At 49.3% G+C, this 115,343-nt stretch carries 84 protein-coding genes and 1 other RNA gene (2 of these 85 only partly in view); 40 read left to right on the top strand and 45 right to left on the bottom strand.

Features of this window, described 5'->3' with window-relative positions; all coding sequences use genetic code 11:
* Nucleotides 1–632, bottom strand: partial view of a translation initiation factor IF-3 gene (gene infC / locus ICL55_RS33975; protein ID WP_188106298.1) — the 5' portion only. 37 nt of this gene lie to the left of the window's left edge; only the first 632 of its 669 coding nucleotides appear in the window; it begins with the start codon at nucleotides 630–632; its stop codon lies off the left edge, out of view.
* Nucleotides 633–799: 167 nt separating this feature from the next.
* Nucleotides 800–2,740: a threonine--tRNA ligase gene (gene thrS, locus ICL55_RS33970; protein ID WP_188106296.1), complete on the bottom strand. Its 1,941-nt coding sequence runs from the start codon at nucleotides 2,738–2,740 to the stop codon at nucleotides 800–802.
* 601 nt (nucleotides 2,741–3,341) lie between these two features.
* On the opposite strand from thrS, the gene ICL55_RS33965 reads away from it, so the two are divergent.
* On the top strand, nucleotides 3,342–3,689 hold the full coding sequence (locus ICL55_RS33965) for a DUF2203 family protein (protein WP_188106294.1): 348 nt from the start codon (nucleotides 3,342–3,344) through the stop codon (nucleotides 3,687–3,689).
* 146 nt (nucleotides 3,690–3,835) lie between these two features.
* On the top strand, nucleotides 3,836–4,138 hold the full coding sequence (locus ICL55_RS33960) for a hypothetical protein (RefSeq protein WP_188106292.1): 303 nt from the start codon (nucleotides 3,836–3,838) through the stop codon (nucleotides 4,136–4,138).
* Nucleotides 4,139–4,141: 3 nt separating this feature from the next.
* Here the strand turns inward: ICL55_RS33960 and ICL55_RS33955 are convergent, their stop codons facing one another.
* Nucleotides 4,142–6,502 carry a TonB-dependent receptor gene (locus ICL55_RS33955; protein ID WP_188106290.1) on the bottom strand — a complete coding sequence of 787 codons (2,361 nt, stop codon included), beginning with the start codon at nucleotides 6,500–6,502 and terminating at the stop codon, nucleotides 4,142–4,144.
* Nucleotides 6,503–6,577: 75 nt separating this feature from the next.
* Entirely contained in the window at nucleotides 6,578–7,168 is a 591-nt protein-coding gene (locus ICL55_RS33950; RefSeq protein WP_188106288.1) for a DUF3347 domain-containing protein, read from the bottom strand.
* A gap of 218 nt (nucleotides 7,169–7,386) precedes the next feature.
* Between ICL55_RS33950 and ICL55_RS33945 the strand changes: the two genes are divergently transcribed.
* The 6 genes from ICL55_RS33945 (at nucleotide 7,387) to ICL55_RS33920 (ending at nucleotide 17,163) form a co-directional block, all read left to right on the top strand.
* Entirely contained in the window at nucleotides 7,387–9,357 is a 1,971-nt protein-coding gene (locus tag ICL55_RS33945) for an ABC-F family ATP-binding cassette domain-containing protein (RefSeq protein ID WP_188106286.1), read from the top strand.
* A 124-nt stretch (nucleotides 9,358–9,481) separates the two neighbouring features.
* Nucleotides 9,482–10,168, top strand: coding sequence for a response regulator transcription factor (locus ICL55_RS33940; RefSeq protein ID WP_078673032.1), 687 nt, complete (start codon nucleotides 9,482–9,484; stop codon nucleotides 10,166–10,168).
* Between the two features lie 6 nt (nucleotides 10,169–10,174).
* Nucleotides 10,175–11,545 (top strand): sensor histidine kinase, encoded by a 1,371-nt coding sequence (locus ICL55_RS33935; RefSeq protein ID WP_188106283.1) that lies wholly within the window; start codon nucleotides 10,175–10,177, stop codon nucleotides 11,543–11,545.
* Nucleotides 11,546–11,643: 98 nt separating this feature from the next.
* Nucleotides 11,644–12,921: a TolC family protein gene (locus ICL55_RS33930; RefSeq protein WP_188106281.1), complete on the top strand. Its 1,278-nt coding sequence runs from the start codon at nucleotides 11,644–11,646 to the stop codon at nucleotides 12,919–12,921.
* Between the two features lie 4 nt (nucleotides 12,922–12,925).
* Nucleotides 12,926–14,017, top strand: a complete 1,092-nt coding sequence (locus ICL55_RS33925) for an efflux RND transporter periplasmic adaptor subunit (protein ID WP_188106279.1) — start codon at nucleotides 12,926–12,928, stop codon at nucleotides 14,015–14,017.
* 47 nt (nucleotides 14,018–14,064) lie between these two features.
* Nucleotides 14,065–17,163, top strand: a complete 3,099-nt coding sequence (locus ICL55_RS33920) for an efflux RND transporter permease subunit (RefSeq protein WP_188106277.1) — start codon at nucleotides 14,065–14,067, stop codon at nucleotides 17,161–17,163.
* Nucleotides 17,164–17,342: 179 nt separating this feature from the next.
* Here ICL55_RS33920 and trhO read toward each other — a convergent pair whose 3' ends face one another.
* The 4 genes from trhO to ICL55_RS33900 form a co-directional block, all read right to left on the bottom strand.
* Entirely contained in the window at nucleotides 17,343–18,359 is a 1,017-nt protein-coding gene (gene trhO / locus ICL55_RS33915) for an oxygen-dependent tRNA uridine(34) hydroxylase TrhO (RefSeq protein WP_188106274.1), read from the bottom strand.
* Nucleotides 18,360–18,584: 225 nt separating this feature from the next.
* Nucleotides 18,585–18,791: a hypothetical protein gene (locus ICL55_RS33910; RefSeq protein ID WP_188106271.1), complete on the bottom strand. Its 207-nt coding sequence runs from the start codon at nucleotides 18,789–18,791 to the stop codon at nucleotides 18,585–18,587.
* 471 nt (nucleotides 18,792–19,262) lie between these two features.
* Complete coding sequence (locus ICL55_RS33905; RefSeq protein ID WP_188106268.1) at nucleotides 19,263–21,782, bottom strand: DUF5686 and carboxypeptidase regulatory-like domain-containing protein; 2,520 nt, start codon at nucleotides 21,780–21,782, stop codon at nucleotides 19,263–19,265.
* Between the two features lie 78 nt (nucleotides 21,783–21,860).
* Complete coding sequence (locus tag ICL55_RS33900; RefSeq protein WP_188106266.1) at nucleotides 21,861–22,217, bottom strand: hypothetical protein; 357 nt, start codon at nucleotides 22,215–22,217, stop codon at nucleotides 21,861–21,863.
* Nucleotides 22,218–22,279: 62 nt separating this feature from the next.
* On the opposite strand from ICL55_RS33900, the gene ICL55_RS33895 reads away from it, so the two are divergent.
* Both ICL55_RS33895 and ICL55_RS33890 read left to right on the top strand, forming a co-directional pair.
* Entirely contained in the window at nucleotides 22,280–22,846 is a 567-nt protein-coding gene (locus ICL55_RS33895; RefSeq protein ID WP_188106264.1) for a Crp/Fnr family transcriptional regulator, read from the top strand.
* A 98-nt stretch (nucleotides 22,847–22,944) separates the two neighbouring features.
* Nucleotides 22,945–23,352 carry a DoxX family protein gene (locus tag ICL55_RS33890; RefSeq protein ID WP_188106262.1) on the top strand — a complete coding sequence of 136 codons (408 nt, stop codon included), beginning with the start codon at nucleotides 22,945–22,947 and terminating at the stop codon, nucleotides 23,350–23,352.
* Nucleotides 23,353–23,427: 75 nt separating this feature from the next.
* On the opposite strand, the gene ICL55_RS33885 is transcribed toward ICL55_RS33890, so the two are convergent.
* Nucleotides 23,428–24,615, bottom strand: a complete 1,188-nt coding sequence (locus ICL55_RS33885; protein WP_188106260.1) for an O-succinylhomoserine sulfhydrylase — start codon at nucleotides 24,613–24,615, stop codon at nucleotides 23,428–23,430.
* Between the two features lie 21 nt (nucleotides 24,616–24,636).
* Nucleotides 24,637–25,056: an OsmC family protein gene (locus ICL55_RS33880; RefSeq protein WP_169226206.1), complete on the bottom strand. Its 420-nt coding sequence runs from the start codon at nucleotides 25,054–25,056 to the stop codon at nucleotides 24,637–24,639.
* A 178-nt stretch (nucleotides 25,057–25,234) separates the two neighbouring features.
* On the opposite strand from ICL55_RS33880, the gene metX reads away from it, so the two are divergent.
* Nucleotides 25,235–26,248, top strand: coding sequence for a homoserine O-acetyltransferase MetX (gene metX, locus ICL55_RS33875; protein ID WP_223151685.1), 1,014 nt, complete (start codon nucleotides 25,235–25,237; stop codon nucleotides 26,246–26,248).
* Between the two features lie 97 nt (nucleotides 26,249–26,345).
* Nucleotides 26,346–29,219 carry a TonB-dependent receptor gene (locus tag ICL55_RS33870; protein WP_188106257.1) on the top strand — a complete coding sequence of 958 codons (2,874 nt, stop codon included), beginning with the start codon at nucleotides 26,346–26,348 and terminating at the stop codon, nucleotides 29,217–29,219.
* Between the two features lie 137 nt (nucleotides 29,220–29,356).
* On the opposite strand, the gene ICL55_RS33865 is transcribed toward ICL55_RS33870, so the two are convergent.
* The 4 genes from ICL55_RS33865 to ychF form a co-directional block, all read right to left on the bottom strand.
* Nucleotides 29,357–30,928, bottom strand: a complete 1,572-nt coding sequence (locus ICL55_RS33865) for a reverse transcriptase family protein (RefSeq protein ID WP_188106255.1) — start codon at nucleotides 30,926–30,928, stop codon at nucleotides 29,357–29,359.
* A gap of 406 nt (nucleotides 30,929–31,334) precedes the next feature.
* Nucleotides 31,335–32,987: an SWIM zinc finger family protein gene (locus tag ICL55_RS33860; protein ID WP_188106253.1), complete on the bottom strand. Its 1,653-nt coding sequence runs from the start codon at nucleotides 32,985–32,987 to the stop codon at nucleotides 31,335–31,337.
* Nucleotides 32,988–33,079: 92 nt separating this feature from the next.
* Nucleotides 33,080–36,412, bottom strand: a complete 3,333-nt coding sequence (locus tag ICL55_RS33855; protein ID WP_188106251.1) for a HEAT repeat domain-containing protein — start codon at nucleotides 36,410–36,412, stop codon at nucleotides 33,080–33,082.
* A 268-nt stretch (nucleotides 36,413–36,680) separates the two neighbouring features.
* Complete coding sequence (gene ychF, locus ICL55_RS33850) at nucleotides 36,681–37,784, bottom strand: redox-regulated ATPase YchF (RefSeq protein ID WP_188106249.1); 1,104 nt, start codon at nucleotides 37,782–37,784, stop codon at nucleotides 36,681–36,683.
* A 67-nt stretch (nucleotides 37,785–37,851) separates the two neighbouring features.
* On the opposite strand from ychF, the gene ICL55_RS33845 reads away from it, so the two are divergent.
* On the top strand, nucleotides 37,852–39,084 hold the full coding sequence (locus ICL55_RS33845; RefSeq protein WP_188106246.1) for a nucleoside recognition domain-containing protein: 1,233 nt from the start codon (nucleotides 37,852–37,854) through the stop codon (nucleotides 39,082–39,084).
* A gap of 30 nt (nucleotides 39,085–39,114) precedes the next feature.
* Entirely contained in the window at nucleotides 39,115–40,359 is a 1,245-nt protein-coding gene (locus tag ICL55_RS33840) for a YeiH family protein (protein WP_188106244.1), read from the top strand.
* Between the two features lie 75 nt (nucleotides 40,360–40,434).
* On the opposite strand, the gene ICL55_RS33835 is transcribed toward ICL55_RS33840, so the two are convergent.
* The 14 genes from ICL55_RS33835 to ICL55_RS33770 all read right to left on the bottom strand — a co-directional run bounded on the left by ICL55_RS33835 (nucleotide 40,435) and on the right by ICL55_RS33770 (nucleotide 56,056).
* Nucleotides 40,435–41,838 carry a SusD/RagB family nutrient-binding outer membrane lipoprotein gene (locus ICL55_RS33835; RefSeq protein ID WP_188106242.1) on the bottom strand — a complete coding sequence of 468 codons (1,404 nt, stop codon included), beginning with the start codon at nucleotides 41,836–41,838 and terminating at the stop codon, nucleotides 40,435–40,437.
* Between the two features lie 12 nt (nucleotides 41,839–41,850).
* A complete protein-coding gene (locus ICL55_RS33830; RefSeq protein WP_188106240.1) occupies nucleotides 41,851–44,994 on the bottom strand; it encodes a SusC/RagA family TonB-linked outer membrane protein in 3,144 nt (1,047 codons plus the stop codon).
* A 364-nt stretch (nucleotides 44,995–45,358) separates the two neighbouring features.
* Nucleotides 45,359–45,769: a nuclear transport factor 2 family protein gene (locus tag ICL55_RS33825; RefSeq protein WP_188106238.1), complete on the bottom strand. Its 411-nt coding sequence runs from the start codon at nucleotides 45,767–45,769 to the stop codon at nucleotides 45,359–45,361.
* 57 nt (nucleotides 45,770–45,826) lie between these two features.
* Nucleotides 45,827–46,405, bottom strand: a complete 579-nt coding sequence (locus tag ICL55_RS33820; RefSeq protein ID WP_188106236.1) for a TetR/AcrR family transcriptional regulator — start codon at nucleotides 46,403–46,405, stop codon at nucleotides 45,827–45,829.
* A gap of 295 nt (nucleotides 46,406–46,700) precedes the next feature.
* On the bottom strand, nucleotides 46,701–47,198 hold the full coding sequence (locus ICL55_RS33815; protein ID WP_188106234.1) for a PH domain-containing protein: 498 nt from the start codon (nucleotides 47,196–47,198) through the stop codon (nucleotides 46,701–46,703).
* Nucleotides 47,199–47,246: 48 nt separating this feature from the next.
* Nucleotides 47,247–47,543 carry a thiamine-binding protein gene (locus tag ICL55_RS33810; RefSeq protein WP_078673005.1) on the bottom strand — a complete coding sequence of 99 codons (297 nt, stop codon included), beginning with the start codon at nucleotides 47,541–47,543 and terminating at the stop codon, nucleotides 47,247–47,249.
* A gap of 239 nt (nucleotides 47,544–47,782) precedes the next feature.
* Entirely contained in the window at nucleotides 47,783–49,297 is a 1,515-nt protein-coding gene (locus ICL55_RS33805) for a bifunctional GNAT family N-acetyltransferase/carbon-nitrogen hydrolase family protein (protein WP_188106232.1), read from the bottom strand.
* Between the two features lie 103 nt (nucleotides 49,298–49,400).
* Nucleotides 49,401–50,594, bottom strand: coding sequence for a glycosyltransferase (locus ICL55_RS33800; protein ID WP_188106230.1), 1,194 nt, complete (start codon nucleotides 50,592–50,594; stop codon nucleotides 49,401–49,403).
* Between the two features lie 9 nt (nucleotides 50,595–50,603).
* Nucleotides 50,604–51,377: a class I SAM-dependent methyltransferase gene (locus ICL55_RS33795; RefSeq protein WP_188106228.1), complete on the bottom strand. Its 774-nt coding sequence runs from the start codon at nucleotides 51,375–51,377 to the stop codon at nucleotides 50,604–50,606.
* A 9-nt stretch (nucleotides 51,378–51,386) separates the two neighbouring features.
* A complete protein-coding gene (locus ICL55_RS33790; RefSeq protein WP_188106225.1) occupies nucleotides 51,387–52,520 on the bottom strand; it encodes a glycosyltransferase family 4 protein in 1,134 nt (377 codons plus the stop codon).
* Nucleotides 52,520–53,548, bottom strand: a complete 1,029-nt coding sequence (locus tag ICL55_RS33785; protein WP_188106224.1) for an NAD-dependent epimerase/dehydratase family protein — start codon at nucleotides 53,546–53,548, stop codon at nucleotides 52,520–52,522. The genes ICL55_RS33790 and ICL55_RS33785 overlap by 1 nt, the downstream gene beginning before the upstream one ends.
* 12 nt (nucleotides 53,549–53,560) lie before the next feature.
* Nucleotides 53,561–54,478: a glycosyltransferase family 2 protein gene (locus ICL55_RS33780; protein ID WP_188106221.1), complete on the bottom strand. Its 918-nt coding sequence runs from the start codon at nucleotides 54,476–54,478 to the stop codon at nucleotides 53,561–53,563.
* Nucleotides 54,479–54,485: 7 nt separating this feature from the next.
* Nucleotides 54,486–55,619 carry a sugar transferase gene (locus tag ICL55_RS33775; RefSeq protein ID WP_246496836.1) on the bottom strand — a complete coding sequence of 378 codons (1,134 nt, stop codon included), beginning with the start codon at nucleotides 55,617–55,619 and terminating at the stop codon, nucleotides 54,486–54,488.
* Nucleotides 55,620–55,672: 53 nt separating this feature from the next.
* Nucleotides 55,673–56,056 (bottom strand): response regulator, encoded by a 384-nt coding sequence (locus ICL55_RS33770; protein WP_169226188.1) that lies wholly within the window; start codon nucleotides 56,054–56,056, stop codon nucleotides 55,673–55,675.
* Nucleotides 56,057–56,570: 514 nt separating this feature from the next.
* Here ICL55_RS33770 and ICL55_RS33765 point away from each other — a divergent pair.
* From ICL55_RS33765 to ICL55_RS33720, 10 genes are all read left to right on the top strand, one after another.
* Nucleotides 56,571–57,764 carry a glycosyltransferase family 2 protein gene (locus ICL55_RS33765; RefSeq protein WP_188106219.1) on the top strand — a complete coding sequence of 398 codons (1,194 nt, stop codon included), beginning with the start codon at nucleotides 56,571–56,573 and terminating at the stop codon, nucleotides 57,762–57,764.
* A gap of 2 nt (nucleotides 57,765–57,766) precedes the next feature.
* Nucleotides 57,767–58,927, top strand: coding sequence for an acyltransferase family protein (locus ICL55_RS33760; RefSeq protein WP_188106217.1), 1,161 nt, complete (start codon nucleotides 57,767–57,769; stop codon nucleotides 58,925–58,927).
* Nucleotides 58,928–59,172: 245 nt separating this feature from the next.
* Nucleotides 59,173–65,937: a fibronectin type III domain-containing protein gene (locus tag ICL55_RS33755; RefSeq protein ID WP_188106215.1), complete on the top strand. Its 6,765-nt coding sequence runs from the start codon at nucleotides 59,173–59,175 to the stop codon at nucleotides 65,935–65,937.
* 105 nt (nucleotides 65,938–66,042) lie between these two features.
* Entirely contained in the window at nucleotides 66,043–68,226 is a 2,184-nt protein-coding gene (locus tag ICL55_RS33750; RefSeq protein ID WP_188106212.1) for a GumC family protein, read from the top strand.
* Nucleotide 68,227: 1 nt separating this feature from the next.
* Complete coding sequence (locus ICL55_RS33745; RefSeq protein WP_188106211.1) at nucleotides 68,228–69,310, top strand: acyltransferase family protein; 1,083 nt, start codon at nucleotides 68,228–68,230, stop codon at nucleotides 69,308–69,310.
* A 7-nt stretch (nucleotides 69,311–69,317) separates the two neighbouring features.
* Nucleotides 69,318–70,667 carry a flippase gene (locus tag ICL55_RS33740; RefSeq protein ID WP_188106208.1) on the top strand — a complete coding sequence of 450 codons (1,350 nt, stop codon included), beginning with the start codon at nucleotides 69,318–69,320 and terminating at the stop codon, nucleotides 70,665–70,667.
* Entirely contained in the window at nucleotides 70,664–71,887 is a 1,224-nt protein-coding gene (locus ICL55_RS33735; protein ID WP_223151684.1) for a glycosyltransferase, read from the top strand. The genes ICL55_RS33740 and ICL55_RS33735 overlap by 4 nt, the downstream gene beginning before the upstream one ends.
* 104 nt (nucleotides 71,888–71,991) lie before the next feature.
* Entirely contained in the window at nucleotides 71,992–73,488 is a 1,497-nt protein-coding gene (locus tag ICL55_RS33730; protein ID WP_188106204.1) for an O-antigen ligase family protein, read from the top strand.
* 7 nt (nucleotides 73,489–73,495) lie between these two features.
* The gene (locus ICL55_RS33725; protein ID WP_188106202.1) at nucleotides 73,496–74,221 is read left to right on the top strand and encodes a TolC family protein; all 726 of its coding nucleotides are present in this window, start codon (nucleotides 73,496–73,498) and stop codon (nucleotides 74,219–74,221) included.
* Nucleotides 74,222–74,359: 138 nt separating this feature from the next.
* Complete coding sequence (locus ICL55_RS33720) at nucleotides 74,360–75,076, top strand: carboxylesterase family protein (RefSeq protein WP_188106200.1); 717 nt, start codon at nucleotides 74,360–74,362, stop codon at nucleotides 75,074–75,076.
* Nucleotides 75,077–75,103: 27 nt separating this feature from the next.
* On the opposite strand, the gene ICL55_RS35620 is transcribed toward ICL55_RS33720, so the two are convergent.
* From ICL55_RS35620 to ICL55_RS33695, 5 genes are all read right to left on the bottom strand, one after another.
* Complete coding sequence (locus tag ICL55_RS35620) at nucleotides 75,104–78,286, bottom strand: PKD domain-containing protein (RefSeq protein WP_188106198.1); 3,183 nt, start codon at nucleotides 78,284–78,286, stop codon at nucleotides 75,104–75,106.
* A gap of 283 nt (nucleotides 78,287–78,569) precedes the next feature.
* Nucleotides 78,570–79,586: a polysaccharide deacetylase family protein gene (locus ICL55_RS33710; protein WP_188106196.1), complete on the bottom strand. Its 1,017-nt coding sequence runs from the start codon at nucleotides 79,584–79,586 to the stop codon at nucleotides 78,570–78,572.
* 114 nt (nucleotides 79,587–79,700) lie between these two features.
* On the bottom strand, nucleotides 79,701–80,957 hold the full coding sequence (metK, locus tag ICL55_RS33705) for a methionine adenosyltransferase (RefSeq protein WP_188106194.1): 1,257 nt from the start codon (nucleotides 80,955–80,957) through the stop codon (nucleotides 79,701–79,703).
* Between the two features lie 20 nt (nucleotides 80,958–80,977).
* The gene (locus ICL55_RS33700; RefSeq protein ID WP_188106192.1) at nucleotides 80,978–82,336 is read right to left on the bottom strand and encodes a DUF4270 family protein; all 1,359 of its coding nucleotides are present in this window, start codon (nucleotides 82,334–82,336) and stop codon (nucleotides 80,978–80,980) included.
* Between the two features lie 52 nt (nucleotides 82,337–82,388).
* Nucleotides 82,389–83,207 (bottom strand): glycogen/starch synthase, encoded by an 819-nt coding sequence (locus ICL55_RS33695; RefSeq protein ID WP_169226173.1) that lies wholly within the window; start codon nucleotides 83,205–83,207, stop codon nucleotides 82,389–82,391.
* Nucleotides 83,208–83,317: 110 nt separating this feature from the next.
* Here ICL55_RS33695 and panC point away from each other — a divergent pair, with 110 nt between their 5' ends.
* The 9 genes from panC (at nucleotide 83,318) to amaB (ending at nucleotide 94,315) form a co-directional block, all read left to right on the top strand.
* Nucleotides 83,318–84,181: a pantoate--beta-alanine ligase gene (panC, locus tag ICL55_RS33690; RefSeq protein ID WP_188106187.1), complete on the top strand. Its 864-nt coding sequence runs from the start codon at nucleotides 83,318–83,320 to the stop codon at nucleotides 84,179–84,181.
* Between the two features lie 227 nt (nucleotides 84,182–84,408).
* Nucleotides 84,409–84,753: an aspartate 1-decarboxylase gene (gene panD / locus ICL55_RS33685; RefSeq protein ID WP_078672978.1), complete on the top strand. Its 345-nt coding sequence runs from the start codon at nucleotides 84,409–84,411 to the stop codon at nucleotides 84,751–84,753.
* Between the two features lie 45 nt (nucleotides 84,754–84,798).
* Nucleotides 84,799–85,818 carry a lysylphosphatidylglycerol synthase transmembrane domain-containing protein gene (locus tag ICL55_RS33680; protein ID WP_188106185.1) on the top strand — a complete coding sequence of 340 codons (1,020 nt, stop codon included), beginning with the start codon at nucleotides 84,799–84,801 and terminating at the stop codon, nucleotides 85,816–85,818.
* Nucleotides 85,819–86,085: 267 nt separating this feature from the next.
* Nucleotides 86,086–88,263, top strand: coding sequence for a polyphosphate kinase 1 (ppk1, locus tag ICL55_RS33675; RefSeq protein ID WP_188106183.1), 2,178 nt, complete (start codon nucleotides 86,086–86,088; stop codon nucleotides 88,261–88,263).
* A 156-nt stretch (nucleotides 88,264–88,419) separates the two neighbouring features.
* Nucleotides 88,420–89,319, top strand: coding sequence for a Ppx/GppA phosphatase family protein (locus tag ICL55_RS33670; RefSeq protein WP_188106181.1), 900 nt, complete (start codon nucleotides 88,420–88,422; stop codon nucleotides 89,317–89,319).
* A gap of 78 nt (nucleotides 89,320–89,397) precedes the next feature.
* Nucleotides 89,398–90,213, top strand: a complete 816-nt coding sequence (gene panB / locus ICL55_RS33665; protein ID WP_188106179.1) for a 3-methyl-2-oxobutanoate hydroxymethyltransferase — start codon at nucleotides 89,398–89,400, stop codon at nucleotides 90,211–90,213.
* A 545-nt stretch (nucleotides 90,214–90,758) separates the two neighbouring features.
* On the top strand, nucleotides 90,759–91,829 hold the full coding sequence (locus ICL55_RS33660; protein ID WP_188106177.1) for a saccharopine dehydrogenase family protein: 1,071 nt from the start codon (nucleotides 90,759–90,761) through the stop codon (nucleotides 91,827–91,829).
* A gap of 42 nt (nucleotides 91,830–91,871) precedes the next feature.
* Nucleotides 91,872–92,762 (top strand): DUF1338 domain-containing protein, encoded by an 891-nt coding sequence (locus tag ICL55_RS33655; protein WP_188106175.1) that lies wholly within the window; start codon nucleotides 91,872–91,874, stop codon nucleotides 92,760–92,762.
* 23 nt (nucleotides 92,763–92,785) lie between these two features.
* Complete coding sequence (gene amaB, locus ICL55_RS33650) at nucleotides 92,786–94,315, top strand: L-piperidine-6-carboxylate dehydrogenase (protein ID WP_188106173.1); 1,530 nt, start codon at nucleotides 92,786–92,788, stop codon at nucleotides 94,313–94,315.
* Nucleotides 94,316–95,001: 686 nt separating this feature from the next.
* Here the strand turns inward: amaB and ICL55_RS33645 are convergent.
* Nucleotides 95,002–95,532, bottom strand: a complete 531-nt coding sequence (locus ICL55_RS33645) for a hypothetical protein (protein WP_188106166.1) — start codon at nucleotides 95,530–95,532, stop codon at nucleotides 95,002–95,004.
* A gap of 325 nt (nucleotides 95,533–95,857) precedes the next feature.
* Here ICL55_RS33645 and ICL55_RS33640 point away from each other — a divergent pair, with 325 nt between their 5' ends.
* Nucleotides 95,858–97,549 (top strand): S8 family peptidase, encoded by a 1,692-nt coding sequence (locus ICL55_RS33640; protein WP_188106164.1) that lies wholly within the window; start codon nucleotides 95,858–95,860, stop codon nucleotides 97,547–97,549.
* A gap of 159 nt (nucleotides 97,550–97,708) precedes the next feature.
* Here ICL55_RS33640 and ICL55_RS33635 read toward each other — a convergent pair whose 3' ends face one another.
* The 10 genes from ICL55_RS33635 to bioD form a co-directional block, all read right to left on the bottom strand.
* The gene (locus tag ICL55_RS33635) at nucleotides 97,709–98,122 is read right to left on the bottom strand and encodes a DUF4870 domain-containing protein (protein ID WP_188106162.1); all 414 of its coding nucleotides are present in this window, start codon (nucleotides 98,120–98,122) and stop codon (nucleotides 97,709–97,711) included.
* 74 nt (nucleotides 98,123–98,196) lie between these two features.
* Nucleotides 98,197–98,564: RNase P RNA component class A (gene rnpB, locus ICL55_RS33630), an RNA gene on the bottom strand.
* Nucleotides 98,565–98,684: 120 nt separating this feature from the next.
* A complete protein-coding gene (locus ICL55_RS33625) occupies nucleotides 98,685–99,740 on the bottom strand; it encodes a Smr/MutS family protein (protein ID WP_188106160.1) in 1,056 nt (351 codons plus the stop codon).
* Between the two features lie 147 nt (nucleotides 99,741–99,887).
* Nucleotides 99,888–100,355, bottom strand: coding sequence for a DoxX family protein (locus ICL55_RS33620; protein ID WP_188106158.1), 468 nt, complete (start codon nucleotides 100,353–100,355; stop codon nucleotides 99,888–99,890).
* 50 nt (nucleotides 100,356–100,405) lie between these two features.
* On the bottom strand, nucleotides 100,406–102,037 hold the full coding sequence (locus ICL55_RS33615) for an amino acid permease (RefSeq protein ID WP_188106156.1): 1,632 nt from the start codon (nucleotides 102,035–102,037) through the stop codon (nucleotides 100,406–100,408).
* 174 nt (nucleotides 102,038–102,211) lie between these two features.
* Complete coding sequence (locus ICL55_RS33610) at nucleotides 102,212–103,183, bottom strand: polyprenyl synthetase family protein (RefSeq protein WP_188106154.1); 972 nt, start codon at nucleotides 103,181–103,183, stop codon at nucleotides 102,212–102,214.
* A gap of 42 nt (nucleotides 103,184–103,225) precedes the next feature.
* Nucleotides 103,226–106,210: a ribonuclease R gene (gene rnr, locus ICL55_RS35135; protein WP_223151683.1), complete on the bottom strand. Its 2,985-nt coding sequence runs from the start codon at nucleotides 106,208–106,210 to the stop codon at nucleotides 103,226–103,228.
* Nucleotides 106,211–106,224: 14 nt separating this feature from the next.
* A complete protein-coding gene (gene lpxK / locus ICL55_RS33600; RefSeq protein ID WP_343067911.1) occupies nucleotides 106,225–107,304 on the bottom strand; it encodes a tetraacyldisaccharide 4'-kinase in 1,080 nt (359 codons plus the stop codon).
* Nucleotides 107,305–107,306: 2 nt separating this feature from the next.
* Complete coding sequence (locus tag ICL55_RS33595; RefSeq protein ID WP_188106152.1) at nucleotides 107,307–107,888, bottom strand: 5-formyltetrahydrofolate cyclo-ligase; 582 nt, start codon at nucleotides 107,886–107,888, stop codon at nucleotides 107,307–107,309.
* The gene (bioD, locus tag ICL55_RS33590; RefSeq protein ID WP_188106150.1) at nucleotides 107,885–108,526 is read right to left on the bottom strand and encodes a dethiobiotin synthase; all 642 of its coding nucleotides are present in this window, start codon (nucleotides 108,524–108,526) and stop codon (nucleotides 107,885–107,887) included. The genes ICL55_RS33595 and bioD overlap by 4 nt, the downstream gene beginning before the upstream one ends.
* Before the next feature lie 305 nt (nucleotides 108,527–108,831).
* Between bioD and ICL55_RS33585 the strand changes: the two genes are divergently transcribed.
* From ICL55_RS33585 to ICL55_RS33575, 3 genes are all read left to right on the top strand, one after another.
* Entirely contained in the window at nucleotides 108,832–110,190 is a 1,359-nt protein-coding gene (locus tag ICL55_RS33585; RefSeq protein ID WP_188106148.1) for a pyridoxal-phosphate dependent enzyme, read from the top strand.
* 4 nt (nucleotides 110,191–110,194) lie between these two features.
* Nucleotides 110,195–110,971 carry a helical backbone metal receptor gene (locus ICL55_RS33580; RefSeq protein ID WP_188106146.1) on the top strand — a complete coding sequence of 259 codons (777 nt, stop codon included), beginning with the start codon at nucleotides 110,195–110,197 and terminating at the stop codon, nucleotides 110,969–110,971.
* Between the two features lie 208 nt (nucleotides 110,972–111,179).
* Nucleotides 111,180–111,617 (top strand): QcrA and Rieske domain-containing protein, encoded by a 438-nt coding sequence (locus ICL55_RS33575; protein WP_188106143.1) that lies wholly within the window; start codon nucleotides 111,180–111,182, stop codon nucleotides 111,615–111,617.
* A 119-nt stretch (nucleotides 111,618–111,736) separates the two neighbouring features.
* Here ICL55_RS33575 and ICL55_RS33570 read toward each other — a convergent pair whose 3' ends face one another.
* Nucleotides 111,737–112,552 carry an alpha/beta fold hydrolase gene (locus tag ICL55_RS33570; protein ID WP_188106142.1) on the bottom strand — a complete coding sequence of 272 codons (816 nt, stop codon included), beginning with the start codon at nucleotides 112,550–112,552 and terminating at the stop codon, nucleotides 111,737–111,739.
* A gap of 135 nt (nucleotides 112,553–112,687) precedes the next feature.
* Between ICL55_RS33570 and fbaA the strand changes: the two genes are divergently transcribed.
* The 3 genes from fbaA to smpB all read left to right on the top strand — a co-directional run.
* Nucleotides 112,688–113,752 carry a class II fructose-bisphosphate aldolase gene (gene fbaA / locus ICL55_RS33565; RefSeq protein WP_188106140.1) on the top strand — a complete coding sequence of 355 codons (1,065 nt, stop codon included), beginning with the start codon at nucleotides 112,688–112,690 and terminating at the stop codon, nucleotides 113,750–113,752.
* A 238-nt stretch (nucleotides 113,753–113,990) separates the two neighbouring features.
* A complete protein-coding gene (gene accD, locus ICL55_RS33560; protein ID WP_188106138.1) occupies nucleotides 113,991–114,839 on the top strand; it encodes an acetyl-CoA carboxylase, carboxyltransferase subunit beta in 849 nt (282 codons plus the stop codon).
* A 119-nt stretch (nucleotides 114,840–114,958) separates the two neighbouring features.
* Nucleotides 114,959–115,343 carry the 5' portion of an SsrA-binding protein SmpB gene (gene smpB / locus ICL55_RS33555; protein ID WP_168875012.1) on the top strand. 53 nt of this gene lie beyond the right edge of the window, so the window shows 385 of its 438 coding nt (coding positions 1–385); the start codon lies at nucleotides 114,959–114,961; its stop codon lies beyond the right edge, outside the window.

The raw sequence follows: 115,343 nt of genomic DNA, 5'->3' as shown, positions 1-115,343 counted from the left end.
GGTTCCTTCGGCTCTTTTGGCTCTCTGGGTTCTTTTGGTTCCTTTTCTTTTTTCTTGGCAGTCTTTGGTGCGAAGATGGCGATCATGCGTTTACCTTCCATGGTAGGCATGCTTTCCAGGCCGCCTACTTCAGCCAGCCTTTCAGCGAACTTCAGCAGGATCAGCTCTCCACGCTCCTTAAACATGATAGCACGACCTTTGAACTGTACATAGGTTTTCACCTTGTTACCTTCTTTCAGGAAGTTCTCCGCATGTTTGGCTTTAAAGTCAAAGTCATGATCATCGGTGTTAGGCGTAAAGCGGATTTCTTTCACCTCGCTTTTGTGCGCCTTCGCCTTCATTTCCTTTTCCTTCTTTTTCTTTTCGTAAAGGAATTTATTGTAGTCGATGATACGGCATACGGGGGGCGCGGCATTAGGGGATATTTCCACGAGGTCGAGGCCTTGTTCCTCAGCCATACGCAGGGCGTCCTCCGTTCTGTAAACGCCTACCTCCACATTTTCACCTACCAGTCTGACCTCAGGAACACGGATCATTCTGTTGGTCCGGTGTTCTTGTTGTTGTTCCCTGCGGAAATTCGGGTTTCTGCCCCGATTATTACCGCCAAAATTTGGTCTGGGTTTTTGTTGCATTAAAAAAATTAAGATTTATTAATTATTGTTCATAGTCCATGGTCCATATCCCACACATGGACCAAAAACAACTTATACAAAAATAAGGGGAAAATTCTGTGCAATTAACATACCTGAATTCAGGAATGTTCATTGTTTTATATACTTCTTTTCCACATTTAAGTATGTTACTCGATTGGCTTGCGGTTGATCACCTCTTCATTTACCAGTGTGGTAAACTGTTCCAGGGTCATGGTTCCGAGGTCACCTTTGGCTTGCCGGCGAACAGCGACGATATTGTCGGCCGCTTCTTTTTCGCCGAGGACCAGCATATATGGTACTTTGGCGAGTTCTGTATCGCGGATTTTCTTACCTATTTTTTCGCTTCTGTCGTCAATCTCAGCGCGAATTTCCGCTTTTTTCAGCAATTCTGCCACTTTTTCTGCGTAGGCCTGGGTTTTCTCGCTGATAGGCAGGATTTTCACCTGTGTAGGCGCCAGCCACAGCGGGAATTTGCCCGCACAGTGTTCGATCAGTACGGCGATGAACCTTTCCAGCGAACCGAATGGCGCGCGGTGGATCATGACCGGGCGGTGACGCTGATTGTCGGCGCCGATATATTCCAGTTCAAAGCGCTCCGGCAGGTTGTAGTCCACCTGGATCGTCCCCAGCTGCCATTTACGGCCGAGGGCATCTTTCACCATGAAGTCCAGTTTCGGGCCGTAGAAAGCCGCTTCACCGTATTCAATCACCGTGTTCAGTCCTTTCTCCGCCGCAGACTCAATGATGGCCTGCTCAGCCAGGTTCCAGTTCTCTTCTGTACCGATATACTTGCTGCGGTCTTCCTTGTCGCGCAGGGAAATCTGAGCAGTGTACTCCGTAAAGCTGAGGCTGTTGAACACATACATCACCAGATCGATCACTTTCTGAAATTCTTCTTTTACCTGGTCAGGACGGCAGAACAGGTGGGCATCGTCCTGAGTAAACCCTCTTACGCGGGTCAGGCCGTGCAGTTCACCGTGCTGCTCGTAGCGGTATACCGTACCGAATTCCGCGAAACGTACCGGCAGGTCTTTGTAAGACTTCGGAGAGCCTTTATACAGTTCGCAGTGGTGCGGACAGTTCATGGGTTTCAGCATGAACTCCTCGCCTTCTTCCGGTGTGTGGATAGGCTGGAAGCTGTCTTTACCATATTTCTCGTAGTGACCGGAAGTCACGTACAGGTTTTTGTTGCCAATGTGTGGAGTGACCACAGGCAGATAGCCGCTGGCCAGCTGCGCTTCCTGGAGGAAACGTTGCAGGCGTTCCCGCAGCATAGCGCCTTTGGGCAGCCACATAGGAAGGCCCAGTCCCACTTTCTCGGAGAACATGAACAGTTCCAGTTCCTTGCCCAGTTTGCGGTGATCGCGTTTCTTCGCTTCTTCGATCAGTGTCAGGTATTCGTCCAGTTCTTTCTGGTTCGGGAACGTGATACCATAGATGCGGGTCAGCATCTTGTTTTTCTCATTACCGCGCCAGTAAGCACCCGCGATGCTGGTCAGCTTAATGGATTTGATGAAGCTGGTGTTCGGGATGTGGGGGCCACGGCACAGATCTGTAAAACCACCCTGGGTATAGAAAGTGATGCTACCGTCGGGCAGTTCATTGATGGTTTCTATTTTGTAAGGGTCGCCCTTCTCTGTGAAATAAGCCAGTGCATCGGCTTTGCTCACGTCTTTGCGAACGTATTCGCTGTTCTTTTTGGACAGCTCTACCATCTTGGCTTCTACCGCTTTCAGGTCCTCTTCGGAGATGGTGCGGTCGCCCAGATCAATATCGTAGTAAAAACCGTTTTCAATAGAGGGACCGTAACCCAGTTTCACGCCGGGATACAGCGCTTCCAGAGCTTCGGCCATCAGGTGAGCGGAAGAATGCCACATGGTGGATTTACCATCTGTATCCGTCCACGTCAGGAGCTGTAACGTAGCATCCGTTGTAACCGGGCGTGTAGCGTCCACTACCTGCCCATTAACTTTTGCAGCCAATACTTTACGTGCCAATCCTTCGCTGATGGATTTGGCAATGTCCAATGCAGTTACTCCTGGTTCATACTGACGAACTGCGCCATCCGGAAAAGTGATATTTATCATACGTTTTACTATTAGCGTCATACTTTTTCATATGCGCTATATTTCCTTTATAAAATGTTTGCGAAGTTAAGAAATAGTTTGTTAGCTTTTTGCTTAGTCCGCCAGCGAATTCCAAGGAATTTAAAAATAATGGTCCGCGCAGCGGTGGGGTATCAGTCCGGAAAGTCAACAAAGCCTGTAAATATAATGAAATTACCCCACTTTACAAAACTGATGATCGGCGAATGATCAGAAAGTTGACAAAATCGTTATTGCGGATGGTGGGTTGACGAGAATTTGATTGTCATCCGGCGATATACCTGCCTTTGACAGGCCAACTCCCCATACAGAGCCACCACAGCCAACTACATTCATTTACTTTTTTCTGAAAGACAATTTCCCTACCTCATTTTTCATCTCCCGAAAACAGGATTTTTAAAATTTGTTGTGCAATAAATTGGGTTAATAAAGCAGGTGCAATAAATTTGTTTTTATATCTTAAAATTATTCTTTTTGTATAATTAATAATCATAAAATAGTATATATATCAGAACCAAAACGTAATCCTTTATTAGCCGGTGGCAATCTTCGGATTTATAACATCTTAAAAGATGAACTTAAAATGGATGCCGCCAATGCCCGGGAGTTGCTGGCGGAAATCGACAATATCGTCAATGATCGCTTTCAGGACATCATACGATATGCTAAAGCCGTAGCCGAAATCAATGAAAGGAATATCAATGAAGGACTAAATCGAATTGAACATAAAACAGACCAAATAGATAAAACAAATAAGCAAAATCTTGAGCTGTTGGGCAAACGAATAGAAAGTACCGCCGACAAACTGAACCGGATTGAGGCAGAAGTCAAAGACCCTTTCAATCCAGGCTTCATGTATTGGCTCCATTGGTTTCTGATTGTCATAGGGGCTGCTATGATGGTATTCCTTGTAGTGTTAGCAAGTCGATAAAGACCACGCTGAAAAAATCTATTCAAAGATGAGTACAACCGGGCTTTTACAATATATAGCCATTACAGGCACAATTCTGAGCATGATTACAACATGGGCCTTTCTCAAGTTTAAGTAACCTTTAAAACCACTAAAAAACATCTACTATGATCGCCAGCAACGACGAAATCTATAACATTTTCAGAAAAGATCTTCATCTCAGTGAGGAGAAAACCAGGCAACTGGTCTCAAAAATGGATACTGCAATTAATAAAGCCCAGGCAGATAAGTTTGCTTCAAAAAGCGAGGTTAAAGAAGTCTCCCTCAAACTGGAATTTGTAACCAAAGAACTCGCAGAAATAAAAACAGAGGTAAAAGGACTTGTTGGCCACCTTTCTACAAGGATAGCAATATTCATGACTATCGCCGTTGGCATTATAGGCGTACTAATGCGCTTCGTGAAACTATAACCTTCAAAACTGAAAATTATACGTCACCGCGGGAATAATCGGAAACAACGACACCTGCTTGGCCGTGACTTTCAGCGACCCATCCACCGCCTTTCCCTCCTGATCAAAATAAATGAAATAAGGATTTTTCCTGCTGTACACGTTATAGATCGAAAAGGCCCAGCTGCCCCTGAACCGCTTGTTCTCCCGCTTCGGTTTCGGTGTATAGATAGCAGACAAATCCAGCCGGTTATACGGCGCCATGCGATAGGAATTGATCTTACCATATCCTTGTACCAATGCCCCTTCCATGAAGTAGAACTGTTCAGGCATCGTAGTAGTATTGCCGGTACCATAGATGAACACCCCGGAAAAAGTCCACCGTTTATTTAATTCATACATCGCTACTGCCACGAAATCATGCCGCCGGTCGTATTTTGCCGGGTAGCGCTTGCCTTCATTCAATAACGGGAACTGCCGCCAGGTCCATGCCAGCGTATATCCCAGCCAGCCGGTCAACGCCCCTTTCTTTTTATTGACGAACAACTCCAGCCCATAGGCCTGCCCTTTGCCAAATACAAAATCCAGTTCGGGATCAGACAACGATGGCGTATAACCTTCCCGGTATTCTACCTGGTGGTACATCTCTTTATAGTATACCTCGGCAGAGGCTTCGTACATGTTGTTTTTAAAATTGCGGAAATAGCCGGCGGAATATTGCCACGACTCCTGTGGCTTTACGCGGTAGGTACTGGGCATCCACACATCGGTCGGCAATGTGGTACCGGCATTGGACACCAGGTGGATGAACTGATAATTACGGGTGAACGACGCCTTGACGGCATTGTCATTGTTCCAGGAATAACGCAGGATAAGCCGTGGCTCGAGACCACCATAGCGGACTACCGGCGCTCCACGGCCGTATTTCACGCTATCTGTTTTCTGACCGGCAGCATCCCGGATGTAACGGGTATAAGGCCCTATCTGCATAAATCCGCTGAAACGCACACCGGCATTGAGTTGCAGATGTGGAGAGATCTCCCAGTCGTCCATCAGGTACGCCCCCACTTCATGCGCATATTTCTTGTAGGCATTTTCCGGCGGCGCAAATATCGTGGAATCCTGTCCGCCGCTGACAGTACTGGGCGTGAACACATGGTAAATATAATTGCCCCCAAACTTAATATGGTGGCGGGGACTGGGGTAATAATCAAAATCCAGTTTCGCGTTGCCATCGCTGATGCCGGATGACAGGCGAAGATCAAAATTATTCTGCCGGGCGCTGAACTGGAATTTATAATCATTATAAATAAGGGACAGGTTGGCAAACAGCTTACTGTTGAACACATGGTTCCAGCGCAGGGTGGCGGTACTATTGCCCCATGGGATCTTCACCAGGAACTTACGGTTGTTGCTCGAGAAACTAAAGACATCCCGACCGATGTACCCACTGAGATACAGCCTGTCTTTGTCCGACAGGATGTAATTCACTTTCATGTTCAGGTCATAAAAATAATATCCGGTGCCCTTGTAGGACGAATTGTTGACAACAGGTTTGGTCAGCAGATCAATATAAGTACGCCGGGCAGAGACGATAAAAGAGGCTTTGTCTTTTTTAATAGGCCCCTGTAGCGACAACCGCGAGGCGATCAGCCCTATCCCGCCCTCTCCCTGAAAGGTCTTATTGTTGCCTTCTTTCATGTTGATGTCCACTACCGACGACAGGCGGCCTCCGTAATTGGCCGGCATCCCGCCTTTGATCAGCGTAGTATTTTTGATGGCATCGGCATTAAATACAGAGAAAAAACCAAACAGGTGACCGGTGTTGTATACCGGCGCTTCATCGAGCAGGATCAGGTTTTGGTCCGGTCCGCCGCCGCGTACATAAAAACCGGCATTGCCTTCCCCGGCGGCCTGTACACCCGGCATCAGCTGCAGCGCCTTCAGGATGTCCGTCTCCCCCATCAGTGCCGGCAGCTTTTTCACCTGCTGTGCAGACATTTCCACGCGCCCCATGTCCGTACTTTTTACATGGGTATGTTGCTGCCGGGCTGTCACCACTACCTCCTTCGCCTGATAAGATCGCGGCAACAGTTCCATATAACGTATAGTGTTGCCTGTTAGGGTCAGCTCCAGTGATTTGCTTTCATAACCTACAAAAGAAAAAACGATAGTGTAAGTGCCGGGAGATAAAGTGAGCGAGTAAAAACCATAGGCGTTGGTCTGGAGACCGCTGCTGGTGCCCTGTACGTGGACAGTAGCGCCTGGAAGTGATTCACCGTTAGTGCTGTCCCGTACATATCCACTAACAGTATAATGCTGTGCCTTTACAGACAAGCATAGTAGGGTCATCAGGAAAGTAACTACATATCTGAAGAATTGCATATACTGTCTATTGTCGTCCGGCAATAGACAGTAATTTACAATTTACTGATAACTTAACGCGTCTTTAAATACAATTTACTGGTAACTTAACGTATCCTTTGTTTCTCCACAATGCAACATTTTATTTCCGAAGTAAGGATTAAAAATTTCCGGTTTGTCGCTTAACCAGTAGGCGCCTTTATCTTCAAAGGCCATCGGACAATACTGATGATAGATCGTTTTACCTTTGAGTCCGGTGTTTTTTACTAGGTCGAATAGCATATCAGAAACCATCTGGAAAGAAGAACGTTTGCCTTCCAGGTCATGTTCACCTTCAAAGCCCGCCAGTTCAGCGCTGATGCTGCCGGTGGTGCCGGTAATGATGCTCAGGTGACTGCTGTCCATCTGGAGGGTGTTGACCGGCAGGCTGTCCATGTGTTGTTTCAGGGAAGCCGCCGCGGTATTGGCTGCCAGACTATCGGCCTTTACCAATGCATCTGACAGCTGGTAGTAAGCCTGCATGACCAATTGAAGGGAATCATAATATACCTGGTTGTAAGGCGCCTGCAATGATACTGTGGGCTTAGTAGCTTCGTCTTCGCCGGATTTAGTGGAGGACGACTGGCAACTAAACAAAGCGATCGCTATACATAATGTTCCTACGGGAACGCCTAATCTAAAATTCATGGGCATTTGTTTTCTTCGTTCGCAAAAGTAATAATAATCGCCCGGGAGAGAAAACCGGTCAAAATGTTAAAATTCTAATCTACATTAGAATTGTTTAATCTAAATAATATTGATTATCAAATATTAACATATACATTAAATACAAAAGCATAGGAAACATTAAAATGACATAAGTTCTGGTTACCTTTGCACGTTTTTTATCCAATTTTTGAACAATTATGTTGATCGCATTACAGGACATTACATTTGAGTTTGGGTCCAGGGTTATCCTGGAAAATTCTTCCTGGCATATTGAGCCGGGAGACCGCGTTGGCCTTATCGGATTGAATGGAACAGGCAAATCCACCCTGCTGCGTATCATCAACGGCGAATATTCCGTTTCCAAAGGAAGCGTTAATAAAAGCAAAAACCTGACGATCGGGTTTTTCAACCAGGACCTGCTCAGCTTTGAAACCGATGAATCTATCCTCACCGTAGGCATGATGGCCTTCGGCAAAGCGCTGGAACTGGAAAAAGAAATCGACCGGCTTACCAAAGAGCTGGAACACGATCAGACGGAAGAGCTGTTGCACCAGTTCAGCGACGCCCTTCACGAATTTGAAGCCCTCGATGGCTACAACATGAAACACAAAACGGCACAGGTGCTGGAAGGCCTCGGCTTCACCACGCCCGACCTGGACCGCCCTTATAGCGAGTTCTCCGGTGGATGGCGGATGCGCGTGCTCCTCGCCCGCCTCATTCTGCAGCAGCCCGACGTACTCATGCTCGATGAACCGACGAACCACCTTGACCTTCCGTCCATCGAATGGCTGGAACGTTACCTCGTTGGTTATAACGGCGCTGTGATCATCGTATCGCACGACCGCTACTTCCTCGACCGCATGGTGAATGGCATCGTGGAAGTATATCAGCAGCAACTGCACCACTACTCCGGTTCCTACGCCGACTATGAAGTGGAAAAGGAACTGCGCCGCGAAATGCAGCAACGCGCCTACGAAAATCAACAAGACTATATCCGCCAGCAGGAACGGTTTATCGAACGTTTTAAGGCCAAAGCCTCCAAAGCCGCTCAGGCACAGAGTATCGCCAAAAGACTGGATAAACTGGAACGTGTGGAACAGGTAGATAACGGTCCGTCTAAAATCAAGATCAACTTCTCCATCGATAAAACACCGGGTAAAATCCTGTGTACGCTGAACAACATCAGCAAAGCCTATGGCGCGAACGAAATTCTGAAAAATACCAGCGCTGAAATCAACCGTGGCGATAAGATTGCCCTGATAGGCGCCAACGGTAAGGGTAAATCTACCCTGCTGCGTATCATCTTCGGTATGGAGCCTATGGAAGGTGAAAGAGTACCAGGCCACAACGTAGTCACCAGCTTCTATGCACAGCACCAGCTGGAATCACTCGATCTCAACAGCGAAATTCTGGATGAGCTGAAAAACTTCGGTTCCGGCCGTACCGAGCTGGAACTGCGCCAGCTGCTCGGTTGCTTCCTCTTTACCGGCGACGACGTATTCAAAAAAATCCGTATCCTCTCCGGTGGTGAAAAAGCCAGGGTGGCACTCGCCAAGACCATTATCAGCCAGGCGAACTTCCTCATGCTCGATGAGCCCACGAACCACCTGGACATGAACTCCGTGCAGATGCTGATCGACGCACTGGACAAATATGAAGGCAGCTTTGTACTCGTATCGCACGACCGTTACTTCGTGAGCCAGACCGCCAACAAGATCTGGGAAATCGTTGACGGTGAAATCAAAGAGTTCAAAGGCACCTACACCGAATACGAAGAATGGAAAAAGAGAATGGCCGCACAGCAGACGGCTATCCCGGCAAAAGCCGCTGCCACCACCGATCATAAAAAAGAAAACAAACCGGCCCCTGCCAGCAATAACAATGCTGCGGCCCCTAAAGGCGCTATCAACAAAGAGGTGCAGCGTGAACTGCAAAAACAACAAAAGCAGTTTTCTCAGGTAGAAGGACAGCTGGCCAGTCTTAAAGAACGTAAAGCACGCCTGGAAGCCAGTTTAGGCGACCCGGCCACCTATAACGACCGAACTAAATTTGCCCAGGTAGAAAGCGAATATCAGGAAGTGCAGAAATTCATCGACAGAGCGAACGAACAATACGAACAGCTCTTCGAGAAAATCATGCAACTGGAAGCCACCCTGGTAACCAATTAGAAATTACGAATTACGAATTACGCATGGAGGACCTGCTTTTCGCAAGGTTAATCAGTAGCCGCTCAATGAGGAAGTCCACCATTCGTAGTTCGTAATTCCTAGTTCGTCATTCTAAAAGTCCTATATGCAAAAAATATTGGTGGTAGAAGATGAAGTCAAAGTAGCCAATGCCGTTAAAAAAGGCCTTGAAGAAAACGGCTTCGAGGTAGATGTGGCCTATGACGGCCGCATGGGTAAAAGCCTTGCTGCCAGCAATAACTACGACCTTGTCATCCTGGACCTGAACCTCCCCCATCACAATGGTTATGAGTTGTGCGAAGTCATCCGCCGCAAAAACAACCGCGTGCCCGTGATCATGCTCACTGCGCTGGGTGGTGTGGAAGACAAAATGCAGGCCTTCGAACTGGGCGCTGATGACTATCTGGTAAAACCATTCGATTTCCGGGAACTGCTGGCACGTATACGCGTATTCCTGAAGCGGGCAGGTTCGGAAGCCCCGCACAGCACCCAATACAAAATCACTATCGCCGATCTGGAGATCGACCGGGAAAAGAAGGAAGTCACCCGTGGCGGCAAAAAAATTGCCCTCACCGCAAAAGAATACCAGCTGCTCGATTTTCTGGCGTTGCACAAAGGCAAGGTGATCTCCAAACTGACGATCGCTGAAAAAGTGTGGGACATCGACTTTGATACCGGTACCAATGTGATCGAAGTATATATGAACTTCCTCCGTAAAAAGATCGACAAAGACTTTGAGCAGAAACTGCTCCATACCAAAACCGGCATGGGATATTATCTCTCTGAAGAGTAATCCTGCATGAAGATCAAATATAAAATAGCACTGTATTACACCTTGTCGGCCTCTCTGATGCTGATCGCGTTCGCCGTGCTGGCTTATTATTTCTCTTCCAAATCCAGGCGTGCCGAATACCTGGAAAGGCTGGAATACCGCGCCCGCTCCATCGCCAATGTGATCATTGAAGATGGCAATGTAAAAGTGGACCTGCTGCGGAAACTGGACCGCACTACCTTCCAGGACCTTTACAAAGAGACTATTCTCGTATACGACCCTGATTACGACCTGCTTTACAGCAACCTCAAAGACACCACCATCCGTACGCATCGTAGCCTGCTGGATTACATCAAACAAAATAAATTATATAGTAATATCAAAAGCAGCGGTGAACAGGTAGGCGTCTACTACACCGAAGGGGACGTGTCCGTGATCGTGATCGTTTCTTCTTTTGACAAGTACGGTTTCCAGAACCTGCAAAACCTCCGCCAGATACTACTCATAGAGCTGATCACCGCCGTAGCGATACTGGTGGGCGTCGGTTATTTCTTCGCCCGGAAAATGGTGCAGCCGATCGATCAGCTGGTACAGCAGGTAGACAAGATCAACGCCAGCAACATGCAGGATGCCCAGGTAGCGGTGAAAGGCAAGGACGAAATAGCCACACTGGGCGCCAATTTCAACACCATGCTGCAGCGCCTCAGTGATTCCTTCGACCTCCAGAAAAGTTTCGTGAGCAATGCCTCCCATGAGCTGCGTACCCCGCTGGCAGCTATTATCAGCCAGTTACAGGTGACGCTTTCCAAAGAACGCACCAAAGAAGAGTATCAGGCGCTGCTGATATCCGTACTGGAAGATGCAGAAAACCTGTCGGACCTCTCCAATGGCCTGTTACAGCTGGCACAGTCAGAGCTGAACCAGGAGCAGTTTGTATTCAACAGCGTTCGCATCGACGAGCTGCTGATGGACATGGCCAACCTGATCCGGCTGAAACACAAAGCGCCCGCCAAGGTGGATATCCAGTTTGTGAAAGTGCCCGACATCGATCTGCTGGTCACCTGTTTCGGTAATGAAAGCCTGTTGAAAGTGCTTTTCCTGAACCTGATCGACAACGCCTGCAAATTTTCTCCCGACAACAGCGCGCATGTGTCTATCGATTTCTTTACCCAATACATTACGGTACAGATCAGGAATCAGGGGCCTGCTATTCCTTCCGGAGAGATCAATAAAATTTTCGAGCCTTTCTACCGGGGTGACAATGCTCACCAAACCCGCGGCCATGGCCTGGGTCTGTCTATCTGCAAAAAGATTGTGCAGATACATAATGGCCATATCACGGTAACGTCCACTGCAGAAGAAGGTACTACCTTTACTATTATCCTCCCCCACCTCTGACCTCATCTTGTCCTAATCCATTTTTAATGCGTTTTTAATATGTCTTAAAGCCGCCTTTAATTTCACTTGGGGAGCTTTGTACTATGAAAATAGGCATTATGCGAACCAAAACGAAACTGATACTGTCAGTATGCGTTGCCAGCCTGGGCTTTATTCAACCGATAAAGGCGCAAACTCCGACCCAGACGGTCACTTTACAAGCCGTCGAGGATTCTTTCCTGGTCAGAAACTATGTACTGTTGGCACAACGTTATCAGATTGACGCTTCCAAGGCATTGGTGCGTCAGGCAAAAATGTGGAGCAACCCCTCCTTCAGCACGGTATTGGGCTTCGGCAGCACCGATAAGTTCCAGCCTTTTAAAGTAGGTAAAGGAGGAGAAACGCAGTACACCATTGATCAGCTGATTCAGCTGGCCGGCAAACGCAACAAAAATGTACAGCTGGCAGCCACCGCCACTAAAATGAACGAAGCCACCTTCGATGAGTTGGTGCGCACCCTCCGCCTCCAACTGCGCGAGAACTTCTACACGCTGTATTACCGCCGCCAGACCGGCAAAGTGCTCAAGGAACAACTCGAAAACCTGCAACGCATCGTGGACGCTTATGTTGCCGCCGATAAAAAAGGCAGTGTGGCGCACGCCGACCTGGTGCGCTTACAGGCATTACAGGTAGGTATTGAAAACGACTATGCGGACCTGAAGCAGGAAGAACTGGAAGCGCAGAAAAACCTGCAACAGCTACTCCATAGCAGGGATTTTTATGAAGCAGTGGTCACACCTGCCGACCTCGCCGCCTACCGGCTTGATCATATAGAATTATCGTCCCTGCTGGACAGCGTAGCGATCAGCCGCCCGGATGTACGCATCGCCGCTACGCAATACCAGACCGCCGAACTGAACTACCGCCTGCAAAAAGCCATGGCCGTACCGGATTTGCATGTGGGCGCCACCTATGATAAAAAAGGCAGCTACATCGACAATTTCGTGGGCCTTACATTGGGTATCGACCTCCCGTTGTGGAACCGCAACCAGGGCAATATCAAGGCCGCGCAGTTGCAGATCGGCGCCGGCAAGCAGCAACTGCAACAACAGCAGTCCGTTGCCCAGACAGAAGTCATCAACGCCTATCAGCGCATCGTAGCCCTGGAAAAGCGTTACAAGAGCTTCGACCTGCACCAGTTCCAGGACGAGTTTGACACCCTGATCTCCGAAGTGGCCAAGAACTTCAGCAAGGGCAACATCTCCCTGTTACAATTCATCGACTATTTCAACAGCTATAGCGACAACGCTAAAAACATCAATAAGTTTTTATCCAACCGGGTAGATGCTTACGAAGAACTCAATTACGCCACAGGACAAGAATTATTTAAAAACTAAGCGCATGAAACAGCCTATATTGATCGTTGGCTTTTCGCTGCTGGCAGCAGTTATCTGGAGTGGATGCAAACACACACAGGCCGAAGATTCCGAGAAGAGCACTTTTGTGCTCAGCGATACCATGTTAAAAAATATCCGCATCGATACCGCTCATTTGGTACCCGTGATGAACGAAGTGCGGCTCTCCGGTAAAGTGGCCCCCAATGGTGGCAAAGTACTCAAAGTATATCCACTGGTGAGTGGTTATGTGGAAGATATCAAAGTGCAGCTGGGCGACTATGTCCAGAAAGGTCAGGTGCTGGCCGTGATACACAGCGCCGAGATCGCCGACTATGAAAAACAACTGGCGCAGGCCCGCTCCGACCGCGGCGTGGCAGAGAAGAACCTGAAAGTGGCGCAGGACCTGTACGACAGCCGCCTGAGCACCGAAAAAGATGTGGTGAACGCCAGAGGGGAAGTACAGAAAAACAACGCCGAAATCAATCGTCTCAACGACCTCTTTAAAATATACCGTAAAGGTAAAGGCGCCACCTACCTGGTGACCGCCCCTATCTCCGGATATATTATTGAAAAGAACATCAATAACAACATGGAGATCCGTACAGACAACAGCGCCAATATTTTCACCATCTCCGAACTGGACGATGTATGGGTCATGGCCAACGTGTTTGAAACAGATATCGCCAAAATCAAGGAAGGCTATGAAGCGGACGTAGTCACCGTGAGCTATCCTGATGAGCCCTTCCATGGCAAGATAGACAAGATCAATAATTTCCTCGACCCTGCCACCAAAACCATGCAGGTACGTATCCGGATCGACAATAAAAACATGTTGCTCAAACCGGAAATGTTTGCCACCGTATACGTGAAGTACACAGACCACGATGAGAAAATCGCCGTGCCATCTGCCGCTGTCATCTTTGACAACAGTAAAAATTATGTACTGGTGTTCAAGGATAAATTCAACATCGCCGTAAGACAGGTAGAAGTAGCCAAAACTTCCGGTGATCTGACTTACCTCAGCTCCGGCCTGCAGGCAGATGAAAAAGTGATCTCTAAAAATCAGCTGCTGATTTACGACGCACTGAAAGACTAAGTATGTCATGGCATGAAACACCAGCCTGGCTCTAAAGAAGAGGAATTATGAATAAATTCATCAGAAATATTGTCGCTTTTTCGCTCAAAAACAAACTCTTTGTTTTTATCGGTGTGATCGTACTGATCATTGCAGGCGTATTTTCATTCCTGCACACACCCATCGAAGCGTTTCCCGACGTTACCAATACACAAATTGTCATCGTTACCAAATGGAACGGTCGCAGCGCCCAGGAAGTGGAGCGTTTTGTGACCCTGCCCATCGAAGTGTCGATGAATGCCGTACAACGCAAGACCAGCGTACGTTCTGTAACGATGTTCGGCCTTTCCGTTGTAAAAATCATCTTCGAAGATGATGTGGAAGACTTCTTCGCGCGCCAGCAGGTAAACAATATGCTGGCTGGCCTTGGTCTGCCGGAAGGTGCAGAACCGGAGGTACAGCCACCCTACGGCCCTACCGGGGAAATCTTCCGTTATTATCTGAAAAGCAACAAACGCGATTCCCGTGATCTGCTGACCTGGCAAAACTGGGTCATCGACCGGCAGATACGCAGCGTGCCCGGCGTAGCAGACGTAGTGGCATTTGGCGGACAGGAAAAGATCTATGAAATTTCAGCGGACCCCGTACGCCTCGCCAAATACGATATCACCCCGCTGGAACTCTATCAGGTGGTGACCAAAAGCAACGTGAACGTTGGCGGCGATGTGATCGAGAAAAACGGTCAGGCCTATGTGGTACGCGGTATCGGCCTGCTTAACAGCATCTCCGATATCCAGAACATCATTGTGCAGAACATCAACGGCGTGCCACTGCTGGTAAAAGACCTCGCCAATGTACATGAATCCTCCGCCCCGCGTGTGGGACAGGTAGGCCTTGATAAAGCCGACGACCTCGTGGAAGGCATCGTGGTAATGCGTAAAGGAGAAAACCCTTCCGAAGTGCTCAAACGCCTGAAGGATAAACTAAAGGAGCTGAACGAAACCGTACTGCCGGAAGATATCAAAATGGAAACCTTCTACGACCGTGATAACCTGATGGAGTTCTGTACCCATACGGTGATGCACAACCTCGCGGAAGGGATCATTTTCGTGACCGTGATCGTATTTATTTTCATGGCCGACTGGCGCACGACGGTGATCGTATCTATCATCATCCCGCTGGCGCTGCTGTTTGCCTTCATGTGCCTGCGTATTAAGGGCATGAGCGCTAACCTGCTGTCTATGGGCGCCATCGACTTCGGTATCATCATAGACGGTGCCGTGGTAATGGTGGAAGGGATCTTCGTTATGCTGGACCATAAAGCCCATAAATACGGCATGGAGCGGTTCAACAAGATGGCCAAGCTGGGATGGATCAAACAAACCGGTGGAGAGCTCGCCAAAGCCATTTTCTTCTCCAAACTGATCATTATTATCTCCCTGATACCCATCTTCTCTTTCCAGAAGGTGGAAGGAAAAATGTTCTCTCCGCTGGCGTGGACACTGGGTTTTGCTCTGTTAGGCGCCCTGTTGTTCACCCTAACGCTGGTGCCTGTACTCTGTTCTATCCTGCTCAACAAAAACGTGAAGGAGAAGAACAACTTTGTGGTAAACTTCTTTGACCGCATCGTTACCAGCGGATTCAACTGGACTTACCGTAACAAACGCCTGAGCCTTACCTGTGCGCTGGCGTTTATGGTAGTGACCTTCCTGTCTGCCAAGTTCCTGGGCACTGAGTTCCTGCCACAGCTCAATGAAGGTTCGCTCTGGGTAACCACAGAGCTGCCGATGAGTATGTCGCTTACCGAGAGCACCCGCATGGCGCATAGCATCCGCGAGGATTTGGGCGGTTTCCCTGAAGTAAAAAGAGTACTGTCGCAGGTAGGCCGTTCCAACGACGGTACCGACCCGAACGGATTTTATTTTGTACAATATCAGGTAGACCTGTTGCCTAAAGATGAATGGAAACGCAAGATCACGCAGGATGAACTGATTTCGCAGATGGAAGGCCGGTTAAAAAAATACCCGGGCATCATACTCAACTTCTCCCAGCCTATCAGCGACAACGTATCAGAAGCCGTGGCCGGCTTTAAAGCCGCCAATGGTGTGAAAATATACGGCGCCGACCTGTCTCAACTGGAATCTTTGTCCCAGCAGGTGATTACCCAGCTGAAGACAGTGCCCGGTATCAAAGACCTCGGCGTAATACGCAATATCGGTCAGCCAGAGATGAGCATTGACCTGGACAACAACAAGATGGCCCAGTATGGCGTGTCTACCGGCGATGCACAAGCCGTGATTGAAATGGCCATTGGTGGTAAGACCGCCACGCAGCTGTATGAAGGCGAGAAAAAATTCGATATCCGTATCCGTTATGATGCCAACTACCGCAAAAACGAGGAAGACCTGGCCAATCTGATGGTGCCAACGATCAATAACAACAAGGTGCCGCTGAAAGAAATCGCGGAGATCAGGACCATTACAGGACCGGCATTTATTTACCGCGATCTCAATAAACGTTTCATCGGTATCAAGTTTTCCGTGCGTGACCGTGACCTTGGTTCCACCATCAGCGAAGCGCAGCAAAAAATTAATAAAGTAATTAAACTGCCTAAAGGGTACAGTGTAGGCTGGACCGGTGAGTTCGAAAACCAGGTGCGCGCCACCCAAAGACTCGGACAGGTAGTGCCTATCAGCCTTGTTGCCATTTTTATGGTGCTGTTTATTATGCTGGGCAGTGTGAAGGATGCCGGACTGGTTTTAATGAATGTTCCTTTCGCATTAATAGGGGGAATTCTCGCTTTGCACGTTACAGGTATGAACTTCGGCATTTCTGCCGGCGTAGGATTTATTGCCCTGTTTGGTATCTGTATCCAGAATGGTGTTATTCTGATTTCAGTGTTCCATAAAAACCTGCAGGCGAAAATCGATCTGAATGAGGCGATTAAGCTGGGTGTTCAGAGCCGTATCCGGCCGGTAGTGATGACAGCGTTGATGGCAGCCATAGGCCTTGTGCCCGCAGCGCTTTCACACGGTATTGGTTCAGAAACACAGAAGCCGTTGGCCATTGTGGTGATTGGAGGTTTGATCACGGCAACCGTATTGACATTGCTGGTATTCCCGATTATTTTTTACCGGGCGTACAGAAATAAGACAGCCATCGAATAAAGATATTATATCGCCTTCCGGCGAATGATTAACCGGGAGATGATCAACTTTTAGTTCGCATATAGGTTGATAGAATGGTTATGAAAAAGGAAAAGGCCGGACGACGGTCCGGCCCATACTGATTTTATAATTATATCTACTCCGCCCTGCCGAGAGGAAACCACGCGGGGCGGTTTTTTTTATTTTATTCTTTTCCTGCGGGATTTGTTGAACATAAGTCCTTTGTCTACGCCCTTACGCAGGGCTGCTTTTTCTTCCTCCGGTAATGCATGTACTTCTTTGCAGGCATCGCTACAGCAGCCATTGTATTTTGTGGCACAGGACTCACATTGAATAAATAAAAGGTGACAGCCGTCATTTAAACAGTTGGTGTGGGTATCACAAGGTTCCCCACATTGATGACATTGGCTAATAATATCCTCACTTATTCTCTCCCCCAGACGGTCATCGAAAACAAAATTTTTGCCTTTAAATTTAACAGGAAGTCCCTGTTGTTTGGCTTTGTTGGTGTATTCAATAATCCCCCCTTCAAGGTGGAAAACATTTTTGAACCCATGGTGCAACATGTACGCAGATGCTTTCTCACAGCGGATTCCCCCGGTGCAGTACATGATGATATTTTTGTCTTTCTGATCTTTCAGCATGTCAACCGCCATAGGCAGCTGATCGCGGAAAGTATCCGACGGTACTTCGATGGCACCGTCAAAATGTCCGACTTCATATTCGTAGTGGTTACGCATGTCCACGATCACCGTTTCCGGATCGTCCGTGAGCGTATTAAATGCCTGGGCATCTACATACCTGCCGCGGTTGGCCATGTCGAAGGTGGGATCTTCAATACCATCGGCCACGATTTTTTCCCGCACTTTGATTTTAAGGACGAAGAATGATTTTCCGTCATCGTCTACCGCAATGTTCAGGCGGATACCGTTCAGGAAATCGATCGCATAGAGCGTCTCACGGAAGGCTTCAAAATGATGTTCCGGCACGCTGATCTGCGCATTGATGCCTTCATGGGCCACGTAGATACGTCCAAAAACGTCCAGTTTAAAAAGGGACTCGTAGAGTTGGTCGCGGAAAGCCTGTGGGTCTTCAATCTTCGCGTACTGATAAAAGGAGATAGTGACGCGCTTAAATGTTTCCTGCAATAGCCGCTTCCTGAGCTCATCTGCAGAGACTCTGTTGTGTAATACCATTTGTTTGAAATTTTTAGGACACTTGCCTTGTGAACAAAATTTCAATCATACCCTGGTCCTTCCAGGTGGTTGATCGATTTGTCTTAAAAGAATGTCAATGAAACCTGTTTTTTGTCAGGCTGCGCAAAGATAGGCAAATCTGGCGGGAAACGGAGCGGAAATGCATGGGAAACAGCGGGTTGGGGTTAATAGATCACACAAAACAGTCGTCAGTTTTCTTTGTTTTTACGCCCGGGGCGCTTCCGTCTTCTTGTCCCATTCGTATAGACGGCGAAGCAAAAACCAGGCAACCGCACTGATAATCAATATATAACCGATAAATCCAAATGTCCGTAATTCTACTGCGCCGGGCAGGTCGTTGATTTCGGTGATGTAAGCAGCGGCGGCTAACAAGATGCCCGCTACTAAGGCAGTCCAGGCTATTTTTTTCATTGCATTGGTTTTCATGGGTAATGGTCAAAATCCCACTTCAGTGTGATAAAATCCACAAAAAGTGTATCTGGTTGAGTATCAATTTTACAACACACGGTCACTGCCAAATGTTCACAAAGTGTGAAAAATTTATTTATGGATTTATAACTATTTGATATTTATTGTATATATCTTTGTTGCAACGTTACGAACCCCGAGTTGGCACCCTTTTTGAAAATATCGTTCTGACAAAAAATTGATTAACCCGAAAATGTTATGTTATGAGTATTTACCTTACTTACTTTATGTACGCTATCGTTGGCATCTGGGTCTACAGATTGCTGGCTTACTTCTTCGATGAACGCAAGGAAATGAGAAGCAAAAAGAGATAGGCTATGAAGAAGACATCGAAAATTTGGTTATTTGGATATTTGGTTATTTGTTTTCCCCGATAAAGGCCAATCCAAATAACCAAATATGTTGTCTACGCTCCTACTGGTCCAGCTTAATTAAATTACCGAACACGCCCCCCATTCCCACTCTGACACCTATGCGTGTATTATCCTGGCTCTGATAACCAGCTACCACATCTACCCTCAGTACTTTCAGGATATTCTCCAACCCCAGGAATGCTTCCAGATAATTGTTTTTATCATTTACATAAAACGCATTGGAACCAGCCACCAGATTCCATTTAAGGCGGTTAAACAAGGGCACCTTGTTGGTCAGCAGCCCATTGAAATGATGTTCCACATTGGCCGTCACAAAAAACGGTGCGGTGGTGCTGTAGCGGTAATAAGGCGCCAGCTGAAAACTGTTCAGGTATTTGGTATTATAAAAAGTCTGGTTGCCATTGAAATGCTGGAAGTCCGGTATCTGCACATTGTGATCATTTAAGAAACCGCCGGCGGTAACCCTGTAGCGGAACTCTCCAAACAATTTGAAGTTCATATTGTCAAACACTGACAGTTTCCATTTATCAAAATCCACCACACTGTTAGCCACGTTCGGGATCCCTTTGCTGTAGGCCAGTTCAAAGGTCGGGTATTTGGAACCCAGCGGCATCTTTCGGTCCGGCAATTCAACAAACTGCTGGCCAGGCTGATAACGGAAGCTCAGGTCCACAATAAACGCCTGATGGCGGTCGAACGGCGTCTGCGCCAGGTCCTCAGGATGATTAGGCATAAACTGCTTTTTATCGTTTTTGAAGAAGGTAAAATCGGTGGTGTTCTCCACCGGTATACGGCTTTCATAACGCACGCCGGCAGTTAAGCGGTCGTTCGTCTGAAACGTGCGACTGTAGCGCAACTGGCCAAACCAGTTCTCATACAGCTTCATGTAGTTCTCCTTCAGCACGAGCGTATAAAACTCGTTGGCGATATTGTCTATCGGGTTATCCTGATTAAACTGGCTGATACGTTTACCGCCCCCTATGGTAAAATCGTTACGGCCATAGCGTTGACGGACGCGGCTATTGGCACTATAGGTTAAAAACGTATAAGCATTAAGGTGAGTATTGCTTAAACCATAACGGATATACGGAGATATTCTCAGTTCCTGTTCTTTGCCGAGATTTAACTGTAGCCGCGGTTCCAGCGCCAGCGCCAAACCCTCCACGGTATTATATTTAACAGCCTGCGCCAGCCCTTTCACAAAAAGGGTGTGCGATTCAACGGCGCTGTCGCGGCGGAAATACAGCTTACGGTTAACACCGCCCCACAGCACATCCATCACTTCTATCCGTTTCTGTTTTTTACGCAGCGAATCGAGGGTATTGCCCCGCATAGCGGCCAGCCTGTTGGCCCGGGCGGTACTGTCTTTCTGATGGTAGTCGCGCGATTCGGCCTCCTCCAGCGGTACCGGCCGGATACTGTCCCAATACACGGCTTCTTTTTTATCGAACGCCGAGTCGTACTTCATGAACGTGTTATCAAAATACTTCGGCCCAAAATTCGGCTGCAGGTTATAGTCTGAATATACATTCACGAAGTTGCCTTTCATGCCGAAGCCGAATTTGTTGAATGACATATACAGCACCTGATCTTTGATACGCCATACCTCACCGGACACCGATACATGCGTTTGACGGATACGCAGCGTATCCATCAGTTCGAGCTGATATTCGCTGGTCAGTATCAGATCGGTGCTATGAATACGCCAATCGTCGTCGGTGATGAAGATGTAGCCGGAAAACAGCGGCTCCTGCTTCCTTTTAGGTATCACGCGTATTCTATTGACCGTACGGCCGTCCTCCTGAAACTCTCCTTCGAGCCGGTATTTATAGTAAGACAACGCATTTTGGGAGATGGGTGAGATATAGCCTCTGGGCCCCATCTGTGTAATGACGGCAGATACGTTGTTATCATAAAAGCTGATGAAGGCCGGGAAACTCATACCGAAGCCTCCTCCGCTTTTGCGGTCAGAGATCACTTCCAGCTTCAGTTTGTCCGGCATGCGGAACGAGATTTTAGTCACCGATTCTGACAGAAAAACCATGCCTTTGCCGGCACTGTCCACCCCCATGTCATCTTTATCGACTTTTTGGCCCAGAAACTTGTTGGGCGCGCCAGTCATATTGATGGTACCTTTGATATAAGACATACAGGTATATTCTTTTACCTGCTGCTGATAGAAAGCTCTTTTTTTGATAGCCTGCCGGATGATCGCATAAGCGGGATCTTCCCCTCCTGCCTTTACCACCACCTCTTTGATCTGAAGGTTGACGGGCAACAGGGTGAAGTTAATGGTCTGGGAGGTACCCTCTACCTGAATCACTTTTTCTGTCTTACGGTAACCAATATACTGACACACGAGGGTATGTTGGCCGGAGGGGACGTCCAATTGGTATTGGCCGGCAGCATTGGTGGTAGTACCGGTAGAAGTTCCTTTAATCAGAACAGTGGCAAAGGGTAGCGAATTGTTTTTGTCATCGGTCACCAGACCTTTGACGGTAGCGGCTTCACAGTACGTAGTAATCAGGAATAAAAACAGGGTCGGTAAGTATTTCATCATATGTCAAAAATAACTCCCAGGTATGTACGCAAATGGAGTACCTACCGTTTTACCACAAATTTAACAGCACATGATAAGCTAGGAAACTATTTTTTTAGGCGCTCTCACAAATGCGGCGCTGCTGGCTGCAAAACCGGCCACCAGAGCCCCGATGAACGCGCTGATCACGCCCAATAGCGGCGCGCTGCGTACCTTGAGGATCATTTCACTCATCCGGTTGGCCAGCAGATGATCGTTGCGCACGTCCATGTAAAATGCGAGCACGAGCCACAGTATAAAAACGGAGAGAAAGGCGCTGAAGAAAGACTTGCCCGGCGACAGTGGCAGCACCAGGGTAACCACAAAAGCCACCAGTGCTACGCTCCACCAGGGAAGTACCGTACCGGCCAGATATGCCAGCACAAGGATCAACAGAAAATGAGAAAAGGATTTCATAATTCTAATATAACAAAATATCTTAAATATTCATTCGTATTTAAACAGCCTTAAAAATCACCATGGAGGAGCAGTTAAAAAAATACTTCAGCCGGTACGCCCTGTTAAGTGAAGCGGAGCTCAACATGCTGGTGTCGGTCATGGAATACAAACCATATGAGCGCCGGGAACATTTGCTGGAACAGGGAGCTGTTTGCCGGTACAAATATTTTATTTTGAAAGGACTGGTACGGAGTTATTATATCGACAATACCGGGAAAGAGAAGATCACCCTGTTTGCCATCGAAAACTGGTGGGTAACGCAAATGGAGAGTTTTGTTCATGAAAGTCCCAGCAGACTATATATCCAGGCGATAGAGCCCACTGAAACGGCCAGGGTCCGTAAAGAAGATCTGGAGGCATTATATGTGTCAGCACCAAAGTTTGAGCGGATTTTCAGGATCATCGTGCAGAACATGCTGATTGCCATCCAGCGCAGGAACGATTTTTATATGCAGATGGGCGCCAAAGACCGTTATCTGAATCTCGTACAGCGCTTTCCGGGATTTGCCCAACGGGTGCCTCAATATATGCTGGCTTCGTATCTGGATATCAGCCCTGAACATCTGAGCACTATCCGAAAAACATAAGCCTTTTCATTTCTTAAGCTATCTTAAGAAGGAATGCTGTAGGGGTAGATACCTTTGTTACTGTTCTGCATTACTTAACACGATCCATCTAAACAGTTATGAAGTTCACAGAAGAGAAAATAACAGTGTGGTTTTTACGTATAGCCCTCAGCGCAGGCTTTTTATCCGCAGTGGCCGACCGGTTTGGTCTGTGGGGTGCGGCACATTCCGCCTGGGGCAACTGGGATAAGTTTCTTCAATACACCGCGGCGCTGCTCCCCGGCTTTCCGGCGCCGCTGGTAGCCGTTGCAGGGGCGGTGGCCACCGCATTTGAGCTGCTTTTCGGCATTGCTTTATTATTCAACTTCAAAACCCGGGTGGTAGCGCAAGGTAGTGGCATATTGCTGATACTGTTTGCGCTGGCGATGGCTTTTTCCCGGAGCATCAAAGCGCCGCTCGACTTTTCCGTATTCTCCGCGGCGGCGGCGGCTTTTGCCCTGGCCGGATTCATGAAGCGGCCAGCGTAAGTTATCCAAAACGGCCTATTATAACAATGCCCGGAGCATAGGCTCCGGGCATTGTTATAATAGATGCCTATATCGTTACAGTGCACTTTTTTCCAGTGCCTGTTCTATATCTGCGAGGATATCGTTTACATTTTCCAGTCCCACAGAGATGCGGATCAGGCCGGGCGTGATGCCTACACTGGCTCTTTCCTCATCGCTGAGTTTAGCGTGGGTGGTGCTGGCCGGATGGGAGGCGATGCTGCGGCTGTCGCCCAGATTAGCGGTGAGGGACAGCAGTTGCAGGGCATTGAGGAAACGCACGCCGCTTTCGAGGCCGCCTTTCAGTTCAAAGCATACGATACCACCGCCACCGCTCATTTGTTTGCGGGCGATGTCGTGCTGTGGATGGCTGGCCAGGAAAGGATATTTCACGCCGCTCAGGTGCCGGTTATTTTCCAGCGACTGTGCCAGTTTCAGCGCGCTGGCAGTATGGCGCTCCATGCGTACATGCAGCGTTTCCAGACTTTTGCTCAGCACCCAGGCGTTGAATGGCGACATGGCCGGGCCGGTGCTTCTGCAGAAAGTATGCACTTCTTTGATCAGTTCTTTTTTGCCGAGGACAGCGCCACCGAGCACACGTCCCTGCCCGTCGATCCATTTGGTGGCCGAGTGGGTAACGATATGGGCGCCAGCTTCGATAGGACGTTGCAGCACCGGCGTGGCGAAACAGTTGTCAACGTTGAGGATGACATTGTGTTTGTTGGCGATGCCGGCGAGATAGGCGATATCAATGACTTCCAGTCCGGGATTGGAAGGCGTTTCCACGAAGATCATCTTAGTATTGGGTTTGATCATCGCTTCAATGCTTGCCGGGTCATTGACGTCGAAATAAGACCACTCAATCCCCCATTTAGGCAGGAACTTGGTGATAACAGTATGGGTGGAACCGAAGATAGAGCGGGCGCTCAGCAGGTGGTCGCCTGCTTTCAGCAGGGCCATGAAGCTGGCGAAGATAGCGCTCATGCCGGAAGCGGTGGCATAACCTGCCTCTGCTCCTTCAAGGGCACACATCTTCTGTACAAACTCATCCACGTTGGGGTTACTGAAGCGGCTGTAGATATTAAAATCTGTTTCATCCGCGAAAGTGGCCCTCATTTCTTCCGCATTATCAAAGCAGAAGCTGGACGTCAGGAACATCGGCGTGGAGTGTTCCATTTCGTTGGTACGTGCCGTCTGAATTCTGACCGCATTGGTTTCCGGTTGGTATTGCTTGTTATTGCTCATGGACATGGTGGTTTCTCCGTATTAAGCGTTCAGTTTCACTTCCCAGGTCAGTTTCGTGTTGGCCTGACGCAGCGTTTCAGCGACGGAGCAATATTTGTTCATCGACAGTTCTACTGCGCGGGCAGCTTTATCTGCGTCGATGTTACCGGTAAAATGAAATACGATGTGGGCTGTTTCCCATAAAGACGGTTCTTTGCCTTTCTCCCTGTCCGCCTCTATTTCAATGCGGAAATCCTTCACTTCCTGACGTTGTTTTTTCAGGATCATCAGCACATCAATGGCAGAGCAACCTCCGAGGCCCATGATGACCATCTGCATAGGTCTTACTCCGTTGTTTTTCCCCCCGTTTTCCAGGGATGAATCCATCAACACTTTGTGACCGCCTTCATCAACGGCTTCCATGTTGAAACCGTCGTCTACTCTTTGTAATGCTATTTTCATGATTAGGTGGGTTTCTTCCAACAAAGATAAATAATTCAATTACGAATTACGAATTACGAATTATGATTGAAGATTTCTTTAGGGGACCACTGCTACTTGTTGGCCCTCAATTCGTAATTCGTAATTCGTAATTTGTAATTCCTGATTCGTATTGTAGATTTGCAAAAATTTTGGATTATTGTCTGCACAGGTTTTTTACAGTAAAGCACCATTCCGGCTGGAGTCCGGCCAGGTATTACCTGAATTACAGATCGCCTATCATACTTACGGTACCATGAATGCTGACGGCAGCAATGTGGTATGGGTATGTCATGCACTGACCGCCAACAGCGACGTAGCTGACTGGTGGAGCGGCCTTATCGGCCATGGCCGGGTGATTGACCCGGCCCGGCATTTTATTGTATGCGCCAATATCATCGGTTCCTGCTACGGCAGTTCGGGTCCGCATACCGTGAATCCCGCTACCGGTAAGCCCTGGTACCATACCTTTCCGGCCATCACCATCCGTGATATGGTGCAGGCGCATTGCCTGCTGCGCGAGCACCTGCAGATACAACACATAAGCCTGCTCGTGGGTGGTTCTATGGGCGGTTACCAGGTACTGGAATGGGCTTTGACGGAGCCGGCGCGTATCGGACGCCTGTTCCTGCTTTGCACCGGCGCTGCTGAAAGTGCCTGGGGTATTGCCATTCATACCGCGCAGCGCCTGTCTATTGAGGCTGATGCCAGCTGGCAGGACGCCACTCCCCATGCCGGCGCCCGTGGCCTCAAAGCTGCGAGGGCCATTGGGATGGTCACCTATCGTAACTACCAGACATTCATGCGCACCCAGTCTGATCCCGACAAAGAGAAGACAGACAATTTCCGCGCTTCTTCCTATATCGACTACCAGGGCGATAAACTGGTGAAACGTTTCAATGCCCAGTCCTACTGGCTGCTCTCCAAAGCGATGGACAGCCACAACATTGCCCGCGGCCGTCACGAAGACATCACCACTTCCCTCTCCCACATACAGCAACCGGTACTGCTGATCGGTATCAGCAGTGACCTGCTCTGTCCACCGGAAGAGCAACGCCTGCTGGCCACCTATCTGCCCAATACCACCTATCATGAAATAGACTCGTCTTACGGCCATGATGGCTTCCTGATTGAGTTTGAGAAGATCGGGAAGATCTTGCAGGATTGGCAGTAACTACCTCCGGCAGGAAATATTTTCAGTTTCGCAGTTGTATTTGATTTTTCGCTATATTTAGATATAACCGAGTCTAAATCAAAAACGTCCACTGCGTATGAAAAGCATTCTATTCAAAGTATGTTTGGGCTCCCTGTTGCTATTGATGTCCTTTTCCCTGGTACTCACAGCGCAAACGCCTACAACTATTACCGGTACTGTAACAGACAAAACATCCGGAAACGGTATGCAGGGAGTTACGGTTGCTGTGAAAGGTGCCACAGCCGGCACTATCACAGGCAACGGCGGTAACTTCCAGCTCAAAACCAACCATGCACTGCCACTGACCCTGGTTTTCACCTATGTAGGTTATCAGACCACAGAACAGGTGATCAACAATGCCAATGAGAAAGTCGCCATTACCCTTAGCACTACCGAAATACTCGGGCAGGAAGTGGTAGTAGCCGCCAGCCGCGTACAGGAAAGCATCCTGCAATCGCCGGTATCCATCGAAAAGCTGGATGCCCGCGCGCTGAAAGCGTCTCCGGCACCCTCTTTCTATGATGCCCTCGCCAACCTGAAAGGGGTGGAAATGAGCACCCAGAGCCTCACCTTCAAGTCCGTGAACACACGCGGTTTCAACAGCAACGGCAACACCCGCGTGCTGCAACTGAATGACGGTATGGACAATCAGGCCCCAGGCCTCAACTTCTCCGTAGGTAATATGGTGGGCATCCCGGAACTGGACCTCGACAACGTGGAACTGATTCCCGGCGCAGCCTCCGCCCTCTACGGCCCCAATGCACTCAACGGTATCGTACTGATGACCAGCAAAAACCCGTTCCAGTACCAGGGCCTCAGCGCTCAGGTGAAAACAGGTATCCTTAACGACGGTGGCCGCACTTCTGCTACTACCGGTTTCTATGATGTGGCCGTTCGTTACGCACATGCCTTCAACAACAAATGGGCATTTAAACTGAATGTAGGCTATATCAAGGCAGATGACTGGCAGGCACACGACTACCGCGACCAGAGCCTGGCCAATGGCCATGGTTTGCAGGATGGCACCCGCGCCAACAACGAAGGATATAACGGCGTCAACACCTATGGTGATGAAAACTCCGTTAACATGTACAACACCCTTAAAACAGGCGGTTCGCTGAGCCAACAACTGGCCGGCATCTCCGCGATGTTTGGTGGTAAAGTAACGCCCGATCAGATCTTCAATGCTGCCATGCCGGCTCCCAACAGAGCTACCATCACCCGCACCGGCTACAACGAATCTGACGTGGTGGACTATAACACCAAAAACCTGAAACTGAACGGCGCCCTTCACTATAAAATCACGGAAAACCTGGAAGCTCTGATCCAGGGCAGCTATGGCTCCGGCACCACTGTATATACCGGCGCCGACCGTTACTCGCTGAAGGACTTTAACATGGGCCAGTACAAAGTGGAATTACGCCACCCTGACTTCTATGTAAGAGCTTATACCACACAGGAAAGATCCGGTGACAGCTACGCCAGCGGCACGCTTGCAGCAGGTATCAACGAAGCCTGGAAACCCAGCACTGTATGGTATTCCCAATACTTCGGCACTTATGCTACCCAGGCGCTGGGCACCTTCGCACAGGCATATGGCAAAGCATTACAAACCGGCGCTACAGATGCCGCTGCCTATGCAGCCGCACAAAATGCCGTTACCACCGGCATGCCGCTCTTCTTCCAGAATGCCCGCGCCAAAGCCGATTCCGGTCGCTTTATGCCAGGCACCGCTGACTTCAACAACGCGGCGGCACAAGTAAGAAGCAAGCCTATCCCCGGCGACTCCAAAGGCGTTGGTGCGAAATTCACGGATAAAACCAACCTCTATCAGCTGGAGTTCATGTACAACTTCCATAACCTGATCAAATTCGCTGAAATACTGGTGGGTGGTAACTATCGCCGCTATACGCTTAACTCTGAAAAAACCCTGTTCGCCGTAGACGACAATGGTAAGGAGTTCCGCATCAATGAATATGGCGGTTATGTCCAGATCATGAAAAAACTGGTAGATGATCATATCAAACTGACCGGTTCATTACGCTACGATAAAAACATGAACTTTAATGGTCAGTTCAGCCCCCGTTTGTCTGCCGTATACACCTTCCTGCAAACGCACAACCTGCGTGTATCTTACCAGACAGGCTTCCGTATTCCCAACAACCAGGACCAGTACATAGATCTCAACACACCGCAGGCCCACCTGATCGGCGGTCTGCCCTTCCTGCGCGAACGCTATGGCCTGAACAACGGCCCTGTATTTACGCTGCAGTCCGTACTGGCCGGCGCTCCCAAGGCGTATACCTTCCGCGAATTCAAACCGGAACGTATACAGGCTTATGAACTTGGCTATAAAGCGCTGATCGCAAAAAGACTGCTGGTAGACGCCTACATCTATAAAAATGATTTTAATAACATGAACGGCAGCCAGGTACTCGTGAAACCTGCCAGCGGCACAACGCCACAGCAGATATTCTCTGTACCGGTGAGCGCAGAAGAAACCGTTAAATCATGGGGTTGGGCGTTAGGACTGGATTACAGCCTGCCACTGAACTTTACGGCCGGTGGTAATATCTCCTACAATGAGCTGAGCAACGAGAAAGACCTCGGCAGCTTCCTGGCCATGTTCAACACACCTAAAGTACGCTACAGCCTCAATGCAGGTAACCGTAACATCGCTAATTCCAATATAGCCGTTAACGTTGTATGGAAATGGCAACAGTCTTACATCTGGCAATCTTCCTTTGTAGGACCTAATGTGAATGCACTGGCGCTGAGCGAAATCCCGGCCTTCGGCACACTGGACGCCATGATCAGCAAATTCTTCCCGAAAGCCAAAACCACCGTTAAGCTGGGCGGCGTAAATATCCTGAACAAATCTTATGTGCAATCATGGGGCAACCCCACCATTGGTTCACAATGGTATGTTTCACTGGGATACAACCTCTAAGATCAATTACGAATTGCGAATGACGAATTACGAATATAAAAGCGAAGACCTGAGCAATATCACTGCTCAGGTCTTCGCTTTTATATTCGTTTAAATCTATACTTACCAATTCGTAATCCGTCATTCGTAATTCGTCATTACAAAACGTCCCACCAGGGTTTCTCCGGCTTGCTGGTGGCGGCCGGTGTGTCCTTAGCGATAGGAACGCCTTCCGGATGTTGCGGCGCCGCCGGTGTATTGGCCGGCGCAGCGGTGTCAGCAGGCGTGGCGGCGGTAGAACCGGTAGTCCAGAGACTGCGGGCTTCGGCCTTGATGTCTTCCCTTTGCAGCAGCGCAGCCAGCGTATCTTTCAGCTTAGCGCCCTGTTCCGGTTTCACCATGTACACGTAGTTGGCAAAGCCTTCCATGCTGCTAATGATATTTTTGCCTTTGCCCCAGCGCTTGCCAGCCAGACCTGTTTTGGAGATCTGATGCAACAGCGCACGGAATTTTCGCAGGGTATCACGATCGAGACTCACCTTTTCATTGACAACGATGCCGGTCACCTCCCTTTTATCACCGCGGCGCATTACCTTCAGTTTGTCCGGGTGAATGGTGAAGCCTTCTTCCTTTACCACTTGTTTAACGGACCACAACAGTTGCCCTGCTTTATCTACCGCCTCTCCTTTCGCAGAGAAAGTCATATCATCCGCATATCGCGTATAGGCGTAACCGTATTTAGCCGCCAGTCCTTCAAAACGACGGTCCAGCTTAAAGCAGATCAGGTTGGTCAGTGCCGGGCTGGTAGGTGCGCCCTGCGGCAGGTGTCTTTCTGTTTTGGCGACGTAGTATTTACGGTTGTCCAGCAGTATCTCATCTACTTCCGGTTCGGTACAGATCAGGCCCAGGATTGTGGCTACCTGTTCGGCATATCCCAGTTTACAGAAGAGGCCTTTCACCCTTTTGTAGGGAACAGAAGGGAAAAAGTCGCGCAGGTCGATATTAATGACGATGTCCTGTCCCACGTGCGGAGCAGCGTTGGTGACGATGGACTTGCCTGGTACAAAGCCATGGGCAGCGTCGCTGTTTTTAATTTTATAGAGGATATTTTCCAGTATCCAGTGTTGTGCAGCTTTCAGTTGCGGCATTGGTGCAGAGATCACGCGGGTACCACCGGATTTTTTGGCGATCTCAAAACGTTGATAGTGGGAAGTGTGTGCCACCTTGCGATTGAAGGCCAGGAAGCGCAGTTTGCCGAGGGTGATGCCCATGGCCGTCGCCAGCGCAGTGGCATCTTTAAACACCGGCAGGCCGAATTTAGCCAGTTGTGTTTCGTCGGGCGTAACTTTATTCAGGCCGGCGGATACTTCTTCACCGAGGTAAATAATATCGAGGTGTTTTTTCTCGTCCCAGGCAGCGGCGCGGGCTTTTCTTTTCTCTTCGTTACGTTTTTTTGTTTCCGCACGTTTCAGTTTTGCTTTGGCCATGCGTTCTTTACGCATGTCGGCCAACAATCTTTCCTTGTTGCGGTATTTTTGTTTTTCAGCCAGCAGTTCATTCAATTCGCGGCGCAGTTCTCCTTCCTTGCGTATCAGTGTTTCCGGTAAGGATGGCTGTGAGGTATTACGTGCCCAGAAACCCAGACGGGTCATTTCTTCCAGTATAAATTCCTCTTTGGAGGATGCACGGATTCTGTCGTACAGCTGTTGACGGGTTAAGCCTTCGGCCATAGTGTTGGCGTTTACTTTTTTAATGAATGTTAAGCAGCTAAACTGAAGCGGAGTAAAAAGGTCCGGCTTTGAAGTGGCTGCGGAAGCCATGCCTGACGCGAAGAGAAACAGGATTTTGTAAAGAGGAAAAGGCCTTCGTGCAAGCCATTGACTAAATCAATCAACTCCAGGGAGGGGCGTACCTATAGCGAATTTCAGCCCCCGGGGCTTGTACCGTAAATTCGCTATAGGTACGCCCCTCCCAAAGTAAAGATTGCATTTAGTGAAGCATGTATAGTCATGATACCTGAATGACGAAACATCATTCGTCCCTTTTACGGGCGCAAGTGCAATCAATTCCTCTTTACAAAGATCTGTGTTTATTAACGAGCAGGCAAGTTAGAAAATAATTCTGAAAAACAAAATTTTATTGTGCAGAATTATTTTCAGCATGCGTCATACGTAGTGCCAGCATGTGTTCGCACGGCCCTTTGTATAATTTGTTGGTGTTATAAAAACTACAATCGCAGTGTGCATCACTCAATCTTTCATCGTTGTCGATGACAATAACGGGATGGTATACACGATGCGTGCTTTTTACATTTCCTTTTAGTTGAACACCGGTTCCGGGAATATCCTGAGCGGTGAAGGTCACCCGCTTTTCCTGTACCAGCTGGGAGGCTTCTGCCTCCAGTGGGTTGGCAAAACGCAGGGATTCCAGCGGTAGCGGGTCGCGGCTCAGCTCCCGCAGGCGGTACATGCCACTGTGCAGGTCAAAGATCACTTTGCCGGCTTGTGTATAGATGCCCAGCGCACCCAGTACCGTGGCTTTGTCCAACCCTGTAGCGGTAGCGATGGTCTCCGGTTTGGCCATCCACCGGGTTTGCAGGTCTGCAAACACTTTCAGTTTGGCGCTGTCGTCCACGATAGCGCGGGGCGCCATGAGATCGAACTGACCGGCACGGGACCAGTCGTTGGCAGTCCATCCGGAGAGTCCCAGTGTGAACTGCATATCTCCCAGGTCTGCCACGTAGAAAGAAGGCAAGCCGTTACCGGTAAGATGTACAGTGAATTTTTTAGCGATAGGGATCAGGCGCTCCAGAATCAACAGTCTTCTTCTCCCCCATATCCTGATTTCACGGCTCTGGCCACCTTTATATATCGATCTCGCACAAACGATTTCGTGGTTCCATGGTTCAAATACCGCCCGAACAGGCTTACCCGGTTCCAGCTTAAAACGGATGGAACGCGGACCGTTCTTTTCCTTGAAACGGCGCAGCCACAGGCAGAAATTATACACGTCCATCGGATGCAGATCAAAAGAGGCAGCGGGTAATGTCATCGCAGAACTCACCTGCAAGAAGCCTCTCACCCAGCTGTCCGGCAGATCGATTTTTACTTCGTGATACATTTCTTCCTGTGAAGTCTGTATCTGGAAGCCCCCGGGATCTACTTTAAAATCTGTTTCCTTATAGTCACGGATTTTCTGGAACTCGTCGTACAAAGCAGCCGAGTAATCGATATTGGTCGTACCACACTCAAACTCATTTACTTCTTTGAAAACGTTGTAACTGGCGCTCAGCTTACCATAGGTAGATTCATCCTGGCTAAAACATTCGAAGAACATTTCATCCGGATGAACCGTGATAACCGGGTCCAGTACAAACCAGGCATCCCTGTCTTTCTGGTACAGATAGTCAAAATATTGTTTACGGGCGTTATAAAAGGGCCCCATTACTTTATCTTTCTCCGCGCCTACCTGTTTCAAACTTTCGGAGAGTGCCGCGATTCGCTGATTGGCAGCTTCTCCGTCGTAGCCGTTCATATGCTCCGCCAGCCATACAGACTCCTGCTGGGCGGCCCACTCTTTATAGGCTGTTTTGTCTTTGGGTTTAAAACGCAGGTCCGACACTACGACATCATGCAGGGCAGATATGGCTTCACGGAATGCAATTTTTTTATGGAGTTTTCCAACAAAAAAGGTCGGGTCACGGCGGGTATCCGGGGCAAAGGAAATACCGGCAGATGTAGCATTGCTGTACACCTGGGAGTTACCGCTATATCTGTAGTTGAATAACATAAATCTATTTTCAGATTTTGTTATTTGTTTATTTAATTATGGAAGGAAGCAACGCCCTTCTTAAATAACTAAATAGACAAATAACCAAATTTCTAAATGGCTTGTGTTCGTACGGGCATTAACGTTATCGGCAAAGGAATATCGAACTGCTGCTGAATATTCCGCATGATCTGTATGCAACGTGCTTTGTCAGCGATAGATACGGTAGCGGATATATGAGCGATGACTTCTCCGATGTAAGCCGCCGCTTCGGCAGATTTCAACGCTTCTTTTTCCAGCAGGCCAAAGATGCGTTCCTTGGCCACTCTCGCTTTGTTGACGCGGCTCAGCACTGAACGGAAATAATGTTCCATGCTGCGCAGATATTCCAGATTATCGGTGGCATAAGTCTCCAGATAATTGGTGGCAAAAGACTGCATGGCCACACTTGGGTGCTGGCTGAGCTTCAGCAGGTAAGTGGGTCCGTCTGCATCTTTGAAGAAACGCATCAGCATCTCACGGCCAAATGCCTGAATATCCGGACGCACGCTGTCGGCGATCGCCACGAGTGTTTCCGGTGTCCAGTCGTTTTCGGTGAATTGCGTCCGGAAAAACTCCCGGGCAAAATGGCGGGTATCGTCCCATTTGGCGTCCAGCAGGCCGATGGCCGCTTCGCGCTCATAACGCATACGGGCGGCGTGCTGATGAAAGAAACCCCAGCTCCATTCGCGTACGGCAAGCAGCTCGTGGCTACCGGCAGCAATCACCTGTTTTACGGTAAGTGCTTCTGCCGGGATGTATTTATTCAATACTACCACACCGAATTCCTGTGCAGCGCGATAGTTGGCATATAATAAACGTAATGCGGTAGCGGTATCTACGTCCTGCAGATGCCCTACCAGCTCATGGCTCAGGATAGCGGCGATATCATCATGGATACCTTCTGCGGTTTCTTTTCGCATGAGGCGTGGCACCAGTTCGTTGACCAGATAAACAGCCAGACGGCTGTCTTTCGCTACCAGCGCAGCGATCAGCGGGCGTATTTCTTTTCGTACGTCCGCATACGGTGCCAGCACGATGTCGAGCAATACCTCTGCCCTTTTCAGCAATTCAGCCTCCGGCATGGCTTTCACCACGGATACGCCAGCCATTCTCACCGATGCATGCTGACTGGCCACCAGGTTACGCAACAGCTGATCAGACAGTTCGGCGAAATTCAGTTGCCCCTGTTTCATGACCATCAGCCGCACCCCAAATGCCTGACAGGCCGGTGCTGCTGCGTTCATGAGGTCCGTGATCACTTTCATGTCCACTTCATGCAGAGCCCCGGCACAGAACTGTTCCAGGATCTGGCAACCATCGTTGAGATTCTCGTTCACATCGTCTGCCAGACTGTTGGATGCCAGCAGCGCGGCAATGGCTTTACCTACGAGTGCGCGCGCCTTGTCGGCAGGCAGATGCTCCGGTGTCAGTTGCTGCCGTACGTAATTACGGACATCCTTGTACGGGTTAAATATCAACCGCATCAGGAAATCGGTATCACCGAAACAAGCAGCTTTATTTTGGTCTACCCAGTCGAGGCCCTGTATCCTGGCTACTTCCAGAGGACTCATAGTAACGGCGTACAACAGGAAGAACGACAGGCTGGCCGGATTGTATTTTTCTTTTGCCAGTTCCAGGCCGAAGAGCGCGGGTACATTAAAATGGCTGATCAACAGATAGTAGATCGTTTTCTCATCCATTTTGGCTTTCAGGTCTGCATAGTCAGGATGCGACTTCAATTGCTCCATGGCAAAGAGGTGCACCATTTCCATTTTGCCGGCGATCAGCAGCTGCATAAAAGCCTGCGGCATCTTTTGCCACAGCTCTAAGTAGGGCACATCACTCGCAGGCGCTGCCGGCGCGGTTTCCGGCTTGTAAGTCGGTGGTACTGCTCCGGGTGACGGCGTTTGTTTGTCGCCTCCCAGCCAGCCGAACAGCTTCTGTAGCAGTGTGCCTTTCTGCTGTGCTTTTATGGTATCAGGGTGGTCCCGCAGCATAGTGGCTTCGCGGGTGATCTCCCCATTTTCATTTTTGTGCGCTTCGAAATACCAGGTCGTACCGTTGGCATCCAGCCGCAAATTGGGCGTATTACCGCGCAGAATGTAGTTGAGGAACACGGCCTGGGCATGGGCCGGATATTGTTTATACCAGGTGGTATAACGGCCGTTGATCCAGGTGTACTGTGTGGTTTGATATTCCTTTCGGGCGTCGCGCTGCTCTTCGTATTGCAACAGCAGTGCGGTAGCGAGGCGTACATATTCCATGTCGCCTCTTGCGCCGGCGGCACGCAGATTACGGAGCACCCTGCGTTTCAGATAGCCCCTTGTTTTATTGGAGTAGGCAAGGCGGGAGCCTGGCTTTTTTATTTCTCTCGCTATTTTAAAAGACTCCTGTAACTCCGGTACGAACACATTGGGATGATATTCGTTGCCATCGTAATCCAATCTTTTACCCGGATGGTTGAACATGGGCAGTTCCCTTTCAAACCTGACGGCCAGCGTACCTACGATACCCTGATCGTCACGCAGTTCAGCCTGTTTGAAAATATGGCGGATATGCTGAAAGTAGCTGGGGCGTAAAGGCATGTGGACCAGGAAGCCGATGATAGCATCTCTGACGGCCTTATTATTATATGCCACGATGTAGAGGTCTTCCAGCATCGGGTAGTTGAGTTCCGCTTTTACCATCACCAGCTGCTGCACCATATCGAAGATGGCCTGTGCATTGTCGCCGGCGATGATTTGCTGCAATTGCTCCGGCAGGCGCAGCAAATGGCTTTGTATGTGCGCGTTGCGTTCTTCTTCCGGCAGCGCCATGAGCAGGCCGTTGGCCGCCAGCATCCGGATGTTCTGTGCATAGGAGCCGTTGTCGGCATAAGAGCGCAGTACAGGCGCCGCTGCGGGGTCGGCGCATCTGCCGAGCGCCCAGAGGGCGGCATAGCGCTGCATAGCGTCTCCCCTTTCCATCAGTTTGATCAGATAAGGGACCGCTTCTTTGACTTTGCGCTCTCCCGCTTTCCAGATCACACGCGATGTTTTCCAGACGGTTTTATACGCAGGCTTGTTTTCCAGCGCGCCTTGCAACCTTTTGAGAATAGCGGCATTTTGCGGGTCTGCCACCACGGAAGTGTCTACTGGTACAAAAGATAAATCCTGCACAGCTTCCTGCTCACCGAGATAACCTTTGCTGCGCTTTTCTTTCTCCAGTGCATCAAAGATAGTGGTGGCTGCTGCGAGGGCTACGGGGCTTACAGTCTTAGTGCCTTCTTTCAGGGTTCCGAAGCGTTTTCCGTATCTAAAGTTAACAGTATATTGTTCCGGGCCAACTTCACAAAGGTCTATTTCATATGTTTTGTCCGAGTTTCCTTCCCGGAAAAACAGTTTTACATTCCTGACTAATCGCATGAGCTAACATTAAAATAGTGAGCTAAGCTAATAAATAACTCCAATTTGCCAAGTATATTTTTTTTAGGGTGATGCACTTACGCGATCGCCTATACGCGATCAAAGTCAATAGTGACGGACATTAGCGAGGTGTACCGCATCATAACGACAGAATAGAACTTGATAAAAATAAAATAAAAAGAGCATCTCAGTACTGAGACGCTCCAGGTTTTTGTTGTAACCTCCATGCGTTTGAATATCATGAAAGGACTTATTGTAACGGAAATGATTACACGTTGAAACGGAAGTGCATCACGTCGCCGTCGGCCACGATGTATTCCTTGCCTTCGATCCTCAGGCGGCCGTTGTCACGGGCAGAAGATTCAGAGCCATATTTTACGTAGTCGTCGTACGCGATCACTTCGGCTTTGATGAAGCCTTTTTCGAAGTCGGTGTGGATCACACTGGCAGCCTGCGGTGCTTTCCAGCCTTTGTGGATAGTCCAGGCACGTACTTCCTGCACGCCGGCAGTGAAGTAAGTGATCAGGTCCAGCAGGTTGTAAGCAGAGCGGATCAGGCGATTGAGGCCCGGTTCAGTGAGACCGTATTCGGAGAGGAACATTTCCTTATCGCCCGGATCTTCCATTTCGGAGATCTGTGCTTCGATGGTGTTGTTCATCACGATTACTTCGGCATTTTCAGCCTTCACCCCTTCTCTCAGGGCTTCGGAGTATTTGTTGCCGGTATGAAGAGACGCTTCGTCTACGTTGGCTACGTACAGTACTGGTTTTTCCGTGAGCAGGAACAGGTCGGCGATAGCCACGCGGTCTTCCTTGCTCAGGCCCAGTTCACGGATATTGCGGCCTTTCTCCAGGTGTTCCTGGCATCTTTTCAGCACTTCAAATTCCGCTTTGGCTTTGGCATCGCCACCGGTTTTAGCCATTTTCTCGGTGCGGGCCACTTTACGTTCCACGCTTTCGAGGTCTTTGAGCTGCAATTCGGTGTCAATGATTTCCTTGTCGCTCACCGGGTTGATGGCGCCTTCTTCGCGGAGGATGTTTTCGTCTTCGAAGCAGCGGATCACGTGCACGATGGCGTCCACCTCGCGGATATTGGCCAGGAATTTATTACCGAGACCTTCGCCTTTGCTGGCGCCTTTCACCAGTCCGGCGATGTCCACAAACTCGATGGTGGTAGGCACGGTGCGCTGGGGTTGCACCAGCTCGGCCAGTTTGTCCATACGGTTGTCAGGCACGTCCACCTGTCCGACGTTCGGTTCTATGGTACAGAAGCGGTAGTTGCTGGCCTGCGCCTTAGCGCTGTTACTCACCGCGTTAAATAATGTCGATTTCCCTACATTCGGCAATCCTACAATTCCAACTTGCAAAGCCATTTTTTAAAATTTGCGCAAAGATAAGTTTATTTTAGTTTATTTGTTGCCAGAATAAACCAATAATCTAATGGCATTAAACTACGTTTGGCTGGGCTTTTTCCTGATAGCTTTTGTAGTAGCAGTTTTCAAGTCGGTGTTTTTACAGGATACCGCTATTTTTGGCGATATTATGAACGGTATGCTCGCCAGCGCCAAAACCGGAGCAGAGATCTCCATCGGACTGGCCGGTATCATGACGCTCTGGCTGGGCATTATGAAGGTGGGCGAGGCTGCCGGGATGATCAATCGCTTCTCCAAACTGGTTTATCCCTTTTTCTCCAAACTGTTTCCCCAGGTCCCGAAAGGCCATCCGGCCATGGGTTCTATGATGATGAATTTCTCCGCCAGTATGCTGGGGCTTGATAACGCCGCCACCCCCATGGGCCTCAAAGCCATGAAGGAGCTGCAGGACCTGAACGACAAACCGGACACAGCCAGCAATCCGCAGATCATGTTCCTGGTACTAAACACGGCCGGCGTGGTGCTTATCCCTACCTCGGTGATCGCACTCCGTAAAGCCGCCGGGGCCGCCAATCCTGCTGATATTTTTGTGCCCACACTGATTTCTACCTTTATAGCGTTTATTATAGGTATGTTCACCGTATCTGCCTACCAACGCATCAACCTGTTCAAACTCCCGGTACTGGTGTTCCTGAGCGGTTTTGCCGCGGTGGTGACAGGCCTCTATTACTGGGTAAGGCACATGCCGGCCGAAAAGATCGGTCCCACCATGAGCAACCTCGGTGGTGGTATCATCTTCTCGATCGTGATCCTCTTCCTGGGAGCAGGTATCATCAAAAAAATTAATGTATATGATCATTTTATAGAAGGCGCCAAAGAAGGGTTTCAGGTATCGGTGAGGATCATCCCCTACCTGGTGGGTATTCTGGTGGCTATCAGCGTATTCCGCACCACCGGCTGTATGGACTATCTCATTAATGCCATCGCCAGCCTGTTTTCCTGGATGGGCTTCAACACCGATTTCGTACCTGCGTTACCGGTAGCGCTCATGAAACCATTGAGCGGCGGCGGCGCCAGGGGCCTGATGATTGAAGTGATGACCCGCTACGGCGCGGATTCTTTCCAGGGCAAACTGGCCAGCGTGATACAAGGTACTACGGAAACCACTTTTTATGTACTGGCCGTTTATTTCGGCTCCGTGAATATCAAAAATACCCGTTATGCGTTGACAGCCGGACTGATTGCCGACTTCTTCGGGCTGTTGTCCGCTATCCTCCTGGGGTACCTCTTTTTTCACTAGCATTCAATCGCGCGTATAAGTTATAAACCTATGTTACAACCTAAGAAAATTCATGAAGACTGGATTGCGGTGATCATCGCATTCCTGACCATCACGCTGGTGGTAGCGGGACTGAAGCCGGCACTCCCCAAATACAGCTGGTCTTCAGGAACTGAATTATGGAACCAGCTGACAAACGCCTCCAACCTGATGCATATCGGCACCCTGTTTCTCTGGGTAGCGGGAAGCCTTTTGTTAGCGCGGTTTCTGGCGGGGGACTTTAAACCGGCCGCGCTGGTATCCGGACTGCTGGCCATTGTGCTGATCTCCCTGCTGGCGCAGATCATTACCGCTAATAAAGCTATTAAAGACCTGGGCATTGAAGTAGTGCTTTTCAGCCTGTTGCTCGGCCTTTTCATTAGTAACTTTATTGGTTTGCCGCAGTGGATAAAACCGGCCCTGCAAACGGAACTGTACATCAAGATAGGTTTAGTGTTGCTGGGCACCAATATCATTTTCGGAGATATCCTGCAAGCTGGCATGCTCGGCATTCTTCAGTCGGTGGTCGTGGTATTTACCGTATGGTACTTTTCTTTCTGGTTGTGTAAGATGCTGGGGCTCGACGATGAGTTCCGGATGATGATTTCCAGCGCCGTATCCATTTGTGGCGTGTCAGCGGCTATTGCCACTTCCGGCGCTATTGAAGGTGATAATAAAAAACTCTCCCATGTCATTTCGCTGGTGATGATCGTCGCCATTCCGATGATGCTGTTTATGCCCGGTATTGCGGTATGGGCCGGCATGTCGCCGGCAGTGGCGGGTGCATGGCTGGGCGGCACCATCGATACGTCCGGTGCCGTGGTGGCTGCGGGCACCAAACTGGGGGATGAAGCCCTGAAATATGCCACCATCGTGAAGTTCTCACAAAACGTGCTGCTCGGGCTGGCTGCTTTCATCATCTCCCTTTACTGGTCATACACAAAAAAGAAAGCCAATTATGAAAAGCCTACCATTCGCACCATCTGGGAACGTTTCCCTAAATTCGTGCTGGGTTTTATTGTGGCCTCTCTCCTGTTCTCTTTCGTACTGCCGTCGCCGGTAGTGGCTGCCGCCAAAGGCTCCCTGAAGGAAATTCAGACTTACTGGTTTGCCCTCGCCTTCACCTGTATTGGTCTGGAAACAAAATTCACCGATATCTTTAAGGTAGAAAATGGCCGACCCGCCATGGCGTTTATTATTGCGCAGCTATTTAATGTGTTCTTTACATTGATTGTAGCTTATCTTGTTTTTAGGTAACTGTTCATACTTTATTATATATAGAGAGATGCCCGCCTGATGTCAGACGGGCATCTCTCTTTTTAAAAATGTTGATCAACGGTCCCACCACACCTTATCGGTCAGTGTTACTGACGGCACATTGGCACCATTGCGGCTTTTCTCCGAATCGGGATAAGCCACCCTGCGGATGAAGGTAGGCAGCTGTGCATTAACAGGCAGATTAAAATCCTTATACTGATAATCGTAACGACGGGCATCACTCCACGCATCGGGATGCAGGAACTGCACCACATATTTCTCTTTCAGTATAAGCGCCAGCGTTAGATTGGCGGCGCCTACGCCGACAGCGGGATTGGCGAGGTAGGCATCACGGAGCCCTGCAGCCACGCCCAGTTTATTCATGTGAACTGTAATACCCTGCAGATAGGCCTGATAAGCCTGGGCCTTATCGCCGCTGCGGAAGGCTGCTTCTGCCTGTATAAAACGTGCTTCCGCATTGCTGGCCACCAGCAGCGGGGCGCCGGGTTTGGAATAGAAACCTTTCTGTGAAAGGTAACATTCTTCGCGGTTGGTACCTGAGCCTACCCTGCCGGCCCCGTTGACGGTACCCCGGTAGTCTCCGAAGCGGGTGGTGTCGGTAATAAGCGGCAACCGGGGATCAAACACGCCGAAGCTCTTGCCATTGAGCGCGTTTACAAAATGAGCGCTTAGCCAGCCGTCGAGCAGGTTGTTGACGTTATTCACCGCGGCCTGGTTCCAGGGACTGAGCGACTGGAACCTGACCAACTGGGCATCATCTGTGTTGTCCGTATAGCCGTTGGCGAGAGCCGCCAGCACTGCCCCCGGGTCGTAGTTGGGTTTACGGGTGAGATGATTCAGCAGCCGGGCTTTGACGGTATACGCCGTTTTAATCCAGGCGGCTGGTTTCCCGCTGTGGATCAGGTCTTTGGTGGCATCCAGTTCATATTTGGAACTGGTGCTTTTTAACCGCGCGATGCCGTCGTCCAGCAGGGCGATACATTGCAGAAACACGCTGTCGTCCGGCGTATAGGCTGGTTGCAGGAAGCTGGTATTAAAGGCCTGCGTATAAGGCACCGCTCCCCACATATCGTTCAGCATTTCGAGATTGAGGGCCATCATCACTTCGGCAGCACCAACGTGATAGTCTGCCCCGGCGGTGCGGGCCTGCGCGATCAGGTCGTGCAGGTCGGTCATGTTATCGTACAGTGCTTTCCAGGTGCTGGTGTAATCCGTGACTTCATACGTATCGCTGGCGCCGTTTGCATTGGGGGAAGCCAGGTATTGTACAAAATAGGAAGTGGTGTTGCCCACACGGTATACGTTATACGCAGTAAAATAGGTGGTGGACGCCAGCAGCCCGTTCATAGGGGGTACCACTGCCTGATTGGGATTATCATTGATATCCAGTTCTTTTTTACAACCGGCGGTCAGCAACGCGAGTAAAGCTATATATAATATGGTGTGTATCCTTTTCATGGTCGAAGCAGTTTAGAAGGTAACATTCAGAGAGGCCATATAACTACGTGTAGTCGGGTACGTGAAACCGGCGAAAGCGTCTATGTTGCTGCCGGCATTCAGCGAGCTGGACTCGGGATCGAAGCCGGTGTATTTGGTATGCAACCAGAGATTGTTGCCGGTGAAGGTGAGACTGGCCGCGGAAATCAGGTGAGTACGCGACAGGAACCGCGAAGGCAGTTGCCAGGAAAGGCTGACATTGCGCAACCGTATCCAGGAAGCATTTTCCACGAAATTTTCTGTTACCCCCCGGTAGATGTTCCGGTAAAAACCACCGCCATAGTTACGTCCGTCCGGGCCTTTGGCCTGTTGCAGGTAAACCACCTGATTATTGGGAGTGCCATCGGGCAACACCCCCTCAAACACCTTGCTGGTAAAGCGGTTGGCTGTAACGGCCGACTCACCGAAGGCCGACATGAAGTTGGCCAGCTGGTTATATTTTTTGGCGCCCTGGCGGGTATCTATCAATACAGAGAGACTGAGCGGTCCATACGTAAAGGTATTGGTAATAGCGCCGATCCATTTAGGTTGGGAATTGCCCAGGTATTTCTGACCGGAGTTGATCATGGGGAAACCGGCCAGGCTGCCGCTCGCCGCAATCTGTATAGGTCGGCTGTAATCAATTTCGATGCCGTTATCCGGCTGACCACCGGTGTAACGCAGGTAGCTGGTACCGAAGATAGCTCCCACCGGGTAACCGGGAAGATATTTCATGGTGGCGGTGGAACCGGCATAGCCAAACTGATTGCCGACCACTACTTCGGAGAGGCCTTTTCCGAGGCTCAACACCTCGTTGCGGTTGGCAGAGAAATTAATGCGCATGTCCCATTGGAACTTTGGCTTTTTGATGGGCGTGGCATTAAAAGCTATTTCCACACCACGGTTGCGGATGGACCCTGCATTGGTATAAAAGTCTTCATAGCCGGTGGCGCTGGATAACTTCACGGGGATCAACAGGTCGGTGCTTTTGGAAGTATACCAGGCAAAGTCAACGCCTATACGATCATGCAGAAAGCGCAATTCGGCGCCTACCTCGAAGGTGTTGGTGAATTCCGGTTTCAGCTGGGCATCGCCGTAGCGGTCGGCGCGGGTCCAGCCAATCACGTTATTATCGATAGGGCCATCAGTAAGCGGAACGTAGCCGGAGCCGGTATTGTAAGGCAGCGCGTCTTTACCCACCCTGGCCCAGGAAGCTCTTACTTTACCGTAAGACAACACCTCCTCCGGCATCTTCAGGTGCTCGGTAAAGAGGTAAGACAGGCTTACAGACGGATAGAAGAAAGCCCGGTGGCCAACAGGCAGTGAGGAGCTGATATCTGTACGGCCCGACAGGGTGAGGTACAGCCAGCGGTCCCACGACAGGGTCCAGTCGCCGAACAACCCGATGAGATAATATTTTTCAATGTATTGGGTAGACACGATCTTTTTAGCGTTCTGCATGATCAGCAGGTCCGGGATATCGAGGGTATCCCCTTCCGTAGAGAGGCGGTTGAGGTGCCGGTCAAACAGGTCATGTCCCAGCTTCAGGTCGGACGTGAGTTTGGGCGTGATGTTGTTTTTGAAGTTCAGGATGAGCGTGGAGCTGAGCGCGCGTTGATTGAGCGTGTATTCATTGACGAAGCCGAAGCCGTTGTCGGTATTGACCACTTCGCCGGCGATGCCTTTTGGACCGGGGCCGGTATGTCGGCGGTTATCGGTATAGAAGTCGGTCCCGGCGCGGTACAGGATGTCCAGCCATTTAAACGGTGAATAGGTGAAGTTGATGTTCCCGATCAGGCGGTTCACGTTGTCCCCGAACCGGTTGCTGTAGAGCGTGTAGATCGGGTTGTCTGTAGCGCCGTAGGTTTGTTGGGTACCATCCGGTTTAAGATAATCGCGCATGTTCCAGCGGGGCGACCAATAGATCATTTGTTCACCGTAGCGGTCCGAATTGGCGCGGTTGCCGCCGGAATTGATATAGTTGAGGGAAACGCCCATTTTAACTTTTTCGCTGAAGCGGATGTCACCACTTACCCGGGCGGAATAGTTTTGATAGTTGCTGAAAGGGATGATCCCGTTCTGATTGAACTGTGATAACGACGCCGCATATACGACTTTTTCCGTGCCGCCGCTGATAGCCAGTGTGTTGCGGTATTGGGAGCCGGTATTATATGCCTGCTTGTAATTATTGTATAACGAAGCCGGATGAGTGGGGTCCAGTTTGCGGGCATCTTCCACCGAGGGGCCCCAGGCAGGCCAGAAGCTCTGGTTATCGTATTGGCCGTTGTTGCCCTGGCTGTATTGCAGTTGCACGTCCGGTGTTTTGCCTACTTTATCGAATCCGGCGGTGGTGGTGAAACTAACGCGGGTGCGACCGGCCTTACCGGATTTGGTGGTGATGATAACAGCGCCGCTGGCCGCGCGGAGACCATACAGTGCGGTGGCGGCGCCACCTTTGAGCACGGAGATGCTCTCAATATCGTCGGGGTTGATATCTGCCGCTCGGTTGCTCATGCCGCGGGTGTCCGCGTTGCCGGTCGTGTAGGTATTGTTGTCCATGGTGATGCCATCGATTACAAAAAGGGGCTGATTATCGCGGGTAGGGTCCAGTGAGTTGATGCCGCGGATCAGGATACGGGAGCCCTGACCGGGGGCGCCGCCGCCGCTGGAGATCTGTACGCCGGCGACTTTACCTTGCAGGGCGTTGACTACATTGGACTGTTTGGATTGTGCGAGGTCGGCGCCGGAAACGTCCTGAATAGCGTAACCGATGGCCCGCTTTTCTTTTTTGATGCCCATGGCCGTCACTACTACCTGATCGAGGCTACGGGTATCGGGTTGCAGGGTCACGTTGACGATAGCCTGCCCTCTCATGGGAACTTCCTGTGTCAGGTATCCTATAAAGCTGAATACGAGGGAACTGGGCCCAACCGGTATTTCAATACGAAAATTACCATCGGGGTCTGTAGTGGTGCCATGGTTTGTTCCTTTTACCTGGACCGTGACACCGGGTAATGCAGTGTTGGTAGCGGCAGCGGTCACGCGGCCTTTAAGCATACGGGGTTGGGCGTGCAGATGAGAAAAGGGAATAAATAGGAAAGCGCCCACCACCAACATCAATGTGCAGATTGATTTCATGGTGTTTTAGATTTAGACTTTGGTTTTGATTAATGTATATAAAAGATACATCAAGGAAACCCGAAAGTCAATGCGCCATGCCTGCATTTATGTCAATTTAAAAACATAAAATTTAATGTTAATTATATTATGCTGTAAATTAATAGTCTATGAATTATCCTCTTCTCGTGCTGAGAGAAAGGAGTACCGCTAAGGGCTATACGAAAAACAGAGGGACCATGTAGCGGAAAGATATAGTGGACCGGTTTCGGAGGAAGTTTTTGGAAGAAGAATTTTGGAAGAAGAATTTTGGAAGAGAGCTAATTGTTACGCAGAAACAAAAATTTTCAGGAGGCTGACCGGGCATCCGGTCAGCCTCATAAACTCAGGCCGTTAATGCCGCTACCAGTCCGAGACTATCTTCCAGAAGAAGATATCTGGTAATCCGTCCGTCCCTGACGGTTATCTGAATGGAGAACGGACTGTCGAACAATTTGCCGGTGCTCAGCATGCGGGACACCAGGTGCCCGGTCACCACTGCCTGATGGCCATCATAGAATTTGCCGGTGATATCAAACGAGACAGCTTCCAGGTAGGTAAACAACTCCTGATAGAAAGATACCGCTTCCAGTTTGGTATTGCGGTCTTTGAGCCAGGGCGCCTTTTCCTTGTTGCCTGGTATGCGCCATTCCACTTCGTCGGCAAACAAGCTTTCATTTGCCTGATAATTTTTGACGGAAGCATTGTTGAAGTATGCTTCTACTACTGCCTTTGTTTTTGCTGTCAGAGCATCCATATGTTTTATTTTTATCTGATTATTTTAAACCGATCGTTCCAGAATAAAGCAAAAAAATTATGCCCGCAGGGAGTCAATTAAAAAATCGACCATCTCATCGACCTCCTTTTTATGACCATTGAGGAGGTACCGCGTATAAAAGCTACCACATGAAGTGAGTATATAACGGGCAAGCATATCCGGCGGAGCGTCCCTTTTCAGTGTCCCTTCTGCCTTTGCCCTGATGACCAGCTCCCTGAAAATGGATTCCAGGACGCCCGCGTTTTTCCTGATGAAGGAGGAAACCGCCGGCTCCTCATTCCCGAGTTCAAAAATGGTACGTATGATCATACAGGCCTTTTTGTCTTTCATGGTTTGTTCCACCACGTCACGGATGGTAAAAGCCAAAGCTTCAAAAGCGGAGGAGGTATTTTTGCCGGCGTGGCGATATTGGGCGGCTTTCAGCGCTGCATAGTTTTCGAGGCACTTCAGAAACAGCTCCTGTTTGTTGCCGTAGGAGTTGTACACGCTGCTTCTGTTCAGCCCCATCCTGTCCACGATATCATGGATGGAGGTGGCGTGATATCCTTTTTCCCAGAAAAGGTCTCTGGCCTTTTCCAGTCGCTCTTCGTATTCAAACTCCTTGTTTCTCGGCATACAACAAAAATAAGTATTTTAAACCGATTGTTCCAAATCAATTTATCGGGAGATGAAACGGGGACCATCAGCGCTTACTGTTGCTAAGGAAAAGGCCACCACCCTAACGGCCACCGGGAGAAACGTACCGTTCTTAATGTCCCTGCCAGTTTTCCGGCTGACGGGAAAGGCTTCAAAGATGGCTTCGATAAAGATGACCCTTAAAGGTAAAATTGATGCAGGCTTGGGGAAGATGCAATTGGGGGGATAGATAACCGGCTGATCTGAAGGCGGACGCCCTCAGATCAGCGGTAATTTATTTGGCGGTATTGATAATACCGTTCATTGTCTTTACAAAGTCGTCTGCGGCGGAAGGGCTGATCACCCATTTCCGGGAGTTTGATTCTATCAGGACGAGATTTTCGCGGTTGGTACACCACCGTTGGTACTTGCCGATTTCGGCGGAGCGGTAGGTACCCAGGTAACCGAATATGCCTCCGATGCCCAGCATGCGGCTGCTGGTACCCAGCTCCTCTTCCGTGATGCTGCGTAGTCGCACAATGTCATCAAAAAGAATGGTGATGGGAAACAGCGCCCGCTGGATCACCAGGCCCTGTGCGGTAATTTTATAGTACCGGGGACTCAGGCAGCCTGCCACCACAATAGCCGGTATCAATATGATCAACAATATGCTGGTTTTTACCGCCTCATGATTTACATCGGTGATTTGCCGGCATAAAATGATCAACGTAATGATGATAATAAGATTAGTAATGATTTTGGAGTTCCCATCCAATGTTGCGGCATACCTCATAAGCCCTGTCCTTTGGTTTATCAAGAAAGATAATGAAAATTAACTATATCAGGAATCGTACTTACCGGTTTTTTCTTCGATGGTCACATCCTGATCTTTTTTTATCTGCATTTTTATATACACCAATAATTGTGATGCACCCGCCTTAAAACACACTTCCTGCGTTTTGCGGACTACCTCCATCAGCTCATCATAGGTTCCTTCCATGACCGTTTCAAATGGACACACCCTGTACTTCACACCTGAATCACGAATCACGGCAATAGCTTCGTCCACTACAGCATATACCTGCTCAGATGGCACAGATGGCAGGATCTGAAGGGCTAAATTAATCTTGTTGTTCATCTTTTAGTCTTTATTTTTAAAATTGATTATCAGTATTTTATAAAAATCAACTACCATGTAACTTGAAGCAAAACCACCACTAAACTAAACAATAATTTATCGATCTACTCAAAAATCTCCCGAAATAAGTTAAACTATTCTATTAAATAAATAACACAACAGTCTATATACCAATAAAATACAAAATAAGACATCAAGTAATTATCTAATTAAAATCATCTACCCCGCTCCTCTCTGCGTTATTGCTTAATTACCTTGTAGAGATCATTTCGTATATCCTTCATCGTTTGTACACTGCCAAATGCATGCAGTTCCTTCAGCAATACCAGATCAACATCTGCCACTACCACCATCTCCGTATTGGGAGTTGACTCCGCCTTTATCCCCGTTACCGGGAAGTTAAAATCGGATGGCGTAAATACACAAGATTGTGCATATTGGAGGTCCATATTATTAACTTTTGGCAGATTACCCACACAGCCCGCAATGGCCACATAACACTCATTTTCGATTGCTCTGGCCTGCGCACAGAAACGGACACGGTTATACGCATGCTGGGTATCTGTCATGAACGGCACAAACAAAATTTGCATTCCCTGCTCGGCCAGAATCCGGGAAGGCTCCGGAAATTCCACATCATAACAGATCTGGATACCTATCTTTCCACAGTCAGTATCAAACACCTTGATCTCTGAACCGCCCTTCATCCCCCAGGCATACACTTCCCCCGGTGTGGGATGAATCTTGATGTACTGTTCCCAGGTACCATCCCGGCGGCACAGGTAAGATATATTATGCAGCACCTCATCTATCACGATGGGCATGCTCCCGGAAATGATATTCACATTATAGGACACCGCGTACTCGAGGAACCGGTCGCGGATGGTTTCGGTGTACTTAGCCATCCCCCGGATGGCCCCTGCGGGGTCGAGCTGGTTGAACTCGGCCATCAATGGCGCATTGAACAACTCGGGGAACACCACAAAGTCAGACCCGTAATCACTCACCGCGTCAATGAAAAACTCCACCTGCTGCATGAAGGTTTCAAAGCCACCATAATCCCGCATCTGCCACTGCACCAGTCCAATCCGGACGGTCGACTTATTATAACGGATCGTATCGCTGTCCTTTTCATAATAAATATTGAACCACTGCAGCAGGGTCGCAAACCCTTTGGACGCCTCATCATTGGGCAGGTAGTTTTTCAGTATCTTCTTTACGGTAAAGTCGTTGGAAAACTGGAAGGTCAGCGTAGGATCATAAATCTCCTTGTCCTGCACTTTCTCGATGTACTCCCTTGGCGTCATCTTATCGGCAAACTTCTCATAGTTAGGAATACGGCCTCCGGCCACAATCCCCTCCAGGTTCAGCTGCTCACAGAGTGTTTTGCGGGCATCATACAACCGGCGCGCCAATCGTCGTCCCCGGAAATCAGGATGAACAAACACCTCTATGCCGTACAGGATATCTCCCTTCGGGTTATGGGTATTAAAGGTATAATAACCGGTAATCTGTTCGTAGGTATGCGTGTCGCCGAACTTGTCGTAATCCACAATGATCGACAACGCACAGCCCACCACCCGGCCATTAACGGTAACGGCTATCTGCCCTTCGGGGAACAATTTAATCAACCGCTGAATGGTAGACTCTCCCCAGTAACTTCCTGCCATATCGGGGTAAGCAGACACCATGGATTCGCGAAGGTCCAGGTAATCAGCGGCAGTGATATTCCTGATTTCAACTGTTTCTGACATGATAGGGTCCTTTTATCTGTAATATAACCCAATTCAAAATAAAAAGCCCTGCGTTCCCTTTGCAGAGAAGCAGGACTTAACACCTGTATATTTGCTTATTTTATTATTTGTTCATCACCTCTTCGATATATACAATTTTATTATTCTGCGTTTGCAGGAACGCCTTATTGGCTTTTCCCATATGCAGGAAGGCTTTCAGCTGCCGGAAGAAAAAGACCGGTAAATAAAACAATGCCTTCACCGTCCGGGAATCTTCACTCATCAAGGCTACAATAGCCATAAAAGAAAGGGGAAACGCAACCAGTATTCCTAACCATCCCCAGGACAGCGCCGGCACCAACCAGTAATCTGTCAGACAAAATACCAGTGCCATGAGCACCTGTAGAAACAAAGGCGGTCTCAATAAATTATAACCAAAGAAGACGAGGTTGAAACTGGGTCGGCGTAAACCGGTGCTCAGCACATCCCATCCATATTTAAAATATTTGAAGTAGGCATTGATCCAACGGGTCCGCTGCGTCTCCAGCGCATTGCCGTCATCAATTTTTTCGTCGTACACAATCGCATCTTCCGCGTAGGCCAGCTGAGGAATCAGCTTCACGATATCGGCCTGGATCTTTTTATCGAACCCGCCGAAGAAGTTATTGTACACCACCTGCTGGTAAAGGCTGGTCTTGAGCGCGATGCCCAGTCCCCAGATATTGGCGGAAAGCCCCAGCTCCATCCGCATGCGCCGGTCAATAAAATTGCTGAAGTAGTTGCCTGCCGCGTCCAGCTGCGCATACACGGTGTCGTTATTCTTTGCCAGCATATTGGTCTGCACCGCTTCGTACCCTTTATTAAAATAACGGTTCAGCGTTTCCAGATACAGCGGATGTACCAGATTGTCGGCATCCAGAATCACCATCACCTCATGCGGTGTTTCGAAATGCTGTATCGCATAATCGATGGAACGGATTTTTGCGTTCAGGGGCGTCTCTGGTTTTAACAACTTCACTTTGACATGTTCCATGCCCAGGTCGCTGTCGCCGCAATTGTCTGCCACCACATATACAGTATAGTTATTATACGTCTGCTTCAGCAGGGAGTCTACCAGTGGCGGTACCAGTTGCAGGTTCTTATGTGCCGTGATCACCACCGCAAAGGAGTGGTCATGACTAACGGTGGCGGCTATCTGCTTTGATGACCTAAACAGTTTTATGCAGCCATGTAACAGCAGCAGCAACAGCGGTTGCAGCAGGTAACTGGCAACGATCAGCTGAAAAGCCATCCAGATATAAAAAAGTATGTTCAACATCATATAATATTAGCTGGCTTTTTCCCACACAGAAAAGAACCCGCCGGTAAAGCGGTAGGGCAACATATCGGCGACTTTACAATCGAGCCACTGAAGCGCCTTTATCCTTTTGGCGAAAAAAGAGAAGGGGAAAACATCTTCGATAAAATTGGCTTTGCCAAAACGGACGATCCTGAAATTATTCTCTGTAGAAAGGGTTTCGAGATCTGACTTTTTGAAAAACTGGATGTGGTCGAGGTTATCAGCTGCTGACTGAACAGTGGTGCCGCTATAGCCCATCGCCTTTTTTGTTTTCAGTACCAGTTTCCAGAGCCAGTTGTTTTGTTCCCGCATTTTGAGGACGGGTCTTGTCACCAACAATTCACGCGGGCCGGTACCATTGGGAACGGTCACGATAAGAATGCCGTCTTTCCGCAGTGACTGATAGAGGGTGGCCAGGAGCGCACCCGGTTGCTGCAGGTGTTCCAGCACTTCGCTGCAAACGATCACGTCGAAAGTATCTCCTGCCGCCACGAGCTGTTCTGCACTGAGCACTTTGAAGTTGACCCGGGGGGATGTATTCAGTTCACGCGCCCGGGCGATCGCCGGTTCGCTGACATCTATGCCGAGCACATTAAACCCTAACATGCCGAGGTGACGGCTGATAACACCATTGCCACAACCTACGTCGAGCACCGTTACCTGGTTGCCTTTCCGTTCCGCTACCGCTGCACTGATAAAGTCCAGCCGCTTCCGGTCAGCAATCCGGTCATATTCATATGTTACAGGCTTGTTGTCTGTCATGATCTTCTGTTAATTTCCGGTTTTCAAAATTCGTTCGTATAAAGTGGCTACCTGCTGTGCCATCTGTTGAACGGAGTAGCTGTCGGCCACAGTGGCCGCTGCTTCTTGTTGCAGTTGCTGCCGGAGGCCCGCATCTGCATGAAGCTTCTGTATCGCTTCCGCCAGTTTTACCGGCTCCTTCACCGGGATGACCAGGCCATTCCGCCCGTCTTTGACGATTTCGCAGGAGCCGTCTGCTGCGGTAACCACCACCGCTTTGCGCATGGCCATCGCTTCCAGCAGACCGATCGGCATCCCTTCCCAGAGGGAAGGAAGACAATAAATGTCTATCGCTTTTAGCACGGCCGGAACATCCTGCCGGAAAGGCTGAAATAACACCCGCCCGTTCAGTTGGAGTGATTGCGCGAGGTCCATCATTTCTACTTTCATATCTCCATCTCCCACTACCAGCAGGGTAACATCTTTTACCTTTTCCGCCACCTGCGCAAAAGCCTGTATCATGGTCAGCGGATCTTTCTGGTGGGTGATGCGGGCGATATAGCCTACTACCGTGTGGTGCTCCGGAATACCGAGTTCGCGACGGACATCCGGTTGGGCATTGTCGGGATTGAAGCGATCCAGGTCGATACCATTATTAATAACGGTCGACCGGAAGCGCCGGAAGTACCTTACGCCGGTCTCCCTGTTGGAGGCCGACACAGAGATATTCGCCTTTGCACCGCTGGTAAGCATTCTCTCAGACCAGATGCGCAACCGCTTTTGCAGGAATGGCTGGTCTTCATGAAAAGACCAGCCGTGAATAGTATACATCAGCGGACGATGGGCCAGCCGGGCCGGCAAAAAAAGGTTGCTTGCCGCGCGGGAACCATGTGCATGCACAATATCTATCTGCTCTTCTTCCATCAGCGCTTTCACCTTTTTCCAGCAAGACACATCAAATGCCCTGAGGGACGGCAGTACGATACTGCGGATACCCATTTCACGGAGACTGGTGATCATGGGGCCGTCTGTAAATGACAGGACCAGCGATTCATACCGGTTTCTGTCCAGCGCCCCCACGAGGCTAAGCACATGCGATTCACCACCACCTATCTGCCCTTGCCGGATTGCCTGTAGAACTTTTATTTTTCTGCTGCCAGGCATTACGCGGTGGTTGAAGTAGCACCTTCAGGTTTTCTTTCCCAACCCTGCGGAAGCTTTTCATAAATTTCGATGTTCTCGAACTCCTTGCTTTTTCTGGCGCCTACTACCTGAGCCCAGGCAGCCATGCGACGGATACCTTCCGCCAGACCGATACCGGAGCCTTCGCCGAATACGCTGTGTGCTTTGCTATGATCTGAGTAAGCGTGCATCACTTCATTTCTGGCCTGCAGGTATTTGATATCGGGCTTTACACCAAAACACGCTCCCACTACATTGGCCAGTTCATTCACGGTGTAAGGTTTATCGGCGCCGATGTTGAACACCTGATTATAGGCGGCTGGCAGGTTTACGCTGTTAGCGATCGGAATAGCCACGTCATCGATATAGCTGAAAGCGCGGGTCTGTTCACCATCACCAAAGATGGTCAGTTGCTGGCCCTGCATGATCTGGTTCATAAAGATGCCGATCACGTTACGGTATTTGTCACCGATGTTCTGGTTTTCACCGTACACGTTATGCGGACGGAACACAACGTAGTCGAGACCAAACATTTCATGCGCTGCTTTCAGGTCCATCTCCACGGCATATTTGGAAACACCGTATGGATCTTCCGGCATCGGCACCATGTCTTCGCGCATAGGCAGCTGACCGGCTCCATATACTGCAATGGAAGAGGTGAACACAAAACATTTCACCTTATGCTTGATGGATTCGTTGATCAGGTTAATACTACCTACCAGGTTATTATTATAATTAAAGCGGCGGATAAAATGGGACAGTCCTTCTGCCGCATAAGCTGCCAGGTGATATACGTAGGTAAAACGATATTCTTCAAAGAGGTTAGCCACCAATGTTTCATCGTACACAGAACCCTGTACAAAAACAGCTCCTTCCGGAATGTGGTCTTCAAATCCACCGCTCAGGTCATCCAGCACTACTACTTCATGACCCATAGCCAGACAATGCTTCACAACGTGTGAGCCAATAAATCCGGCGCCGCCGGTAACAAGAGATCTTATCTTTGACATATTACATAATTTTTAAACGGGTGAATAACTGGAGGTAGTCAGGTTCCATGCTACGCCTCTCAGGAAAGACTTCAGGTGCGTGAACTGTCCTTTTACCAAATAGGTACCGACTGACTTGGGGAACGTGAGAAAACCAAAGAACAACAGAAATGCGGTGAGTTGCATTTTATTGGTGTTACGGCGCATATAAAGGATGCGGTTGCGCGTGTGGTAGTACACTTTGATGGCGCTCTCTTTTCCCATGGTGATGGATTCTTTGTGGAAGATCAACCCATCCGCGTTATAATATATTTTAAAACCAGCTTTCAGTATACGGGCAGACCAGTCAGACTCTTCATAATAGATGAAGAACTTATCTGCGAAGCGGCCTACTTTTTCTATCACTTCTCTTTTCACCATCATGGCGGCGCCATGTGCGCACCAGGTTGGGCCGGAGATATCATGCTGGCCTTTGTCCACTTCTTTACTGCCTACCGCCCAGGTGCGGCCGGTGAGCAGGTTCATCTGATGGAAGCCGGCGTATTGAATGGTGTCCGGATGGTGAAAGAAACGGATCTTGGGGCATACCACACCAATGGCAGGATCTTTGGCGAAAGGCGCCAGCAGATGGTCCAGCAGATCGGGGGTTACTTCCGTATCATTGTTGACAATAAACAGGTACTCTCCTTTTGCCTGTTCAATACCGAGGTTGTTGCCACCGGTAAAACCGAGGTTAACGGGGCTCAGTATCAGTTTCAGGTTCGGGTAGTTGCCTGCTTCAATTTGTGCTGTTGGATCAACAGTTGAACCGTTGTCGACAACAATTGTTTCGAAGTTCCGGTAGTTGAGTTTTTTTGTTGACTCCAGGAATTCACATGTAACGGTGGTCTGATTATAGTTAAGCGCTATAATGGAGACCAGTGGTGTATCCTTCTTTTGCGTGATGTCCATATTGATGCTAAACGTTGTCTTTTTGTATCAGTGCATTCGGTGTATTGGCCAGTATCCACATATCGTACAGTACAGAATGGTTTTCTGCGTAGCTGATATCGAGATTAATTCTTTCTTTCACGCTCATATCTTTCTGGCCGCGTTTTTTGATCTGCCACAAACCGGTGATACCGGCCGGTGCGAGGAAACGTCCGGCATAGTCGTCGGTAGTCAGTGTGGCCGCTTCATACAACGGCAGCGGCCTGTTGCCTACGATCGACATATGCCCCAGTAATACATTGAGCAGTTGCGGCAGTTCGTCCATGCTGGTGTTACGCAGGAAGGCGCCGAGGCGTGTAACACGCGGATCGTTGCTTACCTTAAAGAACACCGGATCTTTTCCATTGGTATCGTATTGATTGAGGTGCGACATCTGGGACACCAGTTTGTCGGCGTTCACCACCATGGTGCGGAACTTGTAGAAATTAAAGATCTTGTATCCGTTGCCTGCACGGTGTGAGATATAAAACACCGGGCCTTTTGACTCCAGTTTTATCAGGAGTGCTACCAACAACAGAACGGGGCTTAACAACAGCAGCAGCGTACCAGCGAAAGCGATGTCCATGGCACGTTTGAAGAAATGATTGATATAATATTTTAGGGGTTGACGTGTTGTCTTCGTGGTGTTTGCTGCTTTCTTTGTCAGTTCGCGGAGTCTGCGGGCGATAGCCAGTTTCTCTGCAAATACTTCAGGGGTAACGGAAGCTGTCAGCAAATCATCGATGCCGCCGGTTTTCTGTAGTTCCCACCGTACTTCTACCGTGAGGAAATCGGTGTAAACAAACAGCGGTACTTCTTCGTATTCTTTGGTCTCCTGCAGGAATTGACGCAGGCTCACCAGGTCAACGGTATTGCCGCTGATGTTACAAATAACAAATTCAGGTTTCAGTTTCATGCGCAGCCGCTCTCTCAGCACCTTTCTGGCCTGCATGACGGTCTCCACACAGATAACCCATTTGTCTTTATTTTCTGTCACACGAGAGATACAGTTACTGTCGCCTATGCACAGTATAAATGAATGGGCAGTCCCCTGCAACTCTATCACCTTTCCGCTCCTCCTTTTTTTCTCTACAGTCAAATGAACGGGTAGATTCGAACTCATGTGTCTTCGGTTTATAGTATACAATTAAGTATGGTAAAAACGGTTCCCATATATTATTCAGCCACGATTACTGTTGGTGAGACAGTCAGCTGTTGGTCGATAATTTTCATTAAAACAAGCGGATCAAAAGGCTTGCTTACGAGTTGTACTACGTTGGGGTAAAGGGTTACTTCCTCCAGTTGCATAGCCGTCAGCAGGATTACGGGAATGTCGCTGTACAGCAGGTTGGCAGAGAGGTTTTTGGTCAGCTCCACGCCATCCATATTTGGCATTTGTACATCAGATACAATGATGTCCGGCACATTACCGGCAGACAACCATTTGCAGGCAGTCAGACCATCAATAGCAGAGTAGACCCTGAATCGTTGTCCAAGCATTGCTTCCAGCAAAAACCTCATTGGCGCGCTGTCGTCTACTATTAAAACTGTTTTTTTCATTTAACTCCGTTTTAGAAAATAAAAGATTTATTCAGCGACCACAATTACCACTTTATCAGTAGTGCATGATCATCTTTTGATCTTCCAGGAGGATAAGGTTATAAGGTCACCATCAGAAAGGGTTTCGTACATCCGCGGACATAACAAGTCCAGGGAACGACGGGGTTCAATCCGGGTGATGGTTTTAGCATTGAGAATTTCAGAGGAGATGGTCGTTGGCTGGGATGAATTTCCGGATAAAATTATCTATTATTCCTGAATAATACAAAAATAACAAATCAGTCATCTTCGGGCGATCGCAGCTTGGTTTTCGGTAGCGTTTGATCTTCATCCGGTGCAAAAGTATATAAACAATCATTTCTTAATATTTTGAAATTTGTCAGTGATGCAAAATTCCTCGTGAATGATAAAATTTGGTAAGTGAATGATCAGTTCCGTCAGTTACATGCAGTTATAATTAAAAACCGAATTGGAATTGTTAATTAATTTGGCACTCGAATTAATCCCGGAACGCATGTTTGTCATCAAGTCGATACTGTTCTTCAGCCTCTTTATACTATGCTACAGCTACATCGGATATGGTGTGTTGGTGTGGATCTTACTCCGTTTCAGGAAACGTGCGCCACAGCCGCAGGGGGATGCTCCGGAAGAATTCACCCCCGCTGTCACCTTAATTGTGGCAGCCTATAATGAAGCAGACTTCATTGAAGAAAAAATTTGGAACACACTGTCGCTGGATTATCCGTCTGACAAGCTGGACATCGTCTTTATAACAGACGGCTCCACGGACGGCACACCGGAGCAGGTGCGGAAATATGGCAGGGTAACGTTATTGCATGAACCGGAACGGAAAGGGAAGACTGCGGCGCTCAACAGAGCGATGCGGACCGTGACCACACCGTTTGTTGTTTTCTGTGACGCCAATACATTATTGAACCCAGCCGCCATCCGCAATATTATGCAACACTACCGCGATGAGAGGACAGGCGGTGTGGCAGGCGAGAAAAGGGTTTGGCAGGAAGGGGAACATGGCGCCGCTGCTACAGAAGGTATTTACTGGAAATACGAATCGGCATTGAAGCGACTGGACGACAGGCTGTATTCCGTTGTGGGCGCAGCCGGAGAGCTGTTCTCCATCAGAACGGAATTATTTGAACCGGTGGCGGGCAATGTTATCCTGGATGATTTTATCATTTCCCTCAAGATAAATATGCGGGGCTACCGCATCGCTTATGCGCCCGACGCTTATGCGATGGAAACGCCCTCCGCTTCGCTGGCAGACGAATACAAGCGGAAGGTACGCATCAGTGCAGGTGGATTTCAGTCTATCGTGATGCTGAAAACGTTGCTGAATATTTTCCGGCAACCGCTCCTCTCCTTTCAGTATATCTCCCACAGGGTATTGAGATGGACACTGTGCCCGCTGGCGCTGTTGTTGATATTATGTACCAATATCGCGCTGGTGGCCGAAAACGCGGGAACGTTTTATTTGTACCTGTTGTATGCGCAGCTATTCTTTTATCTGCTGGCGATTATTGGTTTTGGACTGGCATTGGTACGCATCCGGTTCAAGCCTTGTTATGTTCCGTTTTATTTTGTGTTCATGAATATTGCGCTCTACCATGGCTTTCTGCGGTTTGTCAGCTCAGGACAGTCCGCCGTATGGGAGAAGGCACAGCGAACTATCAACCTCAGTAACCCCTTATAGATATGTCAACTACAGCTAATACCGGTCGTATATCCAGCATGGATGCATTAAGAGCCCTGGCCATGTTCCTGGGCCTCGTGCTTCACGCCAGCATGGCGTTTATGCAGTCTCCTTTTGAAGGCTTCTATCATGTGCCGGATTACAGCAGCCGTGTGTTTGACGCTGTATTTTTTGGTATTCATATTTTCAGGATGCAGTTGTTTTATGTGATCGCGGGTTTCTTTTTCCGGTTGCTTTATTATCGCATTGGCGCGACCGCCTTCATGAAACACCGTACACAGAGAATACTCATTCCTTTAGTGGTAGGTCTTTTCACCATTCTTCCACTCACCTATCTGCCGGCTGTATTCTATCGTGTAACCGATGGCGGTACACATTTTACGCTGGCTGATTTCCAGTTGATACTCCACGATATTTTTATCTGGAGAGGGCCGCTGCATCTATGGTTCCTCTATTACCTGATGATGTTTTACCTCCTTGGACTGGGTGTTCGCCAGTGGGGATTGTATGTCATACAAAAAATAAAATGGTTGGACAGCTTTGTAAAAAGCTTATCCCAACCAGCTATCATACTGCCTTTGCTGGCAGCAGGTTCTTTTATCACCTTATTGCTTTTTTCCACCGCCACGGTGGAATATGCGCCGGGACTGGTCCCTAAGCCGTCCTTCATGGCGTATTACGGTCTTTTCTTTTTCGCCGGCTGGTTGCTGCACGAACATATGGGTGCCTGGTTTCCGCTGCTTCGCCGGTACTGCCTGCTGTTTATCATGCTGGGTACGGCAACGGGCGTATATCTGTTCAGGTTATTACAGGCAGATAGCACTACCACGCCTATGTTATGGATAAAAGTGTTGGCGACCATCACCACGCTGTCGCTGGTCATAGGCCTGATGGGGGTGTTTTTGAAGTGGGTGAATGCCGAAAATGCCACCGTGCGTTATCTTTCCGATGCTTCCTATTGGGTATATCTGGTACATGTGGCCATGGTAAACGCCACACAGTTGTGCCTTGGGCAGTTGCCCATTCCTGGCCCGTTAAAATTCATGTTGTGCGTGATAATTCCATTAAGCGTATCATTACTCACCTACCAATGGTTTGTACGATATACGTTGGTGGGCTATTATCTGCATGGGTCCAGAAAGAAAAAAACCGCTACTATATAGTGCAGGCTTACACGAAGATGGTATTAAAAAAGGTTTGCAAGGAATGAATTTTTGTATACCTTTACACTCCAAAAGGAATTTCCTTTCAACCAATCCTCTTTAAAGCCTCACACATATTTTTAACCGTCCTCCTATCAAAAGCCACTCAGCACTGAGTTGGCAACGAGTTGTTCACTCCTGTAATGTCATGTTAATGCTGGGTAAGTAATCATAATATCGGTTCACAACTGAAACACACTTACCGTATGCGTAAATTTTACTTAATGTGCCTGGCACTTTTTCTGCTTTGGGGCAGTTCTGCTGTCGCACAGGTATTCGATCCTGGCGATACGATAGAGAACTATGACCCAAACAACCCCAAGCCCACACCGCCCTGGGGGGAAATCGCCAAATGGGTGAGAACTGTCCGCAATGAAGTTAATTTCACCAACAAGAGTTCTTACAAATGCTACTATCTGAACGGGATGCCATTCAGATTGAAGTTCCCTAAAACCTACCAACAGGGCGTAGCGGACGGAAAAACTTACCCCATCATGATCTTCCTGCATGGCAGAGGAGAATCCGGCGGAATTTATGACAACGAATACTCCCTGTACCACGGTGGCGGCAAATTCTGCGCTGCTGTTGACAATGGCAAGTTCGATGGTTTCATCCTTGTGCCGCAAAGTACTACCGGCTTTTTTGGTAACCCTCATTACGATTTTATCAAGCAGATTCTTGACACGCTTATTCAAAGCAACAAACTGGATGAAAACAGGATCTTTGTCAACGGCCTTTCCGCAGGTGGTACGGAAACATGGGAATTCATGTTCCGCTTCCCCAAAACCGTAGCCGGCTTCCTCCCTATCAGCGGATGTTCCATTGCTTACAAAGACCAGGTGGAGGTGTTTAAATATATCCCGATGTGGATATTCCAGGGAGGACTGGACAACAATCCCCACCCCAACACCACCGAACAGGTAATGAATGCGGCTTTAGCCGTAGGCGCCAACGTAAAGGAAAAAATATACCCTGACGCCGGCCACGGTGTCTGGAACAATGCCTGGGACGAGGTTGACTTCTGGCCTTTCCTTAACCGTCAGTTTAAATCCAATCCCTGGACACTATTCGGTCACAACGAATTTTGTCCGGGCGAAGCCGTGAACGCCACACTCGGCCTCACAGCAGGTTTCGACGGATACGAATGGAGAAAAGATGGTAACGTTATTACCGGCGCCAACAGCAACGAACTGCTGGTAACCGAATTCGGCACCTACGACGCCCGTATCAAACGTGGCGACACCTGGTCTGAATGGTCCCGCACCCCTGTGGTCGTAAAACAGAAAGCGGCCACCCAGACACCACCGATCACCGTGCCGCCGCTGATGAGCAAAGTAATCCCCGCTCCGGATGGCAAAAACTATGTGACACTGTCCCTGCCCGATGGCTACACGTCCTACCTGTGGCAGAAAGTAGGCGACACCACTACTTTAGGTACCGCTAAAACACTCAACGCCACCACAGCCGGACTGTATCACGCTAAAGTAACAGAACAGTATGGCTGCTCCAGCGAGTTCTCCGCACCGTTCACCGTGATCCCTGCCAACGGCGCCAATGGCCCCGCTCCGGCAACCGGTGTATCGGCCACGGCTATATCCAAAACAGCGATCACCCTCGACTGGGCTGACAATCCTAATCCGGCTTACAATGAAACCGGTTATGAGATATACCGCGCAGCAGTAGCCGGCGGACCTTATACGCTGGTGAATATCACCGCAGCTAACGCCACCACCTATACGGACAATGGCCTGGCGCCCAACTCCAAATACTTCTATGTGATCAGGGCTGTGAACGACAACGGCGCGGCAGCACTGAGCAACGAAGCCACGGCGCAAACACAGGTAGATAGTAATCCTCCCACGCCTCCGGGCAACCTTACCGTTACCGGCACTACCTATTCTTCCGTATCCCTTGACTGGACACCCTCCACAGATGATGTAGGCGTCTATAAATACGATATCTATATCAATGGCGTGAAGTCCTATACAGTGGATGCCGACGAAACAGATTTTACCGCTTACAACCTTAACAAAGACACCCTGTATACCTTTGTGGTGAAAGCCAGGGACCTTGCCGGCAATTCCTCTGCCCGCAGCAATCAGGTAAGCGCAGCAGCTAAAGCGAATGGCCTTAACTACCGCTATTACCTGGGCAGCTGGAGCACCCTGCCGGACTTCAACACCCTGTCGCCGCTGACGATCGGTACCTCTCCCATCCCTGACCTGAGCGTAAGGACCCAGGATGTGAACTACGGCTTTGTATGGGAAGGTTATATTCGTATACCCGTTACCGGTAACTATACCTTTATTACCAATTCCGACGATGGCAGCAAACTGTGGATTGATACCAAGTACAATGCCGCAGCCACACCGCTGGTCAACAACGACGGTCTTCATGCCACACAGGACAGGGAAGGCACCGTATACCTCACCGCAGGTATGCACCAGATAGCCATGGCCTTCTTCCAGGCCGGTGGCGGTCAATCCATGACTGTTTCCTGGAAAAACACCGCCAGCGGTGTCACCAGCCAGCAACAGATCCCTGCTGAGTACTTCACGGACAACTCCGCTTCCTCTTCTACAGGAGCTGCCCCCAAAGCACCCGGCAATATTAAGGCTACTACCCTCTCCTACAACAAGATCAATGTAACCTGGGCCGACAGCAGCAACAACGAAACCGGCTTCGAAGTGTACCGCGCTTCCAGCTCCGCTGGCCCATACAGCATCGTTACCACCGTTGCTGCTAACAAAACAGCATATGTTGACAGTAACCTTGTCGCACAAACGACTTATTACTATCGCGTAAAAGCCATTAACAAATTTGGTGACTCCGGCTTCAATGCATTAGAAAGCGGCGGCTTCCAATATGGTTTATATCCGATATCTTCCAGCGCTACGTCATTGCCTAATTTTAACACGCTCACGCCTGTTAAAACCGGTACGTCTCAAAACGTGACGCTCGATGTGAGAGACAGGGAAGCAAACTATGCCCTGAAATTCTCCGGATATATCAATATCCCCACAACAGGTACCTACACCTTCTATACCGCCTCCGATGACGGCAGCAAGCTGTATATCGGCGACTTCAAGGAAAGCAACCTCGTTGTAAACAACAACTATGTACAAGGCACCACTGAGCGCAGCGGCAGCAAAACCCTGACGGCTGGCCGTTATCCTATCCACGTTACCTACTTCCAGATAGGTGGCGGTCAGGAACTGACGATCAGATACCAGGGCCCCGGCGGCCTCACCAAACGGGTGATACCTGACAGCGCCTTCATCAACGTGAACGCACGGGCTACCACGCTGGCCATGCCACCGGCACCATTGGCGCCCACTAACCTGGCCCTCACGCCACTTAGCGCCAACAAAATCCAGCTGGCCTGGAAAGACAATGCCAACAACGAAAACAAGTTTGAAGTGTACAAGTCCATCAACGACTCTACCCATTTCAAACTGCTGACCACCCTGCCGGCCAACGATACCGCGCAAACAGTGGTATATGCCGACACGGCGCTGTTTGCCAATGTGAAATACTACTACAAAGTACGTGCTGTCAATGAAGGCGGAAACTCCGGCTACTCCAACACGGCCGGTGTGAGCACACTGAACACGCCACCGGTCATCACTCAGCTGGTAGATCGCTCGCTGAGATATGACGCACAGCTGGTGCTTAACATCACCGCCACCGATCCTGACGGAGAAGCGGTTACCCTCGCCGCCGCGAACATCCCGGCCTTCGGTAGCTTCAACGACAACGGCAACGGCTCCGCTACCCTGACCTTCACGCCTTCTGCGGCCACTCAGGGCACGTATCCGAATATCACCGTTACCGCTACCGATCAGCATAGCGGCGTAACCTCCACCTCATTCACCCTGACCGTTAATGATAACTACACTCCTGCTATCGGCAACATCAGCAATGTGAGCATGGATGAAAACACCACGAAAGCAGTCAGCCTGACCGTTACCGATGGTAATGCAGGCGACACCTCCATCTGGTCTGTTCAGGGCCTGCCACGCTTTGCCACGCTCGTGCCCAACGGCGCCACTGCGCAGCTCAACCTGAACCCGACTTATATCGATGCAGGCACTTATAATGTGACCGTACAGGTAAGCGACGGTCGCGGTGGTATTGACAATAAAACATTCGTGATCACGGTCAATGATATTGACCCGAACCGCATGATCTATGTCAACTTCACCGACGGCTCTTATCCTGCCGCCGCTCCATGGAACAATACCAACAAACAACCGGTACAGAACGATCTGTTCCCCAACCTGAAAGACCAGACCGGTGCCGCCACCACAGTTGGTATCAAGATCGTATCTGCATGGCAGGCGCTCAGCAATGGCTCCAACTACTACGGTACCAATACCGGTAACAACTCCGGCGTGTATCCTGATAACGTGATGCGTACTGCTTACTGGACCAACACCACCAAACAGACACTGAAACTGTATGGCCTCAATCCTACCAGCAGATATAGCTTCACCTTCTTCGGCGCTCGTGCGGACGTGACCGATAACAGGATGACCAACTATACCATTGGCACCCGTACCGTGTCGCTGCAGACTGCTAAAAACACACAAAACACCGTTTCTATCAACGACGTGTCTCCGGATGCCAACAATGAGATCTCCATCGATCTGCAAAATGGTACCGGCTCCGTTTACGGTTACCTGAACGCTATGGTAGTGACCATCAGCTATGATGATGGCAACCCGCCTGCTGCTCCGGCTAACCTGGCGGCTACCACTACCCCGAGCGGCGTAAAACTCACCTGGAAAGATGTGGCCTTCAATGAAACAGGTTACGAAGTATATCGCGGCGGCGTGGCTACCGGTCCGTTCACACTGCTGAACCCGGCGCCTGTCAACGTCAATGCAGTATCCTTCACGGATACGTCTTCCAAAGCCAATCAGCAGTATTACTACGCTGTGCGCGCCATCAATTCCCACGGGGCATCTGCTTATACCGATACCATCGGTATCAAAACCGGCAACAACAATCCGAAGCTGGACAGCATCGTGTCTGTGGTGATGAAAAACAACGAAAGCGTAACGCTCAATCTCCATGGTACCGACGACGCAGGCGATGTCCTCACGCTGAAAGCAACGAACCTGCCTTCCTTTGCCCGTCTCACAGACAACGGCGACGGTACCGGCAGCATCAGCATTACACCTGCCGCCGGCAACGTTGGCCGATATAACAATATCACCGTTACCATCAACGACAACAATGGCGGCAGCGCTACCAGGACCTTCAGCATCTATGTAAGGGATAAGAACGTCACCTCCCTGTATGTCAACTTCAACCAGACACCCTCTGCTGACGCGCCGTGGAACAACTTCAATAGTTACCCGAGCCTCAATGCCGCTATCAACAATCTGAAAGATGATGCCGGCACTGTAACCGGTGTTAAAATCCAGCTGCTCGATGCCTTCAGTGGTACCAACGCCCTTGGCGCTACCACCGGCAACAACAGCGGCGTATATCCTGACAATGTGATCGCGACCAACTACTACACCAGCGAAACCACTGCCAGAAGAGTGCGACTGTCTAACCTGCCGGCGAACTATCGCTACAACCTGATCTTCTTCGGCAGCAGACAAGGCAATGACAACAAAAACACCAACTACACCTGTGGCGCGGTGACCGTCACCCTGAACGCTGCCAACAACAACAGCAATACTGTTCAGATCAACGGTATCGCACCAGACAGCAGCGGAAACATTGACTTCACCGTACAACAGGCCACCGGCGCTGCTTACGGTTATATCACCTCCGTGGTGGTGCAGTACTATCTGGACAACGGTACGCCAATGAATCCCGGCAACGCGGTGGCAACAGCCAAATCCAAGACCAGCATCCAGCTGAAATGGATGGACAACTCCACCAACGAAACCGGCTTCGAAATCTGGAGGTCCCGCGATAACAGCAACTTTACCCTGCTGACAACAGTAGGTTCTAACGTAAGCACCTATACGGACAACGGGCTGACCATGGATTCCCGCTACTACTATAAAGTACGCGCGAAGAAAGACACCAGCTATTCCGATTTCAGCAACGTGACCAGCGCAGCTACGTTCAGAAGCGCGGTGTACATCAACATGAACGTGTTCAACCCGGCCGGCGCCCCCTGGAACAACACCAACTCCGCACCGGCACAGGGACTGGAATTCCCGAACCTGACAGACGACAACGGTGACAACACCGGTCTGACCATGATCATCGACAAAGCCTTCTCCGGCGACAATCCATTCGGTATGAATACCGGTAACAACAGCGGTATCTACCCTGATAACGTTATCAGCAGCACCTACTGGATAGACATCGGACAGGCCGGACAACTGCGGATCAAAGGACTGAACCTGGCCAAACGATACAACTTCGTATTCTTCGCCAGCCGTGACGGTTCCGGAGACAGGACTTCCAACTACACCATCAATGGTACTACCGTTTCCCTGAATGCTGCCTACAACACCAATCAGACGGTACAGATCAACGATGTGGCACCCGACCAGAACGGTGAAGTGCTGATCAGTGTAGCCGCCGGCGGTACTTCCATCTATGGTTACATCGGCGCCCTGGTGATCCAGTCTTATACACCGGAATTCAGTTCACTCGACAATTCCCTGATGATGGCGAAAGCCGGACACGCAGTGGTGCCGACCAAAACTGACGCCACCACCAATGTCACCGTTGCCAGCGTATATCCGAATCCGTTTGTGAACCAGGTTGCCCTGGAACTGACCAATACCGGTAAACCCAGTAAAAACCTGCTGATCAGTGTCACCGACATCAACGGCAGAATACTGTACAACCGCGTACTCGGTTCTATGGCAAGCGGAACACAACGCATCACACTGGACCTCGGCGCAGCGCAGATACCTGCCGGCCCTTGCCTGCTGAGAGTGATGGACGGAGATAAACTGATCAAAACAATTAAACTGATCAAGAACAATTAGAAACCGAAAGATCAATAGTAGTTATTACCGAAAAAATCCGGTGAATACCGGATTTTTTCGGGTTTTTCAAATTAAATTTTATTACACTTTAAAGAATCCGTGCATATGGATCTGATTTATTTGTTTAACTCGCTCCTAAGGCGCAAATGGCTTATCATCATCAGCACAGTGCTGGCCGTTCTCGCCGCATTTTTGTTGACCTTTAAACAGGAAAAACTCTACAAATCCGTAGCCCAAATTGCCACCGGTTTTACCAGCAACGAGCAGGTAAAACTGAAGGATGAAAGTTTTAACATCTATGAAATTGACTCTAAATTCAACAACGTTATCGAGGTATTGAGATCACCCCGTGTGCTGGGCATGACATCGTACAACCTGATGCTGCATGACCTGCAGAACCCTGCCAAACAATTCCGGAAATTAACAACCGAAGACACCAAAAACCCGGTATATCAATCCATCAATAAAACCAAGGCGATTGAAATACTGACTAAAAAATACAACGAAGAAAATATGCTCAGTTCCTATGATCCGGAAGAAAGGAAAATACTGGAACTGCTTAAAATATATAAGTACGACCTGGAATCACTGCGCAAGGTATTATACACCGGTCGTATCCAACGTACCGACTACATCGATATCCAGTACCGTTCTGTAAACCCCGAACTGTCTGCCTACCTGGTAAATCAGCTCTGTACAGAGTTTATGCGTAACAATGAATCTTCCAGAAGCCAGCAGACCGTACAGAATATTGAGACATTGAAAAAACTGGTGGACCAGAAAAAACAAGAGCTGGACAGTAAAATTGGTAATATCAAAGCACTGGGCACCATGGACGTTTCCGTGGAAAGCACCAGCAAACTGGAACAGATCAGCAACTTCGAAAACAGACTGGTAGATGAAAGAGGTCTCCTTAACAACGCTACCCTGAGCCTTCAACAGGTCAACGCAAGACTGGCAGATGCGGAAAAAACTTCCGCCCAGACCAGCGCCGCGTCTTCGGCTATCACCTCTGAGCTGTCGAGCCTCAGAAAACAGATGAACGATGTATACTCAGAATATGTCAGCAAAGGCTCCAATAACCAGGAACTCTACAACAAGTACCAGAAACTGAAGCAGGACTATAAAGACAAACTGGTGTCCATGGCGTCCTCCTCTCCTGCCGCAGGCGCAGGCAACACCAAGGCAGACCTGTTACAGAAGAAAAGCGATCTGGAGTTGCAGATCAAAAGCTCCGAACAGAATATCGCCGTGTACCAGCAAAAAATCCGTGAGCTGAACGGCAGCATCGGCGCCGTGGCCTCCAGAAGCGCCAACAACCTGGCCCTGCAAAAGGAAGTGGAACTGGCCCAACAGGAATATGAAGGCATCAAGTCCCGCTACGACGCAGCCCAAAACAATAAAATCGCTCCGATGGATGGCTTCCGCCAAATCCTCTACGGACAACCGGCAGTAGAACCGGAACCATCCAAAAGAATTATCATTATCGGCCTGGCCGGTATGTCGATGTTCATCTTCTGCTGTATCAGCATTATTTTCCTTGAATACATCGACCTGTCTATTAAAACACCGTCCAACTTCCAGCGCATTACCGACATGAAGCTTTTGGGCATTGTCAATCATATCAATTTAAAACACAACAAGGTCGACGAAATCATTTCCACGGAATCCAAAGACCACCAACAGAGCCTTTTCCGGGAACTGCTACGTAAGCTGCGGTACGAAATTGCCAACAGCAATAAACAGGTATTTCTGTTTACCAGTAACAAACCCAATGAAGGTAAATCCACCATCATCAAAGCACTGGCATATACCTTAAGTCTCAGCCACAAGAAAGTGCTGATCATTGATACCAACTTCCCGGACAACACCCTCACCCGTGAGTTTGAGGCCGCCCCTGCACTGGAAAGCTTCCAGAATATGGGTACTTTCACCATGGAGCAACTAAAAGGTGTAATTACCAATACGCCCATGCCCGGTGTAGACATCATCGGTTGCCAGGGCGGCGAATACACGCCTTCCGAAGTGCTGCCTGAAGGCAACCTGCTTTCTCATCTTGCCAACATCCGTCAGTATTATGATTACATTCTCCTCGAAGGGGCGCCGCTCAATGAGCGCTCTGACTCCAAAGAGCTGATGCAATATGCTGATGCCGTTATCAATATCACCTCTGCCAAATCTTCCATCAAACAGACCGACAAGGAATCCATCCAGTTCCTCAACAGCCTGAATGGAAAATATTACGGCGCTGTTTTGAATTTTGTTGACATTAAAAACATCAATATCTAACATGGCCACCACACTTCATCCATCGCCCAACAGGCTGGCCTGGATAGACTATGCACGGGGAATCGCCATCTTGCTGGTGCTCTACCGTCATATTTTCGAAGGCATCACCCGGGCCGGCCTGGGAGAAGGCCGGTTTGACTGGCTGGAGAATGCCAATATTATCTTTTATAGCTTCAGGATGCCATTGTTCTTCATCCTGTCCGGAGTTTTCATTGCCAAAAGTCTGGCTAAAAGAGGGGTTCGTGACCTGATCGTCAACAAGTTCAATATCCTCCTCTACCCTTATCTGCTCTGGTCTTTCATACAGATCACCATACAGATACTGATGGGCGGATTTGTGAACGCGCAACGCGGTTGGGCCGACTATGGTTATGTTTTCGTGTACCCGAGAAGGATAGATCAGTTCTGGTATCTCTATGCGCTGTTTAATGTAACGGTGTTGTATATACTCACCCGTGAAAGGCTGCGCTTCACGGTATGGCATCAGCTGGTCCTCGGTACCATACTGTATTTCATATCCAGCTATGTATCCGTGAAACACATCGATCTTGGTTTTGTATATGACATCTGCCACTTCTATGTATTCTTCGCCATCGGGGAACTGATCTCCGGTGTTATCCTGGACCAGCAGTATCTGCCGCGTTTTAGCTCATGGCAGCTGTTTGCCTGTCTGTTGCCTGTTTTTGCCGTTGGCCAGTGGTATTTCCTGCAAACCAATCTGGCACACCAGGACAACCTTTTTGTAGAAGAGCACCAGCCGGCTTTGTTTGCTGTGATTGCCCTGAGCGGCTGCGCTTTTATGATCAATATTTCATTTCTGTTGCAACGGTACAACCGGTTTAAGTTATTACGGATAGCCGGTTTTCATTCGCTGTACATCTATGTATCACATGTATTGGTGGCATCAGCGGTGCGCATGTTCCTGGTAAAAGTGCTGGGTATCGTTTACCTGCCTGCTTTACTGGCAATCTGTTTATTGTTTGCCGCCGTTGTACCGGTGCTGCTGTACAAGCTGGCCATGCGCGCAGGCGCCTGGTGGCTGTACAGCCTGGAGCGACCGGCATTAAAACCTCAAGTCAACTGAACAACTAATGAGTGAACCGAAATATACCTATTGGTTAAAATCCGGCATCTATAGCGGGATGCAGAAGATGGCCGTATTGCTGTTCGGCATCGGCAGCGTGCTGGTGCTCACCCGCTCGTTGCCCAAATCCGATATGGGCGTGTGGAATCTGTTTCTGGTATACACCGGCATTATTGAAATCGTACGCCAATCACTGATTAAAAACGCGGTGATCAAATATATCAATGGGCATCCGGCCTCCGAACACCCCCTCATCCAGACGGCTGCACTGTATCTGAATATTGCCATCACCCTGTTGATCGGAATCCTGATCACCGGTTTTATTTACCCTGTCAGCCACCTGTTGCAGGCGCCGGACCTCGCTCCCGTTATGTATCTTTTCCTGCCGGGATTATTATTGTTGATTCCCTTTTCCCACTTTGAATGGATACAAAATGCCAACGCTGATTTCCGGGGAATATTCTGGGGATACCTCAGCAGGCAGGGTATTTCATTCGGACTGATCATCATTCACCTGCTGGTAGCCGGACAGGTATCGCTCACGGCGCTGATTCTGTATTACAATGCAGGCCTGTTGGGCGGCACCATCATCTCTTTCTTCTTTGCACGAAAGTTTTTACACCGTCCGGCGGCACAGTACCGTGCATGGTTCCTGCAGCTGTGGCATTTTGGCAAGTTTGTATTCGGTACCAACATCAGCTCTTCTGTCTTCCGTAATACAGACCAGCTGGTGATCTCCTCCTATATCTCCACGGCGGCGGTAGCACTTTACGGGGTATGTATGCGTATATCCAATCTTGTAGATGTGCCCTCTCAGGTATTGGGAGATATCCTGTTTCCCCGCAGCGCCAAAATGATGGAAGATGGTAATCTGGGCATGGTGAAGTATTACTACGAAAAGGCCGTCGGAGCTATCCTTGCCATTGCCGTGCCGGCAAGCATTGTTATCATGTTGTTTCCAAAGCTCATACTGACGATCATCGCCGGCAAAGGCTACCAGGAAGCAGCGCCTGTTTTACAGGTCACCATCTGCTACGGAATATTTCTTCCGTTTATTAAACAGTTTGGCACGATCATGGATTCTATCGGCTCGCCCAAAACAAATTTTATCGTTATAACGGTAACGGCTATATGCAATATATTCATCTGTATGCTATTAACCCGCCAGATCGGTATTATGGGAGCAGCCTATGGCACCATGATTTCCTACGGCATCTGTTTCATCATTACCCAGGTGATCCTGTACCGCAGATTAAAAATCAACCTGCTGAATGTATGGCAATACATGATGGCATTTTATCCCGATATGCTCTCTGTAGCACGTCAACGGTTAAACCCTAAATGGAAAACAAGATGATCAGGAACAGAGATATTATCGTCACCGGCCTGCAGCCATGGGACATAGAGATAGGCAGCAACTGCCGCAACATCGCCATGGAACTGTCGCGCCACAACCGTGTGCTGTATGTGAACAGGGCACTGGACAGGATCTCTGCCCTGCGGCAACGGCAGGATGCCAAAACACAGACAAGGCTCAACAGCCTGAAAGGTATCACCAACGACCTGCAGCAGGTGGCCGATAACTTATGGACGCTGGACCCCAGGACCATGCTGGAATCCATCAACTGGATGCCGGTAGCTTCCCTCTTCGATCAGCTTAATCTTATCAATAATAAACGACTGGCGAAACAGATCAATCAGGCCGCCAGACGACTGGAATTTAACAGACCGCTCCTGTTCATCGACAACGATTTTTTCAGAGGATATTATCTGCCGCAATTACTGGAAGGCGTTGAGCATACGATCTACTACATCCGGGACAACCTCACCTGTCTGCCTTACTTTAAAAAACACGGGCAGCGGCTGGAACCACAGTTGATGCAGCGCGTTTCCATGGTGGCCGCCAATTCCGCGTGGCTGGCAAATTACGCTGCGAAGCACAACCCTTCCTCCTTCGATATAGGCCAGGGCTGCGACCTTAGCTGGTTACGGGTACCACCCGCCGCAAGACCAGCAGACATCGCACAGCTGGAAGGACCCGTGATCGGCTACGTAGGGGCGTTACTGTCAGCCCGGCTGGATGTTACCCTGCTGGAAGAAATCGCTGCCCGCAAGCCCGAATGGAATTTTGTGTTGGTAGGTCCGGAAGATGACCACTTTAAAAACAGCCGGCTGCACCAGCTGCCCAACGTGCTGTTCACCGGCAATAAACCTTTTGATGCATTGCCGGCTTACATCAACAGTTTCGATGTATGTATCAATCCGCAAAGCATCAACCCCATGACCATCGGCAATTATCCCCGGAAGATCGATGAATACCTGGCACTGGGAAAACCGGTGGTCGCTACCGCCACAGCAGCGATGGAAATGTTTGCGCCTTATGTTTATCTGTGCAGCGATGTTGCCGGGTACATACACCGCATCACCATCGCTTTGCAGGAGCCACCAGACAGGGATGTGGAGGAAAGAAGAAAAACATTTGCCCTTTCCCACACCTGGGAGAACAGCGTTGCTGAAATGGGCCGGCAATTTGAAAATGTGATTCAACCTAAAAAAACAACTTATGCAGGAAAATAAATTTTCGGATGACAAGCTGCTGCTGATCATGGTGACAGCCTTTATCGCGTTTACCATGGTCTTCCTTTATCTCAAAATTTTGTTTTACTGAAATATCATCCATCATGCGTGCTTTAATGGCAAGTATTTTTAAGTTCGATTCCTGGTCCCGCATGCCCGATACCATATGGGCGTATATCAGCATGTTTCTGATGGGGGTGGGCATCAGTTATATTCTCACCTTCATTGATTACAGGCTGGGCTTTTTACTGATGGGTGGTATGATCGGCGGCGCCATAACGCTCGTATGTTTTTTCAATACCAAAGCCGGGTTCTTTATCAGCACTGCGCTGGGGTTCTTCATGTTCTACCTCAAGCGGATGACAGATGACGAAGTACCTTTCGGAGTGGCGGTAGATGTGCTCATAGCTGTTACTTTCATCGGTTCTTACTATAAAAAGAAACTCGGTGGCACCAGTGCCTGGAAACATTTCGCCAATCCGATCACTTATCTGCATCTGATCAACCTCGCCTTTTTGCTGATACAGCTGTTCAACCCCTCCATGTTTTCCGTGGAAGGCTGGCTGTTCACCACCCGTAAGTTTTTCAACTTCGTGATGATCTACTTTACGGCGCTGAATATTTTCAACAGCAAGAAAGATATCATGGACTTCCTGAAACTGTGGCTGATACTGGCTGCTTTTGCCGGCTTCTATGGCTGCTTTCAGCAATGGCATGGTCTCTTTGGTTTTGAAGAACATTGGGTGACCAGCGATCCTGTTCGTTACCGCCTTTATTTCCAGGGTGGCGACATCCGGAAATTCTCCATCCTGTCGGACCCCACTGCATATGGCTGTTTAATGGCTACCAGCATCATCTTCGCCATCGTTCTGCTGTTGAATACCGGTAATAAAAAACACCGGAAGATGCTGTTGGCCGGCATCCTGTTTATGGCACTGGGCATGGCCTATTCCGGTACCCGTACCGCTTATATCATGATCCCCGCCGGCCTGGTCCTGTTTGCGATCATGACCATCACCAACCGTAAGACGCTACTGTTTATCATTGGCTTCCTGATGTTTTTCAGTGTGCTGATATTCGGGCCTTTCCATAGCAATGGTACGGTAAATCGCATCCGCAGCGCGTTTGAGTTCTCCGATGATGAGTCATTGGATGTACGGGATAAAAACCGGGCATTCATTCAGCCTTATATCTGGGACCATCCGCTCGGTGGTGGCGTGAGCACCAGTGGCGTGCAGGGTATCACCTACAATCCCGGTCACCCGCTGGCAGGGTTCCCGCCGGACAGTGGCTATCTCCGCTCAGCGTTGGAAACAGGATGGGTAGGCCTGGCACTCACCTGCTTTACTTTCTTTGTATTGCTTTACCTCGGTGTAAAGAACTACTATCAGTCCCGCAACCGGGAGACACGGATCATCTATGTTGGCATCGTCGCCAGCCTGTATGCCTATGTGGTGGCCAACTACGCACAGGTGGCCATCGGACAGACGCCGGGCGCCTTCTTTTTCTATGCCGCCGGCGCCATCATTATCCGGTTACGAAATTTTGAAACAGCAAATCCCAATACAGATAACAATAACCTTAAACCAGTTTTAAAGTAATAGACACATGAAAAAGAATATGCTCCTTGCCTGCCTGTTTGTTGCAAGCACCAGTGCCTTCGCACAGGCACCGAAACCCGGCACACCTGTTGCCGCTACGTCAGCCAATACCACCAACGCCCCATTTGATATCAGAGATCGTCTCGTGGAACTGGCCCTGAAAAACCCCGGCATTAAAGTCAGGGATTTCGAAAGAGATAAAGCCGTGGCTGAACTGAATAAAGCCGGCGCCTCCTGGCTCAACTACGTAACAGTGAGCTCCAACCTGAACGAAGTATCGCTGGGTAAATACCGCGGCACCACCGATCCCCGCAACTCCCTCTTCTACCCGCTGTGGAACGTAGGTATCAGCGTACCGCTGGGTAGCCTTGTACAAAAAGGCAGTGACGTGAGAGTGGCCCGCAGAAACCTGGATATCGCGTCTGCACAGCAGGAAAGCGCACACCGTCAGATTAAAGCCATGATCCTTTCCAAATACCACGACTACCTGATGAATAAAGAACTGCTGACCATACAGAATGAAGTGGTGGAAGATGACTACGCTATCTTCTCCCAGGCAGAAGCCAAACTGGCCACCGGTGGCATCTCTTACGAAGAGTATAGCTCCGCGTCCAAAAAATACAATGACGACCGTTTCAAGAAAATGAACATTGAAAGAGACCTCAACGTGGTAAAACTGGAAATCGAAGAGATTATCGGCATGAAGCTGGACGATGTATTGGCACAACACTAATTGGTTTTTATTTTGTCTTATGAGCGCAGCGTGCTGCCTGAAGATGATTATGTCATGAATTACACTAAAAAGACGTACACAGCGCTTCTCAGCTTATGCTGTGTGCTTACCTGTTTGTCTTTATCTGCGCAACGCAATATGGACAGCACACTCGTTACCACCAGTCAATGGAAAAAGGTAGGTGCCTTGATACACCTGCCGGAAGATTATTATCTGACCACCAAAGATTATCCTGTGATCATCTGCCTGCATGGAAAAAGTAAGGCAGGCACAGATCTTAAGCGTTTAACCCTGGAAGGCGTGCCCTATTGGCTCGACAACGGGGCGCGGATACAGGCTAAAAACCCGGCGGATGGTAAACTCTATAAATTTATCGTAGTAGCCCCGCAAGCTTCCAGCTGGGGGCTTAAACCGGCCGAGATCAACAGCATACTCGATGATATCGAAAAAAGATACCGGATCGATAAATCCCGTATCTACATCACCGGCTACAGTGCCGGTGGATGGGCCACCGTCATGGCCCTGACCGACTCCCGCCAGCTCACCAGCCGCATCGCTGCAGCTGTTCCCATGTCAGTGGCCTCCATCGACAAAAAGAATGAGCACCAGTTCAAACTGGTGGCCGATGCCAGCGTGCATTGCTGGTATTTTGCCGGTTCGGATGAACAACATTTTCTGGAAGAATGTCAGCGGTATGTAGACAGTACTAACAAATACCAGTCAGGGCTGGCGCAGATCAGCGTTATCCCCGACTTCGGGCATCATTCCTGGAAACAATTGTACGATCCCCGTTACAGAAACAACGGCATGAATATTTATGAGTGGATGCTGCAATACAAGCAGGGCGGGAAGTAACATCAGGCAGCGTGGCTGCCTGATGCATCAATATATTTTAATAAACTTCTTAACGATTTTAAGTGCATCTCCGTCTGTAACATGCAGGAAATAAACACCACAGGGCAGAAAACTAACGTCGAGGCTTCGCTGCAGATCAGATACCTGCCCGAGATTGATGGTAGACATCACAGCACCGTTGCCTGCCAGGATACGCAGCACCGTATAAGCCGGTGAAGCCAGCGACAGGCGCAGCTGCAATGTATTATTGACCGGATTGGGGAAGATGGCGAGTTTGTTGGTGCTGTCGGGATGCTCGTCACTTTTTTTGACGGTGATGATGACCACAGCAGAAGCAGTATTGTTATTGTCGTCCGTGACGGTAAGCATGAAGTAGTACACCCCCGGCACCGTGAAGGTAACCGGTGTTTGTGCAGCGCCAGGGTCCAGTATCTGCACGCTGGCAGGTCCCTGTTGGAGTTTCCAGGTATAGGACGTGATGGTGCCGTATGACACAGAAGAACCGGTACCATCCAGGGTAACCGTACTATCCGGCAATCTTATTTCCTGATTTTTGCCGGCATTGGCAATCAACGTTGCTGCACCGCGTGGTTTTACGATAACCGTCACGCGGGCGGCATCGGTAGCCCCTTTGTTGTCTGTAACCGTTAATGCAAAAACATAAGACCCTTCCGTCACCAGTCCGCTCACGCCTGTTTGCGCCTGGTCTGTTGCAGCAATGCTGGCAGTAGCAGGGCCGGAGATCTGTGTCCACTTATAAGCGGCGATGCTCCCGTCGGGATCGTAAGAATCAGTACCATCCAGCGTTGTGGCGCTAACGGGCAACGTGATCGTAATATCGTTGCCGGCGCTGGCTACCGGTGGTTTATTGGACGGTGTAGCACCGGTATATTCATCTGCCCCCATATCCCACGCCGCACCGGAAGGCCGTGCGTCTCCGTCTATATCGGTTTTGAAATAAGCCGAGAGGTCTTTCCCTTTGTCGATGGCCGGTGAGCCGGCAGCCAGGTGAAAATCATTATTGGCAACATCCACGAATTTCGCGGCATTGACATCCGCCAGCGCTACGTTGTTGGATAGCTGCGCATCAATGCCGGCCTGTACATTCAGATAGTCTGCCGTGCCTTGCGGGCTGCCACAATTCACCGTCAGGTTGTTGTAGAAGAGATTACCCTTTGCCACCGTGGAGAACGAATTCTGCATACGAATACCGTCCCTGCCGGCACTCACCACGGTATTGTTAAACACGTAGGCCTGCAACGGCGTGTAGTCGGGCTTGGTAGGTCTGTCATCAATGAAGATAGCGTCCTGCCCTACCGCTGTTCCATCCTTCCCTGCATCCACCACGATGTTGTTGTAGATGTAGGATAAGCCGGTACCGAACAGTTCTATGCCATTACCGGTACCTTTGATTACTGTGTTGTTATATACTTTACCGTTAGACAGCCCACCGAGAATGATACCGGCCTGTTGACTGCCTTTGTTGGTGGTACCGAAATTGTAAACTTTGTTATTGAAGATCTCCACGTTCTCCGGCGCAGAGGCTACCTGAATACCGTCCCATCCTGTATTCTGGGTAGTAACGTTATATATTTTCAGGTTGTAGATACGCGGAGGCAGCAGGTTGAGCGTATTGCCGTTGCAGACAGTTTCTGTACCGCCGGGCGCCGTGTTGCCGATATACATCCCCTCTCCCGTCACATCGTGAATGTACAGGTCATGTAATTTCACGTTGCGTATTTCAAAATAAGGGGCCTGATTTTCCGTTTCACAGTCGGGGTTGACCTTCGCCATCACCCCCACTTCAGAACCGGTAATTTCAAACCTTTCTGCTTCATAGTCCGTACAGCCTTTCCCGATAGCCAGACCGGAGCTGAGTTTTTTAGAGACGCCGTTGACGACAAATCCGTATTTCTGGCTGCTGCCGGAACCTGTTACTTTGAAATATTTGACGTTGTTGAATACGAGGCCGTAGTTACCGCCGTTCCCTATTTTCACCTGCCCGCCGCAGTTGATGAACACGATCGGTTTGGCGCCGGTGCCGCTGAAGTTGAAGAACTGTATGTAGGAGTAGTCACCTGCCTGCACGCAGACCGTATCGCCGGGCTGTACATTAAGATTATTACCGTTGATATAGGCGCCGCCGTCGGCTCCTTTGGTGACGAGGAACTTACAACTGCCGCAACCGCCGCTGGTGGCGGCTGTTACCTGCACCGTCACTTTAGCGCTGGCTTTCAAACCTGCATTGTCCGTTACCGTGAGGGTGAACACATACGTGCCTGCCTTCAGGTTGCTGACGGTGGTGCGTGCTGCGCCCGGGCTGGCGATGGTAGCCGCGGCCGGACCGCTTTCCTGTTTCCATTCAAAGGCGCTGATGCTGCCGTTGGAGGCAGAAGAAGTGGTACCGTCGAGGGTGGCAGTGCTGACCGGCAGTGTGACCGCAATATTGGATGCTGCTACGCGCGCTACCGGCGCGGGAGTACTTCCCCCCTGCCGGAACTGTAACATCCATTCGTAAATATTAGGATTCTGATAAGCATGCGTGGCATCGTAGGCACGGTCCCATACGCCATCATCATGGCCGCCGCCGGCATAGAAAGTAGACAACGGCTTGCTGGACGGATTACAGCTTTGTATACGGCTGGTATAGGTGGTCTGATAGCCTGCGAAATTATCGGTGCTGCCGCACAACATCCAGCTGCCCAGATTGGCCGTGGCGATGTTACAAAGGCCGCCCAGTTTCGGAACGTCGATCGGTGCCGAGGAAACCGGAACAATAGCGGCGAGATTGGCAGCATAGTTGCTGCCGCTGGCCACATAATTCAATACACCATATCCGCCTGCGCTGAGTCCTGTCAGATAAATCCGGGAGGCATCCACCCGGTACTTGGCTTTCATATCGTCAATTACGCTCTGCACCATCTTTTCATTCGCCCATCCATCCGGAATCTGCGGTGATACCACAATGAATTTATAGAGCTTACCGCCTACGGTAAACTGCATGTTGGCGCCTTTGCTGATGACACGCGGCACTCCGTGGGCCAATACTGTATTGAGAGAGCCTCCATCGCTTACGCCATGAAGAAAAATCAATAACGGATAATTGTCGGAAGTTTGGGCATAGTCATCAGGAAGGTGCAACCAGGCACCTGTGGTAGCAGAGGGGGCAATCTTTACCGTGCTTTGTGATTGGTTTCCCTGCGAAAACACAACATGAGCATAGCAAATCGCACAAAGTATAAGGCAGGTGCTGACGAATGACCTGTAACTGAAATGGTTCTTCACGATTGGCTAAAAATTAAATAAGGTGCCTACAAATACCTCATAAGGACTAGTTAACTGCAAAACTGATGCAAACAAAAATAGGGTAGAATTATGTTTTTTTAAGAAAAAAACAAATATAAATGTTTGAATAATCCAATGAAAAATTTTATATATAAAACATTACAATAGATATTGTTATGCGATTAAAATAGAATATAATATTTTAATATTAATTTCGTTGAATATTGTTTTGTCTACATATCTTTTTCAGCCGGCCATAAAGCAGGATACCTTTTACCGCTTGTGCTATCGGTAAGGAAGGCCTTTCACAATTAAAACGGTGCAGAATACGGGGAGAAATATCCTGTCGCTGGTTACCTGTCCCAAACACTAAATCCATCGGATTTTCTTCGTGAAACAAGCGGTCAAAGAAGGCACGGCTTACGCCTGCATCGCTGTGGGGGAAAGCGAACACACGATAGTCGATGCCAAATTCCCTGACAAGGTACTCCACGGATTCGCGGGTCTGTGTCAACTGCTGTTCCAGCGTCAGTGCTGAATAATAGGGATGATCAACACTATGCCCGCCAATGGCAAATCCATCAGCCAGTAATGCGTTCACCTCTGCTGTGGTCATAAAGGGCCGTTGCTGCTGTAGGTAGTCGTCAAAAGAAACCTGCAATAGTGCCGCCACCTCATCCGCCAGGTCTTTATTGCTGTACCGAATGGTTTTCAATGCTGCGGCCAGTCCGCGCTCATCATAAGGCAGCAGGGCCGCTGCTTCCTGCAGTACCGCTGCACTGTAGGACTTCGTCTGCAAGGCTTCTATCAGCAGACTGATTTTAAACTTATAGAAGAGCGTACGGTTGTCCAGAAAAGCATTGTTCAGGAAAAACACCGCAGGCACGCCTTTGCGGCGCAATAGCGGTACAATGACTTCCGCCACCTCCCGCAGTCCGTCATCGAAAGTGAGCAGAAAAGCGTTGTCCGGCAGGGTGAGCTGCCCCCGCGATGCCTGTATCACTTCCTGTAAGGTAACGGGTTTAAAGTGGCGCAACAGGTAATCAACATCCTCTTCAAACAGCCGCTCGTTCTTATAGGGGTACAGATGTTTGATATGGGGAACCGCTGCATTGTTAACGAGATGATGATAAGGCAGCAACAGGCGCATAGGTAACGGGTGCTGCAATGTCTTTAACGGGATTAAACCAGCCGCATGGTAAAATGCCTTCTTGGCCAAACTCATACCGGATAATATTATTGTACTGTAAAGATAACAAAATGAAGATGGCATCCAAAGGAAAGGGGCTGTCTGCATCTGGTGATGCCGACAGCCCCTTTGGTCAATAGCGAAATAATATTAAAGTGCGAAAGCAGCTTTTACTTTATCCACGTAGTCGAGTTTCTCCCAGGTGAACAGTTCTACTTCTACAGATTTCTCATTTTTCTTGCCTTTGTTGAACACTTTGGTGATCACCTGCGGATCGCGGCCCATGTGACCATAAGCAGCAGTTTCGCTGTAGATCGGGTTACGCAGTTTCAGGCGTTGTTCGATAGCATAAGGACGCAGGTCGAAAATTTCTTCTACTTTCTTAGCGATCGCGCCGTCGTTCAGGCCCACTTTAGCAGTACCGTAAGTATTTACATATACGCCGCAGGGTTTAGCTACGCCGATAGCGTAAGATACCTGTACCAGTACTTCGTCACATACACCGGCAGCCACCAGGTTTTTGGCGATATGACGGGTAGCGTAAGCAGCAGAACGGTCTACTTTGGAAGGATCTTTACCGGAGAAAGCACCACCACCGTGAGCTCCTTTACCACCGTAAGTGTCTACGATGATTTTACGGCCGGTCAGTCCGGTATCACCGTGAGGGCCACCGATCACAAACTTACCGGTAGGGTTGATGTGATGTTGAATATCGTAGCCTTCGAACAGTTTTTGCAGTTCTGGTTTCAGTTTTGCTTTCACGCGGGGGATCAGGATATTGATCATATCCGCTTTGATCTTCGCCAGCATTTCAATATCCTCAGCGAAATCATCGTGCTGTGTAGAGATAACGATGGTATCAATACGAACAGGTTTGTTGTCATCGGAATATTCGATGGTAACCTGAGATTTCGCGTCCGGACGCAGGTAAGTGATGTCTTTGTTTTCACGACGCAGGGCAGCCAGCTCCAGGAGGAGTTTGTGTGCCAGGTCCAGTGCCAGCGGCATGTAGTTCTCGGTTTCACGGGTAGCGTAACCGAACATCATACCCTGGTCGCCTGCACCCTGTTCTTCCGGAGAAGAACGGTCCACGCCCTGGTTGATATCGGGAGACTGCTCATGGATAGCGGAGAAGATACCACAAGAATTGGCTTCAAACATATATTCACTCTTGGTATATCCGATTTTACGGATTACTTCACGGGCGATGTCTTGTACATCCAGGTAAGCTTCTGACTTTACCTCTCCCGCGAGTACCACCTGACCGGTAGTAACCAATGTTTCACAAGCTACTTTGGAAGACGCATCATATGCCAGAAAATGATCGATCAGTGCATCAGAAATCTGATCTGCGACTTTGTCAGGATGTCCTTCTGAAACTGATTCAGACGTAAATAAATAAGGCATAAAAGTATGGATTAGCGATTTTAAGGTTTTGTATAAATGATTCGCAATTTAATGTTATACTGAGACAGATTGCTGCCACCAGCTTTTACGCGGTCAATATCCGCATAACTGGTGCGGAGCGCCTGCAGTCGGAAACCAGTGTTGGTTTCTTGCTTTTTAATTAACATCTGCAGGAAGGTTCCAATATTGAAGGAGTACTGGGAAACCTGTACGCCGCCGAAATTAGTGATGACTACTTTTTTACCACCAAAATAATCATCACCACGAACAGTGGCATCTATCACTTTTTTGAGGGTATCGCCAACGCCGGTGTATTGCGTAAGCATAAGCCTGGCTGGTTCCGAGAAGATATTGTTCATGTCACCGGATCCGACAGTGATCTGGGTAATCACCAGTTCTGCCTTATTGATCACAGCGTTGGGGAAATTTTCCAGTCCGGGGATCAGCAGGTTGGTATACAGTCCCGGTGTGCTTTGCAGGAACAGAATACTGTCCCCGTTGGTGTTGCCGGTATTGATAAATCTGCTGGCCTCTGAACCATTATAGTTACGTGCAACAAAATTAGCGTGGCCGCTATTGGCGCCGAAGCCAAAGGTAGCACGCAGCGAATCATCAACAGCATTCTTATAGAAAACGGTCAGCTTGGTATTAGCACCGCTCATATCGAAAAACAACATGTTGCGGTTGGCACCGGAAGTGGTATCAGGGACCAAAGCAAAACCTTTCAGATAAGCCCGGAAAGTGGAGTCGTTAGTGAAAGCACCATCTGATTTCTGTTGCAGCAGGTCGTTACCAAAAGCGCTGGACAGCTTAATACGCAGCTGCGCTGATTCTTTGGTGCCGTAAACGCTGACAGAGTCACGTATTGATAACGGAGAGACGGTGGCAGTACCCAGCAATTCACCCGGGTTGTATTGTAACGGTTTGTTGTAAGCGTAGTTGGAATCTCTTCTGAATCCCTGTTCAGACATCCTGTAAACGCGATAGGTCTGTGCAGTGGTAGAATCTCCTTTGTAGCCCAGATAGGCGAGCGACAATACGACAGAATCGAGGGTTTGTCCGGAACCGGTGAAGGTAAAGGCACTGGAAGGCAGGCCTACCTGCATGAATACAAAAGCATGGGTTTTGCCAAAAACAGGGTCAGTGGTAATGGAGCCCAGCGCTTTCTCATAAAAGTTATAACCGTTAAAAAACAGCGAGTCGTACTTGTATATGTTATTTGCAACGATGCCATTGATGGTAGTGTCCTGGCCATTCACAAAGTCGCCCGGAGGAATAAGCCCCTTTCCGAGGATAGTAGACTCGTTGCATCCGGAAACACCGTACAACAGCGCAAAAGAAGCGGCTACAAAGCTAAGGTTCCTGAAATTAATCTTCACGCGTTAAGATTGTAAGTTTAAATGAAGTTGGCGAAAATTCACCAAATATAGGTTATTTACCAAGCAGTTGATTGTAAAGTGCCAGGTAATCAGCAAGATCATCATTGTCTTTTTTGTAAGGTAAGATGATTTTGCCTTTTTCCGCCTTCAGTTCATCCACAACTTTTTTCTCCACCTTCTCTCCGGCCAGTACTACTGCGTCAGCATACTTACCGGCCCCTCTGTTTAACGCTGTGTTGGTGCCCTCTTTAAAGAGCTCCAGATCTTTTTCCTTGATCTGGTTGCTGATGGTTGCCTTCTTGATAAAGGAAGCTCCCAGCTTTTCCTTGAAGCTATTGGGGGACAAAGAATAAACAATTTTGGAATGGGCGAAAACCGGTTCCTTCTTGTACGCTGTTTTCAGGTACATCGGGATCAGGGAAGTCATCCATCCGCTGCAATGAATAATGTCCGGCGGCCATCCGAATTTCTTAACGGTTTCCAGGGCGCCTTTACAGAAGAATACAGACCTCGCCGCATTGTCATCAAAAAACTCTTCATTTTCATCTGCAAATACGGTCTTCCGCTTGAAATAATCCTCGTTATCCAGGAAATACACCTGCAAACGGGCATTCGGCAGGGAGGCCACCTTGATGATAAGCGGGTAATCATCCCCGTCTATCACAATGTTGATTCCGGACAATCTGACCACCTCGTGCAAGCGGTGTCTTCTCTCATTAATAATTCCAAATCTTGGCATGATCACTCTCACCTCCAGGCCAGCCTCATTGGACTTAATTGCCATTTTATTGACCATCGCCGCATAATCACTCAGTTCCAGGTATGGCGACATCTCTTGGGCAATAAAAAGAATTCTTTTCTTTGTGGACATTTAACGCTGATTATTAATGCAGTAATTTTTAATTTGGCTTGCAAAATTACGGATTTTTTACGGAATATTGGCCAATCTGTCAGTTTTAACATCCTTTTAAGCAATGTTTTATGTATCTATTTAAGCGCAGCAATGACCTGAAGAAGCACCTGGACCTGGTAAGAAAAAGCAGCAAAAGCATTGGTTTTGTGCCTACTATGGGAGCCCTCCATAACGGACACCTGTCACTTATTCAGGAGGCCAAAAAAGAAAATGACGTGGTCGTCTGCAGCATTTTTGTCAATCCGACACAATTCAACGATCCCAAAGATTTTGAAAAATATCCCATTACTATTGAAGAGGATATTAAGAAATTAAATGATGCGTCCACAGATATACTCTTTCTGCCATCTGTTGAGGAAATGTACCCGGAAGGACTGGCAGGTGGTGAACATTATGACTTCGGCGACCTGGAAACCATTCTCGAAGGCAAATTCCGTCCCGGCCACTTCCAGGGGGTAGGTCGTATCGTACACAAATTACTGGATATTGTGCAGCCCCACAAGCTTTTTATGGGGCAAAAAGATCTGCAACAATGTTTAATAATACGTAAATTATTACAACTCACCAATTCAAAAGTAGAATTGGTCGTTTGCCCTACCCTGCGCGAACCGTCTGGCCTCGCCATGAGCAGCCGTAATGAACGCCTCTCTCCCGCCGCCCGCAAAAAAGCCGTCGCCATCTATCAGGCACTGCTCAGGCTCCGCGACGAATTCGGGAAAGGCCTCTTCCTCCTCGAAGCTGCCCGCGAAGCTTTCGATGCCCTGAAACAGCAGGATTTTGAACCGGAATACGTTGACATCCTCCTGCTGAAAGACGGCCACCTCAGCCACATGGACGAACCACCGGGAGATCATACCGTCATCGCTGCCGTAGCCGCCTGGCTCGATGGCGTCCGGCTGATCGATAACATGATCCTCCAGGGAGCGATCTAGTCACGCAAAGGCGCAAAGCAGCAAAGACGCAAAGAAAATTTTTAAGAATTATAAAAAAGCAAAGGAGCGGAGATCAGATCTGATCTCCGCTCCTTTGCTTTCTCTGCCCGCTTGTATAAACTTTGCGTCTTTGCTGCTTTGCGCCTTTGCGTGAAACCCTTTGCCGGAATACTTTTTTTCCCTAGCTTTGCGAACTGCTTATTTAGCAATTATAGTTCAGAACAATCATGCAAATAGAAATATTAAAGTGTAAGATCCACCGTGCGGTTGTAACGGAAGCTAACCTGCAATATGTTGGAAGTATTACAATAGATGAAGACCTGATGGACGCTGCCGGCCTGATCGAATACGAAAAAGTACAGGTGCTGAACGTCAACAACGGTGAAAGACTGGAAACGTACGTCATCAAAGGTAAAAGAGGTTCCGGCGTTATCTGCATGAACGGCCCCGCTGCCCGCCTCGTTGCTCCCGGTGATGTTGTGATTATTATTTCCTATGCCACAATGGACTTTGAAGAAGCAAAGAAATATACACCTATTGCCATTTTCCCCAAAGAAGGGAACAAATTATAATCCCTTCATTTTAACATATCGCTAACACCCTAAAATCTTTGGATGATGCCCAAAACGCTTAAGAACGTCATTAAGTTTATATGCTTTTTCGGCATCGGGGTGCTCCTGATATGGCTGGTCACCAAAGACCTTACTCCGGAACAATGGGACCAGATCAATGCTGCTTTCCGCAGAGGCAACTATTGGCTGGCCATCCCCGCTGTGGTGATGGGCCTCCTCAGTCACTGGCTGCGTGCCACCCGCTGGAAACTGCTCATGAAACCACTGGGGCACCAACCTTCCACCCTCAACACCTTCTTTGCCGTGATGGTCGGATACCTCGCCAACCTGGCCGTTCCCAGGCTCGGGGAAGTAACCCGCTGCGGCATCCTCGCACAATACGAAAAAATCCCGGCCGATAAACTCGTAGGCACCATGATCGCGGAAAGAGCGGTCGATATGCTCTGCCTCCTGCTGTTGATCGCCGTCACCATCCTCACACAGATAGATGTACTGGGCGCCTATGTGCACCACGATATCTACCTCCCCATCGCCGCCAAAATAGCAAATGCCAACGGCATGCAGCTCCTGTTGCTGGTGGCCGTGCTGATAGTAGCCGTCCTTGCCCTTCTCTGGCTCCTGCGCCGCTTTGCCCGCTCTAAGGCGGCCATCACCGTAAAAGCACTGGCCAAAGGCGTTATGGAAGGTATCTTATCGATCGGCAAAATGGAGAACAAATGGTCGTTCATCCTCCAAAGCATCCTCATATGGGGCTGCTACCTCTCTCAGGTGTATATCGGCTTCTACTGCCTCCAGGAAACTTCTCATCTCGGCATCAGCGCGGCCCTCGCCGTACTCATGATCGGCAGCATCGGCATGATCGTCACTCCCGGCGGTATCGGCGCATATCAGGCACTGGTACAAAAAGCCCTTGAACTCTACGGCATCACCTACGTGATCGGCTACGCTTTCGGCTGGATCATCTGGGTAGTACAAACACTGCTCGTCGTGTTCGTAGGATTTCTTAGTCTCGTGGCCCTGCCCATCCTCAACAAAAAACAGACAGCGGCGCCGGCCAAATCCTGATCAAACACTTTTCACAACACATTTACACCGGCGTATAAGCGCAGGCGTTATTGTTATGGGCCGGGATATCTATCGATTGATGACCCGCTTTTGTCCCCCCTGTTATCGTGTTCAATCTCCTTTATTTTAGGTGGATGATTAAGTTTTGTTCCCCACTGCGCTGATTTGACAGGTTTTTCTTAACTTTAATTTAATGGCATTACATCCGCGAAAGCTGTATTATCGTGGATTAAACAACGTGAATTTTTTGAATGTAAACTCGTTTGTATGAAGATGCCGCATACGGAGAATCTGGAAATTATGACACCAACTATAGTACCCACAAAGAAAAATACCAATAAGAAAAATACGGCCAAAAAGCCCCTGGTCCCCAAAGCGCCGGTGCTCCCCGCAAAAAAACTGATCGCCCGCGATATCAGCTGGCTCTCCTTCAACGCAAGAGTACTACAGGAAGCCGCAGATACCAGCGTGCCCCTGCGGGAACGTATCCGCTTCCTCGGCATCTTCTCCAACAACCTCGATGAATTTTTCCGTGTCAGGGTAGCCACCCTCAAACGCATGATGTCGATCAACAAGTCGAACAAAATGCACCTGGAGGAAAACCCCGGAAAAATACTGGACGATATACAGGCCACCGTTATAGACCAGCAACGCGAGTTTGACCGCATCTGGAAAGACATTGCACAGGAACTGGAAACAATGCATATTTTCCTGCGGACAGAAAAACATCTCAACCGGGAACAACAAAAATTTGTGCTCAACTACTTCAATGAACAGGTGCGCACCAATATCATCCCGCTGATGATTGAAAGTATCCAACAGTTCCCCATCCTGCGCGATAAATCCATCTACCTCGCGGTAGTGCTGGCCCGGCAGGACAACTCCGTACGGCAGAAATTTGCACTGATCGAATTACCGTCCAACGTGCTGCCCCGCTTTATCATCCTCCCTTCCAAAGAAGGCGAACATGATATCATCCTGCTGGAAGACCTGATACGCTTCTGCCTCCCGCATATCTTCTCCTACTTCGGCTACGACAAGTTCTCTTCCCATATCATCAAAGTAACCCGCGACGCGGAACTGGACATCGATAACGATATCTCCGACAGCCTTATCCATCAGATTGAAAAAGGCCTGAAAGACCGTAGGAAAGGCAAGCCGGTACGGTTTGTATACGACAAGGACATCGACCCCCTGCTGCTCGAATACCTGATCCGCAGAATGGGCCTCTCCGGTAAAGACAACCTTATTCCCGGCGCCCGTATCCATAACTTCAAAGACTTTATGGATTTCCCGGAATCGATCTTCCCACCACATACTCACCGCAAAACCTTTATCCATCCACTATTTGCCGATGCCCCCAGCGTCATGCACGTGATTCAACGGCAGGACGTGATGCTGCACTTCCCCTACCACTCTTTCGATACGATCATCGATCTGCTGCGGGAAGCCGCCATCGACCCGAACGTATCGTCCATCAAAATCACGGCGTACAGGCTTGCCCGTAATTCCAAAATCGTGAATGCGCTGGTGAACGCCGCCCGTAACGGAAAACATGTGACCGTGGTGCTGGAACTGCGCGCCCGCTTTGATGAAGCCGCCAACCTCGACTGGAAAACACGCCTGGAAGATGAAGGCGTAAAAGTATTCCTCGGTATTCCGGATATGAAAGTGCACGCTAAATTGTGCGTCATCAAAAAACGAATTGGCACCAAAACCGTGCAGTGTGGCTTCGTGAGCACCGGCAACCTCAACGAACGGACCGCCCAGGTATATGGCGATCATTGCCTGCTGACGGCCAACCGCTCGGTGATCGCCGACATCAACCGTATCTTCTCTTACCTGGAAAACGCCCGCCACGATGTCAAAATTCTGGAAGGCTGTAAAACATTGCCGGTAAGTCCGCTCAATATGCGTGATACCTATATCCGCCTGATTGACCGTGAAATCAAGAACGCTAAAAACAAAAAGAAAGCCGGTATGGTGTTGAAGATGAACTCCCTCTCCGACCCCATCCTCATCGGCAAACTATACGAAGCAGCCAAAGCCGGCGTAGACATCAAGATGGTGATCCGCGGTATCTGCTGCGCCTATACCGAAAATAAAAAATGGAAAAAAGATATCACCGCTGTCAGCATCGTGGATGAATACCTCGAACATGCGCGCGTGTTTATCTTCCACCACGGCGGCGCCGAGAAAGTGTTCATCGCCTCCTGCGACTGGATGGTGCGTAACCTCGACCACCGCGTGGAAGCAGCAGTGCCTATAACGGACCCGGATATACGTAAAGAACTGGCCGACATCATGAACATCCAGCTCAGCGGCAATGTGAAAGCCCGTATACTGGACAACGAACAAACCAATCACTACAAGAAAGAAGGGGATAAAAAAGTGCGCACACAAATCGAGATTTATAAATATCTGCACGACAAGCAGTACAAATAAGACGTAGTTATTTTGATATTTAGTTATTTATAAAGCCATGCCTCCACACTGCTCTCTAAGTAACTAAATATCAAATTGCTCAAATAACCAAATATTCAAATGACCAAATAGCCAAATGAAGTGTTATTTTTGTGTCTCAAAACAGACTGATAATTAATGAAGTTAGCTGCGATTGATATTGGTTCCAATGCCGCCCGGTTGCTGATCTCCGAAGCATCACCCAACAGTGCGGGCACGATGGACTTTACCAAAGTGAACCTGGTAAGAGTGCCGCTGCGGCTCGGTTTCGACGTATTTGACCATGGCTCTATTTCAGACAAAAGAGCCACACACCTGATAGATACCATCAGGGCCTACAAATTGCTGCTGGACGTTTACGAAGTGAAATACCTGAAAGCATGCGCTACCTCTGCCATGCGTGACGCTTCCAACGGCAACATGATTTTGCAGGAAGTAAGAACACAAACCGGTATCGATATCCAGATCATCTCCGGACAGGAAGAAGCCTCCTATATTTACGAAAACCACATCGCCGAACATCTCGACAAAACAAAGTCGTATCTCTATATTGACGTGGGCGGCGGTAGTACCGAGCTCACGCTCTTCAGTGGCACCCGCCTCGTTTTCAAGGAATCATTCAATATCGGTACCATCCGGCTGCTGCATCAGCAGGTGCCTGACAGTGCCTGGCAACAACTGAAAGATTTTCTCAAACAACAACTCAGAAACATCGGGCCCGTGATCGCTATCGGTTCCGGTGGCAACATCAACAAAATATTCTCGCTCTCCAAACGCAAGGAAGGCAAGCCACTTTCGCTCGATACCCTGAAGGACTACTACAAGGAATTCAGTGCCTTCACCGTGGAAGAACGCATCCACGCCTACAATCTGCGGGAAGACCGTGCAGACGTGATCGTCCCCGCCCTTCAGATATACATCAATGTGATGCGCTGGGCCAGCGCCGAGGAAATATATGTGCCCAAGATCGGTCTCGCCGACGGGCTGATACAGGCGCTATACAGGGAAATCGCCGTTCCGGCAAATGGTTTCCAGTGACCACACATAAAATAATTTTCCTTTTTTCTTTTTATATCATAACCTTTGAGGAATTATTTGGTATAAAATAACACTGCTATGTCTGTGCACAAGGAAGCAAAGCGTATTACCACGCATGTTTTACAGAAGATGAAAGTGGACGGAGAGAAAATCTCCATGCTCACAGCTTATGATTTCTCCATGGCCAAAATATTTGACGATGCCGGTATAGACATTATACTGGTGGGCGACTCCGCCTCCAACGTCATGGCCGGTCATGAAACAACCCTGCCCATTACGCTCGACCAGATGATCTATCACGCATCATCTGTTATACGCGCCATCAAACGCTGCTTTGTGGTAGTAGACCTTCCCTTCGGTTCCTATCAGGGCAACTCCAAGGAGGCGCTCAGTTCTGCTATCCGCATCATGAAGGAGACAGGCGCCCACGGCATTAAAATAGAAGGCGGCGAAGAAATCATCGAATCCGTCAAAAGGATCATCTCCGCAGGCGTGCCAGTGATGGGGCATCTGGGCCTCACGCCGCAGTCCATCTATAAATTTGGTACCTACGCCGTACGTGCCACAGAAGAAGCCGAAGCCAAAAAACTGATCGCCGACGCCAAACTGCTGCAGGAAGCCGGTTGCTTCGCGATTGTACTGGAAAAAATCCCCGCTACCCTCGCCAAAGAAGTGGCAGAAGCGGTACATATTCCGATTATCGGCATCGGCGCCGGTAAACATGTAGACGGCCAGGTGCTGGTGATGCATGACATGTTGGGCATCAACAAAGAGTTCAAACCCCGCTTCCTCCGCCGTTACCTCGACCTCTATACAGAGATCTATGGTGCAACGCAGGCTTACATCAAGGATGTAAAAACGAAGGATTTCCCGAACGATAACGAACAGTACTAACGCTCGCGTGCTCGCTGGGTTCTCGCAAAGGCGCAGAGCAGCAAAGACGCAAACAATAGGTTTTTTAAAACTAAGCAAAGGAGCGGAGATCAAAATTTGGTCTCCGCTCCTTTGCTTTCTCTGTTTGCTTACTCATTTTCTTTGCATCTTTGCTGCTCTGCGCCTTTGCGTGAAAAAACTTTACGCCGCCGCGTGCAATTTCTCCGCTTTTTTACCTATATTAGCTCTTTCATTATCACCAATGAATTACCTGTTAAACATACAACTCTCTCTTCTCTCCTATCTGCGGAGCACCTGCTCCCATGTGCCATGAGTTGGAAAGGCAGGTAATATTTTTTCCCTGAACATATTTTTCGTAGGTCCCTCTCTGTTAGGGATCCCTGTTGCGCTGTAACGGACGCACCGGCATTTATTTTATATAATGCCGATATTATGCCCTGCAAACTTGGTAAATTTTACCAGGTGCTGTCCTCTTGTATAAGAGTGGGCATACTGTGCTTACGTTTCAGCCAGTATCTGTCTATTATTAATAATTCCAATAGATTATGAAACGTGTAATGATTATCGGCGCCGGCAAGATCGGCGAAACAGCAGCATTCCTGTTACAACAGTCTGGTGACTACCAGGTAACACTGGCAGACAGTAACCAGGCCTTGCTGGACAAATGTACCGACAGTAACATCGGCAAAGCCAGACTGGACGTCAACGACGCTGCCGCGCTGGAAAAAGCCCTGGAACCACAGGACATGGTGCTGAGCGCCTGCCCTTTCTTCCTGAACGTAAAAATCGCTGCCGCTGCCGCCAAAGCGAAAACACACTACTTCGATCTCACCGAAGACGTGGCGACCACCAATGCCATCCGCGAAATTGCACAGAACGCGGAAGTGAGCTTTATGCCACAATGCGGACTGGCGCCGGGTTTCATCAGCATCGCCGCTTATGACATCGCCAAACAGTTCGATACCCTCGACTCGGTAAAACTGCGTGTAGGTGCCCTGCCACAGTTTCCCACCAACAGCCTGATGTACAACCTCACCTGGAGCACAGACGGCCTGATCAACGAATACTGCAATCCCTGTGATGCCATCTATGAAGGCGAACGCAAGGAAGTAATGCCCCTCGAAGGCTACGAACGTTTCGCCCTCGATGGCATAGAATATGAGGCTTTTAATACGTCCGGCGGACTTTCTGCCCTCGCCGAAATACTGGATGGCAAAGTATACAACCTCGACTATAAAACGGTACGGTATCCCGGCCATTGCCAGCTGATGAAAATATTGCTCAACGAGCTGAAACTCAATAAAAAACGGGATGTGCTGAAGGAAATTATGGAAGATAGCATACCTTTCACGCCGCAGGACGTGGTGTTGGTATTCGTTTCCGTGTCCGGTATGGTGAACGGTCGATCAGTACAGCGCTCCTACTCCCGTAAGATCTACAATCAGGAAGTAGGCGGCAAAGACTTTACCGCTATCCAGCTCACCACTGCCGGTGCAGCCTGCGCGGTGATAGACCTCCATGCCAAAGGCCTGCTGCCCGGCAATGGATTTGTAAAACAGGAAGACGTGATTTTCAAAGACCTGATCAGCAACAGGTTTGCTCAATATTATAATTAGCAGTCAGCCACAGGCTGGCCGCAGGAAGCTCAAACAAACGCCATGTTACAAGAAGTATTAAACGGCCTGATGAGCCGTTACCAGGAGCGGGTGCCAGACGTGTCAGCAGTCATCGCTGCCATGGTCAGCAAAGGATTAATCGGGAAAGCGGACGATATCGAAAACGATCATATCGCCTTCCGTACCATGGGAGTACCGCAACTCGGCGTACAGTCGCTGGAGAAGATCTTCCTCCACTACGGCTATACGAAAATGGACCACTACTATTTCGCGTCCAAAAAGCTGGATGCATGGTGGTATGCGCCACCATTGCCGAAATATCCGCGCATCTTTATCAGTGAGCTGCGGGTGAAAGACCTGAGCCAGGCGGCGCAGGATATCATCATCAGTTACACCGATGAAGTAAAAGTGGACCCCGTAACGCTCCTGGACCTGGACGACAGCAAAGCGGTGGACACCTTCCTGCACAGTGGCCTCTGGCGTACCCCTACGCTGGCGGATTTCCAGACGCTGGCTGCTGAAAGCGAATATGCCGCCTGGGTGATTTATAACCGCTACTACCTGAACCATTTTACGGTGAGCGTACATAATCTGCCCGCAGGATACAACACCATTGCGGAGTTCAACCAGTTCCTCGAACAAAACGGTTTTATCCTCAATGACGCCGGCGGAAAAATCAAGACCAGTCCCGACGGTAAACTGCTGCAAAGCGCCACAGTAGCAGGCATGATACCGGCCACCTTTGCCGGTGGCGACACCATCAAAATCGCCGGCTCCTATGTGGAATTTGCAGAAAGGAAAGTGCTGCCGGAATTTGCAGATCTTCCAGCTACCGCCATCCGTCGCGAGCACCGCCGGGAAGGCTTTGAAGCGGGGAATGCCGACAAGATCTTTGAAAGCACGTACTCTACCCAAACGAAAAAAAGTTCCTAATTTAGTCTATTAATACACCCACCATGGCAGATGATATTTTAAAAGCTTTTGGCATCAGCACACAACAGAGCGGCGTCAGCACCGGCAAACACTGGCTGGAAGCCGGCGGAGCAGACATCGTGTCCGTATCACCGGTAGACAATAAAACCATTGCCACCGTAAAAAGTGCTGACCGCAGCAACTACGACGCGGTGATCGCTGTAGCCCAGGAAGCATTCAAAGAGTGGCGCCAGTGGCCAGCTCCGAGAAGAGGAGAAATTGTGCGCCAGATCGGCGAAGCGCTGCGTGCACATAAAGAACAGCTGGGCCGCCTCGTTTCCTACGAAATGGGTAAAAGCCTCCAGGAAGGTTATGGAGAAGTACAGGAGATGATCGATATCTGCGACTTCGCGGTAGGCCTCTCCCGCCAGCTCTACGGCCTGAGCATGCATTCCGAACGCCCCGGCCACCGCATGTATGAACAATGGCATCCGCTGGGTATTACCGCTATTATTTCCGCCTTTAACTTCCCGGTGGCGGTATGGAGCTGGAACTCCATGCTGGCATGGGTTTGCGGCAACGTATGTGTTTGGAAGCCTTCCGAAAAAACACCCGTGACCGCCCTGGCATGTCAACGTATAGTCGAAACCGTATTCGCTGCCAACAATGTCCCGGAAGGCGTTTGCTGCCTGGTGACCGGCGGCCGTGAAACAGGCGAATGGATGTCCAACGATCATCGTATTCCGCTGGTATCCGCTACCGGCTCCACCCGTATGGGCAAAAGCGTAGGCGCCGCCGTAGGAGCACGCCTGGGCCGCTCCCTGCTGGAACTGGGCGGTAACAACGCCATCATCGTGTCTAAAGACGCCGATCTGGACATGACCCTCATCGGTGCTGTATTTGGCGCAGTAGGTACTGCCGGCCAACGCTGCACCTCCACCCGTCGCCTCATCATTCATGAAAGCGTATACGATGCCTTCACCGCCAAACTGGTAAAAGCATACGCACAGCTCCGCATCGGTAACCCGCTGGATGAAAAGAACCACGTAGGCCCCTTGATCGATAAAGATGCAGTGAACGCTTACCTGAGCACTATCTCCCAGGTAAAAGAACAAGGCGGCACCTTCCTCGTGGAAGGCGGTGTCCTCGAAGGAGCAGGATATGAATCCGGCTGTTACGTGAAACCCTGTATCGCTGCCGTAGAAAATACCTACGCCATCGTACAGCACGAAACCTTCGCGCCCATTCTTTACGTGATGAAATACCAAACCCTCACCGAAGCCATCGCTATGCAGAACGACGTGCCTCAGGGCCTCTCCTCTGCCATCATGACGCTGAACCTCCGCGAAGCAGAACAGTTCCTGTCTGCCGCCGGTTCCGACTGCGGCATCGCGAATGTCAACATCGGTACTTCCGGTGCAGAGATAGGCGGCGCCTTCGGCGGTGAAAAAGAAACAGGTGGCGGCAGAGAAAGCGGCTCCGATGCATGGAAAGCATACATGCGCCGCCAAACCAATACCATCAACTACTCCGACAAACTGCCGCTGGCACAGGGCATTAAATTTGACCTGTAACCGGCCAACAACAAATAACCAAAGGGCATATCCGAAAGGATGTGCCCTTTTTTATGCCTGTATCCGTCTTCATTCCCTCCCAGGGCTGAAGCCCTGGGCTACGTTGTGTTTCAGTTTCTTTGGGATGATGGGTCTAAATGTTTACGTAAATACTCCCTCAAAGAGCTGAGCCACGAGCATTACTGCCCTAAATAACAGATCTTAGCCGGAAACGAATTTGAATGACAACATAGCCCAGGGCTTCAGCCCTGGGGGATCAAATCAGATGGAATACAACGAACCCAAACGGATGAGACCGGAAACAGGCGGACCGAAACGAATCAGACGGATCAGATCAAAAAACCAAAGGGCCGACCATCCTGGCCAGCCCTTCTATGATAAAGTTTTTGATAATCAAATTTGTGGTTAAACTCCTGGCTTCTTCCAGCTCCGAGGCTTTGCCCCGGAGCTTTTAACATTCATGTCAGGATGCGCTCCTCCCTGATCAGATTTAAAAGCGGTTGATAAAATTTCCCTGCAAACACAGGGCTTTCCTCTACATACATCGACTTACACAATTTCCGGATTCAAAGTTTTTAAAAAAGTAGCGAGGTTAGAGAACCCCGCTTTTCGTTAAACGGAAACCATGCTTATGAGAAAAATATCCGATAGCGGGAAGCCATCAAATATTCTTCCGACTATAAATATTAGACTTTTTTTTGAATATTCATATTCAACTTTTGTGCTACGGCAGTATTATTTCCAAGTACGCGGACAATCAAAAACTGACCTGATCCTTTATCATAAAGGGTTCTGACTGTTTTTGCCCTTACACCAAGGCTTCTGGCCATAGCAGGAATATTTTCCGGATTTCCACAAATAACGATTGTCTTGCCCCTGTTTTGTCTGACAATGCAGTCCAATACACAGTCTCTGGTCTCCTGATCTTTCGTTACCCAGTAATAAACCGGCTGTAATTGCCGTAGTTCTGATAATGGCGTTACTGTCTGTACAGCCTTGTTGACGTAAATGGTATAAATAGCGGCCACGTCGATATGCCGGCAGGCCTCTGTAAAGGAACGGGTCTGGTCCCGCCCTTCATCACTAAGGCCGGCGGATGGTGATGATTCCTCTTCCGCTGCGTTCACGAAAATAACGGTGGTCACTTTTTCAGGGCCGGTGGCAAAGGCGGCATTACCGGCAGCCAGCAGGGTGGCTAGAATAGCAGTTTTCAGCATGACGGTAGTTTTTAATGATGAGGTAATACAAAACAAAATCACAAGGGGATATTCCCCTGAAATGGGCGCCTGATGGGGAAGAGAACGTTACAGAGGAAAAGAAAGGAACCGTCGTAAAGGTAGGTTTTCCCCGCGAAATTATAGCAGTAATGTGATGGGTGGACAACGCGGCTGTTTAGCTCCCATTACCTGATAAGAATGGCCACTCATATAATTTTCTCCAGTTAACCAACAAATAGTGCGCTTATCATTAAAATTCGCCCGTTCTAAGCCTTTTTCTATACCTTTATTCGCATCATGATATTTTAATTATTAATTATAGAACATGAAATTGTTTAGTCGAGAGGTTGCAGTCTTGGCATGTGTTGCATTGACGGCTGCTTTTACAACAAAATCCAGTGCCCAGAGTAAAACCCAGGTACCGAAAAACTGGCAGTTACTGAACTATGAGACCGACAGTGTTTACGGCACCAATACCGAAAAAGCCTACAAAGAGATACTGAAAGGGAAAAAAAGCACACCGGTGATTGTCGCGGTAATTGATTCCGGTATTGATACCCTCCATGAAGACCTTAAAGGCATCCTGTGGACCAATCCGGGCGAAATACCCGGCAACGGGAAAGACGACGACGGGAATGGTTACATAGACGATATTCACGGCTGGAACTTCCTTGGCGCTAAAGATGGCAGCAGCCTGAAAGAAGACTCCGATGAAGCTACCCGCGAATACTATCGCTACAAAAACAAGTACGGTGATCCTGACTCTACGCTGGATAAGAATTCTAAGGAATATGCCATCTGGCAAACCCTCAAACAGAAAATAGAAAAACCCAGCTCCCAGACCAAGCTGCAGTATAAATCGATGGCCAAACTTCAGGAGAACGTCAACAAATGCGAAAATATTCTGAAGACCTACCTCAATAAGGAAGACTTTACTGTTGGCCAGCTCGACAGTATCCAAACCACCAATCAGGATGTGCTCCTGGCGCGCAACTTCATGACCCGGCTGCTGAAAAGCACAGGCGAAGAGCCTGCATCTTTCGGTGAATTCAAAATGGAATTCGATGCCTACATGGGCGACCTGAAAAGAAAAGCTGAAGCCACAGAAGTGCCACCCAATCAAAACCGCGAAAAGATCGTGGGCGACAAATACGAGGATATCACCGATACCAAATACGGCAACAACGACGTGATGGGTAAATTCGGCTTCCATGGCACCCACGTTAGTGGTATTATCGGCGCCCTCCGTAACAACGGGGCAGGTATCGACGGCGTGGCCGACAACGTGCGCATCATGGCGGTAAAAGCAGTGCCTGATGGCGATGAAAGGGATAAAGACGTGGCCCTGGCGATCCGCTATGCGGTAGACAACGGCGCGCAGATCATCAATATGAGCTTCGGTAAACCCTACTCTCCTCACAAAGACTGGGTGGATGATGCAGTTAAATACGCACAAAAGAAAGGCGTATTGCTGGTACATGCAGCTGGCAACGATGGCGCTAACAACGACTCAGTGCCGAACTACCCTAACCCGGATTTTGCAGATGGCAGCCCCCGTGCGGACAACTTCATCACCGTAGGCGCCAGCGGCAATGGCCAGGCTCCTGATAAAGTAGCAGGCTTCTCCAACTATGGCAAAAAGAACGTGGACCTCTTTGCGCCCGGCGTACAGATCTACTCTACCATTCCTGGTGGCAATAAGTACGGCAGTGCCAGCGGCACCAGCATGGCAGCACCGGTAGTGGCCGGCGTGGCCGCCCTCGTGCTCTCCTATTATCCTGAGCTGAGCGCCCGTCAACTGAAATATATTCTCGAAAAGAGTGCAACACCGCTCCCTGATGGTACCAAAGAAGTGAACAAACCAGGTACACAGGACGAAAAAATTGACTTCGCGGATCTTTCTGTCAGCGGTGGTGTGGTGAACACTTATGAGGCCTTAAAACTGGCTGCCACCATCAAAGGCGAAAACGTGAAGAAGAAGAACAAAGCGAAAATGAAACCGGTTAGAAAAAACTAGCTCACGCAAAGGCGCAAAGCAGCAAAGAGCGCAAAGGTTTTTAAGATTAATAAAAGAAAGCAAAGGAGCGAATATCAGAATCTGACATTCGCTCCTTTGCTTTCTTTATTTTCTTAAATATCTTCTTTGCGCTCTTTGCTGCTTTGCGCCTTTGCGTGACTATTTAACCAGTCTCAGCGAAAACGGATACCTATAGGAAACGCCTTCATTCGCCTTCACCGCAGCGATAATACTAAAGATCAGGTTCACCACCCATAACAGGCCATGCAGCCCGCCCCAACTCCAGCTCCAGCCATTGGAGAAAAAGAAACCACCGGTCATCCAGCTGCCTAATGACCAAAGGCCATTGAAAATACCCGCCAGTATAGAGATCAGCACGCTGACCAGACTGATGGTAATCTGAAAATTAATGGCTTCTTTGCCCTGATCATCCACAAAACGGGATTCATTGCGTTTGATCAGCCATAATACCAGCACGAGGATTACATTGCCGGCCGGCCTGAAAATAGCAGAGCCCACGATACCACCAAGGTGAATAAAAGTGCCCCAGTTACGTTCGTCTCTTAACGTCATAAAAAACAGGATTAATAAGGGTGAGAAGATAGGAGGTTTTATTGTAATATCAAAGCAGGGGAAAAGAAAAAGAAAAAAACTACAAACCTGTAAGCCGGATTCTGTCCCCTGGCAAGCCAGGGTTGCTATCATTTATCTGCGGTGACGCTCGCGCGCCCCCTGTATCTGCCTACCCTCGGACATCGGACGAGCAGCCCTCAAACGTCCGTATACATGGCATTTCAGCACACAAGGTTTACCCGCACAAACAGTTACCTGCCTGCACCGTGGGCTCTTACCCCACATTTTCACCCTTACCCCGCCGAAGCAGGGCGGTAATTTTCTGTGGCACTCTCTGTCTCCGGCAAGCCGGAGCCCACCCGTTAGGTGGTGTGTTGCTCTACGCTGTCCGGACTTTCCTTCCCTTCAGACAAGCCAAAGGAACGATAGCACGGTTTGTAGTTGGAGCGCAAAGGTACCGCATTTGGGCATTCAGGTGCAAAATATTTTAAACTTAAAACCCTTTAGCGCCAAAATATTTAGGCGCTAAAGAGCTTCGCGTATGCAGCTATGATGTACGCAGTTATTTAAAAGTGATTTCAGTGGCGCCATAACCATACTTAGCATGGTATTGGTTCACAAAGTTTGCTACCTCCGGCGTCTGACGGAGGATCTGGTGAATTTCATCTTTCAGCTTGCCTTTGCCCACGCCATGGATCACTATCAGATTATGCTGATGATGACTGATCGCTAAATCGAGGTAACGCTGAAAAGCATTGAGCTGCACCGCCAGTATCGCGATGTTGCTCATCCCCTTCCAGTTTTTCTCCAGGGCTTCAATATGCAGGTCTACCTCATGTTTAGGCTCCAGGGTCGTTTCGGGCTGCAGCTGTATTTTGCTCAGCAGACTGGCGAAGTTGCCTGAACCAATAGTAGCTGTTGGTTTGGCCTTTTTGGCGTTTGGCTGTTCTGCCGGCGCTGGCGGCTCTGGTTCTTTATCCGGGAATTTGTCAAACAGTGTGTAAGTCAGGGTAGCTTCTGCTTTGGTACGCAGCTCTTCCAACTGGGTGAACATCTGTTTGGGTTTGATCTTCCAGGTCTTCTTCACAGAAGTGGCCAGCTTAGGCTGTGGCTCTTTCAGGAAAAAGGTAAACTCAAACCGCGGATTATCATTCAGGGATTCAAATATCAGATCTGCCAGATAAAAATGATTATACGGCTGTATTTCATTCTTTATCTCCAGGTCCATCTGATTGTTGAGCCATATCTGAAAATAAAAGCGCATGGCATGCGGCGTATCGTTAAACAGGTGAAACTTCATCAGCTTCACGGTTTCATCGTATCCATCAAATTGATATACCGGCAATACAGACAGGAACATGCCTTTGTCTGTCTTAAACACTTCGTATTTTTTTCTGTCTACTTTGATCTCATCCCCGGGAATCTGGCGGGGCTTTTCTTTTACCAGTTTCTGCTGGGTAAAACGATGGAAATAGGGGAAGTCTATCTGATCAAGGTATACCGGGAAAGTAGTGCCTTTCACTTCTATCATCACCATATTGTCATTGACAATGTCTACTACTGTGCCTTCTTCTTTTGAGCTCAACAGTAATATCTTGTCTCCAGTTTGATATTTCATATTTGCATTCTTCTGGGCACAAAAATAGAATTTTGACGGGGAAAAAGTGACGAAGAGACAGGAAGATTTGATTTTGGTGGGGGCCGTACCTCTCCTGCGCCATTAAAATGGTGGTACTCACAGGTACGCCTATATTAAACAGCCGGCTCAGAAATCGATGTAGGTATGCTTACGCTTCCTTTCCGGATGCCTCCGCATAAACTCGTCCACGGAGATGCGTCCACTGCCGGTTATCGCAAAAACGATCAGCAGTATGAGCACCAGCACAGAGAGACCCAACACCGGATACACCTGGAACAATCCCGTCCGTGAATGCACGAAGAACAGTGCTCCCAGCAATATCGGGATGTTCAGCACGGCGCAGAACCGGGTTTCCAGGCCCATCGCTATGAACAGTCCGCCTACGATATGCACAAAAACAATGTAGTGTGCAATGAAGAAGGCGAAAGTAACCAACGCCGGGCTTTGATTGATCATAGTGTCCAGTGCATCCCTGTTCATCACAAACAGGACACCTACCCACATCAGGAAAAGGCCCAGCGCCATACGTACAACGCTCAACCATACCGGGTGATGTGCATCACCCCATCGTGCAACTCTTTGTAGCGTGTTCATAAAATGACATTTAAAGAACTGGCTATTAAGTTACGAAAAATAACCCGGATTTAGGCCTGACGGAGCTTACTGTGGCGGTAGCTGTAAAGGAAGTAAATGCTGAGGCCAATGACTAACCAGATGCTGAATACGATCCAGTTTTTCAGCGCGATCTCGGTCATCAGGTAAAAACAGCTGAGCAGTCCCAATACCGGGATGAGCGACAGCTTACGTACCGCGGAGAACCAGGTGATCAACACCGTCACAATGGCAAAGAAAAAGAAGGGAATATTGTGTTTCCATACCTCCCAGCCGCCTTCAAAAGACAATCTGCGGCCGATCTCTCCCCGGAAAAGCACCAGCAGTCCCACTACCAGCACAGGCACAATGATCTGGCCGCTGATGTAAGGCAACCGGAACCGTTTCTCTGCGGTTTTCTCCTGTGGAGGCAGCATCAACACACCGCCGCATACCAGGATGAAGGCGAACAGCGTTCCGATACTGGTGAGGTCTGTTACGATCGTCAGATTAAGAAAGAGCGCCGGCACGCCCACAATGATACCGGTGATAATGGTGGCGAAGGACGGCGTTTTAAACCGGGGATGGATTTTAGCGAATTTTTTGGGCAACAGGCCATCACGGCTCATGCTCATCCAGATACGGGGCTGACCGATCTGGAACACCAGGAGTACGCTGGTGGTGGCCACCACGGCACTCACAGAGATGATATAGCTGATACCCGGCAGGTTCACTTCGTTGAACACAAACGCCAGCGGGTCGTCTACTTTCAGTTTGAAATAAGGCACCATGCCTGTCAGTACAAAAGAGATCAGTACATACAACACGGTACAGATAATGAGGGAGTAAATCATGCCACGTGGCAGATCGCGTTGCGGGTTTGAACATTCCTCCGCGGTGGTGCTCACGGCATCAAAGCCGATATAGGCAAAAAACACGGCCGATACGCCTTTCAAAACGCCAGAGAAACCGTTAGGCATAAAGGGGCTCCAGTTGCCCGGATTCACATAAAAAAAGCCCAGGGCGATCACAAACAGGATCACCAGGATCTTCAGTCCCACCATAAAATTGGCGCTGCGCTTACTTTCCCGGATACCTACATAAGCCAGGTAAGTGATCAGAATGACGATCAGGAAAGCCGGCAGGTTGACGATAAAAGGGATCCCGAAAATATGTGGTGCAGCTTCTATGGTCGCTTGTGAAGCACTGTCATAGTTGCTCGAGAGCCAGTCTGGCAACGCTATGCCGAGTCCGCGTAAAAGGTTATTGCAATAGCCGCTCCAGGAGATGGCCACCGCGATATTACCAATGGCATACTCCAGAATCAGCGCCCAGCCAATTACCCAGGCTGCCAGTTCACCGAAAGTCACATATGAATAAGTATATGCGCTGCCGGACACCGGTACGCGGGAGGCAAATTCTGCATAGCAGAGGGCGGAGAATCCGCAGGTGATAGCGGTGATCACAAACAGCAGGGACACGCCCGGGCCGCCATGAAAAGAAGCTTCCCCAATAGTGGAGAAAATACCGGCGCCAATTACCGCTGCAATCCCCATCGCCGTCAGGTCTTTCACCTTCAGTACTTTGTGCATGCCTACTCCTGTTTCAAGGCTGTCAGTCATTCCTTCATTGGCATCTTTGATAATCGTGGTCAGGGACTTCTTTCTAAACAGCGAGTTAGACATTGGCGACGGAATTACGTTTTAGTGTTGTCTTTTAATAAAAAAATCTTGCCCAGGACCGGTGGCCGGGAAAATGAATATATGAAAAATAATCATTTAACAATCTAATTATTTATTCATTTTTCCCCCTCCGGTCCTGAGAAAGACGCGAATATAATGCGATTTTGAATATAAAAATTACTGCTGGCGGTTTAACAGGAAGTCTGCCAGTTCCATCAGTGGTTTTTTACGGGCCGACAGCACAGCGATATCTTCGAGGTGAGCGAAGGCCTGTTGTTGAAAACGTTCTTTTTCTTTTTCTGCCCAGACATCCACTTTGCAGCTGCGGAAAAGGTCCAGTACCCTGGCTACTTTATCATCCGGGTTGGTTTCCATCAGCTTTTTCAGCTCTGCCTTCTGTGCGGGGTTGCACAGTTCCAACGCTTTCAGCAGCAGGAACGTCTTTTTATTGACGAGGATGTCCCCACCCTGCTGTTTGCCGAATTTTTCGGGATCTCCGAAAGCATCGAGGAAGTCGTCCTGTATCTGGAAGGCGATACCCACATTTTTACCGAAAGCGTACATATGTTCCTGATTGCCTTCACTGCCGCCGCCGATGATAGCACCCAGCTGAAGGCTGGCTGCCAGCAGCACAGAGGTTTTCAGGCCAATCATCCGCACATAGTCATCATACTGTACCTGTTCCGGGTCCATTGTTTCAAAGTCCATGTCTATCTGCTGGCCTTCACATACTTCTTTGGCCGCTTTATTGAACACGGTGATGATTTTCTGTTTATATCTGGACTGTACCTTGTTAAGCATCTCATACACGTTGATCAGCATCACGTCGCCGGCCAGGATGGCTGCGGGCTCGCCATAGATCATATGTACCGTCTGATGTCCCCGGCGGATGGGCGCTTTGTCCATGATATCGTCATGAATCAGCGTGAAGTTATGGAACAGTTCCACTGCGTTGCCTACCTGAAAGGCATCCTGATGCAGGTCGTCAAACAGTTCGTTGCCCATCAGGCAGAGCACCGGGCGGATACGTTTTCCGCCGATCTGCAGAATATGAGAGGCTGCATTGTATAAACGTTTAGGTTCTTCCGGAAAATGCCATTGATCAAACTGCTGGCTGAACTGCGCTATTAACTCTTTAAATGAATGCATTTCAAATAGACGGTGATTTTATTTAGTTATTTCTTTATTTAGTTATTTTTTGGGTTTCTTTTTAGCAGCAGCAGCTTTTTTCGGCGTCGCCTTTTTAGGAGCTGCTTTGGCCGCAGCCTTTTTAGCCGGCGCTTTGGCAACGGTTGCTTTCTTAGCCGGCGCCTTTGCTACGGCAGCTTTTTTTGCTGGTGCTTTCGTCGCGGCCTTTTTAGCCGGAGCTTTCACGACCGCTTTCTTTGCAGGAGCAACGGTCGCTTTTTTAGCAGCGGCTTTCTTCGCCGGCACAGCGGCTTTTTTAGCGGCAGCCTTGGTGGTAGCTACTTTACCGGCAGCTGCTTTAGCAGTGGTCGTTTTAGCAGCAGCTTTTTTGGCGACCGGCGCTTTGGCCACGGCGGCCTTTTTAGCAGCGGCTTTGGCGGTTGTTGTTTTGGCAGCAGGTGTTGCTTTCACGGCCGCTTTTTTGGTGGCTTTCTTAGCGGCAGCTTTTGATACAGCGGCTTTGACTACTTTCTTCTTTTCTACCGGCACCACTTCGGCAGCAGGCTTTTTAGCAGCAGCTTTGGTGACAACAGGTTGGTCGGCGGTTGTTTTCTTTTCTGCTTTTTTAGCGGCTGGTGCAGCTGGTGTTGCTACGATCGGCCGTGCGGGCGCTTCTGCCGCTTTTTTACCGGTGTTTGTTTTTATTTTTTCGGGAGACGCAGGAGCCGCTTCCGGTACAACATTCACTGGTACCGGCGCTGGTGTGGCATCCGCCTGGGCCGCTTTTTCGGTTGCCTGTTTTTTCGCTGCCTTCTTTTTCTTCGCAGGTACTTCCGGTGTTACCGGCGGAACGACTGCTGCCGGTGGCGGCGTGGCAATATCCACCACATGTGTTTCAGCGATCACCTGGTCAACAACCGGTGCCGGCGGTATTTCCAGAGAAACGGCAGGAGCAGCAGGAGCTTTCGGTGCGAAAGGTTGTTTTTCCCTTGGCTGCCATGGCTGTTGCTGACCGCGTTTTTGTTTTTTCTTTTTGTTGTCACGGCGGCCTTCCCGGCGTTCATCACGCTGACCGGGCCTGAACTCACGACCGGCAACTGCCAGTTCGCTGTCCAGCTCATAATCCAGCTGACGTTTGGCGAGATTGGCAGCCACCACCCGGATGGTCACTTTCTCACCGATGCGGAAACGGCGGCCACTGGCCTGTCCTACCAACGCATACTCTGCCTCGTTGAAAGCAAATTCTTCTTTGCGGTTGAGGTTATGGATACTTACCAGCCCTTCACATTTGGTATCTACTGTTTCTACCCAGAAGCCAAAATGTGCTACGCCACTGATCACGCCTTCGAAAGTATGACCAATAAACTGCTGCATGTATTCCACCTGCTTGTATTTATTGGCTGCTCTTTCCGCTTCCATGGCTTTGCGCTCCATTTCGGAATCGTGCTTACATTTCGTTTCCATCTGTTTGTCCGGATGGATATTATTGGCCAGACATTCGGCCACCACCCGATGTACCAGTACATCGGGGTAACGACGGATGGGAGATGTAAAGTGACAGTAGTCATCAAAGCCGAGGCCGTAGTGACCAACATTATTGACCGTATAAATAGCCTTGGCCATCGTACGGATACCCAGCGTTTCCAGTACGTGCTGTTCAGGTTTACCCTGCACCAGCTGCAACATCCTGTTAAACGAACGGGCAATGTTTTCAGGTGAACTCACGTCGAACTTATAGCCAAATTTACCGGCGAAAGCGGCGAACACCTTGAGTTTGTCAGGGTCCGGCGTATCGTGCACCCGGTAAGGGAAAGGCACCGATTGTTTGTTGACCTTGATTTTAGATACGTAAGTGGCCACAGTCCTGTTGGCCAGCAACATGAACTCTTCGATCAACTGATGCGCTTCTTTGCTTTCTTTCACTACAATGCCGATCGGCTTGCCTTTTTCATCCAGTTTGAAGCGCACCTCCTGAGAGGAGAAGTTAATAGCACCGTGTGCAAAGCGTTCCTGACGCAGCGTTTGGGCTATTTTATTGAGCAGCAGGATTTCCTTGTTATAAGGGCCTTCTTTGGTTTCAATCACTTCCTGTGCATCCTCATAAGTGAAGCGGTGGTCAGAATGGATGATGGTCCGTCCTATCCAGTGATGCTTCACTTCCCCTTGCTCGTTCATCTGGAAGATGGCGGAGAAAGTGAGTTTATCTTCATGCGGGCGCAGGGAGCACAGTTCATTGGAAATTTTTTCCGGCAGCATGGGCAGTACGCGGTCGGGCAGATACACAGAGGTAGCGCGCCTGTCGGCTTCTTTGTCCAGTTCCGTGCCGGGCACCACATAGTGGCTCACATCGGCGATATGCACACCGATCTCATAGAGGCCGTTTTTCAGCGGCCGGATGGAGATGGCGTCGTCAAAATCTTTGGCATCGATGGGGTCTATCGTGAAAGTGAGGATGTTTCTGCAATCCTTGCGTTTCCGTACTTCCGTCTCCGTTATCTCCTCTTTGAGTTCGGCCAGTTCCTGCATCACTTCCGTGGGGAAGTTGAGCGGGAATCCGGCTTCGATGAGGATTTCCTTCATGGCGAGGTCGTTGGTATCGCTGGCATCGAGGATTTCGATGACTTCTCCCACCGGTTTGCGGGTTTTCTCGCCCCAGGCCACCACTTTCACCACGGCTTTGTCGCCGGACTTCCCGTTATTAAGGGAATTGGCGGGGATATAGATGTCCGGCATGAACATGCCCTTTTCTGTGATCAGGAAGCCGAAGCTTTTGCTCACCTGGAGGGTGCCGGTAAATTCAGTCTTACTACGTTTAAGGATATCAGTTATGATGCCTTCCTGGCGACCATCGCCTCTGGCATGTTTGATCACATCTACCAGCACTTCATCTTTATCGAGGGCGGTATGCAGGTTTTTCTGCTTTACCATGATGTCTCTGGCGAGTCCCGGTACAATCACGAAGGCCATTCCTGACCTGGTCAATTCCACGATACCTCTGAAGGTTTTCTTCTGGCCGGGGTGTTTCTTATCTTTCTTTTTCTTACTCATGTTTGGTTGTAGTCTTATTGACCGAAGGCCGGCAACTGCCGGGCCACATAGTCAAAAATAAAGTTATTAAATGATTCCGCTTCCCCGAAGAGGAACGAAATTTCCACTGGCATAACAGCAATTTGCAGGTTTTGTTCTGCCAGTTCTTTTTGCAGGAGATGTAATCTTACTGCATCTTTTTCTGTGGTGATGACCATTTTTTGTGTTCCAGGCAGGTCATCTTTTTCCTTTTTAATTTTTGCAATATCTTTTTCTGAATAGTAGTAGTGATCGGGAAACGCCAGCAGGTATACCTGCTGAAACTGTTGCTGCAGCTTTTCCAGCAAAGGTTCCGGACGGGCGATACCGCAAGCGAGCAACACAGCTGCCGAAGCAGGAACATTCACAGGCTGCCGCGTTGTCATATCAAATAATGCGCCGTACTGCAAGGTAGTAAAAAACAACCGCTGACCGGGTAACGGATTAATTTCTTTTTCCAGCGCCGCTTTTTCCGCCAGGCTCATATCCGGCGGACATTTGGACACAATAATACAATTGGCGCGTTTATAACCGTTTCTTCCTTCCCGCAGGCGGCCGAAGGGCACCACATGGTCGCGGGTAAACAGCCGGCTGTATTCGGTAATCATGATGTTCATGCCGGGCTTAACAGACCGGTGCTGGAAAGCATCGTCCAGCAGGACCACCTGCGTATCCGGCTCATCGCCCAGCAGCTGCGGGATAGCCAGCATCCTTTCCTCCCCTACGCATACTTTGATATCCGGGTATTTGGCATGGAACTGCATCGGCTCATCACCGATTTCAGCAGCCGTACTGTGTTCGTCGGCCAGCAGGTAGCCGCTGGTGCGGCGGTTGTAGCCCCGGCTGAGGGTGGCCGTTCTGAACTGATCTTTGAGCAGGCGGATCAGGTATTCCACATGTGGCGTCTTTCCTGTACCGCCTACTGACAGGTTGCCACAGGCAATTACCGGGAGATCAAATTCCACGGCGGTCAGCAGGCCTTTATCATAGAAGCGGTTACGGACCCACATCACGAGGCCATAGAGCAGGGAGAAGGGATATAACAGTATTTTCAGGTAGCTCAGTAGTTTCAGCACTGCTAAGGTTGTTTAAAATGATAAATAAGGTCGGGCGTCACCACCGTCTGTAGCGGCACGTCCCAGGGATCGGCATCACTGATCCCCTCGATAGGGCCAAACAGCGAAAGGCCTACCGTACGCACGTCCGGGCGGCACAATTTCAGGAAACGGTCGTACATGCCTTTGCCATACCCTACCCGCTGGCCCTGCTGATCGAAAGCCAGCAGCGGCACCATGACCAGGTCGATCGTTTCCGGCTGTACCAGTTCCCCGTTGTCCGGCTCCGGGATGCCGAAACGGTTTTTCACCAGTACCGTGTTGGTGTGCCACGCATAGTGGAGCATATCGCCGGTTTTCATGTCGGCCTTTGACAGCACCAGTTGTATGTCCGGGTACTGTAGCCGCAGCCATTGGGCCAACGGCCAGGTATCGACCTCTTTTTTTTCCGAGATGGGAAGGAAAAGATGCAGATAACGCACTCCCTGATAATCCAGCTGGCGGGCATTGGCCAGCAGCCGTTCGTTCAGGTCTGCCGCCATGGCGTCTGGGAGGTTCAGGCGCTGTTCCAGGAAGTGTTTTCGTATATCCTTTTTGGTGATCATGCCAGTAACGCCTTTAGGGGAGCTGACAAAAGTTGTGCCTGTTGCTGCACAAATGCCATATTGACTTCCACGGCCTGCGGGATACGCCCGATACGGGGATATCCGCTGAGCCGCACCACATCATCTTCGTTGGTATGGTAATCGCCGCCGAAAATCCAGCCTATAACGGGAACGCCTGCATGTTGCAGCACCCGTGCGGTGAGCAGGCTGTGATTGATGCTGCCCAGATAGTTCTGTGCGGCGATGATAACGCCTGCACCCAGATCGCGGACCAGGTCCAGCGTCAGGACGTCGTCGGTCAGCGGCACCAGCAGTCCGCCCGCACCTTCTATCACCAAAGGCCGGTGAGCCGGTTGCAGCTGGTCGGCCTGCCTTACAATTTCAGCGGTATGAATGGTCACCTGTTCCATACGGGCGGCCAGGTGAGGCGAGGCCGGTTCTTTGAGTACATAAGCTTCCGGATGGCAAACCGTGATGCCTTCCGGCACCAGGGCCCTGACAGTCTGCGTATCAGTCCCTTCTTCAGACCCTGATTGTACAGGTTTCCAGTAATCGGCCTCCAGGGCGGCGGTCACACAGGCGGATACGATGGTTTTCCCCACACCGGTACCAATACCGGTTACAAATATTCGATTCATCTACGGCAAATATAACGGAGGAATTATGAATTACGAATTACGAATTACGAATGGAGGCTGTTTTCAGGGTGAATGACCAGAGAGAACATCAGATTTTAACATTTTTTAAATCTTGGATGTTTTCCATCAATTTGCAGTTATTATTAAAAAAAATTCATCTACCTAAATCATTATCAGAAAAACAAAAAGAAATCAGGGGATTCTGCCGATCGCCGGCTAACCCCGGTTACAGCAAATTAACAGCAGCAACCTGTTTGTTTGGGCTTAATTCGTAATTTACAACTGTACACAACCTCATTCATTTTATGAAATACGCAGCAAACATTCTCGAAACGATAGGACATACCCCGCTGGTAAAACTGAACCGCGTAACCGCTTCCCTCCCCTGTCCCGTGTTCGCCAAAGTGGAATTTTTCAATCCAGGCAACTCCATTAAAGACCGTATGGCCATTAAGATGGTAGAAGTGGCGGAGCAGAAAGGCCTGCTCAAACCCGGCGGCACCATCATCGAAGGCACGTCCGGCAATACCGGTATGGGACTTGCCCTCGCAGCCGTGATCAAAGGCTACAAATGTATCTTCACCACCACCGATAAGCAGTCGAAGGAGAAAGTAGATATCCTCAAAGCCGTAGGGGCAGAAGTGATCGTATGCCCGACGAACGTAGAACCGGAAGATCCCCGCTCCTACTACTCTGTATCCAAAAGACTGGCTACCGAAATACCCAACTCTTTTTATGTGAATCAATATGATAACCTCGCCAACCGCGATGCCCACTACGAGCAAACCGGCCCGGAAATATGGGACCAGACAGACGGCAAGGTTACCCACCTCATTGTGGCCACCGGCACAGGCGGTACCATTACCGGCACGGGCAAATTCCTGAAAGAAAAAAATCCAAACATCAAAGTGTGGGCTATCGACAGCTATGGCTCCCTGCTTAAAAAATATTTCGAGACCGGTGAAATTGATATGAGTGAAGTATATCCTTATATCACGGAAGGCATCGGCGAAGACTTTGTGCCGCAGAACTACGACATGGGCGTGATCGACGCCTTCACCAAAGTGACCGATAAAGACGGCGCTGTGATGGCCCGCCGCATCACCAAAGAAGAAGGCATTTTTGTGGGCTACTCCGCCGGATCCGCCGTAGCAGGACTGATGCAGCTCAAAGACACCCTGACGCCGGACGATGTGGTGGTAGTAATTTTCCACGACCATGGCAGCCGTTATGTAGGTAAAGTCTACAACGACCAGTGGATGATGGAACGCGGCTTCCTCGATGTAAAAACCGTGAAAGACATTGTGGGCGCCCGCCGGAACATGCCGCTGGTCACCATCCATGCGGATGAGAAAGTAAGCGAAGCCATTGCCAAAATGCGCAAATTCGACATCGAACATATCCCCGTCACCAAAGGCAACGACATCATCGGCGCTGTTTCAGAAAGTGGCCTGTTCAACAAACTGATTGATAATCCACATCTGAAAGACGCCTCTGTACAGGAAGTCATGCACGCCCCTTTCCCCATGGTGAATCAGGACACACCGATAGAAAAGCTGTCCGTTTACATCAATCGTGAAAACGGCGCCGTCATGACCAAAGACGAAAGCGGCGATCATCATATTGTAACCAAATACGACATCATTCAGGCCCTGGGCCGTTAGTATTATGTTCCGGGATCAACTGAACCGTACCATTCATCTGCCGGAGGCACCTAAGCGAATTATCTCGCTGGTGCCTTCGCAGACAGAACTTTTATATACCCTTGGGCTGGAGGAGGAAGTGGTGGGCATCACCAAATTCTGCGTACATCCGGAAACGTGGTTCCGCAGCAAAACGCGCGTAGGCGGCACGAAGAACGTGCGCATGGAAGTGATCCGGGAGCTATCCCCCGATCTGATCATCGCCAACAAAGAGGAGAATACTGCCGAAGACGTGAAAGCACTGATGGAGCACTATCCCGTGTGGGTGAGCAATATCCGGACACTGGAAGATGCCTGTGAGATGATCACCGGCATCGGCGCCATTACCCGAAAAACGGAAGCCGCCATACAGCTGGCCGCCACGGTGCGGCAACGTTTCGCAGCATTACAACCAGTCGCTCATCCGGTCCCCGCCGCCTACTTTATCTGGCGCGATCCGTGGATGGCCGCCGGCGGAGACACTTTCATTCACCAGATGTTGCAACATTGCGGCCTGCAAAATGTGTTTGCAGCCATCCCCCGTTATCCGGCCATCGAAGAAGCACAGCTGGCAGCCAGCGGTTGCAGGCTGGTGCTGCTATCTTCCGAGCCTTATCCGTTCAAAGAAAAACATATCCATGAAATACAGGCGATCCTTCCCGAAGCCCATGTGATGCTGGTAGACGGCGAAATGTTTTCGTGGTATGGCAGCCGGCTACTGGAAGCGCCGGCGTATTTTCAAACGCTGTTTTCCCAGGGCTGAAGCCCTGGGCTGGTTATGATTCAGGTCCTTGTGGTGTTTGGTTGCTGTCGAATATTGAGATGGTTTCGATGCACGAACACGCCGGTCAGCATATTCATGAAGAGCCGCCAGGAGCGGCTTTTTTTTTGTTTCTGATGGTTGCTGAGCAACCTTTCCGTTTTCTTCTCCGTAACAAGAGTATCTCCATTTTATTCACAAAACACTTTTTATGGAAAGAAGGGATTTTGTATCCAACATCGGAATGACGCTGGCACTGGCCTGCGTTGGCGGATTGGCAGCCTGCAGCAAAGGCGGGGACAGTGCCTCACCGCAGCCAACGCCCGGCGGCGCAAACGCAAAACTGTCGCTTAATCTGGGCACAGACCTTCCTAACCCCGGTGACTTTAAAATCTCCAATGGGGTTATCATCATCCGTACCGGCACCGGCAAGACAGCAGCAGATTTCACGGCTTTGTCCAGCACCTGTACCCATCAGGGATGTACCGTTGCCACGTTCAACAACACCTCAAAGCTGATAGAATGTAACGCGCCCTGCGGCCATGGCAGCAGGTATACGACCAGTGGCGCCGTTAATACCGGTCCGGCTACAGCACCGTTGACAGCATATACTATTACTGTTAACGGCAACTCCCTCATCGTTAGTTGAATTACAAATTACCAATGACGAATGACGAATGATGAATGATGAATGTAGGGCTCTTTATTGGAAAGGTTAATAAGTAACCGTGGTACCAGGAGCTCCTCCATTCGTCATTCGTCATTGATTTAGTGTTTTGTCAGGAAGTCCAGCACCCATCCGGCGAAGTAAGGAGAGCGTACCACGCTGTTATGATCGCCGGCGACGGTGCCATGCATACCGCGGGGCATCATGGCAGCGAGCGAACCGCCGCTGTCATTGTCTTCATCTTTATCCCCTCCGATCACCAGTACCGGTTGTTGGACCTTTGCCAATTCGGTTGGCGTGGTGGCTGGCTGGCCCCATTGCATCAGCGCCAGTGCCCGCTGATCTAACCCTCTCGCCTGTACGTTTTTGACCATAGCTGCCAGTTCCGGTACATCTTTACCGGAGAGCGCATCATAGAATTTTAGTCGGCGCGGCCATGCCGGGTCGGTGAACCCTGTGCCGATGCCACCGAGCACCGCGCAGGTCACTTTCGGGTCCAGTACCAGCAACCGTGCGGTGATGATAGCGCCCCGGGAATACCCCACTACTTTATAGGCCGGCAGCTGCAGATGCCGGGCGAGGCCAATGACATCGCGGGCTTCGGCGTCCTGCATATAGGCGAGGCTGTCGTGCGGATGGTCGGAAGCCCCGTTGCCACGCAGGTCTGGCGTGATCACGCGGAATCCGTGTCGCAGCAGCGAGTCGTACAAAGGTGTGGCAGGCCATGAATCGCCACTGCCCATAAAGCCGTGCACCAGTATGACCGGTTCGCCGCTCCCTTTCACGGTGTAATGGATACGGGTGCCGTCGAACGATGTGAAGTAATTGATGGAATCGTTTGCATTCCGATCAAACGAGCCGGCGAACAGTGTTTTAAAGGATAGCAGCAGTAATGCGGCGGAGAAGATTTTACGCATAACAGTAAGGAATAAGGGGTTAAAATACATTTTTCTGCCTGTATTTTTCAGCGGAGATAAAAATACATTTCGCTATAAATCTTATTTTTTACTGTGTATATTTGCTTTCCTAAAAAAACAAATACATTTTAAAGTATGGGAAAATACAGAGCTGGCGTATTATTCGGCGAAGAGCTGGATGCGCTGTATAACGATGCCAAAGACAACGGATTTGCTATGCCTGCCGTGAACGTAGTGGGAACCAACTCGGTTAATGCGGTACTGGAAACAGCTGCCAAAGTAAATTCACCGGTCATTATACAGTTTTCCAATGGTGGCGCCCAGTTTTACGCTGGTAAAGGTATGCCGAACGACAAGCTGCAGGCAAACATCGCTGGTGGTATCTCCGGTGCAAAACACGTACACGAAGTAGCGAAATATTATGGTGTTCCGGTTGTGCTCCATACTGACCATGCTGCCAAAAAATGGCTGCCATGGATCGACGGCCTGCTGGACGCTGGTGAAACATTCTTCAAACAGACTGGTCAACCGCTGTACAGCTCTCACATGCTGGACCTGTCCGAAGAGCCTATTCAGGAAAACATCGAGATCTCTCATAAATACTTTGAGCGCATGAACAAGCTGGGTATGTCCATCGAAATCGAACTGGGCGTAACCGGCGGCGAGGAAGACGGCGTGGACAACTCCGGCGTGGACAACTCCAAGCTCTACACGCAGCCGGAAGATGTGGCTTATGCTTACGAAGTACTGTCTAAAGTAGGCAGCCGCTTCACCGTAGCTGCTGCATTCGGTAACGTACACGGCGTATACAGCCCGGGTAACGTGGAACTGCGCCCTGTTATCCTGCAGAACAGCCAGGAATACATCCAGCAGAAATTCGGTACCAAAGCTAAACCGGTATACTATGTATTCCACGGCGGTAGCGGTTCTCCCAAACACCAGATCGCTGAAGCACTGGGCTACGGCGTTATCAAAATGAACATTGACACCGATATGCAATGGGCATTCTGGGAAGGCGTACACGACTACTACGAAGCGAAGAAAGAATACCTGCAGGGCCAGCTGGGAAACCCCGAAGGCGCTGACAAACCTAACAAAAAATACTACGATCCACGTGTATGGCTGCGCAAAGGTGAAGATACCTTTGTAAAACGTCTGGAAGAGGCGTTCCGCGACCTGAACTGCATCAACAGAAACTAATACCGGTTCTCCGAAAGGAACGCCTCAAAGGCGCCTGCCGGACTGATATTTCAGTATAACCGCCCGAAGCGGAAACAAAGCGAACTTATATTAAAATAATCGCTTTTGTTTCCGCTTCATTATTAATAGTTAAAATAGAACTATTTCTCTCATTTCCAGAGGGAGATTCGGAACAACTGTTTGGTTTTATGCATTAATTCGTATCTTGCACCACTATTTTCTAATCTAATAGTAAAATATGTCAAGCTGGTTTAAGCGAATTAAACAAGGCATCTCCACCTCCACCAGTGAGAAGAAGGAAGCACCGGATGGTTTGTGGCACAAGTGTCCTAACTGTAAAAAAACCACCACTGTTAAGGATCTGAAGGAGCACTATTATGTGTGTGATAAATGTAACTATCACAACCGTATCAACTCCAAAGAGTATTTTGAGATTATTTTCGACGACAATCAGTTCGAGGAACTGTTTTCCAATATTTACCCGACCGATTTCCTGGGCTTTAAAGACCTGAAACCATATTCCGACAGGCTGAAAGAAGCACAAAAGAAATCCGGCCTGAAAGATGCCATGACAGTTGGCGCCGGTAAGGTAAACGGATTGGACCTGGTAGTAGCCTGTATGGACTTCAACTTCATCGGTGGCTCCATGGGTTCCGTGGTAGGTGAAAAAATCGCCCGTTCCATTGACTACTGCATCGTGCACAAAATGCCGTTGATGATCATCTCCAAATCCGGCGGTGCGCGTATGATGGAAAGTGCTTTCTCGCTTATGCAGATGGCCAAAACATCCGCCAAACTGACCCAGCTTGCCGATGCCAGACTGCCTTTTGTATCTATGATGACAGATCCCACCACCGGTGGTGTAACCGCCTCCTTCGCCATGCTGGGAGACGTGAACATCGCTGAACCAGGTGCACTGATCGGCTTTGCCGGTCCAAGGATCATCAAAGAGACCATCAAAAAAGACCTCCCTGCTGGTTTCCAAAGCGCTGAGTTCCTGCTGGAACACGGCTTCCTGGATTTCATCATGGACCGGAAAGAATTAAAAACAAGACTGGCCAACCTGCTCAGTCTCTTCAAAAACTAATATCATTTTGAAATTTGGTTATTTAATCATTTTGATATTGGAGCCTAGCAGAATGTCTGTTGCCAGACAACACAATATCCAAATGATTAAATAACCAAATTCCAAAATAGCATAGCCCCATGGCCGAATTAAGAAACAGATCAGCATATTTTGAGTACGCAATAGAAGAAAAATTTATTGCGGGAATGGTATTGACAGGAACAGAGATTAAGTCTATCCGTGCCAGCAGGGTCAGTTTTAATGATTCCTTTTGTTATTTTTCAAAAGGAGAATTGTTTGTTAAAAGCCTGCATATCGCCGAATACTCTCACGGCACCAGCGCCAATCACGATCCCCTGCGCGAAAGAAAATTGCTGTTGACTAAACGGGAATTAAAAAAAATCGAGAACAAGATCAAAGAACGGGGTTATACCATCGTTCCGCTCCGCATATTCATCACGGATAAAAGTCTTGCTAAAATGGAAATTGGTGTGGGCAAGGGTAAAAAACTGTACGACAAACGCG

It is taken from the genome of Chitinophaga varians (genome assembly GCF_014529945.1).
GTDB classification, from domain to species: domain Bacteria; phylum Bacteroidota; class Bacteroidia; order Chitinophagales; family Chitinophagaceae; genus Chitinophaga; species Chitinophaga varians.
This window is presented reverse-complemented; position numbering and strand designations above follow the sequence as displayed.

Coding starts and splice junctions, on each gene's coding strand:
- ICL55_RS33710 (WP_188106196.1), bottom strand. CDS start 79,586: ATGAGTTTGGCCAAGAAGGCATTTTACCATGCGGCTGGTTTAATCCCG.
- ICL55_RS33660 (WP_188106177.1), top strand. CDS start 90,759: ATGAAACGTGTAATGATTATCGGCGCCGGCAAGATCGGCGAAACAGCA.
- ICL55_RS33720 (WP_188106200.1), top strand. CDS start 74,360: ATGGACAGCACACTCGTTACCACCAGTCAATGGAAAAAGGTAGGTGCC.
- ICL55_RS33845 (WP_188106246.1), top strand. CDS start 37,852: ATGGCATTAAACTACGTTTGGCTGGGCTTTTTCCTGATAGCTTTTGTA.
- ICL55_RS33640 (WP_188106164.1), top strand. CDS start 95,858: ATGAAATTGTTTAGTCGAGAGGTTGCAGTCTTGGCATGTGTTGCATTG.
- ICL55_RS33800 (WP_188106230.1), bottom strand. CDS start 50,594: ATGTTGAACATACTTTTTTATATCTGGATGGCTTTTCAGCTGATCGTT.
- ICL55_RS33670 (WP_188106181.1), top strand. CDS start 88,420: ATGAAGTTAGCTGCGATTGATATTGGTTCCAATGCCGCCCGGTTGCTG.
- ICL55_RS33760 (WP_188106217.1), top strand. CDS start 57,767: ATGTCAACTACAGCTAATACCGGTCGTATATCCAGCATGGATGCATTA.
- ICL55_RS33725 (WP_188106202.1), top strand. CDS start 73,496: ATGAAAAAGAATATGCTCCTTGCCTGCCTGTTTGTTGCAAGCACCAGT.
- ICL55_RS33910 (WP_188106271.1), bottom strand. CDS start 18,791: ATGAAAAAAATAGCCTGGACTGCCTTAGTAGCGGGCATCTTGTTAGCC.
- ICL55_RS33655 (WP_188106175.1), top strand. CDS start 91,872: ATGTTACAAGAAGTATTAAACGGCCTGATGAGCCGTTACCAGGAGCGG.
- ICL55_RS33935 (WP_188106283.1), top strand. CDS start 10,175: ATGAAGATCAAATATAAAATAGCACTGTATTACACCTTGTCGGCCTCT.
- ychF (WP_188106249.1), bottom strand. CDS start 37,784: ATGGCTTTGCAAGTTGGAATTGTAGGATTGCCGAATGTAGGGAAATCG.
- bioD (WP_188106150.1), bottom strand. CDS start 108,526: ATGAATCGAATATTTGTAACCGGTATTGGTACCGGTGTGGGGAAAACC.
- ICL55_RS33770 (WP_169226188.1), bottom strand. CDS start 56,056: ATGAAAAAAACAGTTTTAATAGTAGACGACAGCGCGCCAATGAGGTTT.
- ICL55_RS33855 (WP_188106251.1), bottom strand. CDS start 36,412: ATGCGATTAGTCAGGAATGTAAAACTGTTTTTCCGGGAAGGAAACTCG.
- ICL55_RS33825 (WP_188106238.1), bottom strand. CDS start 45,769: ATGGATGCTCTGACAGCAAAAACAAAGGCAGTAGTAGAAGCATACTTC.
- ICL55_RS33885 (WP_188106260.1), bottom strand. CDS start 24,615: ATGAGCAATAACAAGCAATACCAACCGGAAACCAATGCGGTCAGAATT.
- ICL55_RS33860 (WP_188106253.1), bottom strand. CDS start 32,987: ATGTTATTCAACTACAGATATAGCGGTAACTCCCAGGTGTACAGCAAT.
- ICL55_RS33585 (WP_188106148.1), top strand. CDS start 108,832: ATGAAATACGCAGCAAACATTCTCGAAACGATAGGACATACCCCGCTG.
- ICL55_RS33810 (WP_078673005.1), bottom strand. CDS start 47,543: ATGAACAACAAGATTAATTTAGCCCTTCAGATCCTGCCATCTGTGCCA.
- ICL55_RS33610 (WP_188106154.1), bottom strand. CDS start 103,183: ATGCATTCATTTAAAGAGTTAATAGCGCAGTTCAGCCAGCAGTTTGAT.
- ICL55_RS33755 (WP_188106215.1), top strand. CDS start 59,173: ATGCGTAAATTTTACTTAATGTGCCTGGCACTTTTTCTGCTTTGGGGC.
- ICL55_RS33955 (WP_188106290.1), bottom strand. CDS start 6,502: ATGCAATTCTTCAGATATGTAGTTACTTTCCTGATGACCCTACTATGC.
- ICL55_RS33905 (WP_188106268.1), bottom strand. CDS start 21,782: ATGATGAAATACTTACCGACCCTGTTTTTATTCCTGATTACTACGTAC.
- ppk1 (WP_188106183.1), top strand. CDS start 86,086: ATGAAGATGCCGCATACGGAGAATCTGGAAATTATGACACCAACTATA.
- ICL55_RS33895 (WP_188106264.1), top strand. CDS start 22,280: ATGGAGGAGCAGTTAAAAAAATACTTCAGCCGGTACGCCCTGTTAAGT.
- ICL55_RS33880 (WP_169226206.1), bottom strand. CDS start 25,056: ATGAAAATAGCATTACAAAGAGTAGACGACGGTTTCAACATGGAAGCC.
- ICL55_RS33945 (WP_188106286.1), top strand. CDS start 7,387: ATGTTGATCGCATTACAGGACATTACATTTGAGTTTGGGTCCAGGGTT.
- ICL55_RS33780 (WP_188106221.1), bottom strand. CDS start 54,478: ATGGACATCACGCAAAAGAAGGATACACCACTGGTCTCCATTATAGCG.
- ICL55_RS33620 (WP_188106158.1), bottom strand. CDS start 100,355: ATGAACACGCTACAAAGAGTTGCACGATGGGGTGATGCACATCACCCG.
- ICL55_RS33740 (WP_188106208.1), top strand. CDS start 69,318: ATGAGTGAACCGAAATATACCTATTGGTTAAAATCCGGCATCTATAGC.
- panB (WP_188106179.1), top strand. CDS start 89,398: ATGTCTGTGCACAAGGAAGCAAAGCGTATTACCACGCATGTTTTACAG.
- accD (WP_188106138.1), top strand. CDS start 113,991: ATGTCAAGCTGGTTTAAGCGAATTAAACAAGGCATCTCCACCTCCACC.
- ICL55_RS33790 (WP_188106225.1), bottom strand. CDS start 52,520: ATGCCTGGCAGCAGAAAAATAAAAGTTCTACAGGCAATCCGGCAAGGG.
- panD (WP_078672978.1), top strand. CDS start 84,409: ATGCAAATAGAAATATTAAAGTGTAAGATCCACCGTGCGGTTGTAACG.
- amaB (WP_188106173.1), top strand. CDS start 92,786: ATGGCAGATGATATTTTAAAAGCTTTTGGCATCAGCACACAACAGAGC.
- ICL55_RS33785 (WP_188106224.1), bottom strand. CDS start 53,548: ATGTCAAAGATAAGATCTCTTGTTACCGGCGGCGCCGGATTTATTGGC.
- ICL55_RS33580 (WP_188106146.1), top strand. CDS start 110,195: ATGTTCCGGGATCAACTGAACCGTACCATTCATCTGCCGGAGGCACCT.
- ICL55_RS33870 (WP_188106257.1), top strand. CDS start 26,346: ATGAAAAGCATTCTATTCAAAGTATGTTTGGGCTCCCTGTTGCTATTG.
- ICL55_RS33615 (WP_188106156.1), bottom strand. CDS start 102,037: ATGTCTAACTCGCTGTTTAGAAAGAAGTCCCTGACCACGATTATCAAA.
- ICL55_RS33805 (WP_188106232.1), bottom strand. CDS start 49,297: ATGTCAGAAACAGTTGAAATCAGGAATATCACTGCCGCTGATTACCTG.
- ICL55_RS33890 (WP_188106262.1), top strand. CDS start 22,945: ATGAAGTTCACAGAAGAGAAAATAACAGTGTGGTTTTTACGTATAGCC.
- ICL55_RS33735 (WP_223151684.1), top strand. CDS start 70,664: ATGATCAGGAACAGAGATATTATCGTCACCGGCCTGCAGCCATGGGAC.
- ICL55_RS33730 (WP_188106204.1), top strand. CDS start 71,992: ATGCGTGCTTTAATGGCAAGTATTTTTAAGTTCGATTCCTGGTCCCGC.
- ICL55_RS33745 (WP_188106211.1), top strand. CDS start 68,228: ATGGCCACCACACTTCATCCATCGCCCAACAGGCTGGCCTGGATAGAC.
- ICL55_RS33815 (WP_188106234.1), bottom strand. CDS start 47,198: ATGAGGTATGCCGCAACATTGGATGGGAACTCCAAAATCATTACTAAT.
- ICL55_RS33965 (WP_188106294.1), top strand. CDS start 3,342: ATGGATGCCGCCAATGCCCGGGAGTTGCTGGCGGAAATCGACAATATC.
- ICL55_RS33795 (WP_188106228.1), bottom strand. CDS start 51,377: ATGACAGACAACAAGCCTGTAACATATGAATATGACCGGATTGCTGAC.
- metK (WP_188106194.1), bottom strand. CDS start 80,957: ATGCCTTATTTATTTACGTCTGAATCAGTTTCAGAAGGACATCCTGAC.
- ICL55_RS33595 (WP_188106152.1), bottom strand. CDS start 107,888: ATGATCACCAAAAAGGATATACGAAAACACTTCCTGGAACAGCGCCTG.
- ICL55_RS33960 (WP_188106292.1), top strand. CDS start 3,836: ATGATCGCCAGCAACGACGAAATCTATAACATTTTCAGAAAAGATCTT.
- ICL55_RS33830 (WP_188106240.1), bottom strand. CDS start 44,994: ATGAAATCAATCTGCACATTGATGTTGGTGGTGGGCGCTTTCCTATTT.
- ICL55_RS33775 (WP_246496836.1), bottom strand. CDS start 55,619: ATGAGTTCGAATCTACCCGTTCATTTGACTGTAGAGAAAAAAAGGAGG.
- ICL55_RS33930 (WP_188106281.1), top strand. CDS start 11,644: ATGCGAACCAAAACGAAACTGATACTGTCAGTATGCGTTGCCAGCCTG.
- thrS (WP_188106296.1), bottom strand. CDS start 2,740: ATGATAAATATCACTTTTCCGGATGGCGCAGTTCGTCAGTATGAACCA.
- trhO (WP_188106274.1), bottom strand. CDS start 18,359: ATGGTATTACACAACAGAGTCTCTGCAGATGAGCTCAGGAAGCGGCTA.
- panC (WP_188106187.1), top strand. CDS start 83,318: ATGTATCTATTTAAGCGCAGCAATGACCTGAAGAAGCACCTGGACCTG.
- ICL55_RS33940 (WP_078673032.1), top strand. CDS start 9,482: ATGCAAAAAATATTGGTGGTAGAAGATGAAGTCAAAGTAGCCAATGCC.
- ICL55_RS33645 (WP_188106166.1), bottom strand. CDS start 95,532: ATGCTGAAAACTGCTATTCTAGCCACCCTGCTGGCTGCCGGTAATGCC.
- ICL55_RS33840 (WP_188106244.1), top strand. CDS start 39,115: ATGTTACAACCTAAGAAAATTCATGAAGACTGGATTGCGGTGATCATC.
- ICL55_RS33625 (WP_188106160.1), bottom strand. CDS start 99,740: ATGAAATATCAAACTGGAGACAAGATATTACTGTTGAGCTCAAAAGAA.
- ICL55_RS33575 (WP_188106143.1), top strand. CDS start 111,180: ATGGAAAGAAGGGATTTTGTATCCAACATCGGAATGACGCTGGCACTG.
- ICL55_RS33750 (WP_188106212.1), top strand. CDS start 66,043: ATGGATCTGATTTATTTGTTTAACTCGCTCCTAAGGCGCAAATGGCTT.
- ICL55_RS33695 (WP_169226173.1), bottom strand. CDS start 83,207: ATGTCCACAAAGAAAAGAATTCTTTTTATTGCCCAAGAGATGTCGCCA.
- ICL55_RS33925 (WP_188106279.1), top strand. CDS start 12,926: ATGAAACAGCCTATATTGATCGTTGGCTTTTCGCTGCTGGCAGCAGTT.
- ICL55_RS33950 (WP_188106288.1), bottom strand. CDS start 7,168: ATGAATTTTAGATTAGGCGTTCCCGTAGGAACATTATGTATAGCGATC.
- ICL55_RS33920 (WP_188106277.1), top strand. CDS start 14,065: ATGAATAAATTCATCAGAAATATTGTCGCTTTTTCGCTCAAAAACAAA.
- rnr (WP_223151683.1), bottom strand. CDS start 106,210: ATGAGTAAGAAAAAGAAAGATAAGAAACACCCCGGCCAGAAGAAAACC.
- fbaA (WP_188106140.1), top strand. CDS start 112,688: ATGGGAAAATACAGAGCTGGCGTATTATTCGGCGAAGAGCTGGATGCG.
- ICL55_RS33680 (WP_188106185.1), top strand. CDS start 84,799: ATGCCCAAAACGCTTAAGAACGTCATTAAGTTTATATGCTTTTTCGGC.
- ICL55_RS33820 (WP_188106236.1), bottom strand. CDS start 46,405: ATGCCGAGAAACAAGGAGTTTGAATACGAAGAGCGACTGGAAAAGGCC.
- ICL55_RS33765 (WP_188106219.1), top strand. CDS start 56,571: ATGTTTGTCATCAAGTCGATACTGTTCTTCAGCCTCTTTATACTATGC.
- ICL55_RS33570 (WP_188106142.1), bottom strand. CDS start 112,552: ATGCGTAAAATCTTCTCCGCCGCATTACTGCTGCTATCCTTTAAAACA.
- ICL55_RS33900 (WP_188106266.1), bottom strand. CDS start 22,217: ATGAAATCCTTTTCTCATTTTCTGTTGATCCTTGTGCTGGCATATCTG.
- ICL55_RS33635 (WP_188106162.1), bottom strand. CDS start 98,122: ATGACGTTAAGAGACGAACGTAACTGGGGCACTTTTATTCACCTTGGT.
- ICL55_RS33835 (WP_188106242.1), bottom strand. CDS start 41,838: ATGAAAAGGATACACACCATATTATATATAGCTTTACTCGCGTTGCTG.
- ICL55_RS33865 (WP_188106255.1), bottom strand. CDS start 30,928: ATGGCCGAAGGCTTAACCCGTCAACAGCTGTACGACAGAATCCGTGCA.